72 protein-coding genes, 2 tRNA genes and 1 pseudogene (1 of these 75 running past the window's edge) are annotated in these 93,703 nt (G+C 44.2%); 49 read left to right on the top strand and 26 right to left on the bottom strand.

Translation table 11 applies throughout. From position 1 onward, the window contains the following. Positions 1-161: 161 nt before the first annotated feature. Together tkt and tal are read right to left on the bottom strand one after the other, a co-directional pair. Positions 162-2,153, bottom strand: a complete 1,992-nt coding sequence (gene tkt, locus F0228_RS12310) for a transketolase (RefSeq protein WP_128164655.1) — start codon at positions 2,151-2,153, stop codon at positions 162-164. Positions 2,154-2,231: 78 nt separating this feature from the next. Next, entirely contained in the window at positions 2,232-3,182 is a 951-nt protein-coding gene (gene tal, locus F0228_RS12305; RefSeq protein ID WP_032552749.1) for a transaldolase, read from the bottom strand. 458 nt (positions 3,183-3,640) lie between these two features. Between tal and F0228_RS12300 the strand changes: the two genes are divergently transcribed. The 3 genes from F0228_RS12300 (at position 3,641) to F0228_RS12290 (ending at position 9,353) form a co-directional block, all read left to right on the top strand. Beyond that, positions 3,641-4,633: a sugar-binding transcriptional regulator gene (locus tag F0228_RS12300; protein ID WP_171762280.1), complete on the top strand. Its 993-nt coding sequence runs from the start codon at positions 3,641-3,643 to the stop codon at positions 4,631-4,633. A 252-nt stretch (positions 4,634-4,885) separates the two neighbouring features. Further along, on the top strand, positions 4,886-7,903 hold the full coding sequence (locus F0228_RS12295; protein WP_171762279.1) for a M6 family metalloprotease domain-containing protein: 3,018 nt from the start codon (positions 4,886-4,888) through the stop codon (positions 7,901-7,903). 565 nt (positions 7,904-8,468) lie between these two features. Continuing rightward, positions 8,469-9,353: a LysR family transcriptional regulator gene (locus F0228_RS12290; RefSeq protein WP_171762278.1), complete on the top strand. Its 885-nt coding sequence runs from the start codon at positions 8,469-8,471 to the stop codon at positions 9,351-9,353. On the opposite strand, the gene F0228_RS12285 is transcribed toward F0228_RS12290, so the two are convergent. After that, on the bottom strand, positions 9,354-9,812 hold the full coding sequence (locus F0228_RS12285) for a prepilin peptidase (protein ID WP_171731937.1): 459 nt from the start codon (positions 9,810-9,812) through the stop codon (positions 9,354-9,356). 211 nt (positions 9,813-10,023) lie between these two features. Between F0228_RS12285 and F0228_RS12280 the strand changes: the two genes are divergently transcribed. Genes F0228_RS12280 through F0228_RS12220 form a run of 13 tightly spaced genes read left to right on the top strand, consistent with a single transcriptional unit; the run spans position 10,024 to position 21,210 of the window. Further along, on the top strand, positions 10,024-10,236 hold the full coding sequence (locus F0228_RS12280; RefSeq protein ID WP_061032339.1) for a Flp family type IVb pilin: 213 nt from the start codon (positions 10,024-10,026) through the stop codon (positions 10,234-10,236). A gap of 54 nt (positions 10,237-10,290) precedes the next feature. Further along, on the top strand, positions 10,291-11,067 hold the full coding sequence (locus F0228_RS12275) for a hypothetical protein (RefSeq protein WP_061032340.1): 777 nt from the start codon (positions 10,291-10,293) through the stop codon (positions 11,065-11,067). 1 nt (position 11,068) lies between these two features. Further along, positions 11,069-12,394 (top strand): pilus assembly protein N-terminal domain-containing protein, encoded by a 1,326-nt coding sequence (locus F0228_RS12270; RefSeq protein ID WP_061032341.1) that lies wholly within the window; start codon positions 11,069-11,071, stop codon positions 12,392-12,394. Continuing rightward, positions 12,394-12,855 carry an ATPase gene (locus F0228_RS12265; RefSeq protein ID WP_116871394.1) on the top strand — a complete coding sequence of 154 codons (462 nt, stop codon included), beginning with the start codon at positions 12,394-12,396 and terminating at the stop codon, positions 12,853-12,855. Before F0228_RS12270 ends, F0228_RS12265 begins: the two co-directional genes overlap by 1 nt. A gap of 2 nt (positions 12,856-12,857) precedes the next feature. Beyond that, positions 12,858-14,051: an AAA family ATPase gene (locus F0228_RS12260; RefSeq protein ID WP_060980417.1), complete on the top strand. Its 1,194-nt coding sequence runs from the start codon at positions 12,858-12,860 to the stop codon at positions 14,049-14,051. After that, positions 14,048-15,313, top strand: a complete 1,266-nt coding sequence (locus tag F0228_RS12255) for a CpaF family protein (RefSeq protein WP_061032344.1) — start codon at positions 14,048-14,050, stop codon at positions 15,311-15,313. Before F0228_RS12260 ends, F0228_RS12255 begins: the two co-directional genes overlap by 4 nt. After that, the gene (locus F0228_RS12250) at positions 15,310-16,224 is read left to right on the top strand and encodes a type II secretion system F family protein (RefSeq protein WP_061032345.1); all 915 of its coding nucleotides are present in this window, start codon (positions 15,310-15,312) and stop codon (positions 16,222-16,224) included. The genes F0228_RS12255 and F0228_RS12250 overlap by 4 nt, the downstream gene beginning before the upstream one ends. After that, positions 16,224-17,090 (top strand): type II secretion system F family protein, encoded by an 867-nt coding sequence (locus tag F0228_RS12245; protein ID WP_061032346.1) that lies wholly within the window; start codon positions 16,224-16,226, stop codon positions 17,088-17,090. The genes F0228_RS12250 and F0228_RS12245 overlap by 1 nt, the downstream gene beginning before the upstream one ends. Continuing rightward, positions 17,087-18,217 carry a CDC27 family protein gene (locus F0228_RS12240; RefSeq protein ID WP_116871396.1) on the top strand — a complete coding sequence of 377 codons (1,131 nt, stop codon included), beginning with the start codon at positions 17,087-17,089 and terminating at the stop codon, positions 18,215-18,217. Before F0228_RS12245 ends, F0228_RS12240 begins: the two co-directional genes overlap by 4 nt. Next, complete coding sequence (locus F0228_RS12235; protein WP_061016700.1) at positions 18,214-18,750, top strand: TadE family protein; 537 nt, start codon at positions 18,214-18,216, stop codon at positions 18,748-18,750. The genes F0228_RS12240 and F0228_RS12235 overlap by 4 nt, the downstream gene beginning before the upstream one ends. Beyond that, complete coding sequence (gene tadF, locus F0228_RS12230) at positions 18,740-19,324, top strand: tight adherence pilus pseudopilin TadF (protein ID WP_061032347.1); 585 nt, start codon at positions 18,740-18,742, stop codon at positions 19,322-19,324. Before F0228_RS12235 ends, tadF begins: the two co-directional genes overlap by 11 nt. A 1-nt stretch (position 19,325) precedes the next feature. Beyond that, the gene (locus F0228_RS12225; protein WP_171730782.1) at positions 19,326-20,642 is read left to right on the top strand and encodes a VWA domain-containing protein; all 1,317 of its coding nucleotides are present in this window, start codon (positions 19,326-19,328) and stop codon (positions 20,640-20,642) included. A gap of 1 nt (position 20,643) precedes the next feature. Next, positions 20,644-21,210, top strand: coding sequence for an OmpA family protein (locus F0228_RS12220; RefSeq protein WP_171730781.1), 567 nt, complete (start codon positions 20,644-20,646; stop codon positions 21,208-21,210). Positions 21,211-21,357: 147 nt separating this feature from the next. On the opposite strand, the gene F0228_RS12215 is transcribed toward F0228_RS12220, so the two are convergent. The 7 genes from F0228_RS12215 to moeA form a co-directional block, all read right to left on the bottom strand. Further along, positions 21,358-23,658, bottom strand: coding sequence for an EAL domain-containing protein (locus tag F0228_RS12215; protein WP_171730780.1), 2,301 nt, complete (start codon positions 23,656-23,658; stop codon positions 21,358-21,360). A 328-nt stretch (positions 23,659-23,986) separates the two neighbouring features. Further along, complete coding sequence (locus F0228_RS12210; RefSeq protein ID WP_105058322.1) at positions 23,987-24,835, bottom strand: sulfurtransferase; 849 nt, start codon at positions 24,833-24,835, stop codon at positions 23,987-23,989. A 50-nt stretch (positions 24,836-24,885) separates the two neighbouring features. Beyond that, positions 24,886-25,200, bottom strand: coding sequence for a hypothetical protein (locus tag F0228_RS12205; protein WP_171762277.1), 315 nt, complete (start codon positions 25,198-25,200; stop codon positions 24,886-24,888). A 161-nt stretch (positions 25,201-25,361) separates the two neighbouring features. Continuing rightward, positions 25,362-25,970, bottom strand: coding sequence for a hypothetical protein (locus F0228_RS12200; RefSeq protein ID WP_105058320.1), 609 nt, complete (start codon positions 25,968-25,970; stop codon positions 25,362-25,364). Between the two features lie 11 nt (positions 25,971-25,981). Continuing rightward, positions 25,982-28,117: an LruC domain-containing protein gene (locus F0228_RS12195; RefSeq protein WP_171762276.1), complete on the bottom strand. Its 2,136-nt coding sequence runs from the start codon at positions 28,115-28,117 to the stop codon at positions 25,982-25,984. Positions 28,118-28,369: 252 nt separating this feature from the next. Next, on the bottom strand, positions 28,370-29,119 hold the full coding sequence (moeB, locus tag F0228_RS12190) for a molybdopterin-synthase adenylyltransferase MoeB (RefSeq protein WP_061032376.1): 750 nt from the start codon (positions 29,117-29,119) through the stop codon (positions 28,370-28,372). A gap of 12 nt (positions 29,120-29,131) precedes the next feature. Then, entirely contained in the window at positions 29,132-30,367 is a 1,236-nt protein-coding gene (gene moeA, locus F0228_RS12185) for a molybdopterin molybdotransferase MoeA (RefSeq protein WP_171762275.1), read from the bottom strand. Between the two features lie 216 nt (positions 30,368-30,583). On the opposite strand from moeA, the gene folE reads away from it, so the two are divergent. Further along, the gene (folE, locus tag F0228_RS12180) at positions 30,584-31,237 is read left to right on the top strand and encodes a GTP cyclohydrolase I FolE (protein ID WP_004737232.1); all 654 of its coding nucleotides are present in this window, start codon (positions 30,584-30,586) and stop codon (positions 31,235-31,237) included. A 741-nt stretch (positions 31,238-31,978) separates the two neighbouring features. Here folE and F0228_RS12175 read toward each other — a convergent pair. The 5 genes from F0228_RS12175 to F0228_RS12155 all read right to left on the bottom strand — a co-directional run bounded on the left by F0228_RS12175 (position 31,979) and on the right by F0228_RS12155 (position 36,377). Further along, complete coding sequence (locus tag F0228_RS12175) at positions 31,979-32,578, bottom strand: hypothetical protein (RefSeq protein WP_171762274.1); 600 nt, start codon at positions 32,576-32,578, stop codon at positions 31,979-31,981. After that, positions 32,571-33,110 carry a YaeQ family protein gene (locus F0228_RS12170; RefSeq protein ID WP_116871421.1) on the bottom strand — a complete coding sequence of 180 codons (540 nt, stop codon included), beginning with the start codon at positions 33,108-33,110 and terminating at the stop codon, positions 32,571-32,573. Before F0228_RS12170 ends, F0228_RS12175 begins: the two co-directional genes overlap by 8 nt. A gap of 390 nt (positions 33,111-33,500) precedes the next feature. Beyond that, positions 33,501-34,049 (bottom strand): hypothetical protein, encoded by a 549-nt coding sequence (locus tag F0228_RS12165; RefSeq protein WP_171762273.1) that lies wholly within the window; start codon positions 34,047-34,049, stop codon positions 33,501-33,503. Between the two features lie 581 nt (positions 34,050-34,630). Continuing rightward, the gene (locus F0228_RS12160) at positions 34,631-34,840 is read right to left on the bottom strand and encodes a cold-shock protein (protein WP_004737278.1); all 210 of its coding nucleotides are present in this window, start codon (positions 34,838-34,840) and stop codon (positions 34,631-34,633) included. A 445-nt stretch (positions 34,841-35,285) separates the two neighbouring features. After that, complete coding sequence (locus F0228_RS12155; protein WP_171730773.1) at positions 35,286-36,377, bottom strand: PQQ-dependent sugar dehydrogenase; 1,092 nt, start codon at positions 36,375-36,377, stop codon at positions 35,286-35,288. A 267-nt stretch (positions 36,378-36,644) separates the two neighbouring features. Between F0228_RS12155 and F0228_RS12150 the strand changes: the two genes are divergently transcribed. Further along, entirely contained in the window at positions 36,645-37,838 is a 1,194-nt protein-coding gene (locus F0228_RS12150; protein ID WP_171730772.1) for a multidrug effflux MFS transporter, read from the top strand. A gap of 102 nt (positions 37,839-37,940) precedes the next feature. On the opposite strand, the gene F0228_RS12145 is transcribed toward F0228_RS12150, so the two are convergent. Both F0228_RS12145 and F0228_RS12140 read right to left on the bottom strand, forming a co-directional pair. Continuing rightward, entirely contained in the window at positions 37,941-38,726 is a 786-nt protein-coding gene (locus tag F0228_RS12145; protein WP_171730771.1) for an ABC transporter ATP-binding protein, read from the bottom strand. 97 nt (positions 38,727-38,823) lie between these two features. Continuing rightward, positions 38,824-39,582: a siderophore ferric iron reductase gene (locus F0228_RS12140; protein ID WP_171730770.1), complete on the bottom strand. Its 759-nt coding sequence runs from the start codon at positions 39,580-39,582 to the stop codon at positions 38,824-38,826. A gap of 219 nt (positions 39,583-39,801) precedes the next feature. Here F0228_RS12140 and F0228_RS12135 point away from each other — a divergent pair, with 219 nt between their 5' ends. From F0228_RS12135 to F0228_RS12105, 7 genes are all read left to right on the top strand, one after another. Then, the gene (locus F0228_RS12135) at positions 39,802-40,710 is read left to right on the top strand and encodes an AraC family transcriptional regulator (protein WP_171730769.1); all 909 of its coding nucleotides are present in this window, start codon (positions 39,802-39,804) and stop codon (positions 40,708-40,710) included. Positions 40,711-40,917: 207 nt separating this feature from the next. Next, positions 40,918-43,041 (top strand): TonB-dependent siderophore receptor, encoded by a 2,124-nt coding sequence (locus F0228_RS12130; RefSeq protein ID WP_171730768.1) that lies wholly within the window; start codon positions 40,918-40,920, stop codon positions 43,039-43,041. Between the two features lie 131 nt (positions 43,042-43,172). Further along, positions 43,173-44,081, top strand: a complete 909-nt coding sequence (locus tag F0228_RS12125; protein ID WP_253820298.1) for an iron-siderophore ABC transporter substrate-binding protein — start codon at positions 43,173-43,175, stop codon at positions 44,079-44,081. Then, a complete protein-coding gene (gene fhuB, locus F0228_RS12120) occupies positions 44,081-46,075 on the top strand; it encodes a Fe(3+)-hydroxamate ABC transporter permease FhuB (protein WP_171730766.1) in 1,995 nt (664 codons plus the stop codon). The genes F0228_RS12125 and fhuB overlap by 1 nt, the downstream gene beginning before the upstream one ends. A 225-nt stretch (positions 46,076-46,300) precedes the next feature. After that, the gene (locus F0228_RS12115) at positions 46,301-47,113 is read left to right on the top strand and encodes a crotonase/enoyl-CoA hydratase family protein (RefSeq protein ID WP_171762272.1); all 813 of its coding nucleotides are present in this window, start codon (positions 46,301-46,303) and stop codon (positions 47,111-47,113) included. Between the two features lie 93 nt (positions 47,114-47,206). Further along, positions 47,207-48,397: an outer membrane protein transport protein gene (locus F0228_RS12110; protein WP_171730764.1), complete on the top strand. Its 1,191-nt coding sequence runs from the start codon at positions 47,207-47,209 to the stop codon at positions 48,395-48,397. Further along, positions 48,397-49,086 carry a hypothetical protein gene (locus tag F0228_RS12105; RefSeq protein ID WP_171762271.1) on the top strand — a complete coding sequence of 230 codons (690 nt, stop codon included), beginning with the start codon at positions 48,397-48,399 and terminating at the stop codon, positions 49,084-49,086. Before F0228_RS12110 ends, F0228_RS12105 begins: the two co-directional genes overlap by 1 nt. Before the next feature lie 112 nt (positions 49,087-49,198). Here F0228_RS12105 and F0228_RS12100 read toward each other — a convergent pair whose 3' ends face one another. From F0228_RS12100 to F0228_RS12090, 3 genes are all read right to left on the bottom strand, one after another. Next, positions 49,199-50,797: a bifunctional aspartate transaminase/aspartate 4-decarboxylase gene (locus F0228_RS12100; RefSeq protein WP_171762270.1), complete on the bottom strand. Its 1,599-nt coding sequence runs from the start codon at positions 50,795-50,797 to the stop codon at positions 49,199-49,201. 111 nt (positions 50,798-50,908) lie between these two features. Further along, positions 50,909-52,627 carry an aspartate-alanine antiporter gene (aspT, locus tag F0228_RS12095; RefSeq protein WP_171762269.1) on the bottom strand — a complete coding sequence of 573 codons (1,719 nt, stop codon included), beginning with the start codon at positions 52,625-52,627 and terminating at the stop codon, positions 50,909-50,911. A 95-nt stretch (positions 52,628-52,722) separates the two neighbouring features. Beyond that, entirely contained in the window at positions 52,723-52,995 is a 273-nt protein-coding gene (locus F0228_RS12090; RefSeq protein ID WP_116871435.1) for a hypothetical protein, read from the bottom strand. Between the two features lie 245 nt (positions 52,996-53,240). Between F0228_RS12090 and F0228_RS12085 the strand changes: the two genes are divergently transcribed. From F0228_RS12085 to F0228_RS12070, 4 genes are all read left to right on the top strand, one after another. Next, positions 53,241-54,431 (top strand): efflux RND transporter periplasmic adaptor subunit, encoded by a 1,191-nt coding sequence (locus F0228_RS12085; protein ID WP_171762268.1) that lies wholly within the window; start codon positions 53,241-53,243, stop codon positions 54,429-54,431. Positions 54,432-54,440: 9 nt separating this feature from the next. Further along, on the top strand, positions 54,441-57,533 hold the full coding sequence (locus tag F0228_RS12080) for an efflux RND transporter permease subunit (RefSeq protein WP_171762267.1): 3,093 nt from the start codon (positions 54,441-54,443) through the stop codon (positions 57,531-57,533). Between the two features lie 90 nt (positions 57,534-57,623). Further along, the gene (locus tag F0228_RS12075; protein ID WP_116871438.1) at positions 57,624-58,304 is read left to right on the top strand and encodes a DUF3313 family protein; all 681 of its coding nucleotides are present in this window, start codon (positions 57,624-57,626) and stop codon (positions 58,302-58,304) included. Positions 58,305-58,308: 4 nt separating this feature from the next. Beyond that, positions 58,309-59,343, top strand: coding sequence for a phospholipase A (locus tag F0228_RS12070; protein WP_116871439.1), 1,035 nt, complete (start codon positions 58,309-58,311; stop codon positions 59,341-59,343). Between the two features lie 58 nt (positions 59,344-59,401). Here the strand turns inward: F0228_RS12070 and F0228_RS12065 are convergent, their stop codons facing one another. Then, positions 59,402-61,231 (bottom strand): winged helix-turn-helix domain-containing protein, encoded by a 1,830-nt coding sequence (locus tag F0228_RS12065; protein WP_171762266.1) that lies wholly within the window; start codon positions 61,229-61,231, stop codon positions 59,402-59,404. Between the two features lie 230 nt (positions 61,232-61,461). On the opposite strand from F0228_RS12065, the gene F0228_RS12060 reads away from it, so the two are divergent. From F0228_RS12060 to F0228_RS12035, 6 genes are all read left to right on the top strand, one after another. After that, a complete protein-coding gene (locus F0228_RS12060) occupies positions 61,462-62,097 on the top strand; it encodes an SDR family NAD(P)-dependent oxidoreductase (RefSeq protein ID WP_061030799.1) in 636 nt (211 codons plus the stop codon). 254 nt (positions 62,098-62,351) lie between these two features. After that, positions 62,352-63,464, top strand: a complete 1,113-nt coding sequence (locus F0228_RS12055) for an NADH:flavin oxidoreductase (RefSeq protein ID WP_171762265.1) — start codon at positions 62,352-62,354, stop codon at positions 63,462-63,464. A gap of 420 nt (positions 63,465-63,884) precedes the next feature. Then, on the top strand, positions 63,885-64,520 hold the full coding sequence (locus tag F0228_RS12050) for a CatB-related O-acetyltransferase (RefSeq protein ID WP_171762264.1): 636 nt from the start codon (positions 63,885-63,887) through the stop codon (positions 64,518-64,520). 165 nt (positions 64,521-64,685) lie between these two features. Continuing rightward, positions 64,686-66,323, top strand: a complete 1,638-nt coding sequence (locus F0228_RS12045) for an ABC transporter transmembrane domain-containing protein (RefSeq protein ID WP_171762263.1) — start codon at positions 64,686-64,688, stop codon at positions 66,321-66,323. After that, the gene (locus tag F0228_RS12040) at positions 66,320-68,458 is read left to right on the top strand and encodes an ABC transporter transmembrane domain-containing protein (protein WP_171762262.1); all 2,139 of its coding nucleotides are present in this window, start codon (positions 66,320-66,322) and stop codon (positions 68,456-68,458) included. Before F0228_RS12045 ends, F0228_RS12040 begins: the two co-directional genes overlap by 4 nt. Beyond that, positions 68,451-69,764, top strand: a complete 1,314-nt coding sequence (locus tag F0228_RS12035; RefSeq protein WP_171762261.1) for an HlyD family type I secretion periplasmic adaptor subunit — start codon at positions 68,451-68,453, stop codon at positions 69,762-69,764. The genes F0228_RS12040 and F0228_RS12035 overlap by 8 nt, the downstream gene beginning before the upstream one ends. A gap of 96 nt (positions 69,765-69,860) precedes the next feature. On the opposite strand, the gene F0228_RS12030 is transcribed toward F0228_RS12035, so the two are convergent. Continuing rightward, positions 69,861-79,568, bottom strand: a complete 9,708-nt coding sequence (locus F0228_RS12030) for a VCBS domain-containing protein (protein WP_171762260.1) — start codon at positions 79,566-79,568, stop codon at positions 69,861-69,863. 253 nt (positions 79,569-79,821) lie between these two features. Between F0228_RS12030 and F0228_RS12025 the strand changes: the two genes are divergently transcribed. The 5 genes from F0228_RS12025 (at position 79,822) to F0228_RS12005 (ending at position 87,378) form a co-directional block, all read left to right on the top strand. After that, on the top strand, positions 79,822-80,286 hold the full coding sequence (locus F0228_RS12025) for a hypothetical protein (RefSeq protein ID WP_171762259.1): 465 nt from the start codon (positions 79,822-79,824) through the stop codon (positions 80,284-80,286). 99 nt (positions 80,287-80,385) lie between these two features. Beyond that, a complete protein-coding gene (locus F0228_RS12020; RefSeq protein ID WP_171762281.1) occupies positions 80,386-81,795 on the top strand; it encodes a TolC family protein in 1,410 nt (469 codons plus the stop codon). 10 nt (positions 81,796-81,805) lie between these two features. Then, positions 81,806-83,545, top strand: a complete 1,740-nt coding sequence (locus tag F0228_RS12015) for an efflux RND transporter periplasmic adaptor subunit (protein ID WP_171762258.1) — start codon at positions 81,806-81,808, stop codon at positions 83,543-83,545. Next, positions 83,542-86,682, top strand: coding sequence for an efflux RND transporter permease subunit (locus F0228_RS12010; protein WP_171762257.1), 3,141 nt, complete (start codon positions 83,542-83,544; stop codon positions 86,680-86,682). The genes F0228_RS12015 and F0228_RS12010 overlap by 4 nt, the downstream gene beginning before the upstream one ends. Before the next feature lie 108 nt (positions 86,683-86,790). Further along, positions 86,791-87,378, top strand: a complete 588-nt coding sequence (locus F0228_RS12005) for a cupredoxin family protein (protein ID WP_105058299.1) — start codon at positions 86,791-86,793, stop codon at positions 87,376-87,378. A 110-nt stretch (positions 87,379-87,488) separates the two neighbouring features. On the opposite strand, the gene F0228_RS12000 is transcribed toward F0228_RS12005, so the two are convergent. The 3 genes from F0228_RS12000 to F0228_RS11990 form a co-directional block, all read right to left on the bottom strand. After that, complete coding sequence (locus tag F0228_RS12000; RefSeq protein ID WP_102422966.1) at positions 87,489-87,746, bottom strand: hypothetical protein; 258 nt, start codon at positions 87,744-87,746, stop codon at positions 87,489-87,491. A 218-nt stretch (positions 87,747-87,964) separates the two neighbouring features. Continuing rightward, positions 87,965-88,039 (bottom strand) — tRNA-Gly (locus F0228_RS11995). 39 nt (positions 88,040-88,078) lie between these two features. After that, positions 88,079-88,153: transfer RNA gene (locus tag F0228_RS11990), tRNA-Gly, on the bottom strand. A 523-nt stretch (positions 88,154-88,676) separates the two neighbouring features. Between F0228_RS11990 and F0228_RS11985 the strand changes: the two genes are divergently transcribed. The 8 genes and pseudogenes from F0228_RS11985 to F0228_RS25990 all read left to right on the top strand — a co-directional run. Beyond that, positions 88,677-89,840 (top strand): threonine/serine exporter family protein, encoded by a 1,164-nt coding sequence (locus tag F0228_RS11985; RefSeq protein WP_105058298.1) that lies wholly within the window; start codon positions 88,677-88,679, stop codon positions 89,838-89,840. A gap of 178 nt (positions 89,841-90,018) precedes the next feature. Continuing rightward, on the top strand, positions 90,019-90,357 hold the full coding sequence (locus F0228_RS11980) for a zinc ribbon domain-containing protein YjdM (protein ID WP_008216181.1): 339 nt from the start codon (positions 90,019-90,021) through the stop codon (positions 90,355-90,357). An 18-nt stretch (positions 90,358-90,375) separates the two neighbouring features. Next, complete coding sequence (locus F0228_RS11975) at positions 90,376-90,870, top strand: GNAT family N-acetyltransferase (protein WP_171730755.1); 495 nt, start codon at positions 90,376-90,378, stop codon at positions 90,868-90,870. Positions 90,871-90,912: 42 nt separating this feature from the next. Further along, entirely contained in the window at positions 90,913-91,344 is a 432-nt protein-coding gene (locus tag F0228_RS11970) for a GNAT family N-acetyltransferase (protein WP_171730754.1), read from the top strand. Between the two features lie 140 nt (positions 91,345-91,484). Further along, positions 91,485-91,985, top strand: coding sequence for a DUF1800 family protein (locus F0228_RS25830; protein WP_253820297.1), 501 nt, complete (start codon positions 91,485-91,487; stop codon positions 91,983-91,985). Between the two features lie 6 nt (positions 91,986-91,991). Beyond that, positions 91,992-92,276, top strand: a complete 285-nt coding sequence (locus F0228_RS25825; RefSeq protein WP_345775981.1) for a DUF1800 family protein — start codon at positions 91,992-91,994, stop codon at positions 92,274-92,276. Continuing rightward, positions 92,246-92,515 (top strand): DUF1800 family protein, encoded by a 270-nt coding sequence (locus tag F0228_RS25820; protein ID WP_253820296.1) that lies wholly within the window; start codon positions 92,246-92,248, stop codon positions 92,513-92,515. Before F0228_RS25825 ends, F0228_RS25820 begins: the two co-directional genes overlap by 31 nt. Further along, positions 92,511-92,639: pseudogene (locus tag F0228_RS25990) on the top strand (Tat pathway signal protein); the annotation flags it as partial. The gene F0228_RS25820 and the pseudogene F0228_RS25990, both read left to right, overlap by 5 nt. A 52-nt stretch (positions 92,640-92,691) precedes the next feature. Here F0228_RS25990 and F0228_RS11960 read toward each other — a convergent pair. Next, positions 92,692-93,303, bottom strand: coding sequence for a LysE family translocator (locus F0228_RS11960; protein WP_105058294.1), 612 nt, complete (start codon positions 93,301-93,303; stop codon positions 92,692-92,694). A gap of 101 nt (positions 93,304-93,404) precedes the next feature. On the opposite strand from F0228_RS11960, the gene F0228_RS11955 reads away from it, so the two are divergent. Then, a protein-coding gene (locus F0228_RS11955) for a LysR family transcriptional regulator (protein WP_171730753.1) crosses the window boundary here: on the top strand, positions 93,405-93,703 show its 5' portion. Its footprint extends 592 nt past the window's final position; the window shows 299 of its 891 coding nt (coding positions 1-299); its start codon is at positions 93,405-93,407; its stop codon lies off the right edge, out of view.

Genomic DNA, 93,703 nt, shown 5'->3' with positions numbered 1-93,703 from the left:
AAACGTATAAAAGTGAAACTAAAAGGCCTGACTCCGATAGAATATCGAACTCAGGCCTTGAAAGCCGCTTAACAGAAATGTCCAACTTTACGGGGTCACTTCAAAATGTAGGGCTTTTGGTATGCATCAACCTATTTCAAGGCGAGACACTTGAATCAAGATTAAGCTAGAAGCTCTTTCGCTGTGTTTACTACGTTTTCAGTAGTGAAACCGAACATCTTGAATAGCTCACCTGCTGGTGCAGATTCGCCGAACGTTGTCATACCGATGATCTTGCCACCGAAACCAACGTACTTGTACCAGAAGTCAGCGATACCAGCTTCTACAGCGATACGCGCTGTTACGTCAGATGGAAGTACAGATTCACGGTACTCAGCGTCTTGCTTGTCGAAAGCGTCAGTTGCAGGCATAGATACTACGCGTACCTTCTTACCTTCAGCTGTCAGTTCAGCCGCAGCGTTAACCGCTAGCTCAACTTCAGAACCTGTAGCGATAAGGATTAGCTCTGGCTTGCCTTCACAATCTTTCAGGATGTAACCACCCTTCGCGATGTTAGCTACTTGCTCTTCGCTACGCTCTTGCTGTGCAAGGTTTTGACGAGAGAAGATTAGAGACGTTGGACCGTCTTTGCGTTCGATAGCCAGTTTCCAAGCGACTGCAGACTCAACTTGGTCACATGGACGCCATGTGCTCATGTTTGGAGTTAGACGTAGAGAAGCGATTTGCTCAACTGGTTGGTGAGTTGGACCATCTTCGCCAAGACCAATAGAGTCGTGCGTGTAAACCTGGATGTTCTGAACTTTCATCAGAGCAGCCATACGCATTGCGTTACGAGCGTATTCCATGAACATTAGGAACGTTGCGCCGTATGGCACGAAACCACCGTGCAGAGCGATACCGTTCATGATCGCCGTCATACCGAATTCACGTACACCGTAGTGAATGTAGTTACCCGCTGGATCTTCAGCAGAAACAGACTTAGAACCAGACCACATAGTTAGGTTAGAAGGTGCAAGGTCAGCAGAGCCGCCTAGGAATTCAGGTAGCATAGCGCCGAACGCTTCTAGTGCGTTTTGAGACGCTTTACGTGATGCGATGTTTGCTGGGTTAGCTTGAAGGTCAGCAATGATTTGGTTTGCTTTCTCTTCCCACTGTGCAGGAAGCTCACCGTTTACGCGGCGTTTGAATTCAGCTGCCAGCTCAGGGTGTGCTGCTTCATAAGCTGCAAGTTTCTCGTTCCACGCTGCTTCCTTAGCTGCGCCTGCTTCTTTCGCATCCCATTCTGCGTAAACTTCCGACGGAATTTCAAAAGGACCGTGCTCCCAACCAAGTTCTTTACGTGTAGCTGCAATTTCTTCAGCGCCTAGTGGTGCACCGTGACAGTCGTGTGAACCAGATTTGTTTGGAGAACCAAAACCGATGATAGTCTTAGTACAAATTAGAGTAGGGCGTGGGTCCGCTTTAGCAGCTTCAATTGCTGCGTTGATTGCTTCAGCGTTGTGGCCATCTACTGCTGGAATTACGTGCCAGCCGTAAGCTTCAAAACGCTTAGGCGTATCATCAGAGAACCAACCTTCCACTTCACCATCGATAGAGATGCCGTTGTCATCCCAGAAAGCGATAAGCTTACCAAGACCTAGCGTACCTGCTAGAGAACATGCTTCGTGAGAGATACCTTCCATCAGACAGCCGTCACCCATGAATGCATAAGTGAAGTGGTCAACGATGTCGTGGCCTTCTTTGTTGAATTGTGCAGCTAGAGTTTTCTCAGCAAGCGCCATACCAACAGCATTAGTGATACCTTGGCCTAGTGGACCCGTTGTCGTTTCGATACCCGGTGCGTAACCGTACTCTGGGTGACCTGGAGTCTTAGAGTGCAGTTGACGGAAGTTCTTAAGGTCTTCGATTGATAGCTCGTAGCCTGCTAGGTGAAGCAGAGAGTAAATCAGCATAGAGCCGTGGCCGTTTGAAAGAACGAAACGGTCGCGGTCAGCCCACTCTGGGTTTGACGGGTTGTGGTTCAGGTGATCACGCCAAAGAACTTCAGCGATGTCAGCCATACCCATAGGTGCGCCTGGGTGGCCAGAGTTTGCTTGTTGTACGCCGTCCATGCTTAGAGCACGAATAGCATTAGCTAGATTTTTACGGTCCATAATAACTACCAGTGTTTATATATTGGATTGGAAATTGAAAGGGGAACGCAAACGTTCCCCTTTTTTAATTCTGTGTGATTACAGCTTAGCTGCGATCATGTCTTCTAGTTTGCCTTGGTCAACTGCGAAGTTGCGGATACCTTCTGCAACTTTCTCAACTGCCATCGCGTCTAGGTTGTGCTCCCATAGGAACTCAGCGTGAGTCATTGGAGCAGGACGCTCTTTAGAGCCTTTAGAGTCAACTAGCTTCTCTACAACTTCACCTTCGGCAGCTTCTAGTTCAGCTAGAAGCGCAGGAGCGATAGTTAGACGGTCACAACCAGCAAGTTCTAGGATCTCGCCGATGTTACGGAAGCTTGCGCCCATAACAACAGTGTTGTAGCCGTGCTCTTTGTAGTAGTTGTAGATGTCAGTTACTGAGATTACGCCTGGATCTTCAGATGCTTCGAAGTCGCGACCTTCTTTCGCTTTGTACCAGTCCATGATACGACCAACGAATGGAGAGATTAGGAATACGCCAGCTTCAGCACATGCACGAGCTTGTGCGAAAGAGAATAGAAGCGTTAGGTTACAGTTGATGCCTTCTTTCTCTAGGATTTCAGCAGCACGGATACCTTCCCAAGTAGAAGCCAGTTTGATTAGGATGCGATCGTTCGTGATGCCAGCATCGTTGTACATTTTTACTAGCTGACGAGCTTTAGCTACGCTGCCTTCAGTGTCGTAAGAAAGACGAGCATCAACTTCTGTAGAGATACGGCCTGGGATTGTTTTCAGGATTTCTTTACCGATGTTTACTGCAAGCATGTCACAAGTGTCTTGTACTTGTTGTGCTTTATCAGCGCTTTGCGCTTTAGCGTATTCGATTGAAGCATCGATAAGTGGCGCATACTCTTCGATTTGAGCCGCTTTAAGAATCAGAGAAGGGTTAGTTGTTGCATCTTCTGGCTGGTACTTTTTGATTGCATCGATTTCACCAGTGTCTGCTACTACTGTCGTTAGTTTACGAAGTTGCTCTAATTTGTTGCTCATTTTGATCATCCTATCTATCGCATTACATCTCGTGAGAAGAGAGATGTGGGCATTTGCAAGCTAACTAATGAAGTTCTCAGTGGAGTTTCCAGTGAGCCAAACTTACATTAATTTAAATTTTTCTTCGAACGAACATTTGTACAGAACATTTGATCGCTCGATGAGTAAATGATGTAGCCATATTTATCCGATCTAGCACCAAAGTCAACGACAAATAGTGCGGTATGGTGACTTCAGTCAAATATATTTCGCTCTAGTAATCATGGGCGATACAAGCAAACGTTTAATACGCTGAGCAAGGTGAATTAATCAACAATAAAACCATGGCTATCACCTTGAACAAATGTTCCTTGTTGTTACATATGTTCAAGGTGTAAACTTGTGTATCACTTGCTTGGTCATCGAACATTTGTTCTCTAAGCAGGTAAAATAATTGTTAAATATAGGTTGAGTGGTATATGAGTAAGAATATCCAAGATGCTTCCGAAGAAAACACTGATCTGCTGACTGAAGTCGCGGTTGCTTATTATCAGGACGGTGCCACCCAAGAAGAGATCTCGAAAAAGTTCTCTATCTCTCGTGCAAAGGTTGGTCGTATGCTCAAGCAAGCCCGTGATGAAGGCATTGTTGAGATAACTGTTAAATACCACCCTGTGTTCAGCGCCAAGATCGAGCAACGCTTGATTGAACGCTTTGGTGTTAAGCGTGCTCTTGTTGCTCTGGATCAACCGAATGAAGAGCAGCAACGTCTTCAAGTTGCCGGTTTAGTGTCGAACTATCTAACCAGCACATTAAAAAACGGCATGGTCGTAACAGTCGGGCAAGGTCGTAACGTGTCTTCTGTTGCTCACCACACAGGTGTCATTACCCCTCGTGATTGTAAGTTCGTGTGTGGTATCGGAGGCATTCACCCAAGAGGCGGTATGTTCAATGCCGACCACATTTGTCGTCAGCTGGCGAAAAAGTACGGTGGTTCGTCTGAGACTTTGTATGCCCCGGCTTATGCCGAGAATAAAGCTCAAAAAACTGCTTTTATGGAAAACAGCACAGTTAAGCAAACACTCGATCTCGCTCGAAAGGCAGATGTAGCATTAGTGGGTATCGGTGACATGAGCGAAAACAGCTACATGGTTGACCTAGGTTGGTTTACCGCGGGTGAGGTAGTTCAATCGCGTCTACTACAAGGTGTGGTAGGTGACTTCGCAGGTTATGACTTCTTCGACGTACACGGTAAAGCAGCAAACACCGTTATGAGTGACCGAGTGATCGGTTTGGGTTTAGAAGAGTTTCGCCCAATCGCAGAGGTGATTGCCATTGCCGCGGAAAACAGTAAACCGCTCGCGTTGTTAGGTGCATTAAGAACCGGCGTGGTTGATGTTATAGCAACTAGCGTAAGTAATGCATTAACCGTGCTGAACTTAGATGAGCAGATGACATTAATTGATAAATAAACTACTTATTGTTGTCTTCCTTTTTAATACGCTTTTATTCTAATTAAAAATGGGTGGGTTATTCAGCCTTCCCACTTAATTACATTATTTATACTGTCATAAATTAAGTTTATATAAGAACAGGTATAATTATTATTTATAGGTTTAGTTAGAAACTTAATTGGTTTACATAAATCCCCATTGATAAAGTCGCGTTGCATTTAACGCATCAACTATCTCTTATGAGAAAGAATTATTAATGGGATTATCCTAATGAGGACAAAACTAATTTGTACTTTCATAGCAGCGTTATTGGCTGTTAGTACGGTACAAGCAACCACTTTACCTGCACCGATTTGGCATACGATAACTTTTGTTGACGGTAGTTCTAAAGAACTAAGGTTAATGGGCTCTCAGCATATGTTTTGGTATCAAGACCAAACAGGTAGCCTCTATATCCAAGACTCTGACAGCCAATGGTATTTTGCTAGATATGAAAGAAATGAAGAAGAGCAAGGCAGAATAGTTTCCACAGGAGTTCTAGCTTCGAGTGAGGCAGATGTACCTTCTGAATCCAATGTTAGGCATATAAAAATAGACCCAACATATTTCGATGAACTAATTGAATCACCCGCGGCTAATAACAAGAGGTTTAATTATATAGGAAACCAAAGTTCGCGTGAAAGCCGAGCTTTAAATAATAGAATTATAGAGCAGCCGTTATTAGTGGTACAGGTTAGCTTTTCAAACGAAAAAGTGGACCATGACTTTCAGTCGACGATATTTGGAACCGATCAACAGAGCGTTCAAGATTATTTTCTAAAAAATAGCTACGGTAACTATAAAGTTGTTCCAGCGAAAGAGAGTGAAGGAACAAAGAATGACGGTGTAATTAATGTCACTCTAGATATTGAACATCCAAACTGCCACTCCAAATCAGAGCGTAATTGCCAAACTAAGCTCAATAATGTGTTTGAAAAAGCATATGAAGCCCTAGATGTGGATTTCAATCTTGCTCAATACGACTTGAACAATGACGACAGCATCTCGCCTCAAGAACTCTCCGTTATGTTCGTCTTTGCGGGTAATGATAAATCTAGCGGTACCCGAAAGACCCCAACGATTTGGCCTCATAAGTACGCTCACAGCACCGTCGAGATTGATGGAAAGCGAATCAGCGCGTATTGCTTGTTTGCTGATTATCAAGACGACCATCAGTCAACCATGGGAGTAATAGCGCACGAACTTGGGCATTTAATGTTGGGTTTACCGGATCTTTACTCTTATAAACATGACGGCTCAATTGGACATTGGGGTTTGATGGGAGGCGGAAGCTGGGCAAGAAAGCCTAGCGACGAGTACGCAGGTCAGACTCCAGTAAACATGCTGGCATGGAGTAAAGAGGCGTCAGGTTTTCTTAAGCCAACCGTTCTTTCAGAGAATGGCCAGGTACAAATTGACACGAATAAGGGGGAAAGTGTGATCCACCTTGACCCATACTTAAAGCAGTTTGGGCCTCGAGCTTATATTGAGAACCGACGCAAAACCGACTACGACCAAGCACTTAGTGGCGAAGGCTTGCTCATTACGGCGGTAAATATAGATAACCAGTTCAATAGTGATGGCCCGATGCAGGTTCAGGTATTTCAGGCTGATGGCGATGGGCTACTTGAGAGTGGGTTTTCATCCGGTGACTCGGGCGATGTTTTTCCCGGCAGAGAGGCAGTGACGAATATCTCTGATGATTCTGAACCATCTTTGACTGACATTACCGCAGGAAGAAGTACCGATGTAACCATCTCAAATATTAGTAGTGATGCTGATAAGGCAACATTTTCGCTAGCTATCCCTAACGCGGCCACTAAGTCGTCTTGGGTCACGTCATTTGGCCGAACTTATCCCCGTTATAGTACGAATACAAACGTGCTTGGCTTCGCCATTGATGTTGTTGAGGGGCGTGAGGATATTGCAGGGCTGCACTTCTACGCTAAGGCGACGAGTGTTGCTATGCCGATGTTTTATCGACTGATTGAGTATCCGTTTCAATCAAGATTTGGTAATGCTGTGATTGATGAAGCAGCTGGCCGTCTATTGCATCGAGGTGTTGCGCAGCGAGGTGGAGGGCAGATTATTTTTGATGAGCCTGTAAAGCTTGGACTTGGATCCAAGTTATTGGTTTTAGAGATTGAAAACGGCACACCTGAATATTCAACACAGTTTTTAGATGCTTATTTGGGTGATGGACAGAGGAAAGCACAATTCACAGGGGCAATGTCCGATTATAAAACTCGAGGCTTGAGTCGTGGCTTCGGCCAAAACTTCCCTTTTGCGGTACTTTTTGAACAACCAGCGCAAGCTAAGCCTACTGCGGTAGATGACTCTGTCGTTACGGAAGAAGATAGTCCGTTTATGCTCAATTTATTGGCCAATGATCTTAACTTGCCGAGATCTCACCCATATTCAATTGAGATAGGTCGTAAGCCAGCTAAAGGTGTTATCAGAGGTGATACATATTTTCCCTCTATCAACCAGTTTGGACGAGATAGTTTTACCTATAGACTTGTTGATGGTGCTGGGTACAAAAGTGAGTATGCGACTGTTTACGTTGAAATCAAACCGGTGAACGATGCTCCGCAATTTAAGCTCAATAAGATTAAAGTCGGTGCTGTAGCGGGTCAGAAAGTGATATTCGAAGTAACGACGATCACGGATGTCGATTCAGCTGAGCATCAGGTTACTTGGACTCAGACCGAAGGCGCAAGATTGGCATTAAGTGGCACACAATTGAAAGCATTGACTATACGTGTACCCAACGATGCGTTGGAAGGCGAAAAGTATCGATTGAGCGTCAAGGTGCAGGATCCCGTAGGGGGCTACACCGAACAATCGGTCACTGTTGATGTGCATAAAAAGAAAGTATCGTTGTTGGAAACGAAATCTCTACAAGTCAAATATGGCGATGAAGTCCAATTGTTTCCAAATATTAATGGTGAAGTGAAAGCGTTAAATATTCTTGAAGCCCCACGTAATGGACTAGCTAATATAATCGGTGCTCAGATTGTTTATAATGCGCCAGCAGAGCGCAGGCAGGCTTTATATGACAATATTAAATATAAGGTCTTATTGACGAGTGGTGATGAGTGGGTTGGTTCTTTTGATATAGAAGTTTTGCCTAATGTTTCAAACGAATCAGGGGTGACATTGAGTCAAGGTGAATCGTCAGGAGGAAGCTCATCATTTCTTATTCTTTTTATACTTTGCTTAATCTCCAGGTTACGAGTGAAGTGTTGAAATAAAACCATAATATAATTATGCATATACGGAAAGGGCTACGATTGTTAGCCCTTTTTGTGTCCTGCATAACCTCATTTCAGAATGAAATCAGCGTATTTTGTCGCATTTTTTGGAATTAAGTAATATTTATAGGTGTTTAGTTTCATTTGATGGCAATCTAGATCACAAATTTGAACAATCGTGTTTTTGAGTGACTTTTGACCTTAAGTCTTATAAATGTCGATTTTTTACATAAATTTCAAAGCTTTTGTAGTGCTTTAAGGTGTTGGACGCATACGTTTTGGTTATAATTGTGTTGATTGTCATTTGTCTGGAGGGGGTGTTCTGTAAGGGGCCTGGTAGATAAGTGGCAGATGAAATATGTTGTTTGTAAAAGCACATAAGGACTTGTGAATCAGTTGTTGTTGCAAAAAATATCTGTATTTATTGAGATGCATATAAACATTATTTATGGCTTTATAAATAATGTTTTTTTGTATCTCAATGACACTATTGTTACTTTTACGCTGATTTTTAATAAGAATAATTAATAAAAGAACGCAACATCGGGGTAGTTTGCACCATGAAAAACGTCAACAGGTCTATCGACGTAAAATATTTAAGAACATTTTCACACGTTGCTAAGCACAAAAGTTTTACAGCTGCCGCTGAGTCTTTGTTTATGACACAGCCTGCGGTATCTCAGCACATAAAAAAAATCGAGAGTACAATAGGGGCAAGTATTTTTGATCGAAAAGAAGGATTTTTACTGACTAAGCATGGGAAGGTATTATTGGATTACGCTGATCAAACCATGTCCATGTATGAAAGGTTATTTGAAGACCTAGAAAAAGTTGAGCTAAGAGATCAATTTAACATAGCGATCGCCGAGTCATTTTGTTTCGATATGGTCAATCGAGTCATTAATGAGTTTCGAATGCTGAACAATATCGACTTATCCATAAACAGTTTTACTAAGTCCTCTTCGTTGGATCTGTCGCGTTATGACTTAATATTTACTATGGATAGAATTTCACAGGGGAATGGAAAATCTTATCAATTAAAAACGGTAAATTATGTCATCGCGCATTCTTGTTCCCTTGACCCTTATGAGTGCTATCCACAGAGAGTTGTTTTTTGCAGCTCTTTGTCTAAGTCATATGTTCAAGAATTATTAAACGACTATAATATTGATTCATCTCACGTAACAAGTTGGGTTAAAACAAGTTCATGTCAATTGTTAAAAAATGAACTCGAGACGAACGGGACGGTTCTGATTTTTCCTGAGTGGTCATTATGTCACGAAAAATGTAAGACAATCCCATTGCGTCAGAAAGTTAATATGTATGTTTGGTGTAGTGATGAAATTTCGCAAGAACTAGAAACGTTAGGGATAAAAGATAAGATACAGCAGTTATTTCAGATTAGTGATATTGCGGAATCAGGACTAGAACATAATATTATGTGATCAATTTGATAGTGTTGAAATTGTGCTGAAAATAAAACAACTTAAAGTAATGGGTATCCCATAAGGGATACCTTTTTTGTAGCTATTGAAACGCTTTATCTTACCGATTATATACATTATTAAAACTAACCCCCCTCCCATAAAACCTATAGAAATCAAGGTTGCAATGACTAAATCAGGTTGAATCCCAACGACCAATGCTGTCAGTAACTTAACATCGCCAGCACCGATTACCTTGAGGTACCAAAGTAAAACTCCAACAACGAAACACACAATAGAGATCGGCAGGGATGAAGCCAAATAACCGTTTGATAAGGCTACAACCAGGTTAACTACCAATGCAATTTTATTTAAGTTGTTTGGTATTTTCCTGTGTTTCCAATCAAAAATGCATACACAAGAAAATATTGAGAGATTTAGAGCGATTAAAAATGAGTAATTGATTATTTCTATATTCATAAATAAAGGGTATCTATGATTATGTCTCATATCAATAAAATTGTAATTAAAAATAATTATGAAGTCATAAAAATAGTTTATCTATTTCTTAAATAAGATTCTGTTATGCGATCATAATAACTATTAATTGGATGTATATTTTTCAATCCGGTAACTTTCATTTCGCAATTTCAATAAGACCAATGGTCGATATACTTTTTAGAGGATTACTATGTACTACAAAACTTTAGCAAAACTAGCTGAACTAAAAATGAAGTTCGAAGATGATATTCGCGGTGTTACTGCGGTGGAATATGCAATTATTGCTGTTGTAATGTCAGCTTTAGTACTTGCTGCATTTCAAACTGATGCGCTTAAAAATGCAATTACTGGTGCCTTGACCAAGGTTACAACCAACTTGACTACTGCGACTACAGGCAAATAAACGGCCACTAAGAATAATATATTAAGGGGCTTTGGCCCCTATTTTAGGCTTAATATGAACAGAATTATCATTCTCCTTCTTATCGCTTTCTCTATTTTTTCAACATTGATATATATCAACAGCAACTATATTTCATCGGACGAAGAGCCACAACAAGTCCAGAAAAAAGAAGAACCCAAAGTGAGTATTTTAGTCGCTCAAAAAGAGATCAAACGCTCTCAACCCTTGACTCCCAATTTTTACGAGAAGAAGTTTGTCCATATATCGGACTTAGACGGCTATTACTATACCTTAGAAAAAGACATCGTTGTTCAACCTGGGGCTCTTTTTAAAGAAGACATCAGGGAAGGTACTTATTTAACACAAGAGATGATTTCAAACCCGGGCGACCGAGATTATATGTATCTGTCGCTTAATGATGGTGAATTACCTTATTTTTATGAAGTAACGGGCATTGGGGTTGTACAAACATCGACCCTCACTCCTGGCGATAAAGTGAGCTTTGTTTCTACTACATCTTCAAAATCAAACCTCGTAGAGAGTGGATATGGAGACATCGGTGATTTGGTCAGTCGAGTCATTATTAGTGGAGCGCGAGTATTACAGGTGATTAAAGGTAGCGAAGATACCGACTCACAAGATGCTGAAGATAAAAAATACAGCTTAGTTATTGCTCTAAATATGCGCAGTGTATTGAAACTCGAAATGGCTCAAAAAATTGGGGATGTAAATATCATTCCTTCAGAAATTGAAAACCGTTATTTATCTATTCGCAGTAGTGACTTATTAGAAACACAGTTTGGTGTCAGAGAACTACGTGGTAAGGACTAACATGAATTTAAACAAACAACATATAGCCTTGCTATTGTCTGCAATTCTCTCTTGCCCATTGCTCGCATCTGAATTGATGAACTTAGATCAAGGTGCGGCGAAGACCATTAATTTAAAGAGACAGATATCGACAGTATTTGTAGCGAACCAAGAGATCGCTGACTATAAAATTATTGATGAAAACAAGGTTGTCGTTTATGGCGTTGGCCAAGGCACTACCTCAGTGATTGTTTATGATCGTGGAGGAAACGAAATTTACAATGCTGAATTGGTGGTGAATCAAAGCTTAAGGCTACTAAAGCAGACGCTAATCGCGCGATTCCCTGATGAAAACGTAGTGGTTTCCAATGTCGGTGATCAAGTTGTACTCGATGGCATTGTTGGCAGCGAAGAGATTAAACAGAAGATTAATCGCCTTGTTGGTGAAATGCTTAATAAAGAACGTCGTCGTGCCGCTTACGAACTCAAAGATGGAGACGGCGAAGCGCTAGACGAACTCGAGTACACCGCACAATATAACTACGACCAAGTGATTAATAACTTGAAAGTGCTTACTACCGAGCAGATCAACGTAAAACTAACGGTTGCGGAAGTCTCGAGTTCATTTTTAACAGAATTGGGTGTGACTTATAGTGACAGCGGTGAGCCAGGTACTTTTGTTAATAAGCTGCTCGACTTTACTGCTCAAGATATTGTTGCTGTTATTTCTGCGAGCGGTGATGACAAGATTGGGCGCGTACTGGCAGAGCCAAATCTATCCGTTATTTCTGGCGAACAGGCTAGCTTCTTAGCGGGTGGTGAAATCCCAATCGCGGTGCGAGACGAAGACGGCATTACCATCTCCTATAAAGAGTATGGTGTTAAATTGGCGATGGTGGCGAAGGTCACGGATACAGAGAACATCCGCTTAACCTTGATACCTGAAGTGAGTTCAATTGATGAATCAAACAAGACCACTACAGGGCTTATTTCCGTGCCTTCGTTACGCACCAGAAGAGCCCAAACCACGGTCCATTTGAAAGATGGACAAAGCTTTGTACTCGCTGGATTACTGACATCAGAAGAGCGCGAATCGTTAACCAAGATTCCAATTTTGGGGGACATCCCAATCTTGGGTGCACTGTTTAGTCACACCTCTACTAACCGCTCTAAAACTGAACTCATTATCGTCGCTACAGTTAATTTAGTCGATCCAGTTGAGCAAGAGCAGGTCAAGCTGCCGAGCTTTAGGCGTACCAGCGACCTTGAACGACTCCTGAGAATCGACCTTTCTGAACTTGATGAGCCAGAGCTAGAAAACACAATTAACCAAGGAGGGTTCAACTGATGAAATGGATCGCTATTACTCTACTAGCACTGCTTGCCTCAGCTTGTACACATGTTGATAGCACGAACACCAGTATTATTGAGCAGCTAGAAGAACGCTTCGAGTTTGATACGACGAGCAGCGAAGATTCAATGTCACGCTCTGTGGCTTTTATTCGAGAGCTTAATGCAAGAGAGCCTAAGTCAACGTTCTACGTCAAATACAAACCAGATGCGAGTGAGTTCGTGGCTAAGTTACGAGACAGGTTTAAATCGGAGTCGATTGCCAAAGACAGATACAAAGTCGAACTTGCCGCTGACGATCAGCAGAAAAATATCCTGATCATAGGGCGATACGTCCGCATTAAAAGCAGTGACTGTGGCGTGATGGTGTTTTCGAAACGTGAAGACTACCAATTTGGCTGTAGTGTTGAGCACAACCGCAACATTAGTTTGGTTAACCCAATCAAAAAGGCGAAGTAGCGATGGACTTAGATATTTTATTTCGTAACTCGTCGTCGAAAATGAAATCGTCGGTTCAAGCGACAGACTTGGTTGTTTCTGACGACAGCACGTTAACTGAATCGATCCAAGATCTTTACGCAATCGAAGGCTTTCCCAAACCTCTTGAAGTGACTGATATTGATTTGGACGGCGCTTGGAATCAGTCAAACATCAAGTTGAACCATGTTGTATTGGACCTTCGCAGTGCACCAAACGTAATAGAGCAAGTCTCAGAGATTTCGGTTCGACTGGATGTGAACATCTCTTTACTCGTTCTATGTGATGTTGACTCGATAAAGCTGCGTAACCAAGTGCACGCTTTAGGTGCGACATATGTGCTGTGGGATTCTGAACTTGATGCGTTACTTGCGGCAATTAAGTCGACGCAAGAGGGGGAAAGCACCGTTAAAAAAACGCGTGTTGCTAAGCGTATTTTAGTACTCGGAACAAAGGGTGGAATTGGTGTTTCGTGTGTTAGTTCAGTCTTGGCTCACTCTTTGGCTGAACAAGCGAATTTAAAAACGCTTTTGGTCGATCATGACTCAGGGGCTTTGAATAGCGACATTTATATTGGTGTGAAAGGATTAAAAGCCAAACACAACAGTATCGATTTGAATCAAATTGATATCGACAGTGCCATCGCCAAGACCTACGTACATCCGGTGAAAGACAAGCTTGATTATTTGGTGTTAGAGAAGAACGTCGCTTGCCTCTCTGATCACGCGTCAACGCTTTACAACCTTTCTAATCAACTGATTGATCAATATAACTTTATTATCGATTCAGCGCCGCTGTCTTGTTACGAAGAGATGCACGATCAGGAATTGTCAGATAAGTACCATCGCATCTTTATTGTTTGTGAACCGTCGGTGTCTTCATTGCGCTCCTATAACTCTTTGAAGAAAAAGATAGGTAAATCTGAACACCAAATCATTTTCAATTTAAATAGGCCAGCAAAGGACTTTATGGTGACGCTTGCTAGCGCTAAAGAGCGGATCAAAGCCAAAGACAGCATTGACTTCATGTATGAACCGTCGCTTGAGAAGATGGTGGTCCAGCAAGGTATCAATGAGTTGCTTAAATCCAAGTCCTCGTCCGCTGTGCTGAGTATGGTCGCGACATTGACGGGTAAGAAAATTAAACCTAAATCACGCTTTAGTTTGTTTAGAAAATGAATCAATTAAAAGAAATCTACATTCAACTTCGCGATGAAATTTTCGATGCGTTGGATGCGGCGACACTCGTCGAAATCAGTAATCAAGAGCTCGAAGACCAGCTTAAAGACTCTGTGAATATCTTGATCGATAAGAAGCAGTTGCAAGTCAGCTCCTTGAAACGGGTTGATTTGGTTAAGGCACTGCTTGATGAACTGAAAGGCTTGGGACCACTGCAAGCCTTAGTCGATAACGATGATATCTCGGATATTATGATCAACGGGCCTTCGGATATTTTCATTGAAATCAATGGCAAGGTAGAACAGTCGCCGATTCAATTTGTTAACGAAAAGCAGTTAAACACTATAGCTAAGCGGATCGCCTCTAACGTAGGGCGTCGTATTGATGAATCTAAGCCACTTTGTGACGCACGTTTAATGGATGGTAGCCGTGTCAACATCGTAATACCTCCGCTGGCGATTGATGGTACTTCCATTTCTATTCGTAAGTTCAAAGAGCAGAAAATTAAGCTCGAGAATCTTGCAGAGTTTGGTGCTATGTCTGTTGAGATGGCAAAGCTATTGTCGATTGCTAGCCACTGTAAATGCAACATATTGATCTCTGGTGGTACAGGTTCAGGTAAAACAACGCTACTCAATGCGTTATCTGGTTTCATCGGTGAAGGCGAACGTATCGTTACCATAGAAGATGCTGCCGAATTGCAGCTTCAAAAACCGCATATCGTTAGGCTTGAAACTCGACAAGCCAGTGTTGAAGGTACGGGAGAAATTACTGCGCGCGATCTCGTGATCAACGCTCTTCGTATGCGCCCAGACAGAATCATTGTGGGTGAGTGTCGTGGCGGAGAAGCGTTCGAGATGCTTCAAGCAATGAATACTGGCCATGATGGGTCTATGTCGACATTGCACGCCAATACGCCACGCGACGCGATTGCTCGTACTGAAAGCATGGTGATGATGGCAACCGCGAGCCTGCCGATATCTGCAATACGCAGAACCATCGTGAGTGCAGTAGACCTGATTGTTCAGGTAAAGCGTCTTCATGATGGCAGCCGTAAGGTGATGTATATTTCGGAAATTATCGGCATGGAAGGGGATAGCGTAGTGATGGAAGATATTTTTCGTTACGAGGCGAGCTCCGATTTTAAAGATGGGAAAATGGTCGGTGAGTTTAGAACGCCTGGCTTATCTACCCGCTCTGTCATTTATGAACGTGCTAAGTTTTTCGGGCTAGAGCAAGCGGTCAGGGAGATCTTCTCATGACATTCATTCTGATTGCGTCATGGAGCGCGTTGCTGATCTACTTTCTTATTCATCGCTCTCGTCAAAACAAAAAGTTGAGTAGCTTGATCGAGATGGAGGCTGAATTCGAAGGGGTAAAGGGCGTTCGATCTGTTATTGATTCTCAGCAGTTTGAAGAGAGCTACAAAGCCAGATTCCGGAAAAGCTACAAGAAGATAGTCAAGGTATTTCAGCCTAATATGTCGCTGAAGCTTATTCTGTTTGTCTGTGTTTCTGCGTCAGCGGTGTATGCCATCAATGAGTTCTTCTTAAGACAGGATTACCTTGTTTGCCTGATGATCGCTGAGCCCGTTTTGTTCTTCGTTTTTTATAACAAGCTCAAGCAGAGACAGATGGACCGGTTTAAAACCAACTTTCCTGATGCCTTAAACATTTTGAGTGGGGCGATATCTTCTGGGCAAAGTATTATCCATGCATTTGAATATGTTGGTAAGCAGCTTGATAACGAGGTAGGGAAAGAGTTTAAGTTTATGGCCGAACGCTTACTGATAGGCGAGGACCCTGATGACGTACTGGAACGAAGCAGCAATACATTCCCTTATTTAGAATATTTTTTCTTCGCTTCAACAATCCGTATCAACCTAGCACGAGGTGGTCAGCTAAAAGATGTGATCAACAAAATTAACCGACTCATGTTTGATTCGAGGGCGGTAGAGAAGAAAAAGAATGCGTTGACCTCTGAAGCGCGCGCATCGGCAAAAATTATTGCCTGCTTACCGGTAATATTCCTGATCATTTTAAAGTTCACTAGCCCAGAGAACTACAGCTTCGTTATGTTCGAAGAAGCTGGTCAGCCGATTTTTTATTACGTTCTAGTAAGTGAGTTGCTCGGGTTCTTTTGCATTTGGCTGATATTGCGAGGTGTTAACTAATGGACATGAAAACCCTGGGCATTTGGGGGGCGATATTTATAGTTTCAATGGTGCTTGCCACGTACTGCTTGCGATTTTGGGACAACACCAGAGCAAATATTGAAACCCGAAAGATCATTGGTTCGACACGCGAAGAGAAGAAACGAACCGACTTATTTAAATCGATATTATCTCGAATCAGTTTTAATAAAGATGAAACTAAACGCAAGTTAGTGGCCGCGGGTTTTTATAGTGACTTTCTCGCTGATGCTTATTACCTACTTAAAATTGTTCCTTTTAGTATCTGCTTGATTCTTATTGGCTTTGATTTTTATAGCGGAGAAACCGAAGTACTGTTTTCTTTGTTGTATTTATTGGGCGCGTTATTAGCGTTTGTTATTGCGCCCGATACTTATGTGTCTGCTCGGGGTAAAGCCAATATCAAACACATTAGTTCGAGATTACCTTTTTTACTCGACCTGATGAATGTGTGTGTTCATACCGGGATGACTATCGAATCGAGCCTGGAATACTTAGCTAAGGAACTTCATTCGGTCGATAGCAACCTTGCGCACGTCGTTCGAGTTACGGTGGAACGCTCACGTCTTGTTGGCTTGGAAAAGGCGCTAGAGGAGTTTTACGACCTTGTACCAACCAGTGAATCGCAAAGCTTTGTGATGACCATGGTGCAGAGCTTGCAGTTTGGTTCATCTGTAGGCCCTGTATTGGCAACGCTAGCGACCGATATTAGAGAATTGAACATGATGGATCTGGAAGAAAGAATTGGGAAGATGGGGGCAAAAATGTCCATCCCTCTGATCGCTTTTATCATGGTTCCTATTGTTGTTCTCATTGCTGCCCCAGGTATTTTAAGGATGTTGATGTGATTAAAAAGTATTTATTTATCACTGTGCTCTTCGCTTTACTCTCTGGTTGTACAACCGTGAATAATCAACTTGAGACCAAAGAACAACTACTCATAGGGGCCGGCGATTCGCAGAAACTTATCGAGTTCTACAAAGCAAACATACAGTCTGACCCTATATATAAAGTAAAACTCGTTAACCTGTATTTAGACCTAAAGGATATCAAGTCGGCGGAGCTATATCGCAATACCTATAGCGAGAGCAACCTTGATGACCCGGAATACATACTAACTAATGCTCGTATTTACTATCAGAAAAAGAACTTTGAACGCGCGCTAGAAGAGCTAAATAAATACCGCGACGAAGGTGGTACCGAATATGAGTATCAACTTTTAACCGGAAAAATTCTGGCTCAGCAGAAGCAGTTTGTCCAAGCCATCGAACACTTTGAAGAGAGTCGTAAACAAGGTGCATCTGATAGAGAGGCCGGTAATAACATTGCCGTGGTGAAAATAATGCAGGCTGATTATTTAGGTGCGACGGACATTTTATATGACTTATATCTTTCGAATCCGAATGATCAAAGAGTGAGTTCTAACTTGATTCTTTCTTCAGTTAAATCTCAAAGGCCAGATATCGCACTCGAGGTTTTGAAACATTCAAATAGTGATGAACAAGCGCGTAAGCAACTCAAGGCGCTAATGAGGTCAATATCTAAAAGCGGAGGGAACAAGACCGTGACACAGTCAACAATAGAGATGGAACAACAGCTTATTGGCTCTCAAGCTAATTCAGGTGGCTTTGTTGCCCCAACATCACGTGTGAGCAAGCTTGATGCTACCAAAGACTTTCAAGCGTCTAAACACAGTGTGGACGGTTCGGTACTTGATCCTAGAAAACTTAAACCAAACGCAAAGCCTATTTATCGCGTACAAGTTTTGGCAACGTACACTGCGATTCCTTCAGACTTTTTGAATTATTTGAAAACAAACTATGGCTCCGTCTATTCCTATACACATGGGCTGTGGAAGCGTTACTGCATAGGTGATTTCAATGACCTGGATGAAGCCAAGGCGTTTCTCAATAGCATTGATATCAAAGGAGCATTTGTTGTTGATTACACCAAGAAAAGGTATGTCCGTTTATGAGATCGTTTAAACGAAAGCAAAAGGGTGCATTGACGGTTGAAGTCGCTATGGGTATTCCGATTTTCCTCGCGATTGTCTTCGGATGGGTTGAGATCTGCATTTTGACGTTTTCTATGAGTATGACTGACCATGCATTAACGACGGCAGTGATGCGAACCAAAAAAGCGGGTGACTCGAGTAGTAGTCAATCCATTAACTACGGGCAAATGATCAAAGATGAGTTGAACAAAGCCGGTGGAGCATTATGGAGTAACGTCGTTAAAGAGGGTAGCGTCATCATTCATGTGAACTATTTCCGAGACTACGAAGGTTTTCTGAAATGCACTGACACCTATGCCTCTGCAGACAAGTGCCCGGATAAGAAAGATGAACCAGAAGACATGGCACTTGCAGTTTACGCTTTGGAATACACTTACGATCCCATTGTGTCTATTTGGTTCCCTGATATGCCGATAAAGCGTGAAGTTATTACGATCCAAGAGTATGAAAGGTGCTCTTTCAAAATTGGTCAGGGGGCAGGCTGTGCAAGTTAAACAAAAAGGATCGTTTGCGGTTGAACTGGCGATGGTGCTTGTCTTTGCTTCTGGCATTTTCTTAGTTGTAGTGAACCACATGCTAGCGATTAACAAGAAAGGCCAATTGGACAGAGCCACATATTCAATGACCACGATTTTCGCAGAGCGGAAGCAGTTATTTAACGCCAACATGGACATTTGCGCAGGTGATTGCAGGAAAACAGAACACAACGCCTTTGCAATTGCGTCGGCTTCGATGAAGCGGATGATTCCGAACTTTGACAAAACCAAATTCGGAATGCGCATTGATGAGATAAGGCTCGAAGAGACTGCTGTTTCTGGAAGTAAAGTGAACTACCGAAGGGTTCAAAAGACACTAAGCAAAGGAAACATACAGGGTTGTGATTTTCCTGATATGAGCGATATCACCAAAGAAAAAGCGATTGAAATGCTTCCCGTCACTTCCAGAGGGCGCAGATTACCCATGTATCAGGTTTCATTGTGCTATGAGATCCCAACAAACCTGATTGGTATCGCGAACGGTGAGGTCTTCCGTCTTGTGAGCTCTTCTTATTCATTTGCGAGGGTTTAAGGTGCGTTCAATAAAAAGAAATAAGGGAGTAGCGGGTATTCTGTTCGTCGGCCTGTTACCAATGATGGTTATTTTTATGGCGTTTTCGATGCAGATGTCGCAACAGATGCTTGCGCATACCAGGTTACTGGAAGCGGCAGAGGTAGCGAGCCTTGCTCTTATCGCAAGCCCTAGAGAGGATGAAGAGAACAACGTTAAGTATGCACGCTACTTAGTTGATCGTTATGTTGTCGATAATACAGATGATGTCGATGTAGCGGTGTATACCAGTAAATGTGAGTACAAAGATGGTTGTGTACAAGCAAGTGGTGAGCTTGCACCGTTCAGCGACTTTGTGGTGAGTGCGACGGCCAAATACACGTCTTGGATTGCATACGAAGACGTAAATTTAAAGCCTGAATTTTCAGTCAGTGGCCGAGCTGTGACGCGCAAATATCTTCCTCAGCCAGTAGACGTCTACTTTATTGGTGACTTTAGTGGATCTATGGGCAACTCGTGGAAGAACGGCAAAATGAAGTTAGATGTCGTGAAAGAAACCATTAAGCGAGTCGTTGATGACATTGAAGAGTTTAATACCGAAGAAAAAAGCAGAGTCGCCTTGCTTGGGTACAACCCTCTTCATGTGAAACAAGACGATGAGATAGTGAGGCTTAACGCTTATGGCTATCGGAGCACCTGGAGAAAGAAATACGCTTATGACTACGCTCGAAACTCTCCCGGGACAACAGTGAGACGAATGTTTGATAAACCAATCTTGTATGACGAGATCATCGAACCATCGTATGGAATGAGTCGATATGAAGTAGAGCGACTTTATAAGCGAAACAATGATTTTGATGATTACTACAAGTTTTACGATATTCCACTGACTGAGGATTATGACAATTTTCGAGCTCAGTTAATGAGCACTCAGTTGAAAGCTGGTGGAGGCACCTCTTCTTGGAATGGAATCATTGCTGCGGCACAAGAAGCCAATAAAGCGACCAACCTTAACCCTGAACAGGTGTTCATTGTGTTATCCGATGGTAGTGACAGCGACGAGACCTATTTACAGAAGTTAGTGGATCAGGGGTTATGTAAAAAGCTGCGCTCAACCATTTCAGCGAAACGGAATCGTTTCCAAAGCAATGCACCAACTGAAGCTGAGAAAACAAAAGTAACAATGGGTGTTATTGGTATTAACTACCGCGTCCAAGCAAGTGATGGTTTTGGAGACTGCTTCGGCAAGAAAAACATTTATCACGCCAAAGATGGTGAAGATGTGTACAAGTATATTTTGAATTTGATTAATGAAGAAACAGGAAAACTTAAGGATTAACATGAGATACCTAGTGATGATTTCTATGATGTTGCTCTCTCCAATGGGCTATGCGAATTGCTTGGGCAATGTCGATGAGTACATAACATCGACCACGTTAGTCTCTTCTCATGTTGTGACAACTCAAGTAACGGGTAAATTGTTAGAGCGTGATGAAAGACCGAAGAATGAGCTGCTCAATAAAGAGATCGAGGTGATCCAAGTCGCGGCTCAAGACGATGTGTGTTTCTATGATAAAGCGACACAATCTCTAGTACTTAATTATCCAATCAACGTGTATCAGTTGGATGAAAGTCATAAACAAGTACTAGAACAATACCTAAGTTTAGTCGGCGATAAGTCAAAGATTTTTATTGAAGGGCACGCTGACAGTCTTGGTAGTGAAAGCTACAACAAAGCCCTTTCGTCACGTCGTGCGGGGCAGGTCGCTAGCTACTTAAAGGAAGATCTTCGCCAAGGAACTCGCATCGTTGAATATGCGTATGGCGAAAGCGCACCCATTTGTAAGGTTGCGGACAACAAGGCAACAGGTTGCAATCGACGAGTTGTGATAACAGTTAAGTCGTAATGGGTTTTGTTTTCATTGTCTGTGTTTTTATTCTCTGGGCTGCGGTCTTGAGTGGTGTATAACGATACTCGACTCTACCCAAAGGGAGCCAATATAGGCTCCCTTTTTAGTCTTATTATATCTGTGAATTACTACACCGCTAAGCTACTAAACCATAGGCTCTGCTTGCTCTTGAATTGACTCTGAGGGAGCAAGATATTGGCACAACTCTTCGTATGGGATAGGGCGTGAGAAGTAGTAGCCTTGCATCAAATCACAACCGCAGTCTTTAAGGATCGCGAAGTGTTCGCTCGATTCTACACCTTCTGCTAATACCACCATTCCGAAGTTCTTACCGATAGCAATAATGTTCTGCACCATAGTCAATGATTGCTGGTCTATCGCAATATTCTCTATGAAGCTTTTATCGATTTTAAGCTCGTCGATAGGCAGTGCTTTCAACATACTCAATGATGAATAGCCGGTACCAAAATCATCCAGAGAGATCTTAATGTGGTTCTTTTTGAGGCCTTCGAAAATTGGTTTAACCAAATTAACATCTTCGATGAACAAGCTCTCTGTGATTTCTAGCGTTAAACAGCTTGGTGAGAACTGGTATTTCTCAAGCGTGGATAACAGGTGTTCAGAGAACGATTTATGCGAGAACTGCCTAACCGAGATGTTGATCGATAACCCGATCTCTTGATCGGTCGTTCTATGTAAATGAGCGATTTGCATAATACTTGACTCGATTATAAACGTGCCAAGTTTATGCATTAAGCCAGTGCTCTCCGCGACGGGGATAAACACATCGGGTGGAACAAAACCTAGCTCGTCATCAACCCAGCGCACAAGAGCTTCCACACCATCAATGCTTTCATCTGCTCTCACTAGAGGTTGGAAAGCCATAAACAGTGTCTGTTTCTCAATCGCAATACGCAGCCTCTGTTCAACTTTCATCTTGTAGAGGTGGGCATCTTGCATTGCCGTAGTGAAAATGCTGTATGAGTTTTGCTGCTGTTTGGCTTTGTACATTGAGATGTCGGCAGAGCGAAGCAGACTATCGAGATCTTTACCATGCTCAGGGAAACGTGCAATTCCGATGCTACAGCCCAATAGGAATTGAGAGTTTTGCACTTCATAGGGTTGAGAAAGTACCTCGATGATACGCTCTGCGAGTCGTTTAATTTCAGACTCGCTGGTTATTGGAGTTAAAAACAGAAACTCGTCGCTCGATTCACGTACCAATAGGCTCAATCGAGAGCGGAATCGCATTAAACGTAACGCTATTTGTTTAAGAACCTTGTCACCAAAATCATGCCCGTGCGTATCGTTGACGCATTTAAAGTTATCGATATCGATGAACAGCAGTGAGAATTGCTCTGACTCACTTGCCACCCATTTATCGATGTTCTTACGCATGTATAAACGGTTTGGCAGCGTAGTGAGAGGGTCGTGGTTCGCTTGATAGATAAGTTGGCTGCGAGTGCGCTGCTCATTCTTCGCAATAGACTTAACCAAAATGTAGAAGCCACACTGGATCAAAATAAAAATAATGAAAAGAATGCCAAATTCTTCGATAAAGACGGTATCGACGTGTGCGAGGTCGGTGCGACCAACGACCCAAAGTTTATAATCCGGCAGGTACTTAGCGCTCAGTAGAGAGTGGAATTTATTATCACTAACAACAAATGAGTAGGTCTCTTTTCCCGTTTTCGCTTCTTGTACAGTAGCGCTGACTTGCTCTGAAAAGTTAACGCTCACGCGCTGAAGCAGGTCGCTGTCTACTGGTTTTAGGTAAGCATCAAGAGACTCGATGTCACTAGAAAAGAACTGACGGTACTTATCTTGTCGTAACAAGGTCAGTGTGTTGTAACTGCCAGCATGCGCGTTGTTTTCAAATACTATGGTGCTATCTAAACGTAATCCCGCGGTCATCACGGCATCAATGCTATTACCATCCACTGAAATCGATTTTCTTAACGGAATCACTAGGCTATCTAGGGACTTTTGAAAATAGGTTCGCCCTAAAACCATCCTGTCACTTGAAAGCGCTTCTAGAAAGGAGTCTCGAGTTTGTGGAAGCTCAAGTAAGTTGTCTTGGTCTGCCAGTTTGAGGTTTGAGCTAACAGATAAGTAATCGCCCTGTGTGTTAAGCAGGCCAAATGCAGCAATCGCTGGATGAGTCTCAAGCAACTTATCCAATATTGGACGAATCTGAATAGCGGCGGTACGAGTGAAGTCAGACTGTTGGGCCAATTGGTGTCCAACGACTTCTAGGAGTGCCTCTTGGCTTGTGAGCAGTGAACTGACAGAGCTAGAAAACAGCTCTACTTGGATATGCTGCTGCTCAATGAAGTCTTCTCTATTGGCTTGCCACTTTGTTACACCTAGCACAGTGAAAAGTATCAAGGTGAGCAGTACGACTAGAGCGTACAGCGACCAGATATTTTTCTTAAATAGAGCCATGGAATGCCTTTTTTGGTTACGACTTTGAACAGAGTGCACGAGACAAACTATTGGGCGCCAATATGATGTATTAAGTTTGTAAGACACATCGATAATGACTAATGATTAAATAGTGTAACGACTAGATATCGGGATTCTTGAGTAAAAAATTAACATTCATATCAACAATAATGGTTAGTGTTTGATTAATCGAAGTTTATTGTTGGTGCATTACTGGGAGTTTAGCCGAGAGCCGTTACGATATAATAACAAAGAGCTTACCCATGTTTGGAGTAAGCTCATTATGCATGCGAAGTATATTCTAATAGTGGCAGTAAGCGAAGTTGAATTACTGGTTAGTTACGGCGATAGGCAGGTTTTCGTTAGCGCCCCATTCTGTCCATGAGCCATCGTAAACTCCCATTTCGCCCGAGTATCCCGCCAATTTAGCGGCTAACAAAATGATGCAGGCAGTCACACCTGAACCACAGCTAAAGAACATCGGTTGAGTTGGTGTTAAGTCCAACGTAGAAAAGACCTCCACAAGCTCGCTCTGAGGTTTCAACTTACCGTTATTCAGCACTTGTGCGAATGGTAGACAAACTGAGTTTGGAATATGTCCACTGCGTAATCCTGCTCTTGGCTCAGGAACTTCTGAATCGAAACGAGCTTGAGACCGCGCATCTAGAATATTGGCACTTTTCTCCTCTGAATAGCTTAGGACTTGCTTTGCATCCACGAAGTAGTTGTCTTGAATGTTGCCTTCGAAATTACCTGGCGTGACTTCTGCTCTGTACGATGTGTCTGTTGCGTAACCCGCTTCAATCCATGCAGGTAAGCCACCATCTAAGATGTAAACATCCTGATGTCCCATTGCCATAAACATCCACCAAGCGCGAGGCGAAGCGAAAGTACCCGAGTTATCGTAAACCACAATGGTGCTGTCTTGGTTGATACCAATTTCACGTGCACGAGTGTTGAAGTGTTTTTCGGAAGGGAACATGTGAGGAAGTAGGGTGTGTTTGTTGCTGAAGTCTTTGTCGTAGTCGAAACGAATTGCTCCGGGAATCATTTGCCCTTTGATCTTTTCAGACTCACTTGGAATTTGAAATTCGATACTGGCGTCTAGGAGGATGATGTTGTCTTGCTCTAACAAACGTTGTTGAAGTTGTTCTGGTGAAATGAGTGGCTGATTCATTCTTATTGTATCCATTCTTGTTGTAGTTATAGCTGTTGTTATATCGACGGCTAAGGTGCAGCTCTACAGTGGATGAACTGATAGCTGCTTTGTCCGGTGATTTGGTTACTTAATGTATCAAGTGAGACTACAGAATCAATAGGGCAGTCTGTGGTCGGTGCAATGGATACGCGAAATACACTGTTGTCTTGAGTTTGAACCGTAAGATAGCGCCTGTGGCCATCTAATGACTGAGTGAGTGTATTCGAAATCACTTTGGCTTCAATACGTTGCCCCGTCTTTGACGTTAACGGGAAATGGGTAAGGGCAATTAATACGCCGACACCACACATTAAAATAAGTAGACCTATTTTTAACTGTTTCATGAGAGTAAGTCTTTGAAGGTTATCTTGAAAATATAAGTTAGATTCGAAATAAAGTGAATGAACGCCTATCAGATAATTTTCAGTGTTATTGGTTTGAAACGATCAAAAAAGTGAGCATTGCTGCTCACTTTTAGTTGCTGATATTCGAAACTAAACTTTCATTACCACACGATCTGAGAGTTGCTGCTCGATACTACTTTTTGTAGAGGTGGCTGCCCATCGTAAAACCAAATCTCAACGAGAAGTGAATCGTGGTTGACTGGGCTCGCGAAGTTAGAGGCGAACACACCATTGTTTAATGATCCTGCAATCACTTTGCTTGAGTAGTCTGGTTTCAATGTCGAGTCGTCACGAGCACTAAAACGGCTATACACGGTAACAAATGAACGGTCTGTTGAAATACTACTGATGTCGATGTCGATATCAAACTGCTCGACAGAGCTGTAATCAAAACCATCGGGTACCACTAAATCACTCATAGTGTAAGTTGGTTCCGCTGCTGCACTGGCTACTGGAGACGGTGATGGCGTTGCAGTTACTGGCGTTGCAGGTGTCGCCGGTGATGATGGTGAAGGAGAAGCCGTGCTGCCACCACCGCCACCTCCGCCCCCACCACAACCTGCAAGTAGGAGTGGGGCTGTAGCTAAAACTACGGTCATTGTTTTCTTCATGTTCCAAGAGCTTTGTGCAGACATATTATTTTCCTTAGAGAGGTTGCTTCTCAACTCAACGTTATGATGTTCGCGATTATGTTTATCTTTGATACTCATGACGTCTCTCCTTATGGCTCGTAACATTGGTTGTCTGCTGGTGATGTGTACCAAGTTTGGTTATTGTCACCACCTGACTCTGCCCACTGCTTAAACTCTGGGTAAGCAGTTACGATATCCACGTATTCTTGTGGCCATTCCCACTCTTCTGTTGACGTGATAATCAGTGCCCAAGGGTGGTTTTCTGCTGTTTTGAAATATTTACCTGTTGCTGGGTCGCTATCGTCAACACCGATTCCAGAATCAAATAGGTTCACTGTGTCAAAGGCCTCGGTTGGTGCTTGGTCTGGCAAGTGAACTTCCCAACTACGTCCTGGGTGCATCGGTAGGTTGTCGCCGTGATAGTAGCCCGGTGTTGCAAAAATGAAGGGGTCGTAAGGCATGTCTGTCCACGACGCAGTACTCACACCGTCGCCTGATAAGTTGATACCGATTTGGAATGCGAACTGTTCATCTTCTTTACAAGCGTTGCTTGTACGGTAGAAGGCGCATGAAGTATTCGCTTTTTCAGACAAGTCTTCAGCGGCGATAAAGATAGCTTCACTACGACCGTCTTCCATACCTAAATCGGTGAATACGCCATTGTGTTTCATGTATGAGTTAACGGTATCTACCGAGCTTGGTGCAAGGTTTGGTAGGCGAATCGCAAAGCCATTTTTGTAGGTTGCCCCTACAGCCGCTAGGCGACCATCGATGGTAGACTTAACAACCTTACCGTCTTTTAAGATCTCAGTGATGCGATACATGATAACGGCATCATTCATGTCATAGTCGGCTTTATAAGGCCAATTGTCTTCATATGCTAGGGTGGCGTAGCCAGAAGCACTTGGGAAGTAACGAGCCGTTGCACCATCATTAAGAACATCGACTTGAATATCGACCACCTCACCAGAGGTAGAACCGCCAAAGTAGCTCAGGTTAGTTTGTTGGCTGAATCTGAATCGAGCCCAAGTGGTACCTGTTAAGGCATTAATATCGACATTTAAGAATAAGTCGTTCTCACCGGCCGCCAATAAGTAGTCGGTAAAGACTTGTTCGTTGGCGCCGTCGAAACTACCGTCTTGGTTCCAATCTATCCAAGCTGAAAGATAGCCCGTTGTTGAAGCTTCAATAATTACCTTCGAATCGAGGCCAGCTTCAAGTGCGGTTACAAAACCGATACCACCGTTCGCCCACTCATCATCCACTCCAACGGTTTCATCTGATTGAGGTGTGACATAACCATCCAAATCCGCATCTGGAGGCGTTGTACCTAACCATGTGATGCCATCAAGCTCATGTCGAGGACCGTTGCTAGCGAGAAGAGTTAGGTAGCTGTCTGGCGCGTCACCGAAGTCGATGTTTGAGTCTTCATCAACAACAGGTGCATTAGCACAACGAGCACCATCGTTTTGACCAGAAATTGGGCCATTCGGTACAAATTCATCGGCTGGAACAATACCTGCTGCGATATTGGCAGCGTTGTCGGGAGATAGGTTGATTCGGTAAATTTTACCGTCTTGATTTCGAGATACGTAATAGTAGCCGTTTACATCAAAATAACCTGCGCCAAACGTCCCTGTTTCTCCGGTATCACCAATATAGGTTTCTGCACCTGTAGTTGGGTTGAAGCTGTACAAGCCACCCGAGTTATTGTCGATACCATATAAAGAGCCATCACTTGGATGGAAAGCAAAATCAGTCAGTTTTACAGTTGCAGGGCTGCCTGCGATTTTGTTGACCGTAACGGTTGCATTAGGATCGGAATCGAGAGGGGATAGATCAACAGTGAACAACCCCTTACCTGTGCGGTAGAGGTAGTAAACGTGGTCGTAGACATCACCTACATAGAAGGTATGGTCGGTTGGCAGTCCACTGGTGTTGATGACTTCTGCTTGGAAATCCTTGCCTAGGCGCACCAAACGTTTGTTGGTGGTGTCATAACCGTATATGTATCTGTCTTCGAAATCAAAACCGACACCGTTAATGTTAGCGTTCATCCCCGTGTCGTCTTCGAGAAGGGTCGTTGAACCAGTCACTAGGTTAACGCCCCAAACTTCAACGGGGGTGGATTGAAAGAGGTATGCCTTACTCGGGCAAGTATCGAATGGCGCTGCGTTGGCGACCAGTGGCGCGCTTAATAGCAAACTTAACGTTGTAATTCTCATATCTACATCCTTGTGATGGAAGGTCTAGATACTTAATCAAGTAATGTGCCATTTTTAAGCTGTTGATTTTAATGCTTTTTATTTTTGATGATTCAAGTTTTTGTTGTTTTCTCAAAATGAGAATTCAAATGAAACTAATCTCTTAATAACTATTTCAATTTGATAACCTTGAGTAGAAGCTAAACTTCAGACATAAAAAAGCCCTGACTTATCGTCAAGGCTTAGGTTCTCGATAGGGGGATATGGTTTAGTCTATCCACACACCGAACAGTTAGGCATCTTCATTAAGTTCATCTCACGCCAGCTGTGAGACATGGCATCGAGAATCAAAAGTTTGCCTTGTTTTGGTTGTCCAAATTTAGCGATAACTTTGATCGCTTCCAAAGCCTGAGCCGCGCCCACCATGCCAACAACAGGCGCCATCACACCAGCTTCAACACAGCTTAGTGCTGCGTTGCCGAACAGAGCGCTCAAACACTGGTAACAAGGTGCATTGTCATCTTGATAAGTGAATACGCTAATCTGACCTTCCATGCGAATCGCAGCACCAGAAACTAAAGGCGTTTTAGATGCGTAACATAAGCGGTTCAATTGATTGCGCGTTTCAACGTTGTCGCTGGCATCAAGTACTAACGAATGCGCTTCAATGAGCTTTGCTAGTGCCTCGTCATCAAGTCTGTGGTCGACCGTTTCAACTCTAAGGTGTGGGTTTAACACCTGTAATGATTCAGCGGCTGAAACGACTTTCTTCTTACCAATATCAGCATCGGTGTGAAGCACTTGTCGTTGCAAGTTTGAAAGCTCAACAATATCATCGTCGATCAATGTCAGCTTACCAATGCCTGCAGTCGCAAGGTATTGAGCAGAGGCGCAGCCTAAGCCACCTGCACCTAACACCAAAATCGAGCTCTGTTTCAGCGCTTCTTGACCCTCAAAATCAAACTGCTTGAGAATGATCTGGCGGTTATAGCGAAGCATTTCCGCATCAGACAAAATTTCCATGAGCAAGCCTCGTTAGTAAAGCGTCGAGTTAAACAGTTGAATCTGAACCGTTTCACCAACTTCAACACGACCACGTTCGCGCTCTAGTACCACAAAGCAGTTTGCTAAGCTCATTGAGCGGAAAGCGCCAGAGCTTTGGTTACCTGTTGTTTCTACGACAAATTGACCGTTTTCAATCGAGTAGATACCACGTTGGTAATCAGTACGGCCAGGGCCTTTTTTGAATGCAGACTTAGTCGTTGCAGGAATAGATTCTGGCGCTGTCCACGCAGTATGACCGGCAAGTTTAGCCAGCAGAGGTTGAACTAACACGTACATCGTCATCATTGCAGACACTGGGTTACCCGGTAGGCCACAGAACCAAGCGTTGTCTAGCTCACCAAATGCGAATGGTTTACCTGGTTTGATTGCTAATTTCCAAAAGCCGATTTCGCCAAGCTCTTCGAGAATGTCTTTGGTGTAATCCGCTTCGCCGACACTTACGCCACCAGAAGTGACAACTACGTCTGCCAATTCTTGCGCTTTTACAAAGGTTTCTTTAAGTGTTGCAGGGCAATCAGGGATAATACCTAGGTCAATGGCTTCGCAACCAAACGCTTCAATCAGTGGTTTGATACCGTAGCGGTTGCTGTCGTAGATCTGACCATTTTCAAGAGGCTGACCTAGCGGTTTTAGCTCATCGCCAGTAGAGAAGAAAGCGACTTTCGGTTTGTGTGCAACAATCACATGGCTCACACCAAGTGAAGCGATCATTGGAATGTCACGAGGCGTTAAACGTTCACCGCGGCTAAGAACGATGTCACCTTGCTTGATGTCGTCACCCGTAGGGCGAATGTTATTATTCAGTTTGATGTCGTCTTGCTGAATTTCAATACCTGCATCGGTTTCACGAGTATTTTCTTGCATGATGACTGCATCACAACCTTCCGGGATTTTAGCGCCAGTCATAATGCGCACGCAGGTGTTTGCTGGCCATTCGCCTTCAAACGGCTGACCCGCAAAAGACTTACCCGCCAATGGCAGTACTTTACCATTCTCTAGGTCTGCTAAACGCAGTGCGTAACCATCCATTGCTGAGTTATCAAAAGGAGGTACAAAAATAGGGGAGAGTATGTCTTCAGCAAGAACGTAGCCCAAAGCATCTGCCAATGGCAGAGTTAGAGTCGTTTGAATAGGTTTGATTGGTGACAGCAGCTTATCTAGTGCTTCTTCAATTGGCATTAAGCCCGGAGCGTCGCAACAGCCCATAATTGAAATCCTTTGATCGTTATTGTTTTGATTTTTGTGGTTGGCAATGGTGGTTCAATAATGATTAAAACACGCTTTTCGTCAACGAAATTGAAGCCACTTTAGCACAGTTTAGCCCCCGTAAATAATGACCTCCCTTAAAATATGGGTGTATTTATTCAAAATTCCGAGTATCCTTGTTTGCCATCCAGAAGGGGTAACAAAAGAGGAAGTTCAATGTCAGGTCTTAGCGAATCAGCGAAGTTGGTTAAAGATGCGCTAGCAAGCCGCGGTTTAGAGACGCCAATGAGTCCTAACCAGGTTAGCCGAGAAGAGAAAAAGGAACGAATCGAGCACCATATGCGTGAGATTCTCACTCTACTCGAACTTGATCTTACGGATGATAGTCTGGAAGAAACGCCACACCGCATTGCTAAAATGTATGTGGATGAGATTTTCTCTGGTTTAGATTACGCAAATTTCCCTAAAATTACCGTAATTGAAAATAAGATGGGCGTTCGTGAGATGGTACGTGTAAAAGACATTACCGTGACCAGTACTTGTGAGCACCACTTGGTGACGATTGATGGTAAGACAGCTGTCGCTTACATCCCTCGTGGTAAAATCATTGGTCTGTCTAAGATCAACCGTATCGTGCGCTTCTTTGCACAGCGTCCACAAGTTCAAGAACGTATGACTCAGCAGATCCTTGTCGCTTTGCAAACCTTGCTTGAAACAGAAGATGTTGCTGTAACCATGGATGCGGTTCACTACTGTGTGAAATCACGCGGTGTAATGGACGCAACCAGTGAAACCACCACTACAGCACTGGGCGGTATCTTCAAATCTAACCCAGCGACACGTCACGAGTTCTTGCACGGTCTACGTTAATCTCTGGTGATGTGATAAACACGATTTAGCCTCTGTAAGTCGGCAAACAAGATTCTAAGCCTCGCAATCAGCGGGGCTTTTTTGTGCTTGTAGAAAAGTTAATGGCAATGACTACGAATGTGGTCATTATCGAGAGTGCAGAATGAGTGAGTAGGGAATATGTTTGTCTGCGTAGTTTTCTACTTTGTATGAGATCCCCGACTCAGTCGTTCCTCCTTCTCGGGGATGACGGAGAATATTAAGGGATTTGACTCAAGTGTATGTTGAGAGTGACGTCGAATTTCGACGAGTTTATTCAGATAAATCTTGAGAACAGTGGTGAAAGTGTCTGTGTGAAACGCACTCAATAAGTTTTGGCACGCACCTCCGTCATTCCCTAAAGCGAGAAACGAGCGTAGTAGGGAATCTATTTTTGTATCTATGGTTCGGTATGAGATCCCCGACTCAGTCGTCCCTCCTTCTCGGGGATGACAGAGGATATTAAGGGATTTGACTCAAGAGTATGTTGAGGGTGACGGAGAATTTCGGCGAGTTTATTCAGATAAATCTTGAGAACAGTGGTGAAAGTGTCTGTGTGAAACGCACTCAATACGTTTGAGCACATAACCCCGTCATTCCCTATAACGAGGAACGAGCGTAGTAGGGAATCTCATGCTCAGAGGTCATAGTGGGAAAAATGGTTGGAAAGAGATGCGCTCTACACAGTGCAAAGCGCAAATTTGATTTTAGCTGGTGGAGTGCTTATGACAGGTTAAACAAACGCTTTAAACTATGAATGAAACCAGACGGCTTATTCTCTGCTTGGTAGATGTTCAAGCCATCGTAAAAACTTGCCATGAAGTCAACACGGATTTCATCATCTGTGCTTCTTGATAAGCGAGACAGCAGTTTGGCGGTCGCTGCCGCGTGATCATTGGCTAGGCTGTAATCCATACCTAGTCGACCTTGAATAAACAACCATAAATGTGTCACTAGCTTTAACTGCTGAGAGCTAGAGTTTTGAAACTTTTCGCCATGTTCACTGCCTACCGTATTGTCGAAGACATTTTGCATCGCTTCGCTAGCGTCTTTATTGCTCTCAAAACGATAGCTGGCATCGATATGTTCTTTGGTCAGTAGGCCAAGCAGTGTCTGACGGGCTGAATTATCAGGCTTATTCTCACAAGCGTGTTTAAACAGAGCGTGGTTTTCGTCAATAAAAGACGAGAGCTCTTTCTGGAAACCTGTCGCAATCGCCGTTACCGAATCTAAGCCAGACTCCTTCAAACAAACGTGAAGTCTGGTTTTAGCTTGTTGGTTGGCTTCAAGCTTTTGCTGATTAATGGTTGGAAGCTCAGTCATTACTCTGTAGCTCTTCCCACGTAACTTCTGCTGATTGTGTGTCGCTATTCACGAATGCAGAGTTACCTGTCAGCATAACTGAAAGATCCATCGTACGTTGTGTCATTGCGGCCAACTGCTCGATGCCATCATTATCTAGGCGAACGATTTGAGCTTTTAGGTAACCGAATTTACCTTTGTTCTGCTCCCACCATACGTTTGATTTAGTGTTGAAGCTGAACACACGAACAGATTTTGACAGGCGAGTGGCTTTCTTTACACGTTCTGCGTCAGGTTCGCCCACATCGATCCATTCTAGGATCTGGTCATCTAAAGACTTCTGCCACAAATCAGGTTCTTCGATAGTCGACAACCCTTTAGTAAATTGAAGCTCCGGTGAAGCATTGATACAAAAAGCCATGATGCGAGCCATCATACGCTGTTCTGTTTCAGAAGGATGCTGTGCAATCGTTAGATTAAAAGAGTCGTAATAGTCGCGGTTCATATCAGTTAAAGAGATACGAAACTTGTAGATTGTCGGTTTGAGGGCCATATGATGTAAGGGTTCCAATCGGATTAGGTGTACTATAGCTGTACCAATGCGTTTTTTGAAATCACAGCCTATAGGTAAGTTGCGCCTAGTATAAACGAAGTAGAGCAGTTGGCTAGCAAGATGAGGCTTTCGTTACACCATAATTATTTTAAGCACTTGTGGTGAACTAACAATGAAGAACACGGGGTCAACTTAGGTGGTTATGACGTGAGCGTTTAACGATTATGTGGCTGAGAAGTGTTCGCCCCTGAGTCATACAAAAGAATTGCTGAAGTATAAGTAAACACGAAGTGTCAACATTTAAGGTATTGACACTTCTTGGTCAGTCTATAAACACTATATGTCAGTGTTTATAGACTCATATTTCGTCTAAATTATTGTTAACTAATATTAATTACGTGTCGCTGTAAATGGTACGAATTCATTTTGCTCTAAACCATTGGGACCTGAGCATCTCACTTTTCCTGCTATGTAATCATCAGAAATATATGTTATTTCATAGGCTGCATCATAGAATGAACTGTCTTTAGCGACGATTTTATTATTTTTTAAAGACATTCTAGCCTCGCACATGTAGCCTGAATTGAAAGATATGCCCAGTATACTATTTCTTAATACGCCGAGCTTCGGATTTGAGCTTCTACCTCCTTTCAGCGAGATATTCATGGTATACGACCCACGGCGGTCTCTAAAGCGCTGATAAGCACTAGAATCAACCAAACCCTGTCCAAGGCCAGTCAGCGGCGAATATTTTAGTTGACCACTTTCAGTAACGAAAACCAGTTCCTCAATGTTGTCACCGTTAAGATCTACCATTGAAAAACTCTTGATATCTTCATTTGGCAAAAGTTCTCTAGGTTCACCTAACATAGAGTCTGCAGCAACAGAGGCGACTGAAAATAAAGCGGTAATAGAAAGGGTAAATATTGTTTTTTTCATACTAATGCACTCATTTTATTGATGTTTTTATTCAGATATTCTCCTGGTAGCATATCAAGATTAATGTGTTGATTGAAGATGAATTTATAAAATGAATGCTTAATGCTTAATTTTTAACATACATGTATAACGTTCGTTGTATATTCGTATCCTCAGTACAATTTTCTAGGTTTTCTAGGAATAACAGGCAGGGATTAAAGTGAGCGCAAGTACAAACAAACAGCCGCCCATATGCTGATTTCCTACCTTTGAGTGAGTTGTGAGGGTGGTCGAATATTTTTACTGTGCTGGCGACCAAATGTAATGAACTAGGCTTAGTTTTACGTGGTGGTTAAGTGATGAATATTGAGGTGAACTTTAGATGTTAGATAAAGGAGCTTCGACCTAGTAGCGGCTTTGACTGCGATTGATATGGTTGATAGACGGCTTTGACCAGAGGTTTTCGTTTGGTTTTTTGTTCTCCGGGCTATGGTTTGGTCTCAGCGCATAATGCCTTGTCTTAATTGTCACTCAAACGATTGGCCGGGTAAAAAAATAGCCAGCAGAGGCTGGCTATCTTTAGAAAGCTTTAAAATACTAAATTAAAGTACTTTGATGCTGTCAGCTTGTGGGCCTTTTTGACCTTGAGATACTACGAACTCAACTTTTTGGCCTTCAGCAAGAGTTTTGAAACCTTCGCCAGTGATTGCAGAGAAGTGTGCGAATACGTCTGGACCGTTTTCTTGTTGAATGAAACCGAAGCCTTTAGTTTCGTTGAACCATTTTACTGTACCAGTAACTGTGTTAGACATGATGTTATCCCTAAAATTAATTTTTATAGTGAGCCAATTGTGGCACTGATAGCGTGGAAAAGTTTATTGCTATTGCGTACAACACAACGGGGTTACTAGTAATCCAACGAAATGTTTATATACAAAGAACTTTCTTTCTAGCCGGAATCGAGTCTAAATCAAATCAGGGGATAGTCAATCGAATACATAGGGAAAGGTTGCAGAAACTTGGAGGTAGTCAAACTTTGCATTCCTTAAATATCATGTAGTTACAGTTGTATGGTGATTTCTTGTCGTTTTTGTGAAAAACATAGGTATGTTTGATGACAAAATTAGAGTCGTTGCACGGTTTTGGTACGTTCTGCTTTGAGACAAGAAAGCCGTTAAACTGCTTTGAACCCCAGTATTTAACGGCTTCATTTATAAAATCATTGTCGAATATTGTCTTCTCGTATAGGAGCTATTCTTACTTTTTCAGTCGATAAAGGTTGCCGTTGTCAGTGCTAAAATAAATGTCCCCGTTTGGTGAAGTTTCTATGTCTCTTATTCGTTCACCTAACTCTTCTAGTAGGCGCTCTTCTTTTATTGCCTCACCTTGTTCATTGACCGTCACCACATTGATATGAGTAAGCTTAAGTGCCCCCGCTAACAGTTTCCCTTTGAGTTCAGGAAACTTATTCCCTTGATAAACCACTAAGCTGCCAGGTGCAATTGAGGGGATGTAGACCTTTTTAGGCGCTTCGATGCCTTCTTTGGTTTCCGAATCACCAACGCTGATAGGGCCCCAATACTCTTTACCATGTGATGTGACAGGCCACCCGTAGTTGGCTCCTGCTTTTATTAGGTTAATTTCATCACCGCCACGAGGGCCGTGCTCAATAGACCAAAGCTTTTGACTTGGGAAATCATAGAAAAGTCCTTGTGGGTTGCGGTGACCGAAACTCCAAATCTCGTCGAGAACCTTGTCGTTATTTACAAATGGGTTATCGCTTGGTGTGCTCCCGTCAGCATTCAGGCGCAATATCGAACCAGCATGAGTTAGGGTGTTTTGACCGTTGTCTCGGTCACCACGGTCGCCAATGGAAAAGTACAGGTGACTATCGTCAAAGGTAATGCGGCTCCCAAAGTGACGACCTGTGTCAGTTCTCGACTTGGAAACAAACACATCTTGCCAATTGGACACTTCATTGCCTGTGTATGTAGCAGAAGCGAGTGTCGTTACGCCTTCGCCATCGACGTCTTTACTGTAGGTAACATAGAACTTATCTTCTTCGAAAGGTGATAGCGTGATATCCAACAGACCACCTTGTCCTTTTGCCCATATATTAGGGAGCCTGAACAGCGTGCTCTGGTCACCCGTTTTTAAATCAATGTGTTTAATAACGCCTGCTTTTTCTGTGAGAAGCATAGAATCGTCATTGACATAAGCTAGACCCCATGGGATTACGAGACCGTCTGTGATCTTCTCAGCTTGCCAAGCAAAAGCCGTTGTTGAGGCAAGGGGACCAGACACAATAAGTGCCAAAGCAGAGGAGAGAATGCGGTGATAAGTGTTCATTGAAGTCCCTTCAGTATTACGATCTAGTGTTAGTCTAGCGTGTGTCAGCGACAGGCGGAAAGTTAAGGAGTGTGAAAAGTGACTATTCACATATTTAGTTCAGTCAGTATTGTATGATTATACAAGCTCACGTATGTTTACCCTGCCATACTCTAATTGATCCTTTCGGAGCACCATGAATACCACACCTGCAACATTCTCTCTATTTTTTACACCTCAATGTTGTTTGGTTGATATTCCAAGCCTTTTAACTACGTGTACCACATCATGAGCCGTCGATTTGATTTTAAGTCGATCTTACTGGCGTGTTTGGTCATCAGTATCGGCCAACTCAGTATGGGTTTGGTGTTTCCGTCTTTACCTTGGATCGCGAAGGATTTTGATGTCTCGCTAGAGCAAGCTCAGCTTCTGGTGAGTGTGTATTTGTTGGGGTTTGGTCCATCTCAGTTTATTTATGGACCTATTTCAGACGCTCTAGGGCGTAAAAAAGTGCTGCTGAGTGGTTTGTTGCTCGCCATGCTTGGCCTGTTGATGATCATCTTCTTCAGCCATTCATTTACCAGTATGGTACTGGGTCGATTCCTGCAAGGTTTAGGAACAGGTTGTTGTGCGGTGCTTGCTCGCGCTTCCACAAGAGATAGATTCAGCGGATCTGACTTACCATTGGCGATGTCTTATATCGCCATGGTAGCGTCTATTACTCCCCTGATTGCGCCTGTTATCGGTGGGTTTATCAACTTCCACTTTGGCTGGAGTATGGTATTCATCTCGTTACTTGGGTATGTCTCATTGGCTTGGGGGGTATTGGCGTTCAAATTCAAAGAAACCGTCACTCAGTTCTCAGCGATTCCCTCACCGAAGAAAATGGCGTTGCAATACAAAGAGCTACTCACTTCTCGCTACTTTATGAGCTTTGCAAGCATTGGCTGGCTTAATTTTAGTTTGATGATCACCACTGTGTCGGTGATGCCGTTTATCATGCAGAACCAGATCGGCATGACGTCTGACGAGTACGCGATGTGGGCGGTGATACCTGCATTGGGTATGCTAGGTGGTACCAGCTTGTGTAACCGTATCCGCCCAATATTAGGCAATAAGAAAACACTGTTATGCACGCCTGTGCTACACATCTCAGCTGCGTTGTGGCTTTTCTTTTGCCCACTTGAGCCTTTATATCTAATGATTGGTCAGTTTTTAATGATACTCGGTAATGGTATTGCGCTGCCTTGTGCTCAAGCTTTGGTGATGCTGCCTTACAAGAAGAATGCAGGCGCGGCGGCTGCGATGTCGGGCGGTGGTCAAATGGTTGTGTCTTCGATTGTCAGTATGGGGCTGGTTAAGCTTGGCCTAGGAGAGGCATGGCATTTATCACTGGTCATTGCGTTATTCACTGTGATTACGTTGTTTAATATCCTTCGAGGTTTTAGTAGCCAAGAAGCCAGAGACGCACAGCTTAGCTAGTCAAATTAGCTAGCGAACTCAAATTAAAAAGGCCATTGAAGTGATGAATTTCAATGGCCTTTTTAATGTTCAGCGTTTTGGTTTAAATTGCCAGAATATTGGCTATTCGCAGACCACGGCGACTTTCTCGCTTGCGGCTGTTTTGGCTGGAACCGGGTGGTCGATCAGTCTGATCGGGGACTCATACAGTGCAGACAGTGCTTGTTCATCAAGTAACTTATCGGCGCTGCCTTCAAAGGCAATCTGACCTTTCTTCAGAGCAACGATGTGTGTTGCGTAGCGCAGTGCAAGGTTCAAGTCGTGAAGAATCACGATAACACCAACGTCTTCCTTTTTGTTCAGCTCAGACAGTAAACCCATCAGTTGGAATTGGTGATGAACATCCAGTGCTGATGTTGGCTCATCGAGGATCAATACCGGTGATTGTTGAGCAAGCAACATAGAAACCCATGCACGTTGGCGTTCACCGCCGGATAAATCGTCCGCTAACGCCTGTGAAAACTGAGCAACGCCTGTTCTCTCCATCGCTTGTTGGATGATGGATTTGTCTTCAGAGTTCCAACGACCTAACGCGCCTCGCCAAGGGAATCGCCCTAAACGAACCAGTTCTTCCACTGTTAAGCCTGCAGAAGCTGGGAGCTTTTGCGGCAAATACGCAATCCTCTTTGCTAAGTCTTTGCTTTTTAATGAAGAAAGAGATGCGTTGTTTAATTCAACAGTGCCGTAGTCTGGTGACATCTGTCCTGAAAGCAAGTTAACCAATGTCGATTTACCAGAGCCATTGTGACCAAGAACTACCGTAAGCTCATTGGTCGGGATGGAAAGCTCGTCAATTGAGAGAATGGTTCGATCATCACGAACGATTTTGATGTTTGAAAGCTGAAACATGTAAGTCCTGTCTCTAGACCAATAAAGCTGCTCAATAATAGCAGCCTTATTAGTCTCTAAAAGCAGCTTTACTGGTCTTTAAAAATAGATGGTGAAATTAAACGGTTTTCTTGTTGTTTGGGTGTCTAGGACAATCGTCACAATATTTACCGGAGTCGCATTTGTAGACTAGGCAGCAGCTGACTCTAATCAGTTTAAGCATTCCAGAATCGGAATCGACCTCTAGGCTGTCTAAGTGACTCTCAGGTAATTGGCATGCTTCTAACCAAAGCTTAGCTTGTGTAGTGATGTATTCGTTGGTCAGGCTGGGCTCATGTTGCTGTAATTTGATCAGACTGCCTAACAGTAGATCCGCCAACAAATGGTTAGTAAAGCCAGGGCGGATGCGTGTCCATTCACTTATTTGGCTGCGATAAAACTCAGTAAGTGCAAGTATGGCTTCGCCCGCTTTAGGTATCAATTCCTCAGGTGAGCCGTGTTGATGATCACCATTAAAGAATCGGTATCCTGCGACGAACTCTTTGTACCTAAACTGACCGATATTCTTAATATCAGGCAGCGAGTGAAGGCCGTAGATAGAAATGAAGGTCACATAGATGGGTTGCCAGCAGACTAGATCCCAAGTTCGGGTTAACCAATAAGCTTTGCCTGCTTCTGTGTGATCTTCCGCTAATCCATCGTAAACACGTTTGATCTCGATATGGCTCTTATCGTTTGTCATTGCGATGCTTTTGCTGCTCAGAGAGCCATAACTTCCGCTTAGATAAGGCGTTATTTGTTTTGAGTAAGCGAAGATTTTCTGGTGCAGGGAGGGGGCTCTGCGACGAGTGGCAATATTGTGCAGCTGGGAAAGCATTTTAAACCATTAAATGATAATCAGTTGCGTTATCATAGCGAACCTCATTGACGATAACCATACAAAATGGTGCATCTCTTCAGAGAACTCTTGGCTTGAAAAATTTATAAATTGAATACGCCTTGGCCATTATTGAGTGATAAAAGTCACTTTAAATGTTAAAAAGTATTCCTGTATAGACTTAATTGTTACCACTATCGAGATTATAAAAGCGTGACTATGAACACTCCTGCATTTGACCGTATCAGCCGCGTATTGGCTTATATCCATGCGAACCTTAGCTCGGCACTATCGCTAGAAGATATTGCGAAACAGAGCTGTTGGTCTCGCTGGCAGCTGCAAAGAGTGTTTCAAGCTGAAACGGGACTGACCGTGGCAAACTACGTGAGGGAGCTAAAGCTAAGCCAAGCGGCTGAAGAACTGTTGGACAGCAAAAAGCGAGTGATCGATATCGCACTTGAACTCGGATTCAATTCAGAAATTAGCTTTAGTCGTTCTTTTAAGCAGATGTTTGGCTCCAGCCCCAGTCAGTATAGAAAAGCGGGCAAAAGAGCAGGGCTTAGAAAACCGATACAAGTATCTGAAACGGTAAGCGCTGCTGATAACGGCCCACTCAGTTTTGTTGAGGTACGCATTGATGAGAGAGAGTCATTCCTTGTTAAAGGTATTACCTCAGAAATAAGTGGCTTGTTTTCACTGACACAAGATTTTGCAGAGAAAGTCCCTCAATTGTGGTCGCGCTTGGAAGACGAAGTGAGCCAGCCAGACGATAACGCACTTCAGTTTATTGGTGTTATTGACCTTACTCAGTCTTGCTTTGATGGTACCAATATTCACTATTGGGCGGGAGTAGAGCTTAATGATGAGATTTCAATTCCTCAATTGCCGAGCATTATCTCTGATAAGTTAGACGTATTAACCATTCCAAAGCAAACCTATGCCGTGGTCAAACACTGTGGTCCGATTGAGAACCTTAGACACACTCTGAGTTGGTTTGTACTTAACTGGCTACCGAGTTCTGGCTATCGAGGTGTCGATGGTTATGAGCTCGAAGTATACCCATTAGCCTATCAAGCTCATGCCACAGATGCAGTTATGGAATACTGGGTTCCCATTATTAAATCGTAGTCATATCTGTGTTTTACGTATTCTTTGTAAAGCCTCTTACTCAATAAGGTCAATTGTGTTTTTAATCATCAATTGACCTTTTTTCGTTATAAATCGGCCAAGTTCTTTGTGAACTTGCACCAAATTGTTAATTATCCCTTTTATAGATACATACAATGCAAATGAGATTTATTACTATTTACAATAAGCATTGGTACCGAGGGAATCATGACCACTCACACTCGTTTTAAGTATTCATCACTTGCAGTTGCATTGCTCACTGCATTTTCAGCGCAAGCGTTGGCGGAAGAAACCGTTACAGCGGCAGATTCGAATGTAGAAACTGTCACAATTATGGGCAAAGCGTATCGTAATACCGCGACTAAGTCGGCACTTGAGCCAGAAGAAACGCCTCAAGGTATTACCGTTATTGGTGAAGAACAGTTAGAGCAACGTGGTGTTCAATCTCTGAATCAAGCCCTTCGTTATGCACCGGGTGTTGTAACTGAAAACCGTGGTAGCTCGGTAGCAATGTTTGACTCTTATTCCATTCGTGGTTTTAGCACGAATAACGTTAACTACTACGATGGTCTTTCGCTTCAATTCTTAAATGGTTGGAACCTACAACCACAGATAGATCCGATTGCAATGCAGCAAGTCGAGATCTTCAAAGGGCCTACTTCTGTACTTTATGGCGCGATGCCACCGGGTGGTATGGTGAATATGATCGCTAAAGCGCCACAAACGGAACCGTCGACTAAAGTTGGCGTTGCGACAGGCTCACGTAATTTACAAGAAGCTTCGATCGATACTACTGGTCAGTTTGGTGATAGCGATTTTTCTTACCGTTTGATCGCACTTGCTCGTAAGCAGGACAGTCAAGTTGATAATGCAGAAGAAGAGCGTTACCTAATTGCTCCTTCTGTGGACTGGCAAGCAACAGACAGTACGTTGATTAACTTCAACCTGTACTACCAAAATGATCCTTCAATGGGTATCAACTCGTCAATGCCACTAGACGTGTTGAAAGCAAGCGATCCATCGGTTTCTATGGGTGACAAGAACTGGAGCAAATTTGAGCGTGAAGTTCTTATGGTCGGCTATAAAATCAACCATGAGTTTAATAGCAATTGGACATTCCTACAGAACGCTCGCTATACCGATGCTTCCTTATACCAAGAGAACACTTATCATGTGAGTTACGACCCAAGCACACCTAATCAGCTGGATCGTTACTTGTACTCTACCGATGAGAGCTTTAAAGGGTTTGTTATTGATAACCAATTGAGCGGTATTGTGGATGTTGGCTCAGTAGAGCATAACTTGTTGCTTGGTATCGATTACCAAGATCTAGACGGTAATGTTAACTACTCATCGTACAGTGCGAATGGCAGCGGGTTTAATAGCTTTGATCCATTGAATCCGAACAATGATCTACTAGACCGCAGTGATGTGACTAAGACGGGTGAATATCTAGATGACACGACGTCAAGCCAGCTGGGGTTCTACGTTCAAGACCAAGTTCGTCTGGATGCATTAGTACTGATTGCCGGTGCGCGATTTGATCACTACAAATCTGAGAGTGATTACTACGCCCATGAATCTGATCACAAGCAGTTCACTTACCGTTTAGGTGGTTTGTACCAGTTTGATAATGGTTTAGCACCGTTTGCAAGCTATGCGACGAGCTTTGAACCAGCTCCGGGTGTTGATAAATCAGGCAATGAGTTTGATCCAGAGAACGCACAACAAGCAGAGATTGGTGTGAAATACCTGTCTGACGATATGTCGAAAGAAGCAACGGTTTCTTTATTCCATATCGTTAAGCAAGACATGTTGATGACAGACCCGACTAACGTTTATGGCCCAAGAATCCAAGTGGGTGAAGTGGTATCGCAAGGTGCGGAACTATCAGGACGTTGGTTCGCGACAGAAAGCTTCGATATTGCGGCTGCATACACGTATGTTGACATGGAAATCACTGAAGACTCTAGTAACGGTTTAGAGGGTACGACACCGATCTATGTACCGGAACATACGGCTAATGTGTGGGCTAACTACAACGTATTTAACGGCATGCTAGCGGGTTCTCGATTCAGTGCAGGCGCTCGTTACGTAGGCGAAATGCAAATGGATGCAAGCAACACGCAAGGCAAAGTACCGTCTTACACGGTTGTTGATTTGTCGGTGGGTTATGATTTAGGCGCAGCCAGCGACACACTATCTGGTGCAACTGCTAACCTAGCGGTGAACAATATTTTCAACGAAGAATATTACGCGTGTTACGACCAATCGAACTGTTGGTTCGGTGCTGAGCAGTCTGTAGAGCTAAGCGTGAACTACGAGTTCTAACTAAGTTAGAGTCTTAATAAAGCAGCCTCACAAGGCTGCTTTTGTCGTTTGAAGAAATATAGAATTTAGATTAAGTAGGCAAATATATGAGCTTAAAATCAATAGCTTCTCATTTTTCTAAAGTAAAAAATATGAATACAAAACTCGTTCTAACGATGTTAGCGAGTGCTTTATCGTTTAATGCAATGGCTAATTACCAAGTTGAAGACAGCGAGGGGGTTAAAACCCTTGAAGCGCAACCCGTTAGAGTGGCAGCACTGAACTGGGACATTGCTGAACAAGTGATTGAACTCGGTATAACCCCCGTCGCAGCGCCTGATATTGCAGGGTATAGCGATTGGGTTGTGCAACCTGCGATACCAGAAGGCGTGGCGGATATTGGTACTCGAACTGAACCTAACTTTTCTGCACTTAAGAAGCTCAACCCTGATGTGATTCTTATCGCTTCACCCCAGAAAGATCTTCATGAACGACTTTCTGAAATCGCCCCCGTGCTTTACTACCAAACATACAGCGAACAGCACAGTAATGCTGAAGCTGCTATTGAGAACTTCAAGAAGATAGGCCAATTGCTTGGTAAAGAAGAACAAGCGAACAAGAAACTCGCTGCGATGGATGAGCGTCTTGATGTTCTTAAGGCTGCACTAGATAAAGCGTATCCGGGAGACAAGCCGAAAGTGACATCTTTCCGGTTTGCGAGTACTAATTCGGTTTACATTTACGGTGATAACTCGATTCCTCAATATGCGCTTGAGCAGCTAGGCTTCGAAAATGCGATGGATCTTCCTGTGAGTCAGTGGGGCATCAGTCAAAAGCGTATGACTGAGCTTAAGAACGTTAAGGGTGGCATTGCGCTGTACTTTGAACCTTTCCCATATCAAGACAAGTTAGATCGCTCTCCGGTTTGGAAGAGCATGCCCTTTGTTCGCGATGGTCAATTTAGCCCTGTAGCAGCAAGTTGGAGCTACGGCGGTGCTATGTCTATTTTGTATAACGCAGAAGCTATGGCGCAATCGTTGTTGACGCTAGCGGAGCAGTAATGAAATCCAGTGGTTTGATGATGGGAGCGGCGTTATTTATCGCCGCCCTTATTCATTTATGGTTAGGGCAGTCGGAATTTGGCCCTATTGGTGAGTTGCTTCAACAAGCCTCACAGATCAGTGACATCGCTACATTCAACTCAATGGTTGATGATTCATTCGAGTTGATGGCATTAATCTATGTCAACTTACCTCGTTTAGTGATGGCGATTCTGGTTGGTGGAACACTCGGCACCATAGGTAGTTTGTTCCAACAGTTAACGCAAAACCGCATGATGTCTCCGCTTACACTCGGTACATCATCAGGGGCATGGCTTGGTCTGGTCATTCTGAATGTGGTCGCGCCGATGTTGGTTGCTCAATATTCGGTTTGGTTTGCGCTGATAGGCGCGCTGCTTGCAATGGGTCTGATTGTTTCGATTGTTGGCATCAAAAACATGAGCGGTTTACCGATTGTTTTGGCGGGCATGGCGGTTAACTTACTGCTGGGCGCATTCGCGACTGCGATTATTTTGCTTAACGACCAGTACGCGCAGAACCTGTTTGTATGGGGAGCTGGTGATCTCGGACAGAACGGTTGGGAACAAGTGCTTTGGCTTATGCCTAAGTTACTGCCAATCTTTGCTATTTTCCTGTTGGCTCCAAGAGTTTTGACTCTGCTTTCTATTGGCAATGAAGGGGCAGCAGCACGCGGGCTTGATATTGGCACGACCTTCTTTGTGTTAATGGCAATCGGCGTTTGGCTGGTTTCCGTGTCGATTACCTCGGTGGGTGTGATCAGTTTTATTGGATTGATTGCGCCAAACATCGCGAGACATTTGGGCTTTTTAAAGGCGAAATCTGAACTCATCGCAAGCTGCGTGTTAGGTGCACTGTTGCTTTGTGTGACCGACAGCTTGGCGATTTTCTTGGCGCAATGGTCTTTGGATATGATTCCAACAGGAACGGCAACCGCGGTGGTTGGTGCTCCAGCTTTGATCATTATTGCTCGCAAGCAAATGTCTGCTCAAGATCAAATGTTTTTCTCGATGCCTAAAGGGCCGAGGTCTATTTCACATTTGGCTTATTTCTTGTTGGGCGCGATGATCTTTGGTTTGTTGGCGTTAAGCACGCTGTTACAGCCATCTTCTGATTTGGGCTATTTTGTTATCCCAGACGCATTTGAATGGTCGATTCGCTGGCCGAGAATATTAACCGCAATATTCGCTGGTGGCGGCTTAGCGGTGGCGGGTGTGATTTTGCAAAGACTCGTCTACAACCCCCTCGCGAGCCCAGACATTCTTGGTGTGTCGGCGGGGGCGGTTCTGGCGTTGATATTCAGTAGCCTGTTTATGGGATACTCGATTCATTCGCTAAGCCCTTGGGTTGCTTTCTTAGGCAGCGCGATTGCACTCTGTATATTGCTATTTCTTGGCAAGAAGCATCAGTTCGCCCCTTCGATATTGATCCTTACTGGTATTTCTCTGACCGCGGTATTGGAAGCTTTGGTGCAATTCTCTTTAACGCGAGTGGGGGAGGGAAAATACACCTTATTGGCTTGGTTGGCAGGATCTACGTATCGTGTTGAACCTGAAGCTGCAATGATAATGGCTATCGTGATCACCGTTTGTATTGGCGTAGCTTTACTGTTGAGTCGTTGGGTGACATTAATTGCGACTGGTCGTCAGTTTGCAAGTGCAAGAGGGCTGAACATCAATATCGCCTATGTGGCTCTATTGTGTATTGTCGCGATTTTATGTTCGATGGTCACAACCACCATGGGGCCGGTCGCTTTTGTTGGTCTACTGGCTCCACATATTGCGGCGATGGTGGGTGCTCACTTGGTTCGTGAACAGATCATCTTATCGTTTTTGATTGGTGCGGCATTGATGTTATTTGCTGATTGGTTAGGGCAAGTGGTGGTGTTCCCAGCGCAACTTGCGGCAGGGACGTTGGTTTCCATTATTGGTGGCAGTTATTTCATTTTCTTGTTACTGAAATCTCGAACAACATAGCTTTTGCCCATGACCTAAAGCCACTGGTATTTAAAGCTACTGGCAATCAAAGCTATGAATAAAAAAGCAGTGAGTGGGGCGATCCATCACTGCTTTTTTGTTTGTGTCGTTTGTGTAAAGGGGGGAGGAGTTAAGCAACACAGGTCTCGCTTCTTAATGTGCAAGTTTGGCATATGTTAATAAAATGTACAACCTAAAGGTCTGACCACTCATAAGGTAGCCACCATGCCAAACCTCGATCGTATTACTTGTTCTATCGATGAAAACCAAATTGCGACGGTTGTGTTGAATCGACCCGATAAGCTGAATGCTATTGATATGGCAATGTTCCAAGGCGTGAACAACATGGTCAATAAGTTGAAAAAGAACACCGAGATTCGAGCTGTAATAGTGAAGGGCGAGGGACCTGATTTTTGTTCAGGGCTTGATGTGAAGTCTTTGCTGACCAGTAAATCTGGTGCGATGAAGCTTCTTTTTAAATGGCTCCCAACATTACCAAACGCCGCTCAACGCTTTTCATTGGGTTGGCGAGACATTCCATGCCCTGTCATTTTTGCGATTCATGGTCGGTGTTGGGGAGGCGGTCTGCAATTGGTCAGTGGCGGTGACTTTAGAATTGCTAGCCCTGATGCGAACTTCTCGATACTGGAAGCAAAGTGGGGGCTAATTCCAGACATGGGAGGCGCCATAGCCTTTAGAGAGCTGATGCGTAAAGATCACACCCTAGAAATGGCGATGACGGCCAAAGTGATCGACTGTGAAACCGCGAAAGAATATGGGTTGGTGACCAAGATTGCTGAAGACCCCTACTCTGAAGCCTATGCCTTGGCACTTGAGTGCGCGAATCGGTCACCAGATGTTGTCGCTGCTAATAAGAAACTCTACAACAAGACTTGGTGGTCAAGCCCGGGTATGGCTGTATTCTACGAGACCTGGTATCAGATAAAGGTTGGGCTAGGTAAGAACCGAGCGATAGCAGCACAGCGTGAAATTCATCCCGATAAGCCACGCTCTTACTTAGCAAGAAAGTTCAAATAACGCTTGTACAGGAATAATCGATATTCCCTTTGTTTATGGGGCTTTGCGGTAACCTTAGAGCAATTTAATGTCTAAGGCTAAATGAGCGCTCTGATGAACAAAACTTTTACTTACTCTCTAGCTGCCACTGCAATTTTTACGAGCTTAAATGCATTCGCAAGTGGCCTGTTTTTGCAAGAAGCTGTCGTTGCCAACGCTGGTACTACTGGTGCTGGCGACGGTGTTTACACTCGATCTGCAGCAGCGATGTGGACAAACCCTTCCACTATGTCTCACATGGGCGAAAGTAAGACGACCATCAACACCATGGCTTTCGATCTTGAGATGAAATATCAAGACAACGATGGTAACCCAGATGGTAAAGCTCATTCAGTCATGCCTTCATTTGGTGCGTTCCATGCTCATCAAGTCACAGACAAATTACACCTTGGTATCGCGCTTGGTGCTGTTGGCGGTTCTAGCCTTGATTACGGCAGTGAATGGGCGGGTGCTGCACTTTTAGAAGATATCACTCTCACTGCAATGCAAGTGAACCCATCACTAAGTTATAAGCTGAATGACCAGTGGTCAGTAGGCGCAGGTGTGCAATTCAGTTGGGCTGCATTTCAGCAGTCGACCTCTGGGGTTGCTGGATTTACAGCAAAACAAGATACTGACTGGGCATACGGTTATAACTTAGGTGTCATGTACACACCGACGGATAAGCTAAAGCTTGGAGCGAGTTATCGTTCTAAACTCGAGCACGAGTTTAATAATGAGTTAAGAGGGGTCGAAGATTTTTCTAACTCTCTAGCTATGGATCTTGCTTTGCCAGAGATTGTTGATGTTAGTGCAAGTTACGCGTTTAACTCACGACTCGATTTGTTGGCTAGTGTGCAATTACATCGTTGGAGTGAGTGGGATACAACAGTTCTTGATTTTGGTGTTGTTGGAAGCCCAATTAGTGGTGTTCCACTTGAACGCGATTGGGACGACGTGTGGAAGTTTGCGGTTGGTGCAGACTATCAATTGAATTCAGACTGGCGTTTAAAAGCGGGCTTTTCTTACGAGACCTCGCCACAAGATGATCCGTCAATGCAATGGGTTGACCTGCCTGTAGGTGAACAGTATCGCTACTCGGTAGGTGCTTCAACCTATTGGGATGATATCTTGATCGACGTGTTCTATGAGTACGCAGATTTGGGTTCAGTTGATATGAACCGAAGTGGACCAAAAGGTAGTACTTTGCTAAACGGCTCATTCGATGGCCGCATCCACTTTGTTGGTGTTAGCGCGACCTTCTAATGACACTACGTAATCTATTAATTGTTACTTCGGTAATACTGGGCTCAACGGGGACTTTGGCTGAAGAGAAGCACCCAGATGACCCGACTAAGATCGTAACCAAAGCTGGCGTTGCTTATAACGAAGATCTGCAGTTCTCTGGGTCTATTGGGCTTGATGAAGCGCGAATGATCAATGCTCGTGTTAACGCAGATGGCGAAGAGTGGCGAATAGGCGGCTCATGGCTGTTGCCTATGGGGATTGTCAATTTCAACTTTAGTCGCTCTGAGTATGATAACGATGCTTACAAGAACAACTACAGTATTGGTACGTTTATACCACTGAGCTATTTCGACATTGAGCCGTTCGGTTGGCAAATCTTCCCTATGGCTGGCTACAGTTATAATGATGGCGAAGTGGCGGTTTTCGATGATGATAACGTTGGCTCTGACTATGTATTGATGCCGAGTGCAACACACGGTGGTTACATTGGCGCGTTTGGCTTAAAAACGATTACGGATGAGTGGTCGATTATGGCCTTTGGTGGTGGTTCATTGGGTTCTGATGATTATTCAGGTTACTGGACTGGCGTCGGCGCTAGCTACAAGTTGAGTGATGCTCAATCCTTCAACTTTTTCACTATCTTTGCTGAGGATGACTTCGGTGAAAATAACAGTGTTGGCGCTTCTTACACCTATGAATTCAAATAGTTATTCTCACATATCATCTTAGATAAAAGAACTGAGTGTAGGCCCACTGATTTAGTGAATCTACACTCAGAACTTATCGCTTTTCTAAGATCTTTTTAGTTTGAAGCCGTGCCTAGCAAGCCGCTTGGTAACGTTCAACATAGCTTTGCATTACCGCGTTCATCGCTTTGGTGATATTGGCGTATTGTGCTTCCTCTAGATTCGCGAGAGAGACGCGCAGGGACCACGTTGGCGCATCAAATCCCGCACCTGGCATCACAATCACGCCATGCTCTTCGGCAAGGCGAACCAAGAAATCTAAAGGCTCATACATTTCCTCCAACCAGGTAAAGAAGCCTTCGCTATGAACGGTTTGAGCGATTTCTTTGAGATCAATCTCTACATAGTAAAATGCCCCTGTTTGATCGCCCTCTGCGATGATCGGAGCGGCTAAGTTCTTCTCCATCAATGTATGGTAACGACGACGCACAATCTGTTTAGCCAAGCGCTTATACTCTTCACCGCCTTGCATCAAAGACAACAACGAGAACATCGTCATCTGGATTTGTTGTGGACTAGAAAGCCCAGCTGTGTGGTTTAATGCCACAGCACGACTGTCTGCTACCAATCGGTCAATGAATTTAAGTTTGCTTGGTTCAAGAGTGATGCCTTGGTATCGTGTTGAAAGTGCATTGCGAGTATCTTCTGGTAGGTCACCGATCATACGGTCGAAGTTATTGTCTTCATGTACGCCAATCACCCCTAAACGCCAACCTGTTGCGCCAAAATATTTAGAGTACGAGTACACCAAAATCGTGTTCTTCGGAGCCAGCATTGCTAGTGATGTGAAGTTATCAGCGAAAGTGCCATACACATCATCAGTAAGAAGGATGAGGTCAGGACGACGTTTAGCAATTTCTGCAATTTTGTACAGTGTCTCATCACTCAGTCTTACCGATGCTGGGTTACTAGGGTTAACTAGGAAGAACGCTTTAACACTTGGATCATTTAACTTCTCTAATTCAGAATCAGGGATTTGCCACGCTGACTCTTCTGTTGCCATGATTTCTACTTTGTTGAGCGAATAGTCTTCAAGCTCTGGCATCTCGATATAAGGCGTGAAAATCGGCGCGCCAATCGCAATCGTATCGCCTTTGTTTAACAGACGGTTACTCTTCAAGGTATTGAAGATATACACCATGGCTGCGGTGCCACCTTCAACGGCAAACAAGTCAAATTTGCCAGCAGGAACGGGTTGAGAGCCCGCCATTTCTTGCTCAATGTATTTGCGAGCAATGAGCTCTGAATACTTCAGCATGCGGTCGGGAACTGGGTAGTTATTACCTAGAATGCCGCCAACCCACTCATAAATCAGCTCATCGCTGTCTACCTGATATTGATCGGTAATGAATTGGAAGGCTTCGATAAGGAATTGAACGCCTTCTTGCTCTTCGTGTTTCTCACAAAATTGGAGGAAACGTAGGCTAATGTCTTCCTTTTCGCCCATGCCGCCAAAGCCTTGGTAGCCAGAAAACGTTGCTTTTGACTCTTCCAGCGCAAACATACCGAGTTGGAAGAAGGCTTCACGTGGCGCTGTTGCTACCCAGTTTGGATTGCCGCGACCCGCGTTGATCATCGTTTTTTCATGTGAATGTTGAGCTAGGTCGATCAGTGTGTTTTTTACTTCAAATGGGCTCAGTGTTTCTAGGCGTTGTTCATCAGTGCGTTTCATGGTCTTTTCTCTTTAAATTTTTAATTCGTAAATGCGTTAATTAGGTATTTAGTGCTTGTTCAAGAGGCGTGCTCTTGAACAAGCGGGAGTTCTCTTCAACGAGCGGTTGTTCTAGGAAATCTTGGTAATTAGGTTGACGATGATTGGCCCCCACAAGGTGAGGAAGATATTGGCAACCGCGTAAGTCATTGTGAAACTTGGTACGGGTGTGCTGTTCTGAGTTTTTTCTAGTAGCGATGCGAAGGCTGGGTTAGCACTACGGCTACCTGCGACAACGGCTAGGGCTTCTACCGGGTTTTTGATTTTCAACACGTAGTAGTTGAATAGGAACGTCAGTATTTGTGGAATCATGGTCACCAACACGCCAAGCAGTAATAGCGTCACGCCGTTTTGTTTGATTGCCGTAAGGGCAGGAGCACCAGCATTGATACCAACCACCGCAACGAACACAGCAAGGCCAAACGTCTGCATAAAGTTGGCAGCACCATGGTTAATGCTTCCTAAGCGTGGAGTGCGCATTCTCAGGTAACCAACAAGCAAGCCAGAAACCAAACAACCTAAGCCAGAACCCAAGGCGATATGAGAACCGCCGATCGAGAAGCCAATCTCACCGATCAAATAACCAAGCACCATGCCAAATGACATTGTCACAAAGTCCGTCACACTTGGAAGTGGGCTGTTGTAGCCGATTTTCTTCTCGACTTTGGCGAGGTCGTCTTTCTGGCCTACGAGCGTGATTTCGTCGCCTAGGTGCAGTTCTGTCTCTGGTAGTGTCGAAATGTCATGACCCATGCGAGACAACTGAGTGATGTAAACACCACGACGAATACGTGCGTTGGTTTCATCGTGAAGCTTGCGCAGAGTTACGCCCGCTAACTTTTTGTTGGTGAGTACGATTTTTTTCTGCGTATGAATAACGTTGGTTTCGTCGCTAAACTCGCCAAGCTCAACACCAAGAGAGGTTACTTTCGGAAAGGCTTGCGTGAGGCCTGCCAGATAGACTTTGTCATTCGCGGCTAGGATAGGGTTTTTTGCAATGTCTAACGTTGTGTCTGACTCTTCACCTGGACGATAAATAGCTTCTATTGTCAGGTCAGAATCGAATGCTTCTTCTAGCTCAGCGACACTTTTGCCTACAAACATAGAGTTAGCGGTGACTTGGTAAGCGCGAGAAGAGACTCGGTTTAATGCTGAGAACTCACCTTCATTAAGTTGCTTGCTGCCAGAGCCCATCTGTTCTGCGAGCTTTTTCGCTTCTTTGGTGATGTTCCAACCCATTACCATTGGGATTAGGGACATCATCAAGATAGGGCCAAGAGAGCCGAAGATGTATGTGATCGAGTAACCCACCGCCACATTGGTTTTCAGTGTTGAGGTCACATCGGGTGCAAGGTTGAGTTGATCAATCGCGTTACCAGCAGTACCAATGATGGCTGATTGTGTTAAACCACCGGCTGCAAGGCCTGCGGCTAAACCTTTATCTAGGCCGGCCCATTTTGCGAGTAGCACAACGGTTACAAGCCCAACGAACGTCATTACGAATGAGGCGAATAGACGTGTTAGTGATGAAAGGCGAAATGACGAGAAGAACTGCGGTCCGCCGTTGTAACCCACCATGAAAATAAATAAAGCAAAGAAGATGCTTTTCACTTCATTGGAAATTGCAATTCCGCCGATTTGGCCAAGCCCAACGGCAACCAAAAGTGAGCCTGCGATCCCGCCTAATTCAAACTTACCGATTTTAATTTTACCGATTAAGTAACCGAGTCCTAGTGATAGGAATAGAGCTATAAATGGATAGTCTCTTAATTGTTCAATAATAAATGACATGATAAACCTTTAATGAAATACCACTGATATTTCATAACTAATAATATATTGATGTTGAATGACAGAATGTTCTGTCTATCTGTGGTTATGCGAAATTAAGAATTACTTGTCTTATGGTGTAATCGAGACGATTTTTTATGAGCATGAGTTTTATCTTTGTGATGCTTATTATGATGACCATCTGGGTGATGATTCACTAAATGCTTATGGCCTTCTGGTTCACCACCGTGTGGCAGACCAGAATGAGAGGGCTGATGTGCTCTATATTCTAAATGGTCCTTGTTGTGTTTATGTTCGACTTCCTCTCCATATACACGTTTCATTTTTTCTTTAATAGCGACTTTCGTATGGTGTGTTTGATTAGACATATTAATCTCAGTTAGTTGTTTAAGGAACGATGAGAATTATATCTATCGGTGAAGGATATAAATCATGTTCAAATAAAATCGACATAAAGCCAAGAAATGATTTTTGCTTGATAAATTTTTATCAAGTCACTGTATTTGTTGGTTTTATTTTTATTTTATATAGATGGGCTTCGATGTTATATCAGTTTGATTTATTGAGTGCTTAGGTGGATAGAATAACCGGACTTCAAAAACAAGGTGAACACATGAGTAAGTATAAAGGCGTAATTGTTGGGTCTGCTTTATTTATATTATTGTCTTTTGTATTTGGCTTTCAATATGTAAAAAGCGAAATAATAAAAGAGAAAGTAGCAAGTTTTAAATTTCCATCTATACCTGTAACGACTGAAGTAGTAAGTCAAAAGGTTTGGAACGAACATTTGAATGTTATTGGTAATATTCATGCTAACCAATCGGTTAATGTAACAAGCCCAATTTCAGGGCAAATAAAAGAAGTGCTTTTTAAGTCAGGTCAATTTGTTAATAAAGGCGACATTCTTATCCAGTTGGATGATGCACTATTAAAAGCGAACTATAAAAGCCAGTTAGCAAAGGTTGAGTTAGCAAGAACGGAATTAAAAAGAAATAAAAAGCTATTGAAAAATCATAGTGTCTCTCAGAATTCGGTAGATAAACTTGCTGCTCAATTTAATGCTGAATCCGCCAAGCTAGAATACATCTCTACTCAGGTTGATTACATGAAAGTTAAAGCGCCTTTCTCTGGCCATGTTGGAATTAGAAAAGTGGATGTCGGTGATTTTATCAATTCAAGCACAGCGATTGTTGACCTTGAAGATAGCTCTCAACAGTATGTCGATTTCTCTATTTCGGAGCTTTATCTTCACAGTGTGCAAGTAGGGCAGGACCTTCAGTTTAAATCTGACGCAGCGAACGATGCTGAGTATCACGCCACGATTACTGCGATTGAACCTAGCTCAGACGCGAACACACACAATATCGAACTGCGAGCAGTGACGACTGAATCTGTGCCTCTGGAATCTGGTATGTATGTGGATGCAACACTAACCACTTCCGATTCAAACGCGGTGATCAGCGTGCCGTCAGTGGCGATCAGCTACACCTTATCTGGCGATACTGTGTTTGTTCTAGATACTTCAACGAAACAAGTGAGCACGAATTCAGGAAGTGTAAGTTCAGCGAGCACAAGTTCAAACAAACAAGATTCAGAGAAAGAAGAGACACCGTTTTACGAATACAAAGTGGTGCAACGCATTGTGGAAATTGGCCCGAAACAAGGTGGTTATGTCGGTGTCCTTTCAGGCTTGAAAGAAGGGGATGTGGTGGTGACGTCGAATCAGCATCAGCTTAAAAATGGTGGTTTGGTTTTGGTGAACAATCAACGACCGCTTGTTACTCATACTCAGCCAAGTAAATAGGATTCTCCCATGACATTTACTGATGTATTCATCAAACGCCCGGTGTTGGCGACGGTATTAAGTCTCGTGTTGTTGGTGTTGGGGCTTAAAGCTTTTACCTCATTGCAGGTGCGCCAATACCCAGAAATTGAAACAGGTGTGATCACCATTACCACCAGTTATCCCGGTGCCAGTGCGTCGAGCGTACAAGGTTACGTTACCCAACCTCTACAGGCTGAAATCGCCCAAACCGCGGGCATTGACTACATGACATCAGACAGTGCCTTGGGTAAATCTGTGATTACGGTGTATTTGAAGCTGGGATACCCATCTGATGGCGCACTGACGGAGATTCTTTCTCTGGTGCAACAAGTGAAATACAAACTGCCTTCTGGGGTGTTGGACCCGAGTATTCTTAAATCGACGTCGCAATCGCCGATCTTATATGTCTCTTTCTCAAGCGATACGCTGAAAACAGAGCAGGTGTCGGATTATGTGAGCCGAGTGGTGAAGCCTACATTCTCAACGGTAGAGGGTGTGTCCAAAGTCGATATGTTAGGCCAACAAGATTTCGCGATGCGTATCTGGCTGAAGCCTCAAAAACTGGCGTCTTATGGTTTAACCGCGACCGATGTACAAAATGCACTGCGAGCAAACAACATCGTGAGCGCGGCGGGTAAGTTACAAAACCCATATATCGAAGTCGATATCAATGCTCATACCGATTCTAGCTCTGTAGAAGACTTTAAAAACATGTCGCTTAAGGCCCATAACGGGCAACTGGTGCATTTGAAAGACGTTGCCACAGTAGAGCTAGGCGCAGCGACTTATGATTCAGACGTTGAGTTTAATGGCGTAACGACTGTTTCAACGGCGATCAGCAATACCGCGACATCGAACCCGTTAACCGTGGTTGAAGGGATTTACGACTTGTTGCCTCAGATAAAAGCGGGCTTACCTGACGGTATTAAAGCGGATGTGGTGTACGACTCAACCAAGTTCATTGAGACATCGATTGATGAAGTAGCCAAAACACTGATGGAAGCGGCAATGATTGTGGTGATTGTTATCTTTGCGTTCCTCGGCTCTATGCGTGCGATGTTAATTCCATTGGTGACGATTCCATTGTCGTTGATTGGCTCGATGTTCTTCATGTTGAGCATGGGTTTCAGCATTAACTTGCTGACGTTACTAGCTATGGTGCTGGCGATCTCTTTGGTGGTGGACGATGCGATCGTGGTGGTGGAAAACACTTTCCGACACCTAGAGGATGGTACAAGCCCAATTAAAGCAGCGATTAACAGTGCGCGAGAGATTGCAGGCTCTGTGATTGCGATGACCATTACCTTGGCCGCAGTTTATGCACCGATCGGTTTCATGGGTGGTTTGACCGGCAAGTTGTTTACTGAGTTTGCTTTCACCTTGGCGGGTTCTGTTCTGATTTCAGGTTTTATCGCACTGACGTTGACGCCGATGATGTGTTCAAAACTGCTTAACAAGTCGGTATTGGATGGAAAACTGGTTAAGAAGATTGATGTGGTTATTGCGGGTGTCACTGAACGCTACCGCAAGGTGCTTGAACATGTACTAAATAACAGAGTTTATATCTGGCCAGTAGTCGGGACTTTGCTTATTAGCTTGGTGTTCATGTTTATGAATACCGCTTCTGAACTGGCACCCGAGGAAGATCAAGGCGTAATGATTGTGATGGGGCAAGGGCCTGCCCAAGCCAATACGGATTATATTCGTCACTTTACTCCGGCTCTGATTAACTCTATCAGCAAGAACGATGAAGTCGAAATGACCATGCTAGACAACGGTTACATGAACAACAATGCGTTCTTTGGTTTAGGTGTATTGAAGGATTGGGATTCTCGCGAAGCAACGGCAAAAGAGGTGATGCAACGCTTTGAAAAAGAGAGCTCGATATTACCAGGTTTGCAGGTGTATACCTTCTCCCCACCGGATCTGCCAGGCACTCCGCAAGGCTTGCCATTCCAAATGGTATTGAAGACGCCAACTGGCTCGTATCAAGACCTTTATCAGTACGCTGAAAAACTGAAAGAGTACGCACAGAAAAGCGGTAAGTTTATCTACGTGCAGAACGATCTTAACTTCAACAAACCACAGGTTGAGATTCATATTGACCGTGATAAAGCGGCTCAGATGAATGTAAGCGCTCAGGACGTTGGTACGGTGCTGTCTCGCTTTATCAGTGAAGGGTTCGTGAACTACTTCTCGATGGATCAGCGCAGTTATCAGGTGATTACACAGGTACCAAACGAGAACCGTAACTCTTGGGATGACCTGAAGAATTATCACGTACGTTCGAACACAGGAGAGATGGTACCGCTGGCTTCGTTAATTGAAATTAACGAATCTGTTCAGCCATCAAAAGTGGATCAATTCCAGCAGCTAAACAGCGCAATGATTGAAGCGAAAATGATGCCGGGTGTCAGTATTGGTGAAGCGTACAAAGTAATGGAAGAGGGAGCCGCGAAGATTCTGCCTACGTCGTACAGCACAGATACATCTGGTCAGCTTCGTCAGTTCTTGCAAGAAGGCTCTTCGTTGGTAACAACGTTCTTCCTAGCTTTGGTGATCATCTACTTGGTACTGGCTGCGCAGTTCGAAAGCTTGCGTGACCCATTGGTGGTATTAACCAGTGTTCCATTGTCGATTTTTGGTGCTTTGATGCCGCTCTATTTGGGCATTGATACGCTCAACATTTACACCGAAGTGGGGCTGGTGACCTTGATAGGCTTAATCAGTAAGCACGGTATATTGATTGTGGAGTTTGCGAACCAGATGCAACAAGAGTTGAAATGCAGCCGTCGTGAAGCCGCTATTCGTTCGGCGACCGTACGAATGCGCCCGGTATTGATGACAACTGCTGCCATGGTTGTAGGTGTTGTGCCATTACTGATTGCAAGTGGTGCTGGAGCTCAAAGTCGATTCTCAATTGGCTTGGTGATTACGGTGGGTATGTCGGTAGGCACGCTGTTTACCTTGTTTGTTGTCCCTACGATCTACACCTATTTGGCGGCGGACCACACCGCAAAGGAACGGGATGATGATTCGCGCGAAGAGAGTTGCAAGCCTGCTCAAATAAACCAGTCATAAACAAGAAAATTTAATCAACACGAATCCCAATTGATGAGCTTTATCGCTTAGGGATTCGTGCACTCAAAATTTAGAAAGTTAGAGGTTCACATGAAACTACATTATTTATTCCCGTTGATCGTTTTATTCACTGCTGGCTGTTCAAGCAACATGCCAAGTAGAGAAGAAATTCAGAGTGTCGATTCAAACCACTATTTCGTTGATAGTCAGTTTGATCACGACATGAAAGGGGTATCGTGGATAGCGAAGGACAGTGGCTCACTTCACTTCAATCAGTTTGAATTTACCACCGTTGGTATAAAAAGTTCGGGGGTTGACCAGCGTGTATCAAAGCAGGTTCAGTCTGAATTCAAGACTCAGGTTCATAAGAAAATGGACGAGAAGCTGGCGACGAAATTACAGGGCTACAAGAACGTAGTTTTGGAGAACAAGGAACTCGATATAAGCGTGATGCTCTATGACATCAATGATATTCCTGAAGACATGCGTGTGACGGAATTTATCCCTGTTGGTTCCGTGATTGGTGCCATTAAATATGCAGCAGGTACTCGTGATCGTTCGATTCGTATTTTGGCAAGCGTGGATCTGAAAGATCATGATACATCTCAGCTAATTGGTCGCCGTATTTTTGTCGTGAACGATAATGGCGTACTAGAGAACGACAAATCAGAAATCACCATAGATATGCTCGATAAAAACCTTGAGCAAATTTCCCAACAAGCGGTCGACTTTGCTTTTGAGGTGACTTACTTAAACACAAAGCAAGGCTAAGGCAATGAAGCATAGAAATAAACTCTGTAGTCAAATGGCGTCAATGCTGCTTGCTATCGGTTTGAGTAGCTCGGTATTCGCGAGCGACGAAAATTATGAGCAGTGTATTCTGAGCGCTTTATCTGAAGCGGAAAGCCAACAAAATATTGAATGGCTTAAAGAACAGTGCGCTTCTTTGGAGGCTGATGTTGAGGAAAAGACTAAAGAGAGCAAAGCGAATGCAGATTTTCCAGAAAGGTCACCAGAGCAAAAGATCTCACGCTTGAAGATGGAATACACAACAGAAGACAACCCATTTGTAATAACGCCATATCGTTTGAATTATATTTTGCCAGTCACACATATGACTAACGTGAACACACAGCCATATGGTGATGATCGATTCGGAGGTAAAGCGGATGACCTTAGCGATGAAGAGATCAAACTACAGTTAAGTTTAAAAATCCCAGTGGTCGATGATGGTGTGTTTAACCAAGAGGATAAAATCTATTTTGGTTTTACGCTCAAATCATTTTGGCAGGCGTATTCGTCCGACATTTCGGCGCCGTTCAGAGAGACAAACTATCGTCCTGAATTGTTTTATGAAACGCCTTTGAATATCGAGTCGGCTGATGGTGTTTGGTTCTCTCGATTCGGTCTAGAACATGAATCGAACGGTAGAACAGAGGAGTTAAGTCGAAGCTGGAACCGAGTCTATACGGGGCTCGGATACATAGAAGATGACTTCTTAGTTTATATACAGCCTTGGTATCGTATTCCGGAATCTAGCAGCAGTGACGACAATCCAGACATTGAAGATTATTTAGGACACTATGAGCTGTCGGGGGCTTATAAATGGGAGGAGTTTGAGCTCTCAGCACTAGGCCGCTATAACTTTCAAACTGGTTATGGTGGCGTTCAAACCTCGCTCAGTTTTCCTCTGTTTGGGCGACTAAAAGGTTATGTGCAGTATTACAAGGGGTATGGTGAGAGCTTGATTGATTATGATTATAACAGCGAGCGGATTGGTGTCGGTGTTCTTCTCACTAATGCTTTATAGAGCGATATTTTGAATTGTGTTGCAGAGAGAAACACCGACGATAAAGGCGGTGTTTACATTACTTGGCGACTTCTAGCTTAGATTCAATCTCAGAGATATTGCTATTGAAGAATAAGGTTTGTGCAACCTTTAGAACTACCGGGTAACCGGACTCCAAAATGGTTTCGTAGTAATACTCTTCTGCAGCCGCTGGGTTGCCTTTTGATTCCTCTAGCTTGGCCAATATTATGGTGGACATAACGTTGTAATCGTTTCTCGGTATTAACGTCATATAACGCTCAGCTTCATTTGGGTTATCTTGAGTAAGGGAATAGGCGGCCAGTGCATCGTAGACTCGATAAGATGTTGGATTGATTCCCGCTGAAAGTAGTTTTTCCCCAAACCGATTATTCAACTTTTTGACGAGCTGCTCTTTTTGAGAAGACTTCAATAAAAAGATATCGGCAAGTTCATACAAATAACGACTCGACATTAAAAAGTGGTTATCAGGCTCGAGTTCGTTGGCTTCGACGATTTTCTTTAAGGTGTCCGTTCTATCTAGAGTCATAAAGGTGAGGCCCAGAGACTCAAGTGCTAGCCTCAACGGTACTTCTTGTTTTGGAAGCTCAGAGATTTGCTGCTTTAAGATGGTTTTCTGAATATCGATATTAAATGAGTCTAATAAGTCATCGAGCATAGTTCGCATCGTGCTGTGTAGAGAAGAAGCATCAATCAGATAGTCTCGCCCTAAATGTTTGAAGTTAGAGATGCGATTGAAATAAGTGATATCGAGATACTCTCTGTCGCCCTCTGTTTTGCTTTTAAAACTGACGACGTTGGCGGAGTTTGGAACTAAGGTTTCGTCCACTATGATGCGAAAGTTGCGGTAGGTCGTAACATAGCTCATCAGCTTATGAACAATGCCCCTCATAAAGGCATTGTTCTTTAAATTCTCGTCCACTCTAACGTAGATGTAACGGGGTTCGAGTGATAAGTAATGAACCGTAGCGTGTGCTTTATGCTCTTCAATCACTTGGTGATTGGTTACGGTATTCGACTTAGTGTCAGAATCTGAAGCATGATTTCTGGAATACGCTCGTTCTGTGGTCACAAGGGTTGAGCTATCAATACTGTTGTAGGACTCGTTCGGTGATTGTTGCCACCACCAAAACACGCCAATGGCGATAACGATAGCGCTTGCAGCCAAAGCACCGACAGCAACCACTAATGGCGAGGGTTTTGTTGGTTTTTCTTTAGGTTGAACTGATGATGAGTTTTGTGTTTGATGGCTTGAATTGGGCTCTTCAAATTGTGTTGATGAACTGGTTGAAGTGCCAGAATTATTACTTTTTGACGCTGCCACACTAGGTGTCGTATTGGTTTGATTACCTTGAATATTAGTGTCTTGGAGCGTGACATTAGCGCTGACTTTTCCACTATCACTCAGGGCGTCATCATCACTTTGTTCGGTAGAAGGTTCACTCTGAGCAGAGTTAGTTTGTGGTGGGTGATTATCTGTATCAATGATACTAACTTCATCGATTGAAACGGTATTGACCTGCAATGATGGGGTAATTAGGACATTTTTTTGCACCTCGACATCAAGCTTGTAACCTCGTTTAGGGACGGTAATGATGTAGCCCATCGAATGTCGCTCAGCCGACTTTAAGGTTTTTCGAAGCTCAAAAATCGCTTGAGTGATCACTTGATCCGTCAAGATCGAGCCGTTCCAAACCTCATTAATGAGTTCATCGCGTGAGAACACAATGTTGGGGTTCTGACAGAAGAAGTCTAACAACTTAGACAAACGATTATCGATAATCACGTCTTCATTATCCATGATGAGCTTGTCTTCATCTGGGATAAACAGCCACACGTCGAAAGAATATTGGATGCGCTCTTTTTTCATAAGTACCGATACTAAGTCTTTGTATTAAAATTACTTTAGTAGACAAGTATGGGCAATTCAATGAACCAATGTTCAATAGTGATAAGTAGGCGTGCTTTTGGCACAACCATATACTGACTACGAACTATATATTTAATATTGAGAATTATTCGCATTAATTGATCTGAGCGAAAGAACCGATTAGATTGTGTCGTTAGTATTAGGAACAACATGATTTTTTTGAGGTATTTATGAGTACAGTCGTTATATGGGGAGCGGGGAGTGGCTTGGGCGCAGCAATGGTTGAGCACTTTCATCAGCAAGATTTTGAAGTGATTGCGATTGCTAGAAATCCAGAAAAGAACCCTCGCTTGGCTATTCTTGGCGTAACAACACTGAGCTGCGATGCGACCGACAAGCAACAAGTGAAAAAGACGGTGGCTGAGTTACCAAAATCGGCCTTGGTGGTTTCAAGTATGGGCAGTTTTAGAGCGGATGTTCCGGTTGACTACATTGGTCACCGACATGTGATTGATGCTCTGGAAACCAATGAAATCAAACGCTTTGTGCTGGTGACGTCTTTAGGTTGTGGTGATTCATGGCAGTACCTATCAGAACGCTCTAGAAAAGGGTTCGGCGCCGCCGTTCGTGAAAAATCGTTGGCGGAAGCGTGGTTAATGTCGAGCTCGCTGGATTACACGATTTTACGTCCCGGTGGCTTGTTAGACGGTGAAGCGACGGGTAACGGTGAGCTTTCTCAACAAGTGGAAGTGCATGGTGTGATTTACCGACAAGAAGTGGCTCGTCTTATCGAAACCTTACTGGCAAACGACGCGAGTATCGGGCAAGTGTATCAATGTATTGATCCTACGGTTAAGTATGGATAAAAGCCCGGCATTGCTTTCTGAAGGCATTCCTATCTAGTGAAAAGTTTTAAGGCCGTTTAGTCTCACTGAACGGCTTTTTTTGTTTTCTGTCCTCAACGACTTCCATTCTAAGCAAATGTTGCCTGTTTCTTATATGAGAGTGCCTCTCTCTTAATCTAGATTAAGTTTTGCCTGTCTTATTCTCTGTAGTATCCGCGCAATCAGCCTCACACTAGATGGGGCAATGGCGTAACACGATTAAATGAGGATTAGATTTGAGTACTTTGTTTGCAGAAACCCGCATTGGCACCATGACACTGAAGAACCGTTTTATGAGAAGTGCAACGTGGGAAAATATGGCGACTGAAGATGGTCATATGACAGATAAACTTTACGCTATCTATGAAGAGCTAGCTCAAGGTGAGGTTGGCTTGATCGTGACGGGTTACGCGAACATCGTTGAAGAAGAAAAACCGAATGCTGGCATGATGGGTATGTATAACGACTCGTTTATCGAGGAGTATAAAAAGCTAACTCAGTTGGTACATGACAACGATTCTAAAATCGTAATGCAATTGGCTTATGGCGGTACGAAAACCACGTATGACCTTGGGGAGCGAGTGATCTTCGCACCGAGTGAGGTTCCTGAAAAAGGGACTCAAACACTCGGTAAAGCAATGACCAAAGACGAGATCGACTACATTGTTGATGCGTTTGCTCAAGCGTCTTTGAGAGCACAAAAGTCAGGCTTTGATGGCGTTGAAATTCATGCCGCTCACACTTACCTAATTAACCAGTTCTTAAGCCCTTACTACAACCAACGCGAAGACGAATACGGTGGTAGCTTGGAAAATCGCATGCGATTCTTACTTGAGATCTATACGGCGACACGCAAGTTGGTTGGTGATGATTTCCCTATCTTGGTTAAGCTTACGGCTTCTGAGTTTTTCGAGGGCGGTGTGACCTTCGATGAAACGCGTTTGGTGTGTAAAAAGCTAGAAGAAGTAGGCGTTGATGGCATTGTCGTTTCTGGCAACATTCATGGTAAAGCCGACACCATGATTGGCGAGTCACACGACGGGTTTACTATCCAAGCTGAAGGTTACTTCCATGAATATGGCCACGCAATCAGCCAAGACGTCGATATTCCTGTTATCACGGTGGGCGGCTTAACGGATTTTGATGCCATTGAAGAAATCGCCAATAATACGGGTATCGAGTACTTTGCACTTTCTCGACCTCTGTTATCTGAGCCTCATCTAATCAAACGCTGGAAAGAGGGCGATCGAAGCCCAGTAGAGTGTGAGAGGTGCTCTAAGTGTCGTACTAAGCGCGGCAACTTCTGTGTGGTAAACAAAGATAGAAAAGTGCAGCTAGCTAAAATGTAGTTACTTAACCCATAGCTAAGCGTGAACCATAACGCTAAGCATGAATCTAAACATGAGCCTGTGTAATACCGCAGGCTCTTGTTTTTCCGAATCTACATGAACTGATATTTGAAACCTTATTAATCACATTTCTCTGTCAAATAAGTTGGAGTTAATGGGTACAATGGCTCTATTAATTTTTCAACAGAACTTTCCTCTTAGCCTGAGCATACTGTGAAATTACTTCCTCTTCTAAAGCAACCTCGAATCCACTGACGCTTCTTAGTTTTAGCGGCATTGCTATGATTTAAGTATGGCACTCACTGTTCACCCCAGCCTTTCTTGTGCCTATGGGGCGCTTGTTTGTGCATGTTTAGATCCTCAACGTCGAATCTTTTGATATTTAAACGAATAAAACTAATAAGTTAATTAGAGGTAGAAATGCAAAATAAGCATTGGTCTAAATTCGAATTGCTGCATGAGGTCGTCACCAATCCTAATATTCATATCAAGGGTCAACACAGCTATTACAGTGATTGTTGGGATAACGGATTTGAGCGCTCAGTCGTCCGTTATCTGCACGGTGACGAGGTCAGCCGCCAGTGGGAGCCGCGTTGGGAAATCGATGAGCTCTACATCGGGGATTACGTCTGCATAGGAGCCGAGGTTGTGATCCTTATGGGCGGCAATCACACCCACCGAATTGATTGGTTCTCTTTGTATCCATTTATGGATGTGATCGACGAAGCCTACATCGGCAAAGGTGATACTCATATCAAAGACGGGGTTTGGCTAGGGATGCGTGCCATGATCATGCCGGGCGTGACCATCGGAGAAGGGGCGGTTGTCGCTGCGAACAGCGTAGTAACCAAAGATGTGGAACCGTACAGTATTGTTGGTGGTTCTCCCGCGAAGTTAGTTAAACATCGCTTTGATAAGTCAGTTATCGAAGAGCTAATCTCAATCAAGATATACGATTGGCCGACAGAGAAGTTTGAAGCACTGAAACCGTATTTATGTAACTCAGACTTTTCAAAGTTAAAGCAGGCGATAACGGATTACGACAATGGTTTGTAAGGAGCGTTTGTAAGGAGCTTTTATAAGGTACAGATATAGCCACAGGTTTGTGTAAAAAGACCTGTGTCATATTTATCTTGAAAAACACGTTAAATCAGTTCGTTACCTTGCAATACCCAATATGGTGTACCAATCTTATTTCATAAGCATGGATAAGGATTGTGTATGCCCGCAAGTTCAATGAAAAACAAAGGGGTAGTGGGGAAAGTCCTACTGCCTTCTTTGCTCATAAATCTTCTTTCTCTCGCCGTTCCGCTAACGGTTTTGCAAATTTACGATCGTATCTTGCCTAACCAGAGTTATGGGACAGCCACTCTGTTATTAGCGGGTGCGACGTTGGCTGTCGCTATGGAAGCGCTAATCCGGTTTGTGCGAACTTGGCTTTTGTCTGCCGCGGCCAGTAACACCGAGAAAGCGACCTATCAAACTATGGTTGAAAGGGTGACTAATGCTTCATCAAGTCATCTTCGTCACTTAGGTGTTGGCGGTGTAGAAGAAGGGCTCGGCTCAGTATCGAAAGTTAAAGACTGGTATTCCGGTGGGGTGATTGCAGGCTTTATTGATTTGCCTTTCGCATTGATCTTCTTGGGTTTGGTGGCTTACATCGGCGGTGAGCTGGTGGCAATACCTTTGGCAGTTTGGCTGATTACCCTCGGAATTGTTTGGTTATCTTCTATTCGCGTTAAAAGCCTAAGTGAAGAAGCTTCTAAAGATGAGCAGGAGCGAAAAGCGTTTTTGATTTTGCTGAGTCAAACTATTCAGGGAATCAAGCGTCAGGCCGTTGAGTCTCGAATCTTCAATCAGTTTAAATCCCTCAATAATGTTCGTTCTCAGTCTAAAGCGAGAGAAGAGGAACAGAATGCCTTCGCTCAAGAGTGTATTCAGCTTGCCGCATTAGCGACGTCAGTTTTACTTGTGATTACTGGCAGCTTGTGGGTGCTGGATGGACAGTTAACTACAGGTGGGTTGGCAGCATGTTCTATCTTATCTGGCAGAGCGGTTGCGCCTTTGAGTGCTCTGGTTGGGGTTCGAATCAAACTTAATTCAATACACAGTGCGAATAAGGCAATAGAAAAGTTAGGAGATTTATCACTGTCTGAGTCTGCAGTTGCTGAGCTTAACTTATCTGACTTTGAGACTTTAGAAATTAAGCAAGCCACTGTTGAAAGATATGGTGAACTCGCTAGTACGAATGTGAAGCTAAATAAAGGCGAACTGGTATTGTTAGAGAGTGAAGACCGCCACACCAACAGTCATTTATTGTCGTCGATTGCAGGTATTGATGATCTGAAAGCGGGTGAGTGCTTCATTAACGGAGCTAACGTTTCAATCGCATCCGTAACCAACATTACTGCCTACTGCGGCGTTAAAGGGCAGTTGGTGTCGGGTACTATTCTCGACAACTTGTGCGGGTTTGATCCTGAGAGAACACATAGCGCCAGTGACTATGCTAAGCGTTTGGGTTTAACCAAGGAAATCACTCGATTACCCGATGGACTAGAGACACAAATTGGCCATACGAGTGCGTCTCTGCTGAGTATGGGCAACGTGAAAATGCTCAATATCGCGACTCAACTGGCAAGTGATAAACCCATTATCATGTTAGAAAGGCCAGATTCCTCGCTTGATTTAGATGCCCTTGGAAACCTAGCTAAGGTTCTGGAAGAAGAAGTGACGGCAGGACGCACGATACTGATGGTGAGCTACCACTCTAAACTTCGCGAACTAGCTAATCGAATCATTACAGTAGAAAGCAGAGCTAATTTTGAAGAAAGTGAGCGCAATCAGGAGGCCGTCGTATGAATCACTTAGAAACCGAGAGCCTTTCTGTTCTTAAACAGTTGGAAGTGAATGCGAATATCCAGTTGTTCGCACATCAATGGGTCGATGAAAATGGGATTGAATCAATCGACGATATGTTTGCCCTGTTCGACAGGCTTGCATTGCCCTATCGCTTGGTGGCCAATCTGGACGAGGTAGGCGATCACAAATTAGTTCTGCTGATTCTTGGTGAAAGTGAGTTGGTTGCTGGTCACTTGGAGTCAAAACAGTTTGTTGCCGTTGATGGCAATGAAGACGTTTCTGACATTCCTCAATTTTGTATTGTGATAGAAGGGGCACCATTGGAGAAGGCTTCTCCGGATTGGGTTGGTGAACGGTTACATGCTTTTCGTCCTATCATTCCCAAATTACTCTTGGTCAGCTTTATCACCAATTTATTTGCTCTCGCTGTGCCATTCATCACCATGTCGATCTATGACCATGTAATCGGTGGCGATGCTGGGCATGAACTGCAAGGAATCGCCATTGGGGCTGCTTTGTTGTTTGTGATGATGGGCTGGTTAAGAACATTACGTAGTCGAGTGTTTGCTTCTGTGTCCAACCGAGTCAGCCGAGAGATATCTCAATCCCTCGTGCAGCGTCTGCTTCGTAATAGCTATGCTCAAAATCAGCAAACAGCTTCTTCTAGTCAGCAAAACCAAGTGATGCTGTCAGAGCGTATTTCAGGTGTGCTATCGGGGCCACTAGGAAATGCGTTATTTGACCTACCATTCATTCTTATTTTTGTACTTGCGATAGGTGTTTTAGGCGGATGGTTGGTACTGGTTCCAGTCGTCTCTTTAATCCTTTATTACTTGCTAGCAAAACGTTCGATACGCTCTAGCAGCAAGCGCTCGATGCAGTCGACAGTGGCAGGTACTAATCGTCAAAACATGACCAATGAGCTTTCATCCAAACTCGCCTTTATTCGTAGTGCTGGATTCTCAAAGCATTGGATTCAACGCTTCAAAAAGGCCAATCTTCTTGCGTCTACAGTGACTTTTAATCAATCGGTTCTCCAGAGTCGGTATACCTCGATTTACTATTTCATTGGGGTTGGTTCGACACTCGCGGTGATGGGGTTAGGCATTGGACTTATTTTTGAACAAGTGATGACCCCCGGTGGTTTGATTGCTTCAATGATGTTGATATCTAAAGTGACGGGTCCCGCTCAGGTGTTGGCAAACAGTGCGATGCGTTTTAACAGCTTTAATCAATCCAAATTGCAAGTGAACCGTATCTTGTCTCAGCCGTCCGAGCGTGAATTCAGTTACCAGCATCACCCGTTACCTGTGGTAGCGCCTAACTTGAAATTAGACCAAGTGACACTGCGTTATCCTAAACAGAGTCGCCCCGCTTTGAATGGTGTGAGCTTTGATATTGAAGCGGGTGAAATTGTTGCGATTACTGGCCCTTCAGGAAGCGGTAAATCAACCTTGATCGAAGTATTGTCTGGTTTACAACCTATCCAAAATGGCATGGTCGAGCTTGAAGGCGTTAACCTCGTTCAATACGACCCGCAGCTCTATCGTCACTGGTGTTTCATTCGAGCAGCTTATCCTGATTTGCTTACGCTGAGTATTCGAGAGTGGCTAAACGACGGTCATAAAGTCGAAGATCCGAAAATGATCTCTGCGATTGAAATGGTCGGCGGAAAGCGTTGGTTCGAGACATTGTCAGGTGGGCTAGACACCTCCATCAGTAGTATTCAGCCGGATAGCCTTTTTGACATGTTGTCTGGTAGCGTCGCGCAGATCCTTATTGATGCAAAAGCGCTGGTTTATGACTACCCAATGTTCTTAATGGATAATCCTGTGCCTGATGCTCACCCAAATGCTAAACGTATATTTGGTGAGTTTGTGCAGTCGAAAAAAGGAAAAGCAACGGTGATCTACACGTCCCACGATCCGGATTTAATCAAGCTTGCCGATAAAGTGGTGGTATTAAATGAAGGTGCAGTGGTTTATGCCGGTCCATTAGAGCCGGAGCAGTCTTCGAAGCAGGAACAGCCTTCAGAGCCTCAAGCTTCCCAAGAACAAGAACAAGAACTGTCTGCTCAGCAAGATGTAGCCCCACAAGAACAATCAGAGTCTAAGCAAGGAGTCGCTAATGGCTAAACAACCTATCGAGAAGGGCAAGCGCTACGGTGAACTTGTTGAATCACAAAATACGGCTCGAACATTGGCATTGGCGACATGGTCAGTTGCTTTGTGTGTTATCGCTTTTGCCACTTGGTCTGTCGTCACCCAAGTTGATGAAATTGCTAAAGCCAAAGGCGCAGTCATTCCAGAAGGCGAGAAGCAAGTATTACAAAGCGCGATTGGCGGTAAGTTAAAGCAAATTCTCGTTAAAGAAGGTCAACTGGTCGAGAAAGGTCAGCCGCTTGTTGAGTTTGATGCGACCTTCCAACGAACCGCTCTTGAAGAATTGAAATCCCAACAAGTGACGCTTCTAGCCAGTGTTGAGCGAATGAATGCACTGCTTGAACAACGTGAGCCAAATCTAGCGGAGTTCGAGGTCGATTATCCAGAGATCGTTAGCCAGCAAAAAGCGCAGCTGAACGCACAAAAAGCCCTCTATTTCCAGAAGCGTGTGGTACTTGAGAAAGAGAGCGAACAAATTGCGGAGCAGCTTCGTAGTGTAGACAAGTCATTGCCTAGCTATGAGAAAGAGCTGAATGCGACCAAGCAAGAGTTGAATATACTGGAAAAGGGTTATAAAGCGGGTAACATTTCACGCTTACGTGTGCTTGAAATGCGACAAAAACTGGCGAGTATAGAACAGAAAATCGAAGAAGCTCGTGGTAAGAAAGCTGTGTTAATCAAGCAAGCAGACAGCACAGAGCAAAAAATTGAACAGCTTTTAGCAGAGGCGAAGGCGAAGGTCAGCGACGATCGTTCTAAAGCCGTATCTGACTTATCAGCACTGAATGCCAGAGTTCGTTCAAGCCAAGCTAAATTGACGAACACTATGTTAGTGTCACCGCTACAAGGCTTGGTGCAAAGCCTACCAAGCACGCAAAACGGTGGTGTTATTCAGCCAGGTGGTTCTGTGGTTGAAATCGTTCCTGTTGGTGGGAAAGCCGACTTTAAAGCTCGTTTGTCGCCAAGAGATATTGGTTTTGTGAGTGTAGGGCAGCCTACTCGAATTAAGATTGATGCGTTTGATTACAGTCGGTTTGGGGCGTTGAAAGGGGAAGTAGAAAGTATTTCACCGACCACCAGTCAAAGCGAGCGAGGCGAGATTTACTATGAGGTTGTGGTATCGGTTGATACGCCATACTTCCGCGATAACCCAGAGAGCTTTTCTATTTTGCCAGGCATGACGGGAGAGGTAGACATTACAACAGGTGAGAAATCAGTATTCCAGTATTTATGGAAACCGATCTACACCAATGTGAGTGTCGCATTTGGTGAAAGGTAATCGTTATATAAAGTCGCTGAGAGTAAACAAATAACCACAGCAAATAATAAAAAGGGAGCACATTATGTGCTCCCTTCTGTTTAGTCTCGTTATCGGTTAACTATTTGGATCAATGTCCGGTAGCCCGTCTACGTCGTTGTGATGATGGTGTTCATCATCTTGGTTATGGTTGAAGTTTGCATCATGGTGTTCCAGCGCGTCTGACATATCCAAGTGCGCTTGGTCATGTGTTACTGCATCTGGTTGGTCGACTTGTGCAAGTACGATATCCATATCTGCAGGTTGATCATGAACCGTTGTCGATGTCGCATCGGGTTTAATGCCCAATGCATCCAGATAAGCGGCTGCACCATGGTGGCTGGTTTTCTGCTCTGGTTCTTGATGGGCCTGCTGGGTTAAATCCAGATTACTATCATCGCTTAGAGTGACGGTAAAGTCCGCTTGCGAAGCCATGTCTGGCTCGTCATGTTGTACAGGAGGAGGTGGTGGGGGAGCTGGGTGAGATGCGTGGACAATTGGTGTTATCGTCATATCAACGACCTCTGTCCCAACCGTAAGTTTGCCACTATGCCCTGGTCCATGACTGAGTATCTGAACGTTCACGTGGGCAACCACCTCATCCTGATTTGTCCCTTGCAGCGCGATTTCGAACTTATCTTCATGCTGACCAATACCTGAAGCACTGCCATGTGGTCCAGTGTGGACTTGTGCTTGCTCTTGGTAATGTAAATGACCGGTTTGAGGATCAATGGTTAACGTTCCATATTGCCCATGATGGCTTGTTACATACTGACCATTAGGTAGGTGTATACGCCAACCGTTTTGCGCCGATGGGACAGGCGTTTGAGATGGGACAAGAGGCGGAACACCAAGTGTACCGGACACTTGATGGCTTCCAGATGGCGGTTTAACAACAATCGGCTCTGGGATTGCACTGGCGGCAACACCTTGGCTACCCGCTGTATTTCCGTGTTCGTCTGTCATGGTGACTTGTACTTGAGAGCCTGGGTTTACTTCAATTTGTAATCCATGCTGGAGTGTATGGGCATCCAGAACGTGATCTTGTCCATTAACAACGAGATGTTCGCCAACCTTAGCGTCACCCGGTGGGGTAATTGTCGCAGTGACTGTATTGGGGTGCCCGTGGGCTATTTCTGCTTTGCTGTAAAGCCCATCAGGTCCGGGGTTTTCAAAGGTAATTGTCGGCAGGCTAACATGATTGTCAACGCTGAATACCTGTGAACCTGTCGTCGCACTGCCAACATTTCCTACCGCATCGGTGGTTATTATGGTGGCTTCTATTGAGTGTATCGAGCCAGACTGGCCATTTGCATAGCTAGTATGAATATTGGCATGTTCCAATATATTACCAGCCACTGGAATAGAAAAATGTCCACTCGAATCAACCGAGCCTGTGAGTGATGAAATGGTTGCACCGTTTATCTTTAAGCTGACAATATCACCTGTGTGGTAATCGCCAGTTACTGTTCCGGTTATCGCGATAGTTTGACCAGACTCAAGAGCATTGAGCACGTTATCTTGTGTCACTGAGTCAACTGCAATATGTGGAATCGGACTCTGCGTATCAACTAGTAGATGGGTCGAAATGCGAGGCGTCGAATTACCTGCCGTATCAACGGTACCGACTTGTATTGAGTAGTCCCGATCGGTCGCCATTATGTTTTGATGTATAGAAGTACCTAGAGTTAATGACCACGTGCCATCTGGTTTTACCGTTGCATCATAAAAGTGTTTATTGCCGATGACGACATAGACGACATCCCCTGGTGCTATGTTGGATGTCGTGCCGGTGATCACTAATGGTTGGTTGTTCTCTGCGGCATTTAACGCGTTGTCCTGCGATATCGGGTTTACTGTGATTGTGCCGGGAGTGGTGTCCAAGGTGAAGCTAAAGTGCGTCACTGGGGATACGTTGCCAGCGATATCAGTCTGTCTTACCTGTAAGTCATTAACCCCTTCAACTGGATTGAACACAGTTGTCCAAGTGTGTCCGCCGTCATTCAAGTATTCTACTTCTGCTCCTGCTTCCGTTTGAATTGTAAGTTGAGAGTCTTTAGTGATTAAGTCTGGGGTGTTAACCGAGTGTCGCCCAGTGTCGTCGCGCAGAGAGACCGCTGGTGCAGCAATCGTATTATCGAGTGTGAAAGTCACCGAAGTATCAGGGGATACATTTCCTGCGGCGTCAGTTTGTCTCACGCTGACCGTATTTGAGCCTTGTTGCGGGGTGAAACTCGATGTCCATGTATGTCCGTTGTCGGTCGAGTATTCAACGGTTGCGCCTGCCTCTTGCCCATTGATAGTTAATGAACCATCGCTAGTAATCAAATCAGACGAATTGCTCCCTGTATCGTGAGTTAATGATATTTGGAGCGGCGCGACTACAGTATCAACATGCAGAGAAAGAATGGATGATGTTGCTGGCAAAACTGAAGAAGGAGCTAACGCTTTGGCAGAAAGATTATGATCGCCATTCGATAAGCTGTTTACCGCCACACTATACTGCCCCGAGCCATCAGACATAGCATGGCCAATCGGCGCAGAGCCATCATAAATAGTGACTTGCGAGTATGGGATATCCGTGTGCCCAGTGATTGTAGGTGTACTGTCTTTGGTTAGATTATCGGTATCTGATGTACCGGTATCGCTAGTTGTTGCTAAATCGACAGTTACTGCATTATTTGGCGGAATGTTTGTCCCGGTTGGTAAACTTGGTTGCGTGGTTGTTACCAGTGGATTGGAAGGCACAGAGGTTGAAATCGTCGGTGACTGTCCTGGCACAACTGAAACATGACCGTTGGGAGCAAAAGTGATGAACTTCGACGACTCCCCACCGTGATTGTCAGATACTTTTACTTCAAACACATCGGTGCCGTGGTATGTGTGTGTCGCCGCGTTATAACTCATTCCAGCAACGGACCCATTGGCTGTGTATACATACGCGCCCGAATCTGGGTCGACCGATAGCGAACCGAATTGACCTGTTGAATTGACGACAGAGAAGGTATGAGTGTCGTTCACGTCAACATCGGTTTCGGTCAGTGTGCCTGTTGTTGGAGTTGTTTGGGTTACCGATAAAACGGGGTCATCGTTTGTACCATGAATGGTTATCTGAATCACTTTCGAGGTACCATCAATAGTATTCACCGTCACCGTCTCTTGAAGTGTGTCATGCTCTCCTAGAGAGTTTACGGTCGGATTTGTAGAATCAAGATGAAACGTCCAGTAGCCATTTTGGTTAATTGAGAGCTCGCCCAAATTATGTGTACTCGCGATATGACTCTGTGCCCAAAACCCACTCTGTCCATAGTCTTTATCATCAGCATTTAGTGTTCCAGAGACAGAGGTTTGAGAGTCTTCGTAAACAGACCCTGAACTTTGCCCCGTGATTATTGGGGCATCCTGGGTTCCAGTAATGGTCACTTTTATCACATGTGCTGTACCGTCAGCACTATGCACAGTAAATACATCGGGTGTTGTTTCTCCCTGATGCAGAGATTGAACACGAGGATCAAGTGAATACGTCCAATGACCAGATGCATCTATGGTATAGGTACCAAGTTGGGTTGAACCTGATGTCGCAGTAAAATGACCCTCTCCACTATCCGGATCAGTAACGGTGAGGTTTCCCGATGTTTGTAAATGCTTGTCTTCAGTTACCTGTCCCGAGTCTTGGCCTGAAATGATCGCCCTATCATCATTTCCTTGTACCAACACTTCAATATGTTTGGTTGCGGTTGAGCCGTCAGTAGATATCGCTGTGATATCAAAGCCTTCTGCCTTGGTCTCACCTTGTTGTAGCGCATTGGCCTTGGAGTGGTCTAGGTCATAATGCCATTGCCCATTGCTATCCACATGAAGTGTACCGTAAGATCCAACAGAGTTACCTGCAGTAAAGGTGACGGAATCTTTACTGTCGGAATCGTGCGCGAGTAGAGTGCCTGAAATAGAGGTAACCTTATCCTCAACAGCCGTTCCCAATGCGGCCGTTAATGCGTCAGGCGTATCAATAATCACATGATCATCGGTGCCTAAGATTTTGGCTGTCAGCGGGATTCGTGTTCCATCTGCGGTGATCAGAGTGATCGTATCAGTCAGTGAATCGCCATGACTCAGTGATTGAACTTCAGTGTGACTATTATCCGCACTGTAGCTCCATTTGTCGTGGCCATCGGTTGAATGAGTGAAGTTGAAGGTTCCGTGTGCGCCTGCAAGGTTCATCGCGAAGTTTACTGGTACTGTGTGCTTGACGCCGTTGACCTCTATTTGCGTAACTTTCGCTTCTGATGGCGAGTCAATATCCTGAATCTCGAGGTTTTTCCAACCTGACCATAACTCATTGGTGCTTGTTCCCGATTTGAGATGATCTTCAGTTACAAAGTTGGAGGCGAGTGTCGGTTGCAGTGTGGCAGCATCATTGCTCGGTAATAGAGTGGTAGACGCGCCAGTATGAGTAACGCCACCATGAGCATCTTTGACGTCATAAGTGAAATGCACTTGGCCGTTATAGTCTTTGGTTGGAGTAAAAGTGTATGTGCCGTCTTTGTTATCGATAACAGAGCCATGATCGACTAATAGATTCGCAATGGAAAGTTTACCTGCATCATTGGTATCAACATCAACCGTGTTAGCAAGTAAATCGGCTTTGGTGAAGGTAAGTGCTTTATCTTCAGTGCCAGAATTCAGCGTAACTTCTGAACTGATGTAGGGTCTGTCGTTATCACCATGGATGGTAATAACGATGTTCTTAGCTGTACCATCTTTAGAGTAGACGGTAATTGTATCCGTTAATTCTTGACCATCACCTAATTGGTCTATCTTTGTTGCTGTATTATGTTGGTTGCTACCAACGGTAACCATGTAATGCCAATTACCGTCGGCGTTTAATAATAAATTGCCATAGGTACCATGGTAGGAGTAGACCCCGCCTTTTGTGTCAAATTGTGCTTCGCCAGTATCTGGGTCAATAATCTCTAACTTACCATCCGCGTATAACGGGTCATTGGTTAACTTAGCCATCCCAGGCTGTGCGTAGTTTGGTGAGCGGTCATGATAGGTACCGTGACCTTCATCAACATCACCTGTTGATATTCCTGTGATTATTGCAGCATCTCCAACCGCATCGATATGTAATGTGTTGGTTGCTTCCGCAGAGCTAGCATGTCCGTCATTGACGGTAAATTTAAACTGAACATCGCCGTTAAAGTCAGTGGCTGGAATAAACTGAAGCTTAGCGATATCAGAGACTGCAATGCTCTGACCTGCGGTGATGTCGTGTCCATCGAGTACAAACTTACCTTGAGCTGCAGATGGCAGGTCAGTGATCGCGATGGAGTGCAGCGTATCGCCAGTGTCGACATCAGTGAAACCGAACTGACTCGCTTGCATTTGATAGTTTATATCTTCTGTGCCGTTGCTGAGAACTACCTTGGTAACTGTCGGTGCGTCGTTGGTTCCTACGACATCAATATTTAAGTCGTAGGCAGTACCATCGAAGCTGTGTACTCGATAGGTAACCGTTTCAACTTGCCCTTGCGCTAGATGTTGAAGCGCCGCGTTGTCGACGCTATATCCCCAATTACCCGCGCTATCAATTCGAAGCATGCCACCAAATGGATCGTGAAGACGAGTCTCACCAAATTGGCTGTATTGGAACTTATCTTCGCCGCTGTCTGGGTCGATGACTTGAAGTTGTCCGTTGGCCAGTTCAGTTGTCGTGCCGTTGTTGTGCGTTGCATGTTGCCCATCCTCAATAACACTTCCGGTGGTCACCTCAGAGATAATCGCTTTGTCTGGTGTCGCTACGAGGGTCGTATTTGCGCCAGTGTGGGTGGTACCCCCATGAGCGTCTTTCACATCGTAAGTGAAGTGAACTTGGCCGTTATAGTCTTTGGTTGGCGTGAATGTATATGTACCATCTTTGTTATCAACAACAGAACCGTGATCGACCAACAGATTAGCAATGGTGAGTTTACCTGCGTCATTCGCATCAACGTCAACTGTATTTGCCAACAACTCGGTTGCTGTAATGGTTTGAGCTAGGTCTTCTTTACCTGAATTGAGCTGTACTTCAGAAGCGCAGTAAGGTCGGTCGTTGCTACCGTGAATCGTAATGACAATATCGTGCGATGTACCATCTTTTGAATACACGGTAATCGTGTCAGTCAGAGTTTGATTTTCACCAAGCTGGTCGATGGCTGTTCCTCGGGTGCTTGTGAGACCACCAGTGCTACGAATCTGCCCCGTATCAGCGTGATAAAACCAAGTTCCGTCTTTGCGGAGAAGTAGGTCTCCATATTGACCTGAGTAATTAAAGCCAAGTCCGTGTGTATCAAACTCCGCCTCTCCTGTATCTGTGTCTGAAATGGAAAGCTTGCCACTGGCTCTAATGGTACTTCGTACTAAGTGAGCCATGCCTGGTTGAGCATAATCTGGGGACATGTTCTGCCCAGCAGTACCTTCGGTTACGTCACCCGTGTCGACACCGCCAATAACGGCGGAGTTATTAACCCCTGTAATCGTTATTGAGAGGTTTTGAGTGCTGCTCGCATTATGTTCGTCTGTGACTGTTACGGGAACAGTCAGCGTTTTCGTGACACCTGATGCTAACGATTGATAGCTAGAGTGAGCGGGGTTGAAGCTATAACTGCCATCCGGATTAACCACCAAGCCATCAATCTGCGGTGCGCTGTAAGTCAAGGCCGCACCGGTATCAATATCGTGGCCAACCATTTGTCCATTTAGAACGCTTCCACCTTCAGTCACTGAGTGAGACTGTGCATTGATGGTTGGGGCATCGTTGGTACCATGAACCGTGAGCTCTATTGTATGTGTTGTACCATCTGCTGAGCGTATAACGGCTGAATCGTGTTTCACTTCACCTTGCGCTAAGTTCTGTATATTGCGGTTGTCGAGCGTATAAGTGTAGTGACCGTCACGCATGAGCAGTATGTGCCCACCGAGCTTGGTGTCGTAGCCAATACCTTGATAGGTTTGCGGACCAATATTCGGATCAAACTGAGCCTCTCCCGCATCAGGGTCTTGGATGTTTAATTTGCCGTCGTAATGCAATTGATAGTGGGTGTCTATATAACCGCGATCTTCAGTCACTCCCCGTAAGTCTGCATTGGTTTGTGCGTCGGTAATAATCGCGTTATCTGGAGTTGCGGTAAGATCAAACTTAGCTTGAGTGCTGACGCTACCGCCATGGCCGTCAACGACATCATAGGTGAGTCGAATCTCACCATTGAAATCTTTGTCTGGCGTGAAGGTATAAGTGCCGTCTTTATTATCAGTCAGGCTACCGTGTGTGGCTTGCAGCTTTGTCACGTGCAATACATCGCTACTATCAACATCGCTTGCGTGCGTTAGTAAGTCAGAAGCCTTGATGGTTACGGGTTGATCCTCTTTTCCCGCAGGAAGCTGAGTCCACGCACTGACAATTGGTTTGTCGTTGCTGCCTTGCACATCGATAACAATTTTATGAGGGACTGTTGCTCCAGCTGAATCGGTAGCGGTGATCCAGAATGATTCAGACTGATGTTCACCAGCCGCTAGTTTATCTGCCGCGCCGCCGGTTGAATTGTCTAGCTGATAGTGCCAATGACCATGCTGATCAATCGACAGCGTTCCCCATTGACCTTGGGGTTGAGTGATTGCCCACGTGACGGTGTCGGACTTATCTATATCATTTGCTATTAAACTTCCTGTCGCATCGGGGTTTCCTGCCGTGTTCAAACCCTGTTCGATCACTGCGCCACTTGAGGTACCTGAGATAGTAGGGCGATCATTGGTACCGTTAATTGTGACGGTAACTTGATGCGGTGTTCCATCTGCCGAATGAACGGTAACCGTATCGGTGGCAGTAGATCCTTGCCCTAACGCTTGCACTTTTGGGTTGGTGTTATCGAGATCATAAGTCCAAGCTCCATTATCTTTGAGGTGGAGCGTGCCCAAAGCACCAGCAATATCGGTATTCGAGAAGTGTGCTTCACCGGTATCGACATCAGTAATCGTCAATGCACCGGACGTTTGAAGTTGAGTTTCTTCCGTTACTGCCCCGGAATTTGTGCCACCAATGACGGCTCTGTCGTTGGTGCCATTGATAATGATAGTAATTTGATGTGGTGTACCGTCGGCAGAGTGGATGGTCATGATGTCTGTTGTTGACGAGCCTTTGCCCAAGGCTTGTACTGCTGGATTGGTGTTATCCAGATCGTAAGTCCATGCACCATTGTCTTTGAGGTGGAGTGTGCCTAGGGTACCTGCAACATCGGTATTGGAGAAATGCGCTTCTTTTGCATCGATATCACTGATGCTTAATTTTCCTGAAACCGTGAGCTTATGATCTTCAATAACTTGATCTAAGTGGGGGCTTTTTCCAACAACGAAGAATGAATTTGGTGAACCTCCTGTGTTATTGGTGATCACAGCCGAATCATTGGTACCATTAATAGTAATAGTGACTTGATGTGCAGTTCCGTCAGCGGAATGAACCGTGATAATGTCTGTTGCAGTAGCGCCTTTGCCCAAGGCTTGTACGGTTGGATTGGTATTATCGAGGTCGTAAATCCACGTACCATCTTTGTCGATGGTTAATGTCCCCAAATGACCATTAACTTGAGACGCTTGAAAATGGTCTTCTCCAAGATCTGGATCTGTTACTGAAAGCTGGCCCTGTACTTGTGTTGTTAGATCTTCTATAACCGAGCCTGCGTCCATACCGGTGATAACCGCATTGTCATCGTTACCACCAATGGTCATATCAATGGTTTGTGGCGTACCATCTTTAGTGTGGATTGTGAAGCTTTCATGTAGTGATGTCGCCCCAGTTAACGCTTGAACGTTAGAAAGCGAGTTGTCTACCTGATATTGCCAGTGTCCATTCGCGTCTATGGTTAATGAGCCATATTTACCTGAGATAACTTCTGGTGTTACTGAACTTTCATTTTGGTCAGGGTCAACGACGTCAATTTTACCATTCGCATGGAGTAAACCTTGTGAATCGATATTGTGATCTTCGGTAACGACCCCAGTTAAATCACCAGAAATACTTGGCAAATCTTGTTTACCCGTTACCGGTATCTGAACAACGATGCTCGCACCATTAGATAGGTGTAACGCAAAGTGATCAGTACCTTGTTGGTGTTGATTCAGCAAGATGTATTGAGGTGAGTTGGGGTTTAGAACGAACGTGTATTGGCCGTTTACATCGACATGAAGCTCTCCGTACGTCCCCTTGATCACTTCTGGAATAAAAGTGACGGGTGTAGTTGGTGTAGGAGGCGTGTTTGAATGAGTTGGCTGACCGTTACCTACTGCTGAAATGGTTGGCATGGAGACCGAAGGGATGTAATGAACCTGCGGGTGTGAAAGCGTCGATAGGTGATGAGAAGGAACTAAATGCGTGTTTGCCCCGTGAGGGATCTGACTTTCATTGGTATTAGGGCTTTCTTGGCTCTCATTTGTTTGCGTGTTTGGATGAGTAGCTTCGAAGGAACTTGCACCTGCGTGTTTATCGACGATGGTTTCATCTGCAACACTATTTGTCGTTGTTAAATCGTTGTCATGGGTAGTATCACCTGACTCCTCGGTAGCTTCAGCATGCTTTGCCAATGATGGTAAGATCATCATGAGAGATTGGAAGAGTGGGATGTTAACCCTAAGGTGTGAATGCAGTCTGAGCTTTTTCTTTTTTGTTGTTTCTTTTGGCTTTAGCTCGCTGCTTTTTTTATTCTCTATTTTTGTATTTTTCTTATGTGTTTCGACGTTGTTGTTTTTAGCCATTTTCTCATCCGTGAATCTTGGTTGCATTCTCTTAAGTAAAATACACAGATCGAGGTTTCGCGAGGTAATCAGATAATTTTTAAAGAAAATTTCCTTAAATCAAACGACTCTCTCACTTTAGTGTAAGGCGTGTTGAATAATCCTTGGTCAATTAGTTAAAAATTTCGTCGATTAGTTAAAGATAATGCTCAACTAGCTTGACCTTACCCTAAGGGTAACCTTTATAGTTGCCTTATAAATTTAAAGGTTAGCTATGACAAACACACTCCGAACAACTTGGATTACTGTTTTCAGCATCATCGCGATGTTGATGTCTAGCTATGCTTCAAGCTCATCAGCAATGATGACTGACATTATGATGATGGAAATGAGTTCGGGTAAATCGGCTTGTTACCATAACGACAAGTCAACTAATGACTCAATGGCGGGATGCCATGTGATGAGTCAAGAAGTACACGCCGAACACTCTAATATGAGTGCCCATGATTTGATGGCTCAATGCGATATGTCTTCAATGAACGAAGACGGTAGTGAGACGATGGGTAACCATTGTTCGAGTGCCGATTGCTGCGCCTCAGTGTGCTCTGCGACTTCTTATCCGATTCAGGCTGTTCAAGCCGCCAATCCATTTGTCTCTTCACTAGCTCGTTTTCAATCTGTCACTATTGGACAGAAAGTCGCACGCGCTCAATCTTTGTTACGCCCACCTACCGCATAAATCTGTATCTAAAAACATAGCGATATCAGACTCATAAACCTGATACGCCAATCTTTTATATGTGTTATTTAACGCTAGATATGGACATTCATTGTGAATATAAAACCAACAAACTCCGTGTTTGAAATAAACGCGAGTGTCGTGGTTGCTGTTGCTTTTATTTCAGGTAGTGTTTTAGCTGCGGCTCCTGTTTCTACACAAGTTTATAAACAAAGCTCGTCTCAGCAACTCAATACATTGATTGAAATAGCATTGAGCCAAGACAGTAATCGCAAGCAGTACTTTGCTCAGTCGCAAGCGATGAGGGAAACTGGTATTGCGAGCGCCACGCTGATGGATCCGAAACTCAAAGTCGGATTCGGTGGCCTGCCAGTCGATAGTTTTCAACTCGACGAAGACCCGATGACCAATATTTCGGTTGGTTTGATGCAGCAATTCGAGCGTGGCAATACGCTTGATCTTCAGCAGAAAAAGGCAAGTCAGCAAGCCGATGGACTCGCTCTTCAAGTTGACGCTCGTGAATTGACGGTTGCGAATAGCATGACGCAGCTATGGCTTGAGTTGGGGTACCAGCAAGTCGCAGAAGGTGTGATGCGTGAAAACAGACGCCTTTTGGTTGAATTAGAGAACTATGTGCAAACCAATTACTCGATTGGCAAAAGCGAAGCGCAAGATCTGCTCAATGCCCAGCTTCAAGTCAGCAAACTTGATGAGAAACTGCAGGCAAACCAGCAAGTTCAGCGTCGTTTAATCTCTCAGCTTTCTGAATGGTTGGGTTCGGATTGGCTAGGGACTCAAGCTGTTGGTTCTCAGGCTCCTGATGCTCAAAGCGTACTCAATGCGACTAACCAAATTGATTGGTCGTTATTGGAAAGCAAATTAGCAACCAATATTGATTCAACTAAGCACTATCAACTGTTGATGGAGCATCCGCTCGTTAAGATAACAGACGCGACTATCTCGTCCAATCAGACACAAGTTGAATTGGCAGAACAAGCTTACACACCTCAGTTTGGTGTAGAAGTCATGTATGCCCACCGACAAGCGAATAACATGGCAGGTGAACCTGCTTCTGATCTTGTCAGTGCATATCTAACAGTCGATATCCCTTTATTTACGGGTAATCGACAAGACAAAAACTTGTCTGCTGCTCAACACCAAGTTGGCGCTAGTAAATCTCAAAAAGACACCTTACTTGCCCAAATGAATGCTCAAGTGAATGCATTATTGGTGGATAAGGCGAATCTCACCCAGCGCCTAGAGCGTTACCAAAGTTCCTTATTACCTCAGACATCGGCGCGAATCCGTGCGGTTGAAAGAGGTTATCAAAACAACACGGCACAGTTTAACGATGTGATTTCAGCAACGACAGATGAGCTGGCTTTGAAGCTAGAGCAACAGCGCTTGATTACTGACCTCAACATCGTGAATAGCAAGCTCGCGTCACTCCTGAGCGGCTTTGATTATCAGGTTGAGCAACCGCAACTAACTGCGACAAACCATCAATAAGGAACGAATAATGAAATCAGTAAAAGTAGCAACAATCGCTTTGTTGGTCGGTGGCGCATTAGGTTTTAGTGCGAATCATTTTCTAATTAAGCAGGCACACGATATGTCAGCAATGGCGGGGGCGATTAAAGGAAACTCCTCCTCACAGGCGAGCGATGAACCCTTGTATTGGGTTGCACCGATGGACCCAAATTATCAGCGTGACAAGCCGGGTAAATCCCCGATGGGTATGGACTTGATTCCTGTTTATGCCGATGACTTAAGTGGTGGTTCAGACAAAGCTGGCACTGTATTTATTGATCCGTCAGTAGAGAATAATCTCGGCGTTAAAACAGCAAAGGTTGAGTTGGAGTCTTTGTCTCCACGTATTGAAACCGTTGGTTATGTGGCATTCGACGAGAGTACGTTATGGCAGACCAACGTTCGCGCTGCAGGCTGGGTAGAGAAACTGTATATCAATGCCGTTGGCGAGAAGGTAAATAAAGGCGATGTACTTTTCACCCTCTATTCTCCAGAGCTTGTTAAAGCGCAAGAAGAGTTGATCAGTGCTTATAAAACGGGTCGTAAAGGATTGGTCAAGGGCTCGACTGAACGCTTGATTACCTTGGGTGTTGATAAGACTCAAATCCGAGCTATTACGCGCCAAGGTAAGGCCTCACAAACGATAGAGATCAAAGCACCTGCAGACGGTGTTATCGCGAGCCTTAACATTCGTGAAGGTGGCTATCTTTCACCTGCCCAAGCGGTGATCAGTGCGGGGCCATTAGGCGAAGTGTGGGTTGATGCAGAAGTGTTTGAACGCCAAGCACACTGGATATCATCAGGCAGTAATGCCGAGATGACTCTTGATGCGATTCCCGGTAAAGAGTGGGAGGGGACCGTCGATTACGTGTACCCGATTCTTGACCCAAAAACTCGAACCTTGCGCGTTCGTTTGAAGTTCTCTAACCCTAACGGTGAGCTCAAACCAAACATGTTCGCCAATATTGCGTTGAAGCCTATCAGTGACGACCAAGTTCTTACCATTCCCAGATCTTCGGTTATTCATTCCGGTGGCATGACTCGTGTTGTGTTGTCTGAAGGTGAAGGTAAGTACCGTTCGGCACGCGTTGAAGTAGGACGTGAAGCGGGCGATAAGATCGAAGTGTTGCAAGGGCTGGCTCAAGGTGAACAGATTGTCACTTCAGCGCACTTCATGTTGGATTCCGAATCTAACCAATCAGCGGATTTGTCACGCATTAATGGTGTGGAAGAGCAAGCAGACACGGCTTGGGCAAAAGGTGAAATTGCAGATGTAATGCAAGACAGCCGTATGGCGACCATCAATCATCAACCTGTTCCCGAATGGGATTGGCCGGGTATGGTGATGAACTTCACCTTCGCAGAAGGCTTGGACGTTAGCCAACTTAAGCGCGGGCAAGTGGTTGATTTTGAAATGATGAAAACAGAATCAGGCCAATACGAAGTTGTTGATTACAAAGTCAGTGAACATCAAATGGCTGGTGAAGTGTGGATGCAGGGCGACATCACCATGTTGATGGCAGATTTTGGAATGATCACAGTAAACCACAAACCAGTACCAGAGTGGGACTGGAAAGCGGGTGAAATGAATTTCCAAGCCAGTGATGACCTTGATTTATCGGAGTTTGCTGAGGGGCAAACCATTCGGTTTCTAGTGGCAAAGCAAGGTTCAGACTACACGCTCAAGTCTCTCGAGCCGACGAATAGCACGGGTGAGGGCACATTATGATCAATGCAATCATTCGTTGGTCCATCAATAACCGATTCTTGGTTTTGGTCGCGACTGTCGCAATCGTGTTTGGTGGGCTATATAGCGTTAAAAATACGCCCGTCGATGCTATTCCTGATCTCTCTGATGTTCAGGTAATCACTAAAACCAGTTATCCGGGTCAAGCGCCACAGGTCGTTGAAGATCAAGTAACGTATCCTCTCACCACCGCTATGTTGGCTGTGCCGGGAGCCGAAACGGTACGTGGTTACTCGTTCTTTGGTGATTCGTATGTGTATATCATCTTCAATGACGATACCGATATGTATTGGGCTCGCTCTCGCGTGTTGGAATACCTTAGCCAAGTAGCACCTAACTTGCCACCAAGCGCGAAGCCAACGCTCGGGCCTGATGCAACGGGGGTGGGCTGGGTTTATAGCTATGTTTTACAAGACAAAACTGGTAAGCACGACTTAGCCGAACTACGCAGCCTGCAAGACTGGTTTTTGAAGTATGAACTGCAAACCGTTGAGGGCGTATCCGAAGTCGCGACGGTAGGCGGTATGGTGAAGCAGTATCAAGTGCAGATTGATCCTGCCAAATTACGTGCTTATGACCTGACGCTTCAACAAGTTAACAAGGCAATCCAAGATGGTAACCAAGAAACAGGTGCCTCAGTGGTTGAGATTGCTGAAGCGGAGCACATGGTTCGCACCACGGGTTACCTGACGAGTATTGAGGACATTCAATCACTACCATTAAAAGTAACTGACAAAGGCACTCCGCTGCTATTGGGTGATATTGCCGACATCAACCTTGGCCCGCAGATGCGTCGTGGTATATCAGAGCTGAATGGTGAAGGTGAAGCGGTTGGCGGCGTTATCGTGATGCGCTTTGGTGAAAATGCCAGTGAAGTGATTGATTCTGTTAAGAGTAAACTTGCAGAACTACAAGCTGGCTTACCTGATGGTGTCGAGATTGTCGCGACTTATGACCGCTCGACTTTGATAGATTCAGCCGTTGAAAACCTTTGGAAGAAGCTGGCTGAAGAGTTCATCGTGGTCGCCGTGGTGTGTGCGCTGTTCTTGTTCCATATCCGCTCGTCATTGGTTATCGCACTAAGTCTGCCTGTTGGTATCTTAGGCGCATTCATTGTGATGCATTGGCAGGGTATTAACGCCAATATCATGTCTCTTGGCGGTATAGCTATTGCGATAGGTGCTATGGTGGATGGGGCTATCGTAATGATAGAGAACGTCCACAAACACATCGAACGAACGCCTCTGACCGATAAAAACCGTTGGCAGGTGATTGGTAAGGCTGCAGAAGAAGTTGGCGCACCGTTGTTCTTCTCACTGATCATAATTACTTTGAGCTTTGTTCCTGTATTTGCATTAGAAGGCCAAGAAGGCAAGATGTTCTCGCCACTTGCTTTCACTAAAACCTATGCAATGGCGGCGGCTGCAGGTTTGGCTATCACGCTTGTGCCAGTGCTAATGGGTTACTTCATTCGTGGCAACGTGTTACCTGAACACAAGAACCCCGTGAACCGCAGCTTAGTCGCGATGTATAAACCATTGCTCAACTTAAGCCTAAAGTATCCAAAAGTGATGATTGTGATTGCACTGGGTTTGATGGCTTCTGCGTATTACCCAACCAGTAAGCTTGGCAGTGAGTTCATTCCTCCTCTGGATGAAGGTGACTTGATGTACATGCCGACCACTTATCCAGGCATTTCGATAGGTAAGGCGCGTGAACTGCTTCAGCAAACCAACAAGTTAATCAAAACCATCCCGGAAGTTGAAACTACATGGGGCAAAATCGGGCGAGCAGAGACGGCAACCGATCCTGCACCACTCACCATGATTGAAACAGTTATTCAGTTGAAACCTCGCGATGAATGGCGTGACGGTGTCACTACAGAGTCGTTACGCAAAGAGTTCGATGATCTGATTCAGTTCCCCGGTTTAACAAACGCTTGGGTTATGCCAATCAAGACACGTATCGACATGTTAGCGACCGGCATTAAAACGCCAATCGGAATCAAGATAGCAGGACCGGACTTGAGTGTTATTGAGGATATCGGATCTCAACTGGAACCTATCTTGAATGGTGTGAGTGGTACCGCTTCTGTGTATGCCGAACGTGTGGCTGGTGGTCGTTATGTCACGATAGACATCAAACGTCGCTCTGCTGCTCGTTATGGGTTAAGTATCAAAGAAGTGCAGCAGGTGATCTCTACGGCCGTAGGTGGAATGAATGTTGGTGAAACTGTTGAAGGGCTTGAACGTTACCCAATCAACGTCCGCTACCCGCAAGATTACCGTGATTCTGTCGTCAAGCTGCAGAACCTACCGTTAGTAACACCAAACGGTGCTCGTATCGCTTTGTCTGATGTTGCGGATATTCGTTACGAAGATGGTCCTCCGATGATCAAAACAGAGAATGCACGTCCTAACGGTTGGGTATTCGTAGATATTGATGGTCGTGACCTTGGTTCTTATGTGGCAGAAGCACAACAAGTGGTTGCTGAGCAAATCGTATTACCTGCGGGTTATTCACTCGCATGGTCAGGTCAATACGAATACATGGAACGCGCCAAAGATCGACTAAGTGTGGTAGTGCCTATCACCATCGCCATCATTATGTTGCTGCTGTATCTGAGCTTCCGCCGTGTCGGTGAAGTGATGATGATCATGCTGACATTGCCGTTAGCCATGGTTGGTGGTTTGTGGTTGATGTATTACCTCAATTACAACTTTTCCATTGCGGTTGGTGTTGGCTTCATCGCGCTAGCGGGCGTTGCGGTAGAGATTGGGGTAATCATGTTGGTGTATCTCAACCAAGCGTGGCACTTCAAAAAGCTTGATGCCGAACAGAACCAGCAAATACTCCAACAAACCGATCTCACTGATGCCATTCGTGAAGGGGCAGGGCTTCGTGTGCGTCCAGTCATGATGACAGTGCTTACCGTAATCATTGGATTAATCCCAATTATGTACGGAGAAGGTACAGGCTCAGAAGTGATGCAACGAATCGCCGCGCCAATGATTGGGGGAATGGCGTCTGCGCTACTGCTCACTCTATTGGTGCTTCCTGCGATCTTCAAGCTGTGGAAGCAGCGTGAGATCACTCAGATCCAAAGCCGAGACAAGTAAATAACGTACTGATTATAAAAGCCCTTGCTTGCGAGATAGGAGTAGGTAAGGGCGCACCACATAAACATGTGAAACCAACAAAAAATAGAATCAATTTAAGGAAAGACCATGAAAAAGACACTAATTACTATCGCCCTAACAATCACCGCTTCAACAGCGTTTGCTGCAATGGATCATTCAGCTGGTGACCATTCAAATATGGACCATTCAGGTATGGATCACTCAATGATGAACAGCGGAGACATGGACCACTCGAAGATGAATCACAGCATGATGAAAGGTGGAAAGATGGATCATTCAATCATGATGAACATGGACGGTATGTCTGAAGTAGGCATGCCTGCGACGGGCGCAAAGCCGGATAAAGTGGTTCATGTGCTACTGAGTGACGATATGAAAATCACCTTTAAGAACAAAGTGAACATTGAGCCGAACGACGTGGTGCAGTTCGTTGTGATGAACACAGGAAAGGTCGATCACGAATTTTCGATTGGTTCTTCCGAGGAGCAGTTAGAGCATCGTGAAATGATGAAAAATATGGGTAATCATGCTCATGATTCTGGCAGTACAGTGACAGTAAAACCGGGCAAAGCGAAGCAGATGCTTTGGCATTTCCATGGAGACAATCACGTAGAATTTGCCTGTAATATTCCAGGGCATGCAGAAGCGGGTATGGTGAAAAGTGTAACGCTTTAGACGTTAATCATTAGCTCTTTGTTTAATTAGAAATTCAATCAGGGCTAAGAAATCAAAGATAAGTCTTAACTCATACTCATTCGTTAGCTAAGACTTATCTTTCTTGCTCATCACTGTAAAAGAATCGATGTTTCCAGTAGGTGTTGCGCCTCGCCACTTAGATGAGGGAGCTCTGACATGATTCTTTTCAGCTTGTCGTCGATAGACTCCACTTCACTCAAAGAACGAAACGCAAGAATAGCTTGCTCAGGCTCACTGCTCACATAACCTTTCAACGTATTAAGTTGAATTTTGTTCGCGTTTTCGACTTTGGACAGGGCGATATTGATTGTCTCAATATTGATAGTTAACTCATTGCTTTTAAACATTTTTATTATTTTATGGTTGTTTCCAGTTGAGCGCACATTAACACAACGAAGGATTTGAACATTGACCGAGATTATAAAACTAGAACAATTCTGAGAGACAGTAAGAGTAGTAAAGGGGAAACTAAAGATAATTTAAGTAGTTAGCGTACTACTTCAAAGTATGAAAATTATCTTTGAAGATTGAGTTTGATCTAAGGGGATAAACGATGAACTTGAGTTGGAGCGTGCAGCGGGAATCGAACCCGCATCATCAGCTTGGAAGGCTGAGGTAATAGCCATTATACGATGCACGCACACTGTCTTAAGAGTAAGACTGAAGCATTAAGAAGATTTGGAGCGTGCAGCGGGAATCGAACCCGCATCATCAGCTTGGAAGGCTGAGGTAATAGCCATTATACGATGCACGCACATCGTCTTAACGAGTTTGATAATGCCACATCTAACTGAAAACGAAACCTTTTTCTTCCATTTTTATTCTAAGTGCTCGCATAACCACCACTCCGCTAGTTTTTCAATCACGTCTGGTGTTTTGTGGTTGCATAAAGTGTGACTAAACTCTCGTTAAGCGCTCTGTGCTTAAATGTTATGACTACCGCTAGCTTTGGATGAATTTTAACCTTGCTTTATAAACCGCCGCATTGTTTGGTCTTTGTTCTGTATTTGACCTGAATTTTATGAATAATCTCGTTAACACAAGCGGTTTTTTTGAGCAGACTTAACGGTCTGTTTATAACAATATGGATGCATATATTTAACTTGTGAACAATTCTTATTATTCATAGGTTTAATCCTAAATGAGTAGAGTCATTCGTACTTTTGAGTGTTCGGAGAAAAAAGTGACGAATCTAGTTGATAAATTACGCAAAAACCTCGTCATTCCGTCTATCGTCTGGTACATTTGCCGCACATTTTGTTTCCCCTAAAATACCCATGCCTTCTCAGTACCGAATTAACAAAATTGTTGAAATTGGCGATACACTTCACCGCAGTGGTTGTGCTCCTTATAAGCTTGAAAAATACACACAATATTATGCGAAAAAGCATGGTGTAGACGTCATGATTCAGGCAACACCGACCGCGATTAATTATCAATTTCCAGACGATAACAATGCCGTTATTCTCAAACGTCTAAAGCCAGCTTCAATCAACCTGAGTTTGTTGGCAAATACCATTATTCGTATCAATCAACCAAGCAGTGAACCGGTCCCAGAGCCGGTTGGTTATTCTAAATGGATTACTGCACTGGCGAATATGGGGATCCCACCTGCCTATCTGATGTTGGTCGGCAGTACTTTGGAAGCGGTAGGCTTTTCTGCGTTACTTGGCTTGATGGTTTGGGTATGTCAGCAAGTTCTCCATTCACGCCGCGCGATTGCAGTTGAATTCATCTCTGCACTATTAACCGGTATTGCTGTGGCATTTTTGGCAAGCACAGGGCTACCGATCCCTGTCTGGGCGCTGTGTATTGCCTCGATCGTTTTGTTTGTCCCCGGGTTATCCATAGCCAACGCACTAGAGTGTTTGGCCTTTAACGATTTAGTCTCTGGTACCAGCTTGCTAGGGCAGAGTGCCTTAACACTGATAAAGCTGTTCGTTGGCATCATCATGGGGCTGAACATTGGTGAAGCAGTATGGGGGCAAGCGGTATCCATTGATTACACCAATGCCGTGCCGACTTGGATGCATATTTCCGGATTGGTGCTGATTTCTGTCTCTATCGGTGTGATGTTTAATGCGCGCCCAACCGATATTCTATTAGGCTTGCCAGTTGCGGTTCTAGGTATGTGGGGCCCATTCTATCTAGGTTTTGATAGTGGCTGGGTAGTTGGCACTTGGGTAACGACTGTATTGATCACGCTCTATGGAACTTGGATTGCGAAGAAGATGGATCTAACGGGTTCTATCTATATTGTTCAAGGAATCATTATCTTAGTTCCGGGTAGCCGTGTTCTAGTAAGTGCCAGTCAATCGGTATTTGAGCAGTCTATCTTACCGATCCCAAGTATCGGTTTATCGGCACTGTTTATGTTCTCGGCGATCGTCGCTGGTCAAATTACGGCGTATTCCATTTACTCGCCTAAAGTTGAACGTTAAGCCGTTTTACTTATCGGAACCTTCTAAACAAACACAGCTCACTGCTGTGTTTGTTCGTTTTGAAGCCGCTCTTTCTTATCACCAACTCATCTTGATGCAATTGATTCGATTTGTGCTCGCTAACCATGGCAAGAGTCATTAAGATGACACAAATTCCATTTAAATGAAGTAGTAACGTATGTCTTTACCTCCTTGCCCGCAATGTCAGTCTGAATATGTTTACCCGGACCAAAACAACTTAATCTGCCCTGAGTGCGCTTATGAGTGGAATCCAGAAGAAGAACGTTTGGAAAGAGAAGCTGCGCGAGTGAAAGACGTTAATGGCGTTGTGCTAGAGACTGGCGACAAAGTCACCTTCATCAAAGATTTAAAAGTAAAAGGCAGCTCTAGCGTACTAAAAATTGGTACCAAAGCTGTGATTCGACGCATCAATGAAGGAAAAGATCACCAGCTAGATTGTAAGCTTGATGGTGGCGGTGAAATGTTGGTGACTGCGAAATACGTTAAAAAGCAGTAATCGGGATCTCAAAACGATATGGATATAGTCAAAGCTGATTTATCGCATTCAACAGCCTTTCATCATTATGTGAATGAATGTGCTGAAGATGGGCTTGATATCTACACTGGTATTTCTGATAGCAGTGACGCTTATTTAAAAAGACGTATTGCTTATTCTAGAGGTGTAGGTTTGCCAGAAGGTTGGACTCCAGCTTCTACCTATTTCTGTATCGATTGTGGCGAGATCCTTGGTGTGATTCGAGTTCGTCATGGAACGACTGAGTACATCCATGATGTCATCGGACACATCGGCTATGAAACTTTACCTCAAGCTAGAGGGCGAGGTGTTGCTAGCTATATGTTGTCTTGGATACAACATCACGCGTTAACAGAAAGCGCTATCATTACTTGTGAAAGTGGCAATATCGCTTCGAAGAAAGTGATTGAGAAGTGCGGTGGTCGGTTCTTGAGTACATTTTATTCAGAGCACGACAGACACGAAGTATTGCGATATCAATTAGACCCTAAATGAACCTTATTGAAGTAAGAAGCCCTAGTTACTTATGGAGATATTTTGAAGCATTCAACAAGGCCTGCTCAGTCATCAGATTATGAATTCCTGTTCGAGCTAAAAAAGGCGGCTGAATTTGAGCCAATCAAGGCTGTTTTTGGCTGGGATGAGCAAGTTCAACGAGACATACACGCCGAAGAGTGGGAAGAAGAAAGACCTGAAATCATTGAATATCAGGGCAAAGCGATTGGCAGTGTGTTGTTGCAAGACAAAGGTGATCACTTCTACTTTTGCCGGTTTTTCTTGCTGCCTGAATATCATGGTAAGGGGATTGGAAGCCAAGTCCTAACCGATTGCTTAGCTCACGCAGATAAGCTCAGTAAGCCAGTTGAGTTATGTTACCTGCAAGGTAATCGAGTTGGAGAGCTGTATCTCCGATTTGGTTTTGAAGTCACCACGCAAAACGACCAGTTTGTATATATGTGGCGTAAATAGACATCCATTCAAAATGATCACACTGTGTCTGTAACTTGATAGGCACCTGACACCCATCTAACGTAAAACCTTGTAAAGCTCCCTATGCTTGATGACTAAGCGATTACACTTAGAACAGATCGAGCGTAAGGGAGTGTGCAATGAATTATTACCCAACTTCAAAAATAGTGGGTGAGCAAAGGTTTGGTTTTGGGCCCAGATTAGGTCAAACAGCCTATTATTCACCTTTAGAACAGTTGGATAAAAAGCCATTTATTCATCAGTCTATTCAAGCTCTACCCACAACCGAATCTATTCTCATAACTATTGGTGAAAATCGTGAACAGCGAAAGAAAGCCAAGGGTGATGAGCAAAAGATGCAAGCAATGAAGAAAGAGGCACAGTCGTTTCTTCGAACTCATTATCGACAACAATCTCAAGCTCGCCACCTGCAAAGCGTTGAAACGCCATATGGTTTCCAAGAACGCATCATTCAGTTTTGGAGCAATCACTTTGCCATTTCGGTCGATAATCGAAAATTGATGCCCTTAGCCGCAAGCATTGAAAACGATATGGTTCGCAAGCATTGGAATGGCAACTTTGGCGACATGTTGATGGCATCTTCAAAGCATCCAGCCATGCTTTTGTATCTTGATAATTAACTCTCCATTGGACCTAACTCAAAAGTTGGTAAGCGCCTTGATAAGGGGCTCAATGAAAACCTCGCTCGTGAAATTCTAGAGCTTCATACTCTTGGTGTTGATGGCTCCTATACCCAACAGGATGTGATTGCCTTGGCAAAAGCGATTTCGGGGTGGGGTATTAAATTCCAATCCCCAAATGCTGGTTTTCGATTCGCCAATAACCTGCATGAGCCAGGCCGCATACCTTACTTGGAAAATCCTACTCCCAGTCAGGTGTCTTGCAAGGGGAGTCGTGTTTACAAGCCCTAGCTACCCACCAAGACACAGCCAAACATTTGGTTGATAAGCTTTGCCTGCATTTTATTGGTGACACACCTAAAGCTCTCTCAAAACAGATGGTTGCTGCATACTTAAAAGGTAATGGTGACTTGCTGCCTGTTTACCGCTTGTTACTGAGCAGCGAGCAGGCGAGTGAGCCTAATCCTAATCGATTTAGACCTCCGAAAGAGTGGCTATTTGCCGTCCTTCGTAGTGCCGATATTTCTTAAACCAACGACTGACATGCGAGGCGTAATTAAAGGTGTGCTTGGCGAGCACCTATCTATAAATACGAAGCAGTTAAACACCATCTTCCCTGATAGTGAAATGGTAAAGCCACTTCAAATGATATGAAGTGGCTTTGAATTTTAGATTGTGGTCTTAGGGGCACAGTTTTGCATGTGGTTTAAGACTTAGCCGCCAATAATGCCCCGAATGTTAAAAGGCCAAATCCACACGCTTGATTGAGCCTTTTCTTGGCTTTCAACAAGTGTTTTTGGAGCGTATTTGAAGTAAATAACACTGCAACAATTCCAAACCACAAGCCGTGAAGGACAATCATGTAAAGCCCGTAACCGAGTGCGATATGTTGGTTTTCAGCGTCAGGTGAAATGACCTGACTGAAGATGCTCAAGAAGAACAACATGGTTTTAGGGTTGAGTACGTTACACAAAAAGCCTTGGGCTAAATAACGCCAAACACTGATGCTCTGCGTCGTTCCTTCCATAGGGGCAAGTTTGTTGTCTGCGCTTATAATTCCTTTAATCCCTAAGTAAACAAGGTAAGCGGCACCTGCGTATCGAATGATGTCGAAAATCTGTTCATTCTGTGAGATTAAGTAACTAATACCTAGCATCGAATAGCTAATGTGAACGCAAATTGCTAGGCTAACCCCTAATGCTGTCCAAATACCGGCTTGTCTTCCTTGGTTGACGCTGTTCTTCAAAACCAAAACGAAATCAGCACCAGGACTTATAACAATTAATAGCCCTAACACCGCTAAGCTCAACCATTCCATAAATACTCCAATTCTCTTATTTGATGAGCGGCCATTGTATGGTTTTTATTTGCTACCTATAATCGAAATGAATTCCATTAACCTGTGAGAAATAATCACACATGAGGCATCTTAAAGCATTTCATGTTTTTCATGTCGCCGCGCATTCGATGAGTTACAGCGAAGCGGCAGAAAAGCTCAATATTACCCATGGTGCGGTGAGCAAACAGATCAAGGTTCTGGAAAATCACCTGGCTCATACTCTGTTTTATAAGCAGGGGCGTAATGTATGTTTGACCAAAGAGGGTGAGTTACTCAAGGGCTACACAGAGCAAGCGTTTCAGGCTTTGGATACAGGCGTAACAAAGCTTAACCAACTGAAAAACCATGCGCTCGAGGTGTCGTGTGAACCAACATTAAC

The organism is Vibrio sp. 99K-1, assembly GCF_013114585.1.
Lineage (GTDB): Bacteria > Pseudomonadota > Gammaproteobacteria > Enterobacterales > Vibrionaceae > Vibrio > Vibrio chagasii_B.
This window is presented reverse-complemented; position numbering and strand designations above follow the sequence as displayed.

Excerpts from the sequence above, each read along its gene's own strand:
- tkt (WP_128164655.1), bottom strand. The coding sequence starts at position 2,153 with ATGGACCGTAAAAATCTAGCTAATGCTATTCGTGCTCTAAGCATGGAC.
- tal (WP_032552749.1), bottom strand. The coding sequence starts at position 3,182 with ATGAGCAACAAATTAGAGCAACTTCGTAAACTAACGACAGTAGTAGCA.
- F0228_RS12300 (WP_171762280.1), top strand. The coding sequence starts at position 3,641 with ATGAGTAAGAATATCCAAGATGCTTCCGAAGAAAACACTGATCTGCTG.
- F0228_RS12295 (WP_171762279.1), top strand. The coding sequence starts at position 4,886 with ATGAGGACAAAACTAATTTGTACTTTCATAGCAGCGTTATTGGCTGTT.
- F0228_RS12290 (WP_171762278.1), top strand. The coding sequence starts at position 8,469 with ATGAAAAACGTCAACAGGTCTATCGACGTAAAATATTTAAGAACATTT.
- F0228_RS12285 (WP_171731937.1), bottom strand. The coding sequence starts at position 9,812 with ATGAATATAGAAATAATCAATTACTCATTTTTAATCGCTCTAAATCTC.
- F0228_RS12280 (WP_061032339.1), top strand. The coding sequence starts at position 10,024 with ATGTACTACAAAACTTTAGCAAAACTAGCTGAACTAAAAATGAAGTTC.
- F0228_RS12275 (WP_061032340.1), top strand. The coding sequence starts at position 10,291 with ATGAACAGAATTATCATTCTCCTTCTTATCGCTTTCTCTATTTTTTCA.
- F0228_RS12270 (WP_061032341.1), top strand. The coding sequence starts at position 11,069 with ATGAATTTAAACAAACAACATATAGCCTTGCTATTGTCTGCAATTCTC.
- F0228_RS12265 (WP_116871394.1), top strand. The coding sequence starts at position 12,394 with ATGAAATGGATCGCTATTACTCTACTAGCACTGCTTGCCTCAGCTTGT.
- F0228_RS12260 (WP_060980417.1), top strand. The coding sequence starts at position 12,858 with ATGGACTTAGATATTTTATTTCGTAACTCGTCGTCGAAAATGAAATCG.
- F0228_RS12255 (WP_061032344.1), top strand. The coding sequence starts at position 14,048 with ATGAATCAATTAAAAGAAATCTACATTCAACTTCGCGATGAAATTTTC.
- F0228_RS12250 (WP_061032345.1), top strand. The coding sequence starts at position 15,310 with ATGACATTCATTCTGATTGCGTCATGGAGCGCGTTGCTGATCTACTTT.
- F0228_RS12245 (WP_061032346.1), top strand. The coding sequence starts at position 16,224 with ATGGACATGAAAACCCTGGGCATTTGGGGGGCGATATTTATAGTTTCA.
- F0228_RS12235 (WP_061016700.1), top strand. The coding sequence starts at position 18,214 with ATGAGATCGTTTAAACGAAAGCAAAAGGGTGCATTGACGGTTGAAGTC.
- F0228_RS12220 (WP_171730781.1), top strand. The coding sequence starts at position 20,644 with ATGAGATACCTAGTGATGATTTCTATGATGTTGCTCTCTCCAATGGGC.
- F0228_RS12215 (WP_171730780.1), bottom strand. The coding sequence starts at position 23,658 with ATGGCTCTATTTAAGAAAAATATCTGGTCGCTGTACGCTCTAGTCGTA.
- F0228_RS12210 (WP_105058322.1), bottom strand. The coding sequence starts at position 24,835 with ATGAATCAGCCACTCATTTCACCAGAACAACTTCAACAACGTTTGTTA.
- F0228_RS12205 (WP_171762277.1), bottom strand. The coding sequence starts at position 25,200 with ATGAAACAGTTAAAAATAGGTCTACTTATTTTAATGTGTGGTGTCGGC.
- F0228_RS12200 (WP_105058320.1), bottom strand. The coding sequence starts at position 25,970 with ATGAGTATCAAAGATAAACATAATCGCGAACATCATAACGTTGAGTTG.
- F0228_RS12195 (WP_171762276.1), bottom strand. The coding sequence starts at position 28,117 with ATGAGAATTACAACGTTAAGTTTGCTATTAAGCGCGCCACTGGTCGCC.
- moeB (WP_061032376.1), bottom strand. The coding sequence starts at position 29,119 with ATGGAAATTTTGTCTGATGCGGAAATGCTTCGCTATAACCGCCAGATC.
- moeA (WP_171762275.1), bottom strand. The coding sequence starts at position 30,367 with ATGGGCTGTTGCGACGCTCCGGGCTTAATGCCAATTGAAGAAGCACTA.
- folE (WP_004737232.1), top strand. The coding sequence starts at position 30,584 with ATGTCAGGTCTTAGCGAATCAGCGAAGTTGGTTAAAGATGCGCTAGCA.
- F0228_RS12175 (WP_171762274.1), bottom strand. The coding sequence starts at position 32,578 with ATGACTGAGCTTCCAACCATTAATCAGCAAAAGCTTGAAGCCAACCAA.
- F0228_RS12170 (WP_116871421.1), bottom strand. The coding sequence starts at position 33,110 with ATGGCCCTCAAACCGACAATCTACAAGTTTCGTATCTCTTTAACTGAT.
- F0228_RS12165 (WP_171762273.1), bottom strand. The coding sequence starts at position 34,049 with ATGAAAAAAACAATATTTACCCTTTCTATTACCGCTTTATTTTCAGTC.
- F0228_RS12160 (WP_004737278.1), bottom strand. The coding sequence starts at position 34,840 with ATGTCTAACACAGTTACTGGTACAGTAAAATGGTTCAACGAAACTAAA.
- F0228_RS12155 (WP_171730773.1), bottom strand. The coding sequence starts at position 36,377 with ATGAACACTTATCACCGCATTCTCTCCTCTGCTTTGGCACTTATTGTG.
- F0228_RS12150 (WP_171730772.1), top strand. The coding sequence starts at position 36,645 with ATGAGCCGTCGATTTGATTTTAAGTCGATCTTACTGGCGTGTTTGGTC.
- F0228_RS12145 (WP_171730771.1), bottom strand. The coding sequence starts at position 38,726 with ATGTTTCAGCTTTCAAACATCAAAATCGTTCGTGATGATCGAACCATT.
- F0228_RS12140 (WP_171730770.1), bottom strand. The coding sequence starts at position 39,582 with ATGCTTTCCCAGCTGCACAATATTGCCACTCGTCGCAGAGCCCCCTCC.
- F0228_RS12135 (WP_171730769.1), top strand. The coding sequence starts at position 39,802 with ATGAACACTCCTGCATTTGACCGTATCAGCCGCGTATTGGCTTATATC.
- F0228_RS12130 (WP_171730768.1), top strand. The coding sequence starts at position 40,918 with ATGACCACTCACACTCGTTTTAAGTATTCATCACTTGCAGTTGCATTG.
- F0228_RS12125 (WP_253820298.1), top strand. The coding sequence starts at position 43,173 with ATGAATACAAAACTCGTTCTAACGATGTTAGCGAGTGCTTTATCGTTT.
- fhuB (WP_171730766.1), top strand. The coding sequence starts at position 44,081 with ATGAAATCCAGTGGTTTGATGATGGGAGCGGCGTTATTTATCGCCGCC.
- F0228_RS12115 (WP_171762272.1), top strand. The coding sequence starts at position 46,301 with ATGCCAAACCTCGATCGTATTACTTGTTCTATCGATGAAAACCAAATT.
- F0228_RS12110 (WP_171730764.1), top strand. The coding sequence starts at position 47,207 with ATGAACAAAACTTTTACTTACTCTCTAGCTGCCACTGCAATTTTTACG.
- F0228_RS12105 (WP_171762271.1), top strand. The coding sequence starts at position 48,397 with ATGACACTACGTAATCTATTAATTGTTACTTCGGTAATACTGGGCTCA.
- F0228_RS12100 (WP_171762270.1), bottom strand. The coding sequence starts at position 50,797 with ATGAAACGCACTGATGAACAACGCCTAGAAACACTGAGCCCATTTGAA.
- aspT (WP_171762269.1), bottom strand. The coding sequence starts at position 52,627 with ATGTCATTTATTATTGAACAATTAAGAGACTATCCATTTATAGCTCTA.
- F0228_RS12090 (WP_116871435.1), bottom strand. The coding sequence starts at position 52,995 with ATGTCTAATCAAACACACCATACGAAAGTCGCTATTAAAGAAAAAATG.
- F0228_RS12085 (WP_171762268.1), top strand. The coding sequence starts at position 53,241 with ATGAGTAAGTATAAAGGCGTAATTGTTGGGTCTGCTTTATTTATATTA.
- F0228_RS12080 (WP_171762267.1), top strand. The coding sequence starts at position 54,441 with ATGACATTTACTGATGTATTCATCAAACGCCCGGTGTTGGCGACGGTA.
- F0228_RS12075 (WP_116871438.1), top strand. The coding sequence starts at position 57,624 with ATGAAACTACATTATTTATTCCCGTTGATCGTTTTATTCACTGCTGGC.
- F0228_RS12070 (WP_116871439.1), top strand. The coding sequence starts at position 58,309 with ATGAAGCATAGAAATAAACTCTGTAGTCAAATGGCGTCAATGCTGCTT.
- F0228_RS12065 (WP_171762266.1), bottom strand. The coding sequence starts at position 61,231 with ATGAAAAAAGAGCGCATCCAATATTCTTTCGACGTGTGGCTGTTTATC.
- F0228_RS12060 (WP_061030799.1), top strand. The coding sequence starts at position 61,462 with ATGAGTACAGTCGTTATATGGGGAGCGGGGAGTGGCTTGGGCGCAGCA.
- F0228_RS12050 (WP_171762264.1), top strand. The coding sequence starts at position 63,885 with ATGCAAAATAAGCATTGGTCTAAATTCGAATTGCTGCATGAGGTCGTC.
- F0228_RS12045 (WP_171762263.1), top strand. The coding sequence starts at position 64,686 with ATGCCCGCAAGTTCAATGAAAAACAAAGGGGTAGTGGGGAAAGTCCTA.
- F0228_RS12040 (WP_171762262.1), top strand. The coding sequence starts at position 66,320 with ATGAATCACTTAGAAACCGAGAGCCTTTCTGTTCTTAAACAGTTGGAA.
- F0228_RS12035 (WP_171762261.1), top strand. The coding sequence starts at position 68,451 with ATGGCTAAACAACCTATCGAGAAGGGCAAGCGCTACGGTGAACTTGTT.
- F0228_RS12030 (WP_171762260.1), bottom strand. The coding sequence starts at position 79,568 with ATGGCTAAAAACAACAACGTCGAAACACATAAGAAAAATACAAAAATA.
- F0228_RS12025 (WP_171762259.1), top strand. The coding sequence starts at position 79,822 with ATGACAAACACACTCCGAACAACTTGGATTACTGTTTTCAGCATCATC.
- F0228_RS12015 (WP_171762258.1), top strand. The coding sequence starts at position 81,806 with ATGAAATCAGTAAAAGTAGCAACAATCGCTTTGTTGGTCGGTGGCGCA.
- F0228_RS12010 (WP_171762257.1), top strand. The coding sequence starts at position 83,542 with ATGATCAATGCAATCATTCGTTGGTCCATCAATAACCGATTCTTGGTT.
- F0228_RS12005 (WP_105058299.1), top strand. The coding sequence starts at position 86,791 with ATGAAAAAGACACTAATTACTATCGCCCTAACAATCACCGCTTCAACA.
- F0228_RS12000 (WP_102422966.1), bottom strand. The coding sequence starts at position 87,746 with ATGTTTAAAAGCAATGAGTTAACTATCAATATTGAGACAATCAATATC.
- F0228_RS11985 (WP_105058298.1), top strand. The coding sequence starts at position 88,677 with ATGCCTTCTCAGTACCGAATTAACAAAATTGTTGAAATTGGCGATACA.
- F0228_RS11980 (WP_008216181.1), top strand. The coding sequence starts at position 90,019 with ATGTCTTTACCTCCTTGCCCGCAATGTCAGTCTGAATATGTTTACCCG.
- F0228_RS11975 (WP_171730755.1), top strand. The coding sequence starts at position 90,376 with ATGGATATAGTCAAAGCTGATTTATCGCATTCAACAGCCTTTCATCAT.
- F0228_RS25830 (WP_253820297.1), top strand. The coding sequence starts at position 91,485 with ATGAATTATTACCCAACTTCAAAAATAGTGGGTGAGCAAAGGTTTGGT.
- F0228_RS11960 (WP_105058294.1), bottom strand. The coding sequence starts at position 93,303 with ATGGAATGGTTGAGCTTAGCGGTGTTAGGGCTATTAATTGTTATAAGT.